Origin of the sequence: Nocardia sp. NPDC051911 (assembly GCF_040681035.1) — a bacterium.
Classification (GTDB): domain Bacteria; phylum Actinomycetota; class Actinomycetes; order Mycobacteriales; family Mycobacteriaceae; genus Nocardia; species Nocardia sichangensis.
Genome location: NZ_JBFAXY010000010.1, coordinates 175,411 through 257,647 on the forward strand (window position 1 = coordinate 175,411; position 82,237 = coordinate 257,647).

Below are 82,237 nucleotides of genomic sequence, written 5' to 3' on the forward strand. Positions count from 1 at the left end.
AACGCCGACGACCGCGACAACCTGCTGCGCGCGGTCGGCGAGCTGTACCAGACGGGTGGCTTGGACACGGCGCACGCACCGGGCGCGACGGAAACGCCTGTGGCGCATCTGGATCTGCCTCGCTACCCGTGGCAACGCCGCACGCTGTGGACCGAGGACCCGGCGATCGAGGCGGACCGCGTCGGCGCGGTCGACGGCTACGTCATGCTCGGCCAGCGCACCGCGGCGTCCGCGCCGGAGTGGGAAGTCGAGTTGTCGGTGGCCGCGCTGCCGTGGCTGCCCGATCACGTGGTGGACGGTTCCGTCGTGCTGCCGGGCGCGGCCTATCTGGACGCCGCGCTCAGCGCCGTCGCGGTGCGGACCGGTCGCGCCTGCTTCGGGCTGGAGTCGGTCCAGTTCGTCGCGCCGCTGGTGATCGGCCGGCACGACGTGCCGGTATTGCGTCTCACCGTCGAGGAGACCACCCACAGGTTCACCCTGCGTTCGCGCGCCGCCACCGCGACCACCTGGACCGTCAACGCGTACGGCAGGCTGATCGAGGCGGACGTCGACGCGCGCTCCGTCGACCTCACCCCGGCGGCCGACGCGGTGGAGGTGTCCGCGGCGACGCTCTACGACGGCCTGGCCGCGCACGGCCTCGCCTACGGACCGAGCTTCCGGCTGATCACCGCCGCCAGCGTGGGTTCCGACTCCGTGCTGGCCCGGCTGGATCTCACGCCGCTGGCCGGGAGCGCGCCGAGCCTGCCGCATCTGGCCCATCCCGCGGCGGTCGACGCCGCGCTGCAATGTTTCGCGGCGCTGTACGCGCAGACCGCGCACGGCGCGAGCGTCGTGGTGCCGTCCTCGGTCGCCGGGGTCCGCTGGACCGGCCCGCTGCCCGAGCAGGCCGTCGTGCTCGTCCGCCGCGTTGACGGCGACCCGCTGTGCGCGGACATCACCGTCGCTTCGCCGGAAGGTGCCGTGGCACTGCATCTTTCAGGTGTTCGATTTGCCGCCCTCGGGGGCGATCCGGATCTGCACGAGCAGCTCGAGGGGCTGTTCTACGAGCCGGTGTGGTCCATCGTCGACGACACAGCGACCGCCGACGAACCCGCGGACGGGGAGGAGTTCCTGCTCGTGGTCAGCCTGGGCAGCACCGTCTCCCAGCGCGCGAAGGAGATCGCCAGCGCGCGAGCGTCGGCGGAGATCCTGACCCTGGAACCGGAGGAGGCCGACGCCTCCGATCGTGTCCTCGCCGCCCTGCGCGCCGCGCAGGAGCGGCCCGGCGTGACGCGCGGTCGCCTCGTCGTGGTGTCCGGCGCCGAACTGGACGCGGTGCCCAACGCCTACGGGCTCGCCCAGGTCGCCAAAGCGGTCGGCGAACTGGTGGTCGGCGAGGAGGACGACGACGCCCCGGCGACCGAGGTGCGCGCGGTGGTGGTCACCGAGCAGGCGTTCTGCCTGCCGGTCGACGCCTTCGCCCATCCCGCGCAGGCCGCGCTCACCGGCGCCCGGCGCACGCTGCGCAACGAGCAGCCCGCGGTGCAGTGGCGACTGGTCGACACCGAATCCACTACGCGCGCCGCGGACATCCTGGAGCAGGTGTTCGGCGACGGACGAGCCGACGAGGTCGCCTTGCGGGCGGGCGCGTGCTGGGCGCTGCATCTGCGCAAGTCCCTGCGCGACCATCTGGCGGTCTGGGACGAGGCCGCGCCGCTGACCGACCCGGAAACCTCTTTCCGCCTGGAGGTTCCGCGCTCCCGATTGCTGTCGGACCTGGCGTGGCGCGCGGTCGATCGCGTGCCGCCGGGGCCGGGCGAGGTCGAGATCCGGATGGACGCGGTGGGCCTGAACTACAAGGACGCGCTCAAGGTGCTCGGTGTGCTCACCGAAAAGGAGCTGGCCGGCACGTATTTCGGCACCGACCTGGGTATGGACGGTTTCGGCGTGGTCGAGCGCGTCGGCCCGGGAGTGACCGAGGTCGCCGTCGGGGACGAGATGTCGGTGTGTGCCAGGGACCTGGTTCGCAGGTACGTCACCCTCCGGCCCGACGAGGGCGCCACGATGCCACTCGACTACCCGGACACCGAGCTCGACCCGTGCCACTCCAGCTCGGTACTGCCCTTCCTCACCGCCGAATTCGCCTTCGGCGAGCTCGCGCACCTGCGACCGGGTGAGACGGTGCTGATCCACGGCGCGGCGGGCGGCATGGGCATGGCCGCGGTCCAAGTGGCGGTGCGCCTCGGTGCGCGGGTGATCGCGACGGCGGGCTCGGAAGAGCGCCGAGCGGTGGCCGCGGCGGCGGGGGCGCACGAGGTGGTCAACTCGCGTTCGATCAGCTTCGTCGACGACGTACTCGGCCTGACCGCGGGACGTGGCGTCGACGTAATCTACAACTCCTCCCCCGGCGAGATCCTTCAGCAGAACCTGCGGGCGGCCGCCGAGTTCGGGCGGATCATCGAGATCGGCAAGGCCGACATCTACGGCGGCGGCGCGATCGACCTGCGCCCCTTCGACCGGAACCTGTCGTTCTTCGCCGTGGACATGGACCGCGCCCTGGCCGTGCGCCCCGAACTGGTCCGCCGCGCGGCGCGCCGGGCGATGGACGCGCTGAACGACGGCACCTACGAGTACCTGCCGTACACCGCGTTCCCGCTCACGTCGACCGCCGAGGCGTTCGAGACCGTGGTGCGGTCCAAGCAGATCGGCCGGGTCGTGCTCGATCTGCGGGAGCCGGAACCGACCGTGCTGGCCAAGCGGCCGAGTCTGCCGATCGACCCCGCGGCCAGCTACCTGGTGACCGGCGGCTTCGGCGCGTTCGGCCTGGCCACCGCGCGCTGGCTGGTGCGGATCGGCGCGCGGCGCGTGGTGCTGGCCGGACGCAGCGGCGCGACCGGTGACGCGGCCCGCGCCGCGGTCGCCGAGCTCACCGCCACGGGCGTGGAGGTCGTCGAGGAGCGTCTCGACATGGCCGACTACGACGCCGTCGCCGCGCTGGTCGAACGCATTCAGGCCAGTGGACATCCCCTGCGCGGGGTGTTCCACGCGGCCGGCGTGGTGAACAACCTCGAGGTCCCGCAGATCACCGCCGAGTCGCTGGCGGAGATCTTCGGGCCCAAGGTCGCCGGTGCGGTCAACCTGGACACCGCCGTCACCGCCGCCGACATCGACCTCGACATGTTCGTGCTGTTCTCCTCGGCGAGCAGCATCGTCGGCATCTCGCCCCAATTCGGCTACGCGGCAGCGAATTCCGTGTTGGACATGATCGCGTCCGCCCGCCGGGCCCGCGGCGCCGCCGCACTCGCGGTGAACTGGGGCTTCATGAGCGGTGGCGGCGGCATGGCCGATTACGAGGCGGTCAGCCGATATGCGGAGATGACCGGTTACCGCTCGGTGGACATGGACGTGGCCACCGATCTGCTGGGCGAATGCCTGCGGCTGAACCTGCCGCAGATCGTGCTGTTCGACGTGGACTGGAGTCAGTGGGCGCTGGCGCATCGCCCGTCCACCCGCACACCGCGTTTCGCCGACCAGGTGGCGGCCGCGGGCGGCGGGGCGTCGGGCGCGGGCGCGCTGCGGGCGGAGATCCTTCAACTGGGGGTGGAGCAGCGCGGCGAGGTGGTGGCCTACCTGCTCGCCGAGCAGCTGGCCGCGGTGCTCGGCGTCGACGCCGAGACGATCGATCTGAACACCCCGCTGCCCGAGCTCGGCATGGATTCGCTGATGGGCATGGAGTTCGGCGCCCGCGTGGTGCAAGTGCTCGGCACCCAGCTGTCGGTGCTCGCCGTGATCGGACTGACGTTGCGCGGGCTCGGCGCGCGAATTGCCGAGCAGATTGTCCAGGAAGAAGAGCGCGCGGCGAGGAGCGAGGACGAATGACCGGCAACAACAGGGAACTGGCCCGCGCACTGCTGGCCAGGCACGCCAACGGCGAGAACACCGCCCCGGCGACCGGCAACGGCGCGCGTGCCGCGGACGGCCCCGCCGTCCCTACCGCGGCGACCGGCAACAGCGCGTCGCGCGGAGTCGCGCACACGTCGTTCCGTGACCACCCCGGCGTGCTCGAGGCCGCGCAGCGGTTCGGGCGGTTCGACGCCTGGGTCAACGAGGTCGGTCTGGTCAACCCGTACTACCTGCCGCACGAGGGCATCAGCGGCGCGGTGACCCGGATGGCCGATCGGGACGTGGTGAACTTCAGCAGCTTCGGCTACCTGGACCTGGCCGCCGACCCCCGGGTACGACAGGCCGCCAAGGACGCGATCGATCAGTACGGCACCTCCGCCGCCGCGGTCCGGATCGTGGCGGGCGAGCTGCCGATCTATCGCGAGCTGGAAGCCGAGATCGCGCGCATCTACGACACCGAGGCGGCGCTGGTGACCGCGAGCGGCTACCTCACCAACGCCGCCGCGGTCGGATTCCTGCTCGGCAAGCGTGATCTCGCGGTCTGTGACGCGCTGATCCACCACAGCGTGGTCTCCGGCACGGAGTGGTCGCGCTGCAAGCGAGTTTCCTTCCGGCACAACGATCCGGAATCGCTCGAGACGATCCTCAAGATGTCGCGGCGCAGCTTCGACCGGGCCATGGTGATCATCGAGGGCCTCTACAGCATGGACGGCGACGTGGTGCGGTTGCCCGAGATCATCGAGGTGGCCCGGCGCTACGACTGCTCGATCATGATCGACGAGGCGCATTCGTTCGGCACCCTCGGCGCCACCGGGCACGGTGTGCGCGAGCTGTTCGACCTGCCCGGCGACGCCGTGGACGTCTGGATGGGCACGCTGTCCAAAGCGCTCGGCAGCGTCGGCGGCTACCTCGCGGGCAACCGGGAACTGGTCGACGGATTCAAGTACGTCGCGGGCGGTTTGAGCATGTACACCGCCGCCCCGGCCCCGTCGGCGATCGGCGCCGCCTTGGCCGGGCTCGGGGTCCTGCGCGACGAGCCGGAACGCGTGACGCGGCTGCGGCACAACAGCGAGTACTTCCACCGCCGCGCCAAGGACTACGGCTTCGACATCGGCACGTCGAAGGGTTCGCCGATCATCCCCGTGATGACCGGCGCCGACGAACCGGCCGTGCTGGCGGCATTGGCCATGCTGCAACGCGACTTCAGCGTGAACGCCATCACCCACCCGGTCGTCCCGGCGGGAGAGGCCAGGCTGCGGTTCTTCATCAACTGCAGGCACACCGAGCAGCAAATGGACCAGGCGCTGGCCACGCTGCGCGAGGTGCTCGACGGACTCGCGGACACCGCGGGACAGCAATTCACACTCGCCCATGAGGAGCAGCACTCGTGAAAATTCCCATCAATCGATCCCTCCTCCGAAAGGCGGTGGTGCCCGGGGTGGCGCTGCTGCTGATGGGCTCGCTGTTCATTCCCGCACGGTCGGCGCTGCTGCCCACCTACGACGAGGCGGGCGGCCCCATCGCGAGCAAGTTCGACTTCACCGCGATGCCGATCGCGCTGCCAAAGGGCCTGCCGACCGACCGCAAGATCCGCGAGCTGCGCGAGCCGTACAAGCACCTGTCGGCCTGGATCTCCTCGGTCGGCGCGGCCATCGCGATGAACGACTTCGACGGCAACCGGCTTGCCGACGACCTGTGCGTGGTCGACCCCCGCTCCGACACGGCCTTCATCACGCCGACGCCGGACAGCAACACCGCCCGGTACGAGCCCTTCGTGCTCGATCCGCGGCCGCTGCCCGCCGACTCCTCCACGGTTCCGTCCGGCTGCATCCCGGGCGACTTCAACGGTGACGGCCGCATGGACGCACTGGTGTCGTACTACGGCCGCACGCCGATCCTGTACCTGCAGCGCGCCAACGCGACCCACCTGGACGCCAAGGCGTTCCGCCCGGTCGACATCGTGCCGTCCCCGAACACCCCGGACGGGCACTACGAGGGCCAGCGCTGGATCACCGCGGCGGTCTCGGTGTCCGACTTCGACGGTGACGGCAAGCCGGACATCTACCTGGGCCAGTACTTCAACGACATGGACGTGCTCTCCAAGGACGGCCAGCTCGCGCTGTGGATGACCGACTCGCTGTCCAACGCGCGCAACGGCGGCAAGGATCGCATCTTCACCCTCGCCTCCGCCAAATCGGGTGACGAGCCGACCGCCGAATACCGCGAGGTGGCCAACCCGTTCCCGATCGGCATGGACACCGGATGGGCGCTGGCCGCCGCCGCGGCCGACCTGAACGGCGATCAGCTTCCCGAGCTGTACGTGGCCAACGACTTCGGGCGCGACCGCCTGTTCGTCAACAAGTCCACACCGGGCCAGATCCGCTTCGGCTACGCCGAGGGCGAACGCGGCATCACCGAGCCGAAGTCCTATGTGATGGGCCATGATTCGGACAAGGGCATGGCGGCCGACTTCGGCGACCTGAACGGCGACGGCATGCCCGACCTGTTCGTCAGCAACATCGCCGTGCGCTTCGCGCTCATGGAAGGCCACTTCGCGTTCTACAACACGGCCAAAGACACCGCCGACGCGGCACGTCAACTGGCCGAGGGCATCGCGCCGTTCAAGAACCGCGCCACGGACGTCGGGCTGGCCTGGGAGACCTGGGGCTGGGACGCCAAGATCGATGACTTCGACAACGACGGCCGCAACGAACTGATCCAGGCGACCGGCATGATCAAGGGTGAGACCAACCGGTGGCCGCAGATCCAGGAACTCGGCACCATGAACGACGACCTGACCAGGTACCCCTGGGCCTGGCCGATCATCAGCTCGGACGCCGATCTGGCGGGCAGCAATCCGGTCGGCTTCTTCAGCCGCGGTGACGACGGCAAGTTCGCCAACCTCACCCACGCGCTCGGCATGGACACCCCGGTGCCCTCGCGCGGCATCGCGGTCGGCGACACCTCCGGCAACGGCGCGCTCAGCTTCGCCGTCGCCCGCCAGTGGGGCGACCCGACCTTCTACCACAACAACAAGGCGAAGGGCGGCCAGTTCCTCGGCCTGAAGCTGTTCAAGCAGGCTTGGGAGGGCAACGCGGCCACGACCACCGTCGCCGGTCTGCCCCCGCAGGGCGTTCCGGCGGTGGACGCCCAGGTCGAGGTCCGCACCCCGGACGGCCGGTTGCTCACCAGCCACCTCGACGGCGGCAGCGGGCACACCGGCAAGCGGGCCACCGAGGTGCACATCGGCCTCGGCGAGGTCGATCCGGCCGCTCCGTTGAACGTCACGCTCCGCTGGCGGGAGACCAACGGCACCCCGCACGATCAATCCCTCCAGCTCGCGCCGGGCTGGCACACCGTGAACCTCGCCTCGGACGCGCAGGAGGTCAAGCAGCGATGAGCGACAACGACAACAAGGATCCGGGCGAGGCGAAAGCCGCCTCGAACGGTCATCACGAAACATCGGCGGCCAACGGCAACGGCGCGGCCAACGGCAACGGCGCCGCTCCCGAAAGCAACGGCACGGCCGCACCGACGACCACCGCCGAACGCATCTCGTCGATGCAGCGCTCGGGCACCGAATTCGCCAAGGAATGGATGGAAAAGCCCGCGGCGACGAAGGATCCGCGCTACCTGGCGCTGCGCAACTTCGCCATCTCGATCACGATCTTCAACCTGATCGGGTTCCCGCTGCTCGGCTTCGAGCAGCCGTTCCTCTGGCCGTTCATCGCACTGGCCACCGCCTACACCACCGAAATCGGGCTGGAGGTCCTGGCGGCCTGGGCGTACAAGCGTGCGCCCGCCTTCCGCGGCCGCGGACCGCGTGGGTTGTTCGAATTCCTGTTGCCCGCGCACATCACCGGCTTGGCGTTCAACTTCCTGACCTTCGCGCACGACAAGCTGTGGCCGGTGATCTTCGGCATCGTGGTCGCGGTCGGCACGAAGTGGGTGCTGCGCGCCAAGATCAACGGCAAGATGCGCCACTTCATGAACCCGTCGAACTTCGGTGTCGTGGTGTGCTTCCTGGTGTTCCCGATGATCGCGGTCGCACCGCCGTACCACTTCACCGAATACATCACCGGACCGGCGGACGCGCTCATCGTGCTCGGCCTGCTCACGACCGGCACCATGCTCAACGCCAAGCTGACGCTGAAGATGCCGCTGATCATGGCGTGGGTGGGCGCGTTCGCGCTGCAGGCCATCGTGCGCGGGCTCATCGAACCGAACATCTCGATCCTGGCCGGCCTGAGCATGATGACCGGTCTGGCGTTCGTCCTGTTCACCAACTACATGGTCACCGACCCGGGCACCACCCCGTCGGGCAAGAAGCAGCAGATCATGTTCGGCGCCTCGGTCGGCATCATGTACGGCGTGGTCACCGCGCTGCACATCTCCTACGGGTTGTTCATCGCGCTGGTCATCGTCTGCGGCGCGCGCGGCGTCTACTGGTGGGTGCGCGGCATCGCCGAATGGTGGCGGCAACGGGGCGCCGCGCCGGAAGCGGCGGAGCAGCCCGTGGTGGCCGACGACCTGGAGGCCGACATCGCGGGTGAACCCGAACCGGAGAAGGAGGCCGCCCGCTCATGACCGACCGCGCCGAGCTGCGCCGCGTGCTCGGCGCGTTCACCACCGGTGTCACCGTGGTCACCACCGGGTGGCCACGGCCGCACGGCATGACCGCCAACGCGTTCACGTCCGTCTCGCTGGATCCCCCGCTGATCCTGGTGTGCGTCGCCCATACGGCGCGCCTGCACCGGGCGATCCACGAGGCGGGCGCGTTCGCCGTTTCGGTGCTTTCCGCGGACCAGGAGCCGGTGGCCCGGTATTTCGCCGACTCGGCGCGCCCCGACGGCAGCGCGCAATTCGACCAGGTCGAGTGGTTCCCCGGACCGCACACCGCGGCGCCGATGCTGGCGCACGCGGCCGCGGGCTTGGAGTGCAAGCTCGACGCCGTATTCGACAGCGGCGACCACAGCATCGTCGTCGGCGAGGTCGTACACGCCGAACGCGACGCCGAACTGGCCGCCACGGGAACGCTGACCTTCTTCGACGGCGGCTTCCGTCGCTTGATCCTGTGACGATCCCCCACTCCTCCGACGATTGGAGAACCCCATGCCCTCGCCGTTGGGTCCGCTGCGCGCGGCCCTGTTCGTCCCCAGTCCGGCCAGTGTCCGCCAGGTGCTCAGCGGGTTCGAGCAGCCCGACCAGCACACCGCGCTCGAACTCGAGCAGGTGACGATGCATTTGGTCGGCGGCATCGACTCCGCGGTCCGCAGCTCCGACAACGACGAGCTGATCGCCACCCTCTTGCGGGTGCCGCCGAAGTACCGCGGGTTCGCCTACGAGGGCGCGGCAGTCGGCCTCACCGCTGTCGACTCGCTCTCGCCCGGCCGGCGCGCCGCCGACCTGATCGACGGCCCGGCCAGCGAATACGCGCTGACCATGTACGTCGGCGTCGGCCTCGCCATGGCGAAGATCCCGAAGTTCCGGTGGAAGAAGCTGTTCCCGCAGCACCCGCTGTTCCGCTGGCTCGCCATCGACGGCTACGGCTTCTACAAGGCGTTCTTCCAGATGCAGCGCTACGTGCGGGACAAGCACGTCGAGACCCGCTACCCCGGCTGGCTCGGCGACCGCGACAACCTGAAGCGCATCGCGGACCAGGGCATGGGCCGCGCGCTGTGGTTCATCGGCGGCGGCAGCCCGGCCGGTGTCGTGCGGCTGATCGGCGAGTTCGAGCCGAACCGGCACGCCGATCTGTGGAGCGGCGTCGGCATCGCCGTCACCTTCGCGGGCGGCGTGGAATCGGCTGCGATGGAGGAACTCTGGGACGTGGCCGGCGAGTTCCGGCCGCAGCTGTCGCTGGGCTCGGCCATGGTCGCCCGCATCCGGCAGCAGACCAACAGCGTCAACGAGCACAGCGAAGCGGCGGCGCAGGTCTTCTGCGGGACCACCGTGGCGAAGACCGACGCGCTGATCGAGAGTTCGCTCGATGATCTGCCCGACGACGGCAGCTCCGCCACCTATCTGCTGTGGCGGGACCGGATCGCCGACATCGTCACCGCCAGTCGAGCCTGAGTCGCCGCGATGGCACGGGTCAAGGACTGGGTCGGCAAGCACGTCATCGTCACCGGAGGATCGGAAGGGATCGGCGCCGCGGTGGCGGAGGCCTTCGCGGGGCGTGGGGCGCAGGTCTCGCTCATCGCGCGGCGGAAGCTTCCGCTGCGCGACACCGCGAAACGACTGGGCGCGGACTGGGCCGCCGCGGACGTCACGAGCGCGGAGCAACTCGCCTCGGCCATCACGGAACTGGAGCAGCGCAACGGACCGTGCGAGGTCATCGCCTGCTGCGCCGGTCTCGCGCTGCCCGGGCGGTTCCTCGAAGTGCGGCCCGACGAGTTCGAGGCGCAGATGTCGGCGAACTATCTCGGTGCGGTGCACGCGGTGCGGCGGGTGCTGCCCGGCATGGTGGAGCGGTCCAGGGGAAAGATCCTGTTGGTCAGCTCCACGTCGGCGTTTCTCGGCATCACCGGGTATACCGCCTACGGACCGACCAAGGCGAGCATCCGGCAGCTGGCGTTGTGCCTGCGCTACGAAGTGGAGCCGAAAGGCGTGGACGTCACGGTGATCTATCCGGCCGACACCGACACACCGGGGCTGGCCATGGAGAACAACCGTAAGCCGGTCGAGACCAAGGCGATCACCGGGTCGATCGAGCCGATGCCTGCCGAGCGCGTCGCCGAGGCCGCCGTACGCGGCCTGGAACGCGGCCGCCACCACATCGCGCTCGACCCGCTCACGCGGTTCTTCCTGGCCTGGGCGAACCTGCCCGAGGACATCGCGCGGCCGTTCATGCGCCGCACCATAGCCAAGGCATTGCGGGGCAGCTGAACGCCGACCCGGCAAAGGCCCGCTCACCCATCGATTGCGATGCGTGAGCGGGCCTTTCGCCGTTCTCAGCCGACGATTATGACCACGCAGGCCGCGATGAACAGGACCTGAACCAGCGCCCGCAGCGGCAGCGGCATGGTCTTGATGCCCAGTTCGGCGCGGGCGGCGCGGACGTTCGCCGGGAACAGCGCCACCAGCAGCGCGATCAGGCAGGCCGCGGCCAGGTCGGCGGTCGCGGGAATGAGGACGCCGACCGCACCCGCCAGTTCCAGCACACCGGTCGACGTCACCAGCGCCGGGGCGTTCGGCAGCCGGGGCGGCACCATGGCGACCAGAGCGTCGCGGCGCGGCTGGAGGAAGTGCGCGCTCGATGTGAGCGCGAGCATCGCGGCCAGCCCGAGCGCGGTCGCGTGCGCCCACGAATCGAGCCAGCCGTTGCCGGTGAGCCAGCCGATGAGCCGGGCGAGTGCGGTGACGGCGACGAGGACGACCAGCGGTGCCATCGGGATCTCCTGTGGATCGAAGAGCAAATCTTGACAGTGGAAAGATACGGCTGCGGTCATGAACTTGTCAATGTCTAGATGATGGGTCACCATCGAGGTATGGCGAAGGACGGTTATCACCACGGAGATCTCCGCGCGGCACTGCTCACCGCCGCCGCCGAACGGATCGCCGCCGACGGCGTCGACGCGCTCTCCCTGCGCAACCTGGCCCGGCACGCGGGCGTCTCGCACGCCGCGCCCGCCCACCACTTCGGTGATCGAGCAGGACTGCTCACCGCGTTGGCCACCGAGGGATTCGAACTGCTGGCCGAACAGCTCGCGCAGGCCGGTTCGGACTTTCGCGAGGTCGCGGTGGCCTACATTCGCTTCGCGCGCGAGCATCCGGGACACTTCGACGTGATGTTCCGGCACAGCCTTCTCCACGCGGAGAACGAGACTCTGCGCGCCGCGCGAGAACGATCCGGGTCGGCGCTGCGCTCCGGCGTTTCGAGCATCCAGCCGAGCCACAGTCAGGACCGTCAGTTGTCGACCCGACTCGCCGCGTGGTCGCTGGTGCACGGCTTCGCTTCGCTGTGGCGCGAAGGCGCACTGCATAATTCAGCACTGGCCACCGACTCCGATCCAGAGATCCTGGCCCGCAAGATGCTGTCCACCATCCATTTCGACTGACCGCAAACCGGCTTGCGCCGAGCCGCCATCGTGCTATCCAGAGACCCGGAAGGAGCAGGCGGCCACACCCCCGCTGCCATCGACACATGGACATCCACGCCTACCCCACCGACGCGACCACACCGGTGGACCCGACCGAGGCACACCGGATCGCCGAGCGGCATCTCACCAACGGCGATTACGCCGATCGAGGCATCACCTATCAGCTAGCGGAGTTCGACACCTGCTTCGTCGCCGTCGCCACCTTCCCCCGCTCGCCGCACGTCGACCCGGACAGTCCGCCGGTGATCGTCGGCGGCTCCGTCTGCGTCATCGACAAGCCCACCGGCGCGGTCTCCTATTGGCCGACCTACCCCGCCGACCTGGTCGCCGACCAGTACGCGACCGCGCTGCGCGACGGGACGCTGGTCATCGAGGACGACTGGCCGGAGGACGACGAGTCACCCTCCTCGGCGTGACCGAGTCCCACATCCACGACGCTCGACCACGACGCGATCCCATACAACGACGAGCCCGAACCTGTCGGACCCCGCTGTTAGCCTGAGCACCAGGATCGGCGCTCTTTCGCTCACGAAATCCATTGGGGGATCGCATGTTCGAAGATCAAACGCTCGAAGGCACCGGACCGGCTCCGACGCCCCGTCCGCAGAGTTCCGCGAAAGCGATCGATCCGTTTCGCGAGTGGCAGGAGACCGCTCCGGACGGAGTTCCCGAAGCCGACCTGCGCCGTGCCGTCGCAGTGGCGACCTTGTTCGGCGCGGATGATTCCGCCGAGGCGGAACAGCTGATGACAGTCGTCTTCGGGAATGGACCCGATACCGCCGCCGACCGGGTGGCGCTCGTCCAGTGGCTGCGGTCCCAGTTCCCGAGCGAGCGGTATCTCGATCCCTCGCCCGGCCCGCTCGGCGACGCGCTCGTCGGTCAGGCGCTGCGCGCGGAAACAGACGCCGGGGTACGGCTGCTGGCCGACGGCGTGCACAGCGCTTCTCTCCGCCAGCGCGAGCGATGCTTCGAAATCCTCTCCCGGCTCCGCACGACAGACGAATACATCGCCTCCACCTGCGCGAAGTATGTCGCCGCTCATCATCGCCGGTTGGCCGAATACATCGCGGATTCCTCGAAGGGCGACCCGGAAGTCCGGCTTCCCGGCTCGATCACCCATCTCCTCCTCAGCTCGATACCGAATAGCCCGGCCGACGGGTCGAACTCCGGGAGCACGCGACAGCTGACGCTCTCCTTGATCGAGATCGGCGATCGTCTCCGTGCCGCAGGCGACACGCGGGCAGCCGGGCGACTGTACCGCCGCGCGTTCCTCCTCGGTCTCGATGACGACCTCGACAGCCCCCTCGCCGAGGAGCGCGATTCCGACGGTGAACTCACCCCGCTCGCGAGCGGGGCGGCCGAAGCCGGACGCCTGTACCGACGCTCCGTCGCCATCGGGGAACGTGTCGCCACCGCGCAACCGGCCGACTCCGGTTACCGCCGCGATCTGTCGGTGTCGTACGGCAAACTGGCCGATCTGGAACGGAAAGCGGGCGCGGTCGACACGGCGACCAGACTGCACTACTGCGCGCTCGCCATCGTCGAAGAACTCGCGGAGGCCGAACCCGCGAACCGCGTGTATCGCCGCGATCTCGCTGTCGTCAACGAGAAGATCGGCGACATCGCCCACGCCGCGGGCGATGCCGACAAAGCCGCGCGCCACTACGGGGTCACGCTCCTCCTCACCGAGGAACTCGCCGCGGCCGACCCGGGGAATACGCTCTATCGACGCGATCTCTCGGTGTCCTACAACAAGCTGGGCGATCTGGCGTCGGCCACCGGCGACCTCGATGAGGCCGCTCGGCGCTACCAGCTCGCGATCAGCATGGCGCGAGAACTGGTCGATGCCGATCCGGACAACCTCCAGTACCAGCGGGATCTTTCGATCGGCTACGACAAGCTCGCCGAAATGGCCCGGACTCGAGGAGATCTGGACGAAGCGATCCGCCTGTACCGGCGCTCGATGGAGATCGCCGAAGCGCTCGTCGCTGCCGAACCCTCGAACCTCGGATACCGACGCGACCTCTCGATCACCGTAGACCGGCTCGGCGGGGCGATCCGCGCGAACGGCGATCCGCACGAGGCCATCCGGCACTACCATCGCGCCCTCGCTCTCACACAGGAACTCCTCGCCGCCGATCCCACCAATCCGCAGTACCGCCGCGACCTCGTCGTCACGTGCAATGTGCTCGGCGACATCGCCAGAGAATGGCGCGATTTCGGCGAAGCCGCCCGGTTCTACCGACGTGCGCTGGAGGGCACGGAGGAACTGGCCGCGGGCGCACCTGGCAATCTCCGATATCGTCGCGACCTCTTGGTCGTCCACGATGCGCTGGGCTCGTTGGCGATGGATCAGGGCGACTACGACGGCGCGGCCACCCACTGCAGGCCTGCCCTGATTCATGCGGAGAAACTGTCGGCCGCCGACCCGGTGAACCTTCGGTATCGGCGTGATCTGCTGCTGGCCTACAACGCGCTCGGCAGAGTCGTAGCCGCCCAGGGAGATCACGGAGAGGCGACGCGACTGTACGAGCACGCCATCGCGGTCGCCGCGAGCCTGGTCGAATCCGCGCCGGACAACAGCACCTACCGCAGAGATCTCTCGTTCTGCTACCACCGGTTCGGCGACCATGCCCGTGCACGGAACGACCTCGCCGAAGCCGATCGCGCGTACCGGAACGCCATGACCATCGATCTCGCTCTGGTGGACTCTCAGCCGTCCAACCCGTCTTACCGCCGCGACCTCTCGGTCACTTACGACCGCCTCGGCACTCTCTCGCGAGCGAGCGGCGACCACCATGCCGCGCGGGACTGGTACAACCGCTCGGCCGAGATCGCCGAGGAACTGTCGGCCGCCGACCCGGGCAACCTCGGCTATCGCCGCGATCTGCTGTCCTGCTGCGACAAACTGGGCAGCCTCGCTCGCGACACCGGCGATATCGCCGGCGCGGCTCAGCATTTCCGCCGCGGACTCGCTGTCGCCGACCATCTGGTGCGCTCGGCGCCATCCGATCTCGGCTACCAGCGCGATCTGGCCCTGATGTACGAACGTCTCGCCGACTTGGCGGGCGGTGTCCGCTGAGATCAACGATGTTCCGGCATCGATCGACGCACAGGCTCGTGGCGGCTCGGCATTCAGGTGGCCGATACGACCGCGCACACTCCCACCGGATGTTTCGACGCCGTGATTCAGAACGCGGGCTGGGCGGGGAGGTCAGGATTCGGGTCCGGACTCGACTCACCCGCGTCGGGAACTTCGGTGCCGCGCAGCGAGGTTCCGGCGGTTTCGCGCAGGTAGTTCCAGGCGACCAGGCCGATCAGGGAAGCGCCGACCATGTAGACGGCGGGGAACAGCGACCAACCGGTTGCCTCGATGACGGCCTCGTTGATCAGCGGGGCGGTGCCGCCGAAGATCGCGGTGGAGACGTTGTAGGCCAGCGCGAAGCCCGCGTACCGGACATGGGTCGGGAAGATCGCGGGGAAGGTGGAGCTGATGGTGGACAACTGCGGCAGGTACAACAGTCCGAGCACGATGAAGCCGAAGATCGCCCATACCGTGCCCTGGCCCATCAGCCAGTACATCGGCACCGCGAGCACGCTGAGACCGGTCAGCGAGAACAACCACATCGGACGGCGGCCGACGTTGTCGGACAGCCGGCCGAAGAACGGCAGCACCAGCATCATCACCAACTGACCGAGCAGCATCATCGCGGTAGTGGCCGATTCGCCCAAGCCGATCGTTTTCTGCAGATAGGTGGGCTGATAGGTCAGCAGCGTGTAATTGACCACGTTGAGCGCGACCACCAGTCCGGCCAGCGTCAGCGTCTCGCGCCGGTAGGTGGTCACCACTTCACGCAGACCGCCTGGCGGGCGCTTGTGCTCGGCGACCTCGGTGAACACCGGGCTCTCGTCGAGCCGGGCCCGCAGGTACCAGCCGGTCAGGCCGAGCGGGACGGCGATCAGGAACGGGATGCGCCAGCCCCAGTCGTGCATGGTGTCCGAACCGAGCGCGAGCTGGCAGGCCAGCACCGTCGCGGAGCCGCCGACGAAGCCCGCGAGCGTGCCGAATTCGAGGAAACTGCCGAGGAATCCGCGTTTGCGGTCGGACGCGCACTCGGCGAGATACGTTGCCGCGCCGCCGTATTCGCCGCCGGTCGAGAAGCCCTGCACCACGCGGAGCAGAATCAGCAGGATGGGCGCCAGCACGCCGACGGACGTGTGGGTGGGCAACACGCCGATGGCGCCGGTGGCGGCGGCCATGAGCAGGATCGTGGTGGCCAGCACGGCTTTACGGCCGATGCGGTCACCGAGCGGGCCCCACACCATGCCGCCGAGCGGCCGGAGCACGAACGAGATGGCGAAGCCGAGCATGGTGCCGAGCGTGCCCAGTTCCCCGGGGAAGAAGGCATCGGTCAGATACGTCGCGGTGGCCGCGTAGACGCCGTAGTCGAACCATTCGGTCGCGTTGCCCATGGCGGAGGCCGCGACGGAACGTCGCAGCGGGAAACTCTCGGAAGTTCGATCGGTCACGTGCACGTCCTCTCCAGTCCGTCACGGACCTCGGTTCGTTCCACCTCCGGCCGCGAGAACCGAAGGTGTGGCACGAAACAGACCGATACCCAGGATTCGCCCCGGGCAAACAGTCACGTAACAGGAAGAGGGCGAACACATCTGCGCTGACCTGCGACTCAACTAGCAATTGTGATGCCAGTCACATATGCACTCGAGTCGCACCGGTCACCGCCTCCACGACGGTCGCGATACGACGGCGCTCGCGCTCACTTCGGCCCGAGCATGGCGGCGATACCCGCGGCGACTTCCCTCGCCAACGCCCCGTCGACCGGAGCGTGCCGCCCGAGCAGGCGGTACCACATCACTCCGAAAGCGAAATCGACCACGAGGTCCAACGACACCGCCCCGGTGAACCGACCACTGTCCACACCTCGTCGCAGCAGCGTGCGCAACACCTCACGACGCGGGCCGATCACGGCGTCCTGCAATCGCTCGGACAGCGCCGGATCGCGTTGCGCGTCGGCCATCAGTCCCACCAGAGCCTGCCCCGTCAGCTCGCGCGTGAGCTCGTAGGTCGCGGTGAGCAAGCCTTCGACCTCGGCGAGCACGTCGGCGGACTCGGCGCGCACACGCAATGCCGGGTTCTCCTCGACGAGCCCGGCCAGCGCCTCCATGAGCACCGCGGCCTTGTCCGGCCACCAGCGATACACCGTCTGCCTGCCCGCGCCCGCGGCGTCGGCGATGGCCTTGATGGTCAGGTCTTGGTAGCCGTCCCGTTCACACAGTTCCAGCGCGGCGCGCAGGATGGCGCGCCTGGTTTCCTCGCTGCGCGGGCGGCCACGGGTTCCGGTCATGCCGACACTTTACAAGACACCATGCCTCGTTTATATTTCGAGACACAGAGCTTCGAAAATCAGGAGGATGTTGTGGGCAACCGGGTCGTCATCGTGGGCGGTACATCGGGCATCGGCCTGGCCGCGGCGCGCAGGCTCGCCGACCACGGGCACGAGGTGATCGTCGCGGGTCGCGACAAGGGCAGGCTCGAGGCCGCATTGGCCGATCTCGGCGAGAACGTCACCGGCCGTACCGTGGACGCGCGTGACGAGGCGGAACTGACCCGATTCTTCGCGGAGATCGGGCCGATCGACCATGTGGTGGTGACCGTGACCGGACCGTCGGGCACGACGCCGTTCCGTGAGCTCGAACTCGAGCATCTGCGCCGCCACGTCGAGGGCAAACTGCTCCCGCACACCGCCGCGATGCAAGCCGCGCTGCCGCACCTGAACGAGGGCGGTTCGATCACCCTGGTGTCGGCGGCCTCGGCGGGCGGCTCGATGCCCGCCACCGCGGCGCTGGCGGCGGTCAATGCCGGTGTGGAGGCGATGGTTCCGGTGCTGGCGGTCGAGCTCGCGCCATTGCGCGTGAACGCGGTGTCCCCCGGCGTGATCGACACCGAATGGTGGAGCTTCCTGCCCGACGGCGCGCGCACCGAGGTCTTCGACCAGATCGCCGCGACCACGCCGGTGGGGCGGGTCGGCACCGCCGACGACGTGGCCCACGCGATCGAATTCCTGGTGGACAACGCGTTCACGACCGGAATCGTGGTGCGCGTCGACGGCGGCGCACGATTGGGCGCGCCGAAGTAGGTCCTACAGCGGCGTCACGTAGGCGCCCGCGATGCCGCCGTCCACCAGGAACTGGGACGCGGTGATGAACGAGGAATCGTCGCTGGCGAGGAAGGCCACGGCAGCGGCGATCTCCTCCGGTTCGGCGAACCGGCCGAGCGGCACGTGCACCAGGCGGCGGGCGGCGCGCTCCGGGTCCTTGGCGAACAGTTCCTGGAGTAGCGGGGTGTTCACCGGCCCGGGGCACAGGGCGTTCACCCGAATGCCGTCGCGGGCGAACTGCACGCCGAGTTCGCGGCTCATCGCCAGTACGCCGCCCTTGGAGGCGGTGTAGGAGATCTGCGAGGTCGCCGCACCCATGACCGCGACGAACGAGGCGGTGTTGATCACCGATCCTTTGCCGCGCTCGAGCATGTGCTCGATGGCGTACTTGCTGCACAGGTACACGGAGGTCAGGTTGACCTCCTGAACCCGCCGCCACGCGTCGATGCCGGTGGTCAGGATCGAATCGTCCTCCGGCGGGGAGATGCCCGCGTTGTTGAACGCGATGTCCAGCCCGCCGTAGGTGTCGACCGCGGTCTGGAAAAGGGCCTTGACCTGGTCTTCGTCGGTGACGTCCACGTGCACGTACCGGCCGCCGACCTCCTTGGCGGCCGCCTCGCCGGTCCCGGCGTCGATGTCAGCGACCACCACCTTCGCCCCCTCCGCCGCGAAGCGACGGACCGTGGCCAGACCGATACCGCTCCCGCCGCCGGTGACGACGGCGACTCGATCCTGTAAGCGCTGCAACGTATCTCCTGTCGGATGTGCGGGTGTCACTACGTGGCGAGGAAGACGTTCTTGGTCTCGGTGAAGGCGAGCGCGGCGTCCGGGCCGAGTTCGCGCCCGAGCCCGGACTGCTTGAAGCCGCCGAACGGCGTCCAGTACCGCACGGACGAATGCGAGTTCACCGACAGGTTGCCCGCCTCCACACCGCGGGCCACGCGCAGCGCGCGGCCGACGTCGCGGGTCCAGATCGAACCGGAGAGGCCGTAATTCGTGTCGTTGGCGATGCGCAGCGCGTCGGCCTCGTCTTCGAACGGGACCACCGCGACCACCGGCCCGAACACCTCGTCGGTGAGCACCCGGTCGGTGGGCGCGCCGGGCAGCACCACGGTCGGCGGATACCAGAATCCGGGACCGTCGGGCGCGCTTCCGGTGAACGCGACCTTGGTCGAGGGTTGCACGAACTCGGCCACTCGCTCCCGGTGCGCGGCCGAGATCAGCGGGCCCATCTCGGTGGATTCGTCGGACGGGTCGCCGACGCGCACCCCCTGCACAGCGGGTTCCAGCAACTCCAGGAACCGGTCGAACACACTGCGCTGCACAAGGATCCGGGAGCGGGCGCAGCAGTCCTGCCCGGCGTTGTCGAAGACGCCGTAGGGCGCGGTCGCCGCCGCCTGTTCCAGGTCGGCGTCGGCGAACACGACGTTCGCGCTCTTGCCGCCGAGTTCCAGCGTCACCCGCTTCACCTGCCGAGCGCAGCCCGCCATGATCCGCGTGCCCACCTCCGTGGAACCGGTGAACACCACCTTGCGGACGGCCGGGTGGGTGACGAAGCGCTCTCCCACCACCGACCCCTTGCCGGGCAGCACCTGGAACACACCCTCGGGCAGGCCCGCCTCGAGCGCCAGTTCACCGAGTCGCAGCGCGGTCAGCGGCGTCAGCTCGGCGGGTTTGAGCACCACGGTGTTGCCCGCGGCGAGCGCGGGCGCGAAACCCCAGGCCGCGATCGGCATCGGGAAATTCCACGGCACGATCACGCCGACCACGCCGAGCGGTTCGTGGAAGGTGATGTCGACTCCACCCGCGACCGGAATCTGACTGCCCAGCAACCGTTCCGGCATTCCGGCCGCGTAGTGCAGCACGTCGCGGACGTTGCCCGCCTCCCAACGCGCGTTGCCGATGGTGTGCCCCGCGTTGGCGACCTCGAGCCGGGCGAGCTGCTCCACATCCGCGTCGACCGCCTCGGCGAACCGGCGCAGCAATCTCGCCCGATCGCCGGGCGCCACCTCGCGCCACCCGGCCGCCGCGCGCTGCGCCGCGGCGACGGCGGCATCGGTCTCGGCTTCGCCGACGAGCTCGACGGTGGTGACCACCTGTTCGGTCGCCGGGTTGAGCACCTGCGCTGTCGTCACGAGTCCCGCTCCCTTCGATAGGTGTCCGCCGCCTCGGCCAGCGCCCGCACCAGCCCGCGATCGGTGGCGTCGGCCTCCGGATGCCACTGCACGCCGACCAGGAACGACCCGTCGGTGGACTCCGCGGCCTCGATCGTGCCGTCCGCGGCGTACGCGGTGGCGGTCAGGCCCTCGGCGAGCCGATCGACGGCCTGGTGATGGTGGCAGTTCACCTTCACCTCCGGACCGGCCAGCCGCGCGACCCGGCTGCCCGCGATGGTCAGCACCCGGGTCGCGGTGAACCCGCCCTCGACGCCGGAGTGCTCCTCGTGTCCGACCACATCGGGCAGATGCGGGATCAGCGTGCCGCCGAGCGCCACGTTCGCCAGTTGCAGCCCGCGGCACACCGCGAGAATCGGCATGCCCGCGGCTCTGGCCAGCTCGAACAGGCCGAACTCCGACTCGTCCCGGTCCGGCCTGGTGTAGCCGGGGATTCCGGCGGCAGGGCCGCCGTAGCGCGCTGGATCGACGTCCGCGCCGCCGGTCAGCACCAACCCGTCGAGCCGTCGCACCAGCTCGGGACGCGCGACGCCGGCGGGCGGCAACAGCACCGGGATGCCACCCGCGGCGGCCACCATCTCGACGTAGGCGTGCGGCAGCACCGCGCACGGCAGATCCCACGCGTTGAAGCGGGCCTGCTCCACATAGGTGGGCAGGCCGATCACGGGACGGGCTCCCGCGACCTCAGAGTCGTTCGAAACCACGGATACGCTCCCAGTCGGTGACCGCGGCGTCGTAGGCGTCCAGTTCGACCCGCGCCGCGTTGCGATAGTGCTCAACTACATCATCACCGAAGGCCGCGCGGGCCACCGCGCTGTCGCCGAACAGCTGGGCCGCTTCGCGCAGCGTACGCGGCACACGGGGGCGCTCGGAGTGATAGGCGTTGCCGTGGAATTCCGGCTCGAGCGGCAGCCGCCGGTCGATGCCGTGCAGTCCCGCTGCGATCAGCGCGGCCACGGCCAGGTACGGGTTCACGTCACCGCCGGGCACCCGGTTCTCGAAGCGCAGCCCATGGTCCTCGCCGACCACGCGGATGGCGCAGGTCCGGTTGTCCCGGCCCCACGCGATCGCGGTCGGCGCGAAGCTGCCCGCGACGAATCGCTTGTAGGAGTTGATGTTCGGCGCGAGCAGGTAGGTGAACTCGCGCATGCAGTCCAGCTGGCCCGCGATGAAGTGCCGCATCAACGGCGACATGCCGTCCGCGCCGTCCCCCGCGAAGACCGGCTCGCCGGCCTCGCCGCGCAGGCTCAAATGAATATGGCAGGAATTGCCTTCCCGCTCATTGTATTTCGCCATGAAGGTGAGGCTGCGCCCTTCCTGCGCCGCGATCTCCTTCGCACCGGTCTTGTAGATACTGTGGTTGTCGCAGGTGACCAGAGCTTCGTCGTACCGGAACGCGATCTCGTGCTGGCCGGGGTTGCACTCGCCTTTGGCCGACTCGACATACATCCCCGCGCCGTCCATCTCCTTGCGGATACGGCGCAACAACGGCTCGATCCGCCCGGTGCCGAGCATCGAGTAGTCGACGTTGTACTGATTGGCCGGCGTCAGCCCGCGGTACCCCGCGTTCCAGGCCGCCTCGTAGCTGTCGTCGAACACCAGGAACTCGAGTTCGGTCCCGACGAACGCGCGCAGGCCGCGCTCGCTCAAGCGGTCCAACTGTTTGCGCAGCACCTGGCGCGGTGAAGCCGCGACCGCCCGCCCTTCCGGCACCACGTGCTCGACGTCGCAGAGCACCAGCGCGGTGCCCGGCCACCACGGGGCCGTCCGCAGCGTGCGCAGATCCGGCCGCAGCACGACGTCTCCGTACCCGGTCTCCCAGGACGAGAGGGCGTATCCGTCGACGGTCGTCATGTCCACGTCCACCGCGAGCAGGTAGCCGCAGGCCTCGGTGGCGTGCTCGAGCACCTCGTCCAGGAAATAGCGTGCCGCGCAGCGCTTCCCTTGCAGTCGCCCCTGCATGTCGGTCATGGCGACCAGCACCGTGTCGATCTCACCCGTATCGACCTGGTCCCGCAATTGCGCCACACTCAGCATCCCGCTACGCATCCACGACCCCTCTCGGCACCAACCGTGCTCACGCTAGAGCAAAACGGACACCTTTGTGACGTGACACCGGAATCTCGTTCCCGGCGCGTAACGGTGTGCGATCAGGCCAGCTCAACAACGTCTCGGTGGTGGCCGAGCAAGATCAGGACAACGGATTGCGGAGCGCCGCGGAAAAGACCGACAGGCGGCGCGGGCCGGGACGCGACAGCGCGGGCGGGCGCGGTGCGCGGATCGGCCGTCCGAGCCACATGCGCACGAGCAAGGCCGCGAATCGCAGGTGGCCGCCCAGCGCCGGACCGGCGAAGGCGAGCGACCAACGCGTCTGCGTACCGGCCGCGGGCAGCTCACGACCGGCGAAGCGACCGGCGAGCCAGTCGACCATGACCGGCAGCGCCAGGAATTGCAGCAGCAGATGGGTGCTGAGCCGATCGCGCAAGTAGCGCACGTGGACGCCCGCCGCGACGTAGCGCGCGACGTGGCCGTCCACGTCGGCGGTCGCGATCACCTCGTCGTGCACGCCCTGCAGCACGAGCATGGGCATCGCGGGCGCTCGGCCGCCGGGGTGGATGTCGTCGAGGATCCGCCGCAGCCCGTCCTGCTCGAGCATGGCGGCCAGTCCCGCGTCACTGTGTTTGTCGATGTCGCGCCGGGCGAAGCGATACAGCAGCGGGAACGTCGCGGTGGTCTCGGTCTCGGCCAGCCAGCCGAGATATCGCGCGTCCAGATGCGCGCGCAGCATGCGGTCGAGATCCGGGTAGCCGCGGCGCAGCCCGGCGGTGAAGACGGCCGCGAATCCCGCGAAGAGGGTGCCGTTGAGCCGGACGAACGCGGCGGCCGGATCCCCCACCGGCGACCCGGCGACCGCGCCGACGATATTCAGCTCGGGCGCGTATTCGGCGGCCATTTCCGCGGCCCAGGCCGTGGCCAATCCCCCGCCCGAATAACCCCACAGCGCCACGGGTGTGGTCGGGTCCAGTCCCAGCGGAACGAAGGCGTGCGCGGCGCGCACCGCGTCCAGCGCGCGATATCCCGGCTCCCTGGCCACGCCGAACCGGCCCGCGGTTCCACCGTGATCCGGCACCGACACCGCCCAGCCCCTCGCCAGGGCGCTGGCGATCAGCGGCAGCTCGAGCTGGGGAATCGACCCCGCCGCCCGTGCGCCGCGCCGGAGCGAATAGGACGGAAGACATTTCGAGGCCACCGCGTCGATCGCGCACTGGAACGACACCAGCGGGCGCGGCTCGGCCGGATCCGCGCCCCACGGCAACAGCACGGTGGTCACCGCGACCTCGGGCACCCCGTTCAGATCACACGTCCGATAGAGCAGTTGCCAGGCCGAGATGCGCTGGGGCACAAGACCGAAGAAGCCGATCCGCACCGCACGCGCGCGAACGATAGCGCCGGGACGCAACCGCCCGACCGCGGGCGGTGGGACGTAGAACGGATCGTCTTCGGGCAGTATCGGCCGCTGCGCGAACGGGGCCGGATCGGGCGGCACTGTACCGCCATCCCATTCGAGTTGCACACTCATCCGGTTCTTCCTTTCCGACGGCACGGCCGTGATCGCGGGCATCCCGCGCCGGATCGCCCATATTCACCCAACCAAGGTCGCGCCCGGAAAAGAATTGTCCCGGGTACCAATTAGACGCGCGCGGATTCTCGTGCCGATGCAGTGACAGCGGCTCACCAGCTGCCGTTGCCGCCGACCATCCACGGATTGAAAGTGCATTCCAGCGACGGCTGGGCGACCGGGTCGAGCGCGTGCAGGACGATCGACGCCGCCCGCGGCGAATACATCATCGTCAGGTGGTCGGACATGTCCTGCTCGCACCCGTCTTGCAGCGTGACGTTGTCGACCGTCGCGTCCGGCCCCGCTTGCAGGAACGTCCATTGATAAGGGTTGGTCACCTCGTCGTGCCGCGAGCCGACCGCCGTGTAGGCGACTCCGGGCACCGTGTCGCCCTGGGCGTTCAGACTGGCGTAGAACGGCGAGCCCACCGCTTGCTGGATATTCGCGAGTCCGACCAGCGGCTCGTAGAACCCGAGAATGTTGACGCCCAGATTGTTGATGATCCGGCCCAGCGTGGCGATACCCATCAGCGACGTGCCGTGGTGTGTCGCTCCCAGGCTCACCAATTTGCCCACTTTGCCCTGGCCGCCCTCGAACTTCAGATAATGGTCGGCGACCGTCCCGCCTTGCGAGTGACCGACGATGTCGACGGCCTGCGCACCGGTCGCGGCCAGGACCCGGTCGACGAAATCGCGCAACTGCACGGAAGAATCCTCCATCCGGCCCACGCCGAAGCGCCCCGGCAGGATCGGGCCGAGACCGCCGCCCTCCAGGATGCCGGAACGCCCGAAATTGAAGGCGAACACGCAGAAACCGGCGCGGGCCAGGCGCGGGGACAAGTAGGAGAAGGTGTCGTAGGCGTTGAGCCAGGTGCCGTGCAGCAGCACCACCGGTCGCGGGTGTTCGGCGGTGGGGGTGCAGTTCCAGCGGTTGCCGCCGGGCGGGGCGGCGTCCGGGTGGGTCAGGCCGTAGGCGAAGGCCGCCAGATACGCCGACATCTCCGGGCCTTCACCGAACGCGTCGGAAGCGACGCTGGTCGGCCATCCCGACGAGCTGCCGCTGTCCACGATCGCGCGCGGTTGCCTGCCGTCCGGGGCGGGCGCCAGGCCCGCGCTGATGTAATCGGCCAGGGCCTGCTGGGTCGGTTCGATCTCCTCCCGCGCGTGCGCCGGTCCGTTGCCGAGTGCCGTGGCCATCGTCACGCCCGCGATCACCGCGGCCCCGAGAATCGCCCGTCGAGCGTTGTGCATCATTGCCAACATCGAGTTCACTTCCATTCACGCCGAACCACAGGCGGCCCGGCGGTGAATCGAACACCGCTACAGAATGTTTCCTACGCCACATTCGGATTCGAATGTGATCGGGGACATAGATGCGAGCCGCTTTCCGAATGTATGACTCGCGCCGGGGCGGTGTCACTGCACGCCGAGGAGAAGATTCCGTCTGGAATGTTGGCCCCGAAGCCAAAATTCGCGCGACTGGGCCCGCGACCTTGCCGCGGTTTCCTGTGGTCGGAAACAATCGGCCCATGTCCGTCGCGTTGTCCCCGGTGGCCGGAGACGCTCCGCTCGTCGCCCGGTTGCTCACCCGCTGGCCGCAGATCGCCGAGCGCATGCTCGCCGCAGGCCTCGGCACCACCTCGCCCGCCGCCGATCTGCCCGAGGGGCATTTCACCGCCGAGGTGCTTCCGGCGATCTACGCGTGCGGCCGCGCCGTGCTCCAGGCGATCGGTGAACAGCGCAGCTTCACCAAGGCCGAAGTCGCGACGTTCGTCGCCCCGGTGGCCGAGCGGCACGCCGAGGACCGGTTCCCCCTGCCCGTGCTGATCGAGGCCATTCACGGCTCCGCGCAGTCGGTGCTCCACGAGGCGGCCGCGCTGGCCTCCCGCGAGGAGCTCGACGACCTCGTGCTGGTCGGCAGCCGACTGCTCGACCTGCTCATGCAGATCAACATCACGGTCGTGGAGACCTACACCGAGGTCGAGCAGTCCATCTACAACGCCGAACGGGAGGCGCGCCGGGCGCTGTGCTCGGCGCTGCTGAACGGGTTCCCCGCGGCGGAGCTGGCGGCGCGGGCTGACACCGCCCTCGCGGAGCACTACACCGTGCTCGCCATCCACATCCGGCCCGACGATCAGCCGAGCAAGGTCGCCACACTCGTCGGACGTCGCCGCATCCGCCTGCTGCACCGTGCTCTGGACGCCCTCGCGGGCACCACGGCGCTGGCCACCTTCGACGGCTGGAGCGGAATCGCGTTGCTGCCCAGCGGTTCCGACGCCGAACTCGACGACGCGCGCCACACCGGGCTTGCCACCGAGCTGGCCGAGAACTTCGGGGTTCCGGTATTCCTCGCCGAGTATCCGTCCGTGCCGAAGGACGCCATTCCGCACACCGCGAAGGAAGCCACCGACCTCGCCGAACTCGCGCGCCTGCTCGGCCGTCCGGCGGGCGTCTACCAACTCGACGATCTGCTGTTGGAGTACCAGCTCACCAGGCCGGGCACCGCCCGCACCCGGCTGGCCGAGCGGATCGCCCCGATCCTGGACAGCCCGCACCTGATGGAAGCCCTCGACGCGCACCTGCGCCACGGCTCGGACCGTAAGGCCGCGGCCGCCGAGATCCACGTGCATCCCAACACGTTCAGCTATCGCCTGCGCCGCATCGCCGAACTCACGGGCGTCGATCCCACCGACCCGCACGACTCCCGGCTGCTGGCGGCCGCGCTGACGATTCAGCGCCTGTATCCGGGCAGGCCGCCCGGTGAGGCCAAGGCCTAGGCACGGGGACTCCCTGCGGTCGATCGCGGCCAGACCGTTGGGCACGCCATGGCCCACGACGGAGAATCTATGTTAACTTAACTGCGAATGCCAGTTAACTTAACTGATCGGAGATGGCCATGAGGTCCGCCGTCGTCGTCGATGTCGTCCGTACACCGTCCGGTAAGGGCAAAGCAGGCGGCGGCCTGTCGGACGTACATCCGGCCACCCTGCTCGCGGGTGTGCTCGCCGAACTCGTCGCCCGCAACGACCTCGATCCCGCCGTGGTGGACGACGTGGTCGGCGGATGCGTCACGCAGAGCGGGGAGCAGGCGTTCAACATCAGCAGGACCGCAGCGCTGGCCGCCGGATTCCCGGATTCGGTGCCCGCTACCACGGTGGACCGGCAGTGCGGGTCCAGCCAGCAGGCCGCGCACTTCGCGGCGCAGGGTGTCATCGCGGGCGCCTACGACGTCGCGATCGCGTGTGGTGTCGAATCCATGAGCCGGGCGCCGATGTTCTCCAACGGCCAGGGCAAGGACGCCAACCGCGGTCCGCTCGCCCACCGCTATCCGGACGGCCTCATCCAGCAGGGCATCGCGGCCGAGGTGATCGCCGCCCGGTGGAAGTTCGACCGCGTCGCGCTCGACGAGTTCGCGGCTCGTTCGCATCGGCTCGCCGCCGACACCGCGGCGCGGGGCGGCTTCGACAACGAACTGGTCGCGGCGGGCGCCCTGACGGCCGACGAGACGATCCGGCCCGCCACCACCGGCGAGAGTCTGGCGAAGTTGCGGCCCGCCTTCGTCGACGACCAGTACACCGCGCGCTTCCCCGAGATCGAGTGGTCGATCACGCCGGGCAACTCCTCCCCGCTGACCGACGGCGCCTCCGCCGCACTGATCATGAGCGAGGAGGCCGCCACGAAACTGGGCCTTCGTCCGCGCGCCCGGTTCCACTCGTTCGCCGTGGTGGGCGACGACCCCCTGCTCATGCTCACAGCCGTGATCCCGGCCACCCGCAAGGTGCTGAATCGCGCCGGGCTGAGCATCGATGACATCGACGCCTACGAGGTGAACGAAGCGTTCGCACCCGTGCCCCTGGTCTGGCAGCACGAGTTGAACGCCGATCCGGCCAAGCTGAACCCCCGCGGCGGCGCGATCGCCCTCGGCCACCCGCTGGGCGCCTCCGGCACCCGCATCCTGGCGACGCTGGTCAACCACCTGGAGCAGACCGGCGGCCGCTACGGCCTGCAGACGATGTGCGAGGCGGGCGGCCTGGCCAACGCGACGATCATCGAACGCCTCGGATGAGCGTCCGCACCGCACTGATCACCGGAGGGTCACGCGGCATCGGCGCCGAGGTGGCGCGCCGACTGGCGGGCGAGGGTTATCACCTGACCCTCGCCGCGCGCACGCTCGACACGCTCGAGCAGACCGCGGCCCGCGTGCGCGCGGAAACGGGAGCCGAGGTGCAGCCGGTGGTCACGCAGATGAACGACCTCGACCAGGTGCGCGCCCTGGTCAAGGCGCATGAGGAACGGTTCGGCGGCATGAACGCGCTGGTGCTGAGCGCGGGCACCGGCACGGCGGGCGCCGTGGCGGACCTGCCCGCGAAGGCGTACGAACGCATGCTGGACGTGAATTTTCGCGCGCCGCTGACGCTCGTCCAGGCCGCGTTGCCGCTGCTGCGCAAGAGCGCGGCCGACGATCGGGAGCGCGGCGCGAAGATCGTCGCGCTGGCTTCGATCACCGGCGTCGCCGGAGAAGCGGGCCTCGCCGCCTACGGGGCCACCAAAGCGGCGCTCATCTCGCTGTGCGAGACGGTATCGCTGGAGGAATCCGCGAACGGCGTCAGCGCGACGGCGGTGTCCCCTGGCTACGTCGACACCGACATGACCGCGTGGAAGCGTGCTGTCCTGGACCGATCGGCCATGCTCACCACCGGTGACATCGCCGAGATGGTCCTGGCGGTCACGCGGCTGTCGCGTAACGCGGTGGTGCCGAACATCGTCCTGTCGCGCGCCGGTGATCAACTGTGGCGGGCCTGAGCACCGTTACCTGACAGCGACTGGCGCGTGGATCCGACCCCTGGAGAGCGGGCGAATCGGCGTTCGGTGAATCCTAATTCGGACCGGATGATCGGATATCGAATTACCGATGCGATTGTCCGAATAAACCGACATTTCGCGAAATTTATTACTGCCGGTAAATAGCTCGGCGCCTACCGTGAATTCGCGGTAGGCGCCGGCGACGCATCAGAGGTAAGAGCCGCACACGGGCCAGGCGCCCGGACCCTGGGTCGCGAGGACGTTCTCCGCGACGCGGATCTGCTCGTCACGGCTGGCGTTGGACGGGCTGCCGCTGCCGCCGTTGGCCTCCCAGGTGCTCTGGGTGAACTGCAGGCCGCCCGAGAAGCCGTTACCGGTGTTGGTGGACCAGTTGCCACTGCTCTCGCACTGCGCGACGGCGTCCCAGTTGTGGGCCGAAGCGGTCGCGGTGGACAGGCCGAACGGCACGGCGACGAAGGCGCCGACAGCCGCGGTGAAGCCGAGAACACGAGTGGTGAATTTACGGTTTTGCGACATGAGATTTCCCGCCTGCGCCCACCGGCTCGGCGAATTCGCCGCGCCCCTGTCCCCAGGGAAGTTCGTGGACACTCGAATCGCGGGACAGGGTTTCCGGCGTTCTGCGATTCGAGCTCGATCTCGGTGTTGCCCCGAGCCGTGACCGACGTTAGCGGAGATGTCGCGACAGATCACGCTCGAATAACGTCGGCATAGGTTTGACCCTTGGTCGAGACTTCGCGCCGTTCACCCAGGTCGATCGCGAAAAATCGACCGATACAGATCCGCTGTTATGGCTTCGTTATGTGGCCGAGATCACTGCGATATGGTGAAGCGGATCGCATTTTCGCAGGTCCACGACTTGCGGTAGTAGGCATACCCCGGCCTCGCCCGCCGCCACTCAGGGCATCAGCTACCGAGCCGTTACCAAATCGAAGAACCGGAGATATCCGCGTGACGCCGCGGCCGAACCGGTGCCCAGCGACCGGTCCGTGATCTCGGCGCGGGCACGGCGACCTGGCCGGACACCGTCGTCGGCCCCCCGCCGGCTCGCCACAGCGCGCGGCCGACCGGCGCCGGATGCGTGCCGAACGCCCCGCTCCGGCGCCGAGGCAGGCTACTTGCCGTGCGCCCGCAATTGGTAGAGGCCTTCGGTCTCCGCCACCACAACGCCGTCGGCGTCGGTGACCACGGATCGCAGCGTGAAGTCGGATTTGCCGTTCGCCGCCGCCTCCGCGCCGACGCGCGTGATCTCCTCCTCCGACAACGTCGCCTCCGCGCGCACATCCGTCTTGGCCGGCTTGCGGAAGAAGACGTGCAGATCCTTCACCAGCGGATAGAACGCCGAGTTGTCGAATGTGGCGACCGCGATCGCGCCGCCGAGGATCTCGGCCACGGTGAACAGCACTCCCGCGTACATCACGCCGAAGTGGTTGCCGTTGCCCTCGACGGGCACCGAGGTCGCCGCGAAACCGCGCCGCACCTCCACCGCCTGCACACCCATTTTGTGCGCGATCGGGATGGTGAATTCCAGTGCCCCGTTGACGATGTCCTTGAACGGAGGAGTCTCGACGTCGCTCATCGCAACCGTCCCTTCACGCTGGAGGTGGCCGGCACCTCGTTGTCTCTGCCACGGCCACCTCGGTGGACGTCACCGAAGCGTAGGCCCTGACCGGCGCGGCCCGACAGGGTGTTGGCAGTTTGCCAACACAGTCGGCCGCTCGGATCACAGACTGCGGGCGATGATCTCTTTCATGATCTCGTTGGTGCCGCCGTAGATCTTCTGGACACGGCTGTCGGTCCACATCCGCGAGATCGGGTATTCGCTCATATAGCCGTAGCCGCCGTGCAGTTGGAGGCACTCGTCGGCCACCGACATCGCGCGATCGGTGGTCCACCACTTGGCCATGGCGACGGTCGGGATGTCCAATTCCCCACGTAGATGCCGCACGATGCAGTCGTCCAGGAACACCCGGGCCACCCGGGTCTCGGTGGCCGCCTCCGCGAGGGTGAACTTGGTGTTCTGGAAGGCGAACAGCGGCTTGCCGAAGGCGTGCCGCTCCTTGGTGTAGCGCAGCGTGACCTCGAGCGCGGCCTCCATCCCTGCCACCGATCCGACGGCGATGATCAGCCGCTCCTGCGGAAGCTGCTGCATCAACTGGACGAAGCCCTGTCCTTCCTGCGTGCCCAGCAGGTTCGACACCGGGACCCGGACGTCCTCGAAGAACAGCTCGGAGGTGTCCTGCCCCTTCTGCCCTACCTTGTCCAGCACTCGGCCGCGGCGGAAGCCCGGCCGGTCGGCCTCGACCAGGATCAGCGAGATGCCACTGGCGCCCTCGCTGGTGTCGGTCTTGGCGACCACGATGATGAGATCGGCCTGGCTGCCGTTGGTGATGAAGGTCTTGGAGCCGTTCACCACGTACTCGTCGCCCTCGCGGATCGCCTTGGTCTTGACGCTCTGCAGGTCCGATCCCGTGCCGGGCTCGGTCATGGCGATCGCGCCGACGACCTCGCCGGTGGCCATCTTGGGCAGCCACTTCCGCTTCTGTTCTTCGGTGCCGTAGTGCAGCAGGTAATGCGCGACGATGCCGCTGTGCAGGGTGGCGCCCCAGGAGGTGTCGAACGCCTTGGCCTGCTCCTCGATCAGCACGGCCTCGTGCGCGAAGGTGCCGCCGCCACCGCCGTACTCCTCCGGGATCGATGCGCACAGCAGGCCGAGCGCGCCCGCCTTGTTCCAGAAGTCGCGGTCGACGTGGTGCTGCTCGATGAACTTGTCGATGTTCGGCGTCAACTCCTTCGCGAAGAACGAGCGGGCGAGCTCGCGCAGGGCGTCCAGGTCGTCGTCGAGCCAGGCGGACCGGTAGGTCGTCATCGGGTGTCCTTGCGAAAGTCTGATACCGACAGTTACGGGTACAGTGTGTACCACGGAACTGCCGGGTACAAGGTGTACCACCCGATTCGCCTGCCGATACGCTGAGCCGCGTGGCACGACGACCTTGGGTGGACACCGCCGACGCGCGGCGTTCCACCAGTGATCGGCCCGGCCGCGACGAACGCCGCCGGGCCATCGTGACAGCCGCGATCGCGGCGATCGAGGAAGACGGCCCGCACGCGCTGACCGGCCGGATCGCCGACCGCGCCGGACTGGCCCGCACGCACGTCTACCGGCATTTCGCCAGCAAAGAGGAACTCGACCTCGCGGTCGCCCGGCACGCGCACCACGATCTGACCGAACGGATTCGCGCGCGCCTGGCGGTGGACGGCACGCCGCTGGACATCATCCGTGCACCCTTGACCCAGCACGTGCGGTGGGCCGCCGAGCATCCCAATCTCTATCGCTTCCTGGTCGGACGCGACTACCGGCGCGGCCGCAACGAACCGCGCGTCGGCGGCAGCGCGTTCGCCGCCGAGATCTCCGCCGCCGCGACCCGCTACCTGCCGGAATTCGGGGCCGACCCGCTGGCCGCGGACCGGGTGGTGGTCGCCCTGCTCGGCTTGGTGGATGCCTCGGTGCGGTGGTGGCTGGAACACCACGACACCACCGAAGCCGCCCTGGTCGACCGCCTGACCACCGAGTGCTGGCTGCTCATCGACAACCGGCTGCGCGATCTGGGAATTACGCTCGATCCGCGAAAATCATTGCCTGGCAACTGAATCGAGCCCCACAGAGGTCAGCGCGAGGCAGGGACCACTTCGCGCGTGATCGCGTGCACGAAATCGGATAGGTCACCCGGGTTGCGCGAAGTGAGCAAGGTCCACCCGCCCTCGACGGAGCGGACCGCCGCTTCGTCGACCCACTCGCCGCCCGCGTTGACGATGTCGGTCCGCAGCGAGAAGTAGGAGGTCAGCGTCTTGCCGCGGACCAGTTCGGCGTTCACGAGCAGCCAGGGGCCATGGCAGATCGCGGCGATCGGCTTGCCCGCGCCTGCGAACTCCTTGGCCAGTTCGATCGCCCGGTCGGTGACCCGCAGCTTGTCCGCGTTCACCGTGCCGCCGGGGACGACCAGCACGTCGAAATCGTCGACAGAGACCTCGTGCACCGACGCATCCGGTTGCACGACGGTGTCTTTCTCCGTGTCGTGCAGGTAGGTCTGCACCTCCTCGCGCTTCGGTGCGGCATGGGTGACGCGCGCCCCGCGCTTGCGGAGTTCGTCGCGCGGCACCAGCAGTTCGTCCCGCTCCACTCCCGTATTCGAGGTGATGATCAGCACGCGCGTCCCATTCAGTTGATCGGTCATGAGCCGCTCTCCTTTCGCCTCTGGATGGTCCTGTTTCCGGCATGCCGCGCGAGGGGCGGGCTAAACCTCGCCGGAGGCGCGATCCGCGGCGTCGTCCGCCGACAGCAGCGTGCTGGACAGATGCTCCTGCGCCAGCCTGCGCAGCGCGGCGAGCAGCGTGTCGCCCAGAATCGTTCCGACAATGGCGGTTTCGGTCATCCGCTCGAGGACCGGTTCGTTGCGGACCAGGGCGATGTCGGTGGCGGCGATGGCCTCGCTGGCACCCGCGTAGTCGTCCATCGCGGCGACCACGTCACCGTGGCCGAGCAGACGCAGCGCGGCGCAGACATCGATGAGGGTGTCGCGGGCCGGGCTGTCGTCATCGATCCGCCAGCCGCGCCGGTCCAGCAGTGCCGCGACATCCTCGGCGGTGGCTTCCCGCTGCTCCTCACCGACCTGCGACCTCCGGCCGCCCAGCGCGTACTGGACGTGGCCCAGCGCGTCCCGCGCGGACAGGCTGCCGCTGTCGAGCGCCGCGAGCAGTTCCTTCGCCGCTTCGATGGACACGCCGCCGATATCCACCAGCGCCCGGATCAGCCGCAGTCTGCTGACGTGGGCATCGCTGTATTCGGCCTGATTGCGATGGGTCCGCACGCCGGAGGGCAGAAGCCCCTCGCGCACGTAGTACTTGATCGTCGCGGGAGCAACGCCGCTGGCGCGGCTGAGTTCGGCGATCCGCATCGGACTCCTCGGCTCGGTCGACGTATTGACAGTCGATAGTACAGCTATCCATAATATTTGCTGATAGTACAACTATCGATACTTCGAGTTCCCGAAAGGTCTCCCCGTGACCGCCTTCTCCCAGCGATTCCCCGCACTCTCCTGGCATCGGCCACTGATGCTTCTCGCCGTCGCCATGGCGCTCCTGGTCGCCTGGTCGATCGGGGGCATGATCATCGACGACCGCACCTCGACCGGGTTGCCGATCTGGGCCAAGTCCGCCAAGTTCGCGTTTTCGGTGCTGATCTATGCCCTGACCTGGGCGTGGCTGCTTGCCCAGCTCACCAGATGGCAGCGCGTCGCCCGGTGGGCGGGGACGGTGGCGGCGCTGGGCCTCGCGGTGGAGCTCATCGTCATCACCACGCAGATCGTGCGCGGCACCACCAGCCACTTCAATTTCACGACGCCGCTCAACGCGGCACTGTGGGAGATCATGGGGTCGTCCATCGTGGTGGTCTGGATCGCCACCTTGGTCGCCTCGGCGGCATTGTTCGCCGATCCGACGGCTGACCCCGCCCGCAACGCGGCGATCCGTTACGGCGCCGCGCTCTCGCTCGCGGGCGCCGCGCTGGGGATGCTGATGGTGCCGCCGACTGCCGAACAACGGGCGGCGGGCAGCGCGATCAGGGGCGCCCACACCGTCGGGCTCGCCGACGGCGGACCCGGCTTGCCCATCCTCGGCTGGAGCACGGCCGGAGGCGATCTGCGTGTCCCGCATTTCCTCGGAATGCATGCGTTGCAGGTGTTTCCGCTGGTTCTACTCGCCGTGGAGTACGGGTCGCGCCGGATTCCGGCCATGCGCTCGGCGGCCACCAGGCGAACGCTCGTCGTGATCGCCGCGGCGGCCTACGCCGCACTGCTCGCGGTGCTGACCTGGCAGGCGCTGCGTGGACAATCGGTGGTCCATCCCGACGTCGCCACCCTGCTGGCTCTCGCCGCCATCGCCCTCGGAGCCGCCCTGTCGGCCGCTGTCACGCTGCGGACGAAAAAGTTTGTCGTGCAACGCGTCCCGATAGGAGCGGGACTATGACGGAGCTGCTGTTCGACATCACTTTTTGGTTCGCGACCCCCTTCTGGGCACTGATGATCCTGGCCCCGGGATGGCGACGGACCAGCGCGATCGTCGCCTCACCGCTCATCTGCCTGCCTCCACTGCTCGTCTACGCGGCGCTGGTCTTGCCCGAGTTCGGCTCGTTCGCAGCGGCGCTCGTCGATCCGGAACTCGCCGGGCTGCGAGAAATACTGGGCCAGGGGTCGGGGGCCGCGGCGGCATGGGCGCACTTCGTGGCCTTCGACCTGTTCCTCGGGCGCTGGATCTACCTGGACAGTCGCGCGCGCGGCCACACGCCGCTGCTGATCAGCCCCCTGCTCGTCCTCACCATCCTGTTCGCGCCGATCGGCGTGCTGCTCTACCTGCTCATCCGATTCACCACGACACCGGCGCCCGGCCGGACCGTCCCCATGGAGGCATGATGGAAACCCTCATCGTTCTGCTCACCACCCTTTTGTCGCTGCGCGTTGCGGGTGCCCTCGGCGCGCGCCGGTTCGCCGCATGGCCCACCTGCGCCGCCTATGCGCTGGGCGTGATGCTGATCATGACCGGCACAACGCATTTCCTGCCGGAGTCGTTCGCGGACACCCCCGTTCCGACCCACGCCGATCTGCTCCCGATGGTGCCGCCGTTCGTCCCGTTCCCCGGCGCGATGGTCTACCTCACCGGCGTACTGGAACTACTCGGCGCGGCGGGCCTCTTCCTCGCCCGCACTCGCCGCGCCGCCGGTCTCGGGCTGACCGCCCTGTTCGTCGTGATGCTGCCCGCCAACATCTACGTGGCGCTCTCCGGCATCCCGTTCAACGACGCACCCGCACCGCCACTGTGGGAGCGCGTTCCGGAGCAGGCACTGTACATCGGCGTCGCCTTGTGGGCCGCCGGGATGCTGCGCTTCCCGCGACGAGCGACCGGTGACCGAATCGCCCATACCGCGGTGATTTCGAAACAGTGAGCGGCATGACGACCATCGACAGGCCGGTCAGATGAACGCCCTCGATCGAAGTGCGCTTGCCGGCTCCAGCCCTTACCGTGATCCTCACGGCCCGAGCGCTCCGCCTTCGAACGCGATCGTGCGGAGATGAACCGGCCCTGACCGCCATGACATGGGCTCCAGCTCCGGTACACGCCTTCCCGGAATCGCCACGAGTGAGCGGTCGTTCGACCGCCCGACGCAGCACCGGAACGAAACATGCTGCTCGAGCGTGGCTTTCGCGCAGGCAATCCTTCCAAATGGATCGATTTCGCCGAATGATCCACGCGCGGCCGGGTACAACGGAATCGTGAGTGCTTCTAGGTATTTGGGCGCGCTCGTCAGCGCGCTGGCGACAGTTGTCGCGGTGTCCTCCTTCTCCGCTCGTCCCGCCGAAGCCGAGTCCGCGCGGGCGCGCGTGGTGGGGGAGGCCCCGCTCGGCGGATCGGTGTCCCAGATCGATGTCTACTCGCCGTCGATGGACAAAGTGGTCACCAACCGGGTGATCCGGGCGGCGGGCGGCGCACCCGCGCCGACGTTGTACCTGCTCACCGGTATCGGCGGCGGCGTCGACGGAATCTCCTGGTGGGACGATACGGACGTCCGGGAGTTCTTCGCGGACAAGCACATCAACGTGGTGATGCCGGTCGGCGGCGCCTACAGCATGTACACCGACTGGCGCGCCGATGATCCGGCGGTCGGGCGCAACCGATGGCAGACCTATCTCACGCGTGAGCTTCCGGCGACGCTCGACGCCGAACTCGGCACGACCGGGCGCAACGCGATCGCGGGGGTGTCGATGAGCGCCGGATCCGCGGTCGACCTCGCGATCCAGGCGCCCGACGTGTACGACGCGGTGGCGGCCTACAGCGGATGCCCGTGGGCCGCGGACGCCGTCGGCGCGGCCATGGTGAGCGCCCAGGTCATCCGTGGCGGGGGCAATCCGGCGAACATGTGGGGCGCTCCGGGCGACGTGATCTGGCGAGCGCACGACGCTTTCGCCAACGCGCCCGCTCTGGCCGGGAAGACCATCTACTTGTCCGCCGCCTCCGGCACTCCCGGTGCCATCGATCGAGGCGGCCTGCCCTTTCCCCCCATCGAGGCGATCGCCAGCTCCTGCACGTCGGCCTTCGCCGATCGTCTCGACGAGCTCGGGCTGTCCGCTGTCCACGTGAATCGCGCGGAAGGCTCGCACACCTGGGGGTTGTTCGAGACCGACCTCCACGAGTCGTGGCCGCACCTGGCGCACGCTCTCGCCGCGTGAGGATTCGGCCGCCGGAGGTCGCCTTCGTGACCGCGGCGGGCGCCTCCGTGCCGGGTGCACGCCTCTTCGTCACGCGCGCCGGAATTCACGCTTTCGAGCGGGTGAGTCCAAGGCCTGTCACGATCGCCAGACCGGCAGTGGCGAGCAGCGCGGCGACGGCGAAGGTCGCGTGTGTTCCCCGGGCCACCTGCTCCGGCGCGGCGCCGATGACGTCGCCGGTTCCCGCCGCGAGAGCGAAGACCGCGCCCATGACCGACGCACCGGTGACGAGACCCAGATTGCGAGAAAGGTTCAGCATGCCCGAGACGAGGCCCCGCTGTCGCGGGTCGACGTCTCGCATGACCGCGGTGTTGTTGGCCGCTTGGAACAGGGCGTAGCCCAGGGTGGTGACCACCAGTGGCAGCACGTAGCCGATGACCCCGGCGCTCGCGGGCAGCAGCGCGAGCGCGGCGGTGCCGCCGATGACACCGCCCAACCCGACGCTCACCATGGTCCTCGCTCCGAAGCGATCCGTAGCGCGTCCCGCGGGCACGCCGGTGAGGGCCGACACCGCGGGACCGGCCGACATCACCAGACCGACCGCGGCCGGATCGAGGTGCAGAGCGCGGGCGAGGTGGAAGGGACCCACGACGAGCGTGGTCATCATGACGGTCGAGACCAGCGCACTGGTCGTCAGGCCCGCGGTCAGGAGCGGATCGCGGAGCATCCCGAGCCTGAGCAGCGGCGCGGAAACGCGGGTTTCGGTGCGGACGAACAACGCGAGGCACGTTCCGGCGACGAGCAGCAATCCGATACCGAGCGGGCCGACCGCGTTTCCTTCGATCGTCATGGCCAGGGCGTAGGCGCCGAGCGCGAGCGCCAGCAGCACTGTACCCGAGATGTCGAAACGCGAACGCGCGCTTCCGATTTCCGGTGCGGCGCCGGTCGGCAGGCGCCTGGCCAGGACCAGGGTGAGCAACCCGAGCGGCGCGACGGCGACGAAGATCGCACGCCAGCCGCAGGCCGCGATGAGCACTCCACCGAGCGAGGGACCCAGCGCGGTCCCGACCGCCGACATCGTCCCGAGCAGTCCCATGACGCTGCCGGTGCGGTGCTTCGGCACGGTCTCGCCGACGAAGGCCATCGTCAGCGCCATCATGCATGCGGCGCCCGCTCCTTGCAGCGCGCGGGCAGCGGCCAGGAAGACGAGATCCGGAGCCAGACCGCACAACATGGTCGCGACCGTGAACACCCCGATACCGCCGAGCAGCAGGCGGCGCCGGCCTGCGACGTCGCCGAGACGGCCCGCGCCGACGACCAGTGTCGTGGTGGCCAGCAGGTAGGCGATCACGACCCACTGCACCTGGTGGAAGGAGGCGTCGAACGCCACCGCCATGGTCGGTAGGGCGACATTCGCGATGCTGATGCTCAGCGAGGGCAACAGCATGGACAACGACAGCGCGAGCAGCGTCCGAGGCAAGGTGGGACGACGGGCGTACGACGTCCGTAGACGGGGTTCTGCTGATTTCAAGACGACCTCTTCGATATGGATGACGCTCTGGACGCTAGGCCCCGCTTTCACCTGGCGGAAGACGCAAAGATGGAAACTCATCTGTGCACTGAACGCCATATCCCAGGAGCACTGTGAGATCGTGTGCCCATGGCGCGGCCCGATCTGAATCTGCTGCTCACCTTGGACGTTCTACTCGAGGAGGGCAGCGTGACGCGAGCAGGCGAGCGGCTCGCGCTCAGCCCTTCGGCGATGAGCCGTCAGCTCGCCCGATTGCGCCGGGCCACCGGCGATCCGCTGCTGGTACGGGCGGGCCGGGGGCTGGTGCCCACGCCACGCGCCGTGGAGCTGCGCGACCGCGTGCGCGGCCTGGTCCGGGAGGCCGAAGAGGTGTTGCGTCCCGCCGATCACCTCGACCCGGCCGAGCTTTCGAGAACGTTCACCGTGCGCAGCAGCGACGGGTTCGTGGAGCGGTTCGGACCCGAACTGGTGGCCGAGATCGGCCACGCGGCGCCGGAGGTGCGACTGCGGTTCGTGCGGAAGACGAAGAAGGACACCGATCCCTTGCGAGACGGCACCATCGACCTGGAGACGGGAGTCATCGAGCGCGCGCTGCCGCCCGACATCGTGAGCCGACCGCTGTTCACCGACCGCTTCATCGGGGTGGTGCGTGCCGAACATCCGCTCCGTGCGGGGAAGATCACCGCGGCCCGATACGCCGCCGCACGGCACGTGCACGTCTCCCGGCGCGGCATGGGCGAGGGACTGGTGGACCAGGCGCTACACCCGACCGGCCACCGGCGCGACGTCGTCACCGTCGTGGACGGCTTCGGCGCGGCCTTGGCGCTGGCGAGGGCCTCGGACCTGGTCGCGACGGTCCCGCAGCAGCACACCGTGATCCTGCGGCAGGGCATGCACTCGTTCGATCTGCCGTTCCGCGCTCCAGAGGTGACCGTGTCGTTGTTGTGGCACGTCCGGCTCGACGCGGACCCGGCTCATCGGTGGCTGCGCGGCCGCGTGCTCGATGTGTGCGCGCGATCGGCCGGACCGTGAAGGACGAGTGAGCGCCGCGTCCTCGCGGTCAGGTACGCGGGGTGCTCACAGGCCTTCGTCGATGGGATAGCGGGCGGCGAGTCCGGACCGGTCGCCGAGCCCGAAATTCATGACGAGGTCGTCGGCGACCTGCACCAGCACGTCGCGTCCCTCGACCGCCGCCGCCCACTCCATCGGCAGTCCGGAGACACCGTGGACGGCGCCGACCAGGTTTCCCGCCACCGCGCCCGTGGAATCGGAATCGCCGGAGTGGTTCACCGCCAGCAGCAGCGCGCCGCGGGCATCTCCGGTCCTGGCCGCGTACAAGGCGCAGTACACCGCGATGGCCAGGCATTCCTCGGCGACCCACCCCTCCCCCACGTGCTCGACCTGTTCGGCGGAGACCGGATGCTCGGACAATTCCGCGGCTCGGGTCAGCGCCGCCACCGTCTCCGCACTCGAAGGGACGGCGGCGAGCTGGGTGATCGTCTCCCGTAACGCGATCGGCAGTTCGGTTCCGCTCACGACCCGATCGACCAGTGCCGCGAACGCCCCCGCGGCGAGATATCCCGTGGGGTGCCCGTGGGTCAGCTGCGCGGCCCGGGCGGCGGTGGTGAACGCGAGATCGGGCCCCATCCCGGACAATCCGAAGGGCGCCGACCGCATGACCGTGCCACACCCCTTCGAATGCGGATTCACCGGCCCGCTCGCACCGAACGCGACCGGTGCGAGATATCCGCGGGACTGCTGTCCCAGGCCGGACATGCACGCGTTCCCGGGCGCCCGCACCGCGTACAGGAAGGGCAGACTCGCCAGCCACCCGTCGACGTGTGGCGCGGGCGCCTCCTGCCGCTGAGTCTGCAACCAGCGCAGATAGGCTCGGCGCAAGGCCGGCACCGGATCGGCGCCGGGCCCCGAGCGCAACAGTCCCTCCGCGGTGAACAGTGTCATCTGAGTGTCGTCGGTGATCTGTTGCGGCGCGTCCTGGGCGTGCTGGGGTAAGAAGCCCGTCACGCCTTCGTAGCCGTACCGCTGCCGAATCTGTTCCAGCCGTAGGAATTCGACCGGCCAGCCGAGCGCGTCACCCACCGCTCCGCCCAGCAGAGAACCCCTGACCCGATCGAAGACCGCCATGTAATCCGCCACGAGACACCATCATTGCGCATGGCTGATCAGTGATCCGCTCCGCCGATCATCCATGGATTGAACGCGCAATCCAGCGGCGAGTTCGCCTCCGGGTCGAGCGCACGCAGTGCGATCGAGGCCGCACGCGGGGAGTACATGATCGTCAGATGATCGGACAGATCCTGGGCGCAGCCGTCCTGCAGGGTGATGTTGTGCACGGTCGCGTCCGGCCCCGGAGTCAGGAAGGTCCATTCGTACGGGTTGGAGATCTCGTCGTGACTGGTGCCGACCGAGGTGTACTCGACACCGGGGACGGTGTCACCGTGTTCGTTCAGCTTCGCGTAGAACGCCGAGCCCACCGCCTGCTGAATATTGGCCTGACCGATGATCGGTTCATAGAATCCCAGAATGTTGACGCCTAGATTGGTGATCAGCCGCCCCAAAGTAGCCATTCCCAACAACGAGGTGCCGTGATGGGTGGCGCCGAACGTGACGAGCTTGCCGACTTTTTCGGCGCCGCCTTCGAATTTCAGGTATTGGCTCGACACCGGCCCGCCCTGAGAATGCGCGACGAGATCCACCCGATCCGCACCGGTCGCGGCGCGCACCTGCTCGACGAAATCGCGCAACTGTCGCGCGGAATCCTCCATCGGACCGACGCCGTACCGGCCCGGCAGGATCGGACCGATACCACCGCCTTCCAGCACGCCGGAGCGGCCGTAATTGAAGGCGTAGACGCAATAACCGGCCCGTGCCAGCCGCGGTGACAGGTACGCGAAGGAGTCATAGGCGTTGAGCCAGGTTCCGTGGACGAGGACGACCGGCCGCGGGTGCGCGGCCGAAGGCGTGCAGTCCGGCCGATTCGCTCCCGGCGGAGATGCGTCGGGATGACCGACTCCGTGCAGGAAGGCGGCCAGGTAGGCAGGCATCTCCGGCCCTTCGCCGACCGCGGCGGAGGCGAAACTGCGCGAGGCGGAACCGGAACTGCTGCCCGAGTCGACGATCGCCTTGGGCTGCCTGCCGTCCGGCGTGGGCGAGAGGCCCGCGTTCAGTTCGTCGACGAGTTGCTGCTCCACGGTAGGCGTTTCGAGTTCGGCGTGTACCGCACCCGCTCCCACGCTCATGGAAAGTGCCACGACAACCACACCGAGCAGACCGCGACGAATCCTGTGCTTCATTGCAAAGCCTTCCATAGATGTGTTCGCATTCTCTTGATACGAACACTTTCATCCTGAAGCAGCTGTGGAGCACTGTCACTGCGCTCGACACATAAGTTGCCGGACATAATTGGGCTCCGGATACAAAAAGTTCCGCCGCGGGCCGGAATCGGCCCACCTGAGGTCAGCGGGCGGCGAACTGTTCTTTCAATTTTCGTTTCATGATTTTGTGACTGGGCCCGAGCGGCAGTTCCGCGACGAATTCCACTCGGCGCGGGGATTTGTGCTTGGCCAGGTGCTCACGTCCGAAGGCGAGCACGTCCTCGGCGGTGATCGGCCCGGAAGGCACTACGACCGCGCAGATCTCCTCACCGAAGACCTCGTCCGGGATGCCGATGACCGCGACGGCGGCGACCCCCGGATGCCGCAGCAGCGCCGCCTCCACCTCGCTGGGATACACGTTGTACCCGCCGCGGATGATCATCTCCTTGATCCGGTCGACGATCCGCAGATAACCGTCGGTGTCCTTCACGCCGAGATCTCCGGTGCGAAACCAGCCGTCGACCACCACCGCCGCCGTGGCATCCGGATTGCCCGTGTACCCGTTGAACAGATTGTGACCGCGAATCACCACTTCGCCGAGTTGCCCGGCCGGCAGCAACGCGATCCGCTCGGCCAGGGCGGGATCGGCGATCTCCACCTCGACACCCCAGACCGGATGCCCGACGGTACCCACCCGAGAACCGAATATCGGCTGGTTGACCGCCGCGGTCGGCGAGGTCTCCGACAAGCCATAGCCTTCCAGGATTCGCGCGCCGAACGTCTCCTCGAACGCCTCCAGCACCGGCTGCGGCAGCGACGCGCCACCGGAGATGCACAGCCGCAGCCGCGGCAGGCTCGTCCGCTCGCGTGCGGCGGATATCAACCGGACGTACATCGTCGGCACACCGTGGAAAGTGTTGACGCCGTGCTCGACCATGAGCCGGATGGCCTCGGCCGGCTCGAAGCGCGGCATCAGCACCAGCGCCGCGCCCGCGCGCCAGATCGAGTTCATCGAGACCGTCTGGCTGAACACGTGCGACAACGGCAACGCGCCCAGTGCCACGTCGTCGGCGCGTACGTCGTTCGCGTCGAAGGCGTTGACCGTCGCGTTCATCACCAGGTTCAGGTGACTCAACTCGGCGCCTTTCGGCCTGCCGGAGGTGCCGCTGGTGTAGAACACGACCGCGGGGTCCGCGGGTTGTCGCGAGACGAACGAGGCGATCGGTTCCGCGACAAGGGAATCCGGCGCACGGCAGGGAAGGCCGACGGCGGCGGCCGCCGGATGGCCCGCTTCGGCGAAAACCGGATGGCACAGCAGAAGCCGCGCCGCGCTGTCGCGCAGCATGTATTCGGCCTCGGCGGACGTGGACAACGGGTGCACCGGCACCACCACCGCTCCCGCGGCGAGGATTCCGTAGTAGGCGACCGGGAAGTCGACGACATTCGGGCACATGAGCGCCACCCGGTCACCAGGCCGCACACCGAGCCCGATCAAGGCCGCGGCCTGGGCCCGCGCCCGAAGCCACAACTCGGCGAAAGTGATCCGCCGCGCCCCGTCGATCAGGGCGACCCGGTCAGGGCGCCGTCTGGCCTGCTCGGCCGGAATGCTGGCTACCGACAGTGTCGCGTTCATGCCGACCGCCTGGTGAATCTCGACATCGCTCTCCAAAACTAGCAGCGCAAGTTTTCCGCTCACCGTAGGGCACCGAAACTAGCGGCGCAAGTATCGTGTCCCGCGCCTGCGAGAATGCGAGGACCGAAAGGAGAGCTCATGGCACGACCACGCCGACCGCTGCTGACCCGCGATCGCATCATCGACACCGCCCTCACCCTGGTCGACGCCGAGGGTCTGGCCGCTGTCTCCACGCGGCGCCTGGCCACCGAGCTGGGCGTGCAGGGCCCCTCGCTGTACAACCACGTCCGCACCAAGGACGACCTGATCGATGCCGTCGTGGACGCCGTCCTCGGCGAAGTCGACATCGCGATGTTCGAGGGATTGTCGGCCGAGGATCGGGACTGGCGCTCGGCACTGCGCGATTGGGCCCGTTCCTACCGCACCGCCATGGCGGCACACCCGCACATCGTTCCCGCCTTGGCGAGCGGTCCCGGTCATCGCCCCAACGCGTTGCGCATGGCCGACGCGGTCTTCGGCGGCCTCGTCGCGGCGGGCTGGCCGCGCCGCGAGGCCACCACGGTCGGCACGACCATGCGCTACTTCCTCACCGGAGCGTCGCTTGGATCGTTCGCCGCGGGCTTCCCCTCCGACGTCGCGGTATACGCCGACGCCTATCCGCACCTGAACGAGGCGCACCTGCTGGCCGAGCGGCAGCAGAGAATCGATCGGGACGCCTTCGAAGTCGGTCTGGAATCCCTGTTGGACGGGCTGGAGATCCGTTACCGGCTGCTCGCGGATGCCGGGTAACTCCGACCCGCGCACCGAAGCACACCCGTCGCCCGTACGCCTCGGCGCGAACAGGTGCCCGGGCCCGACAGACCAGCCCGCCGACCGCGGCGACCATGCCCCCCAGCGCGGTGTCCGGGTAGTAGCTCGGATATCGGCCCACCGTGTACGTAACCGAGATGGTCAGCGATCCGGCTTTCGCGTTTCCGACCCGGCCCGGGTACTACGGCAGCGGCAGCGCCTGCGACTCAGGGAAGACGACCGGCAAGGCGGTCAGCGCTCGATGGAACGGACCGGGACGCCAGGTCAGCTCGTCCACCGGCACCGCGAGACGTAGCTCCGGCAGCGCGTCCAGCAGTTGATCGATCGCGTCCTGGGCGATCAGGTAAGCCAGCGAGTTCGCCGGACACGCGTGCGGCCCGCCGCCGAACGCGAGATGGGCGCGGTTGCCCGCGTAGCGTTCGGCGCGTATCGCCGGATCGGTGTTGCAGGCGGCCATGCTGATCACGACCGGCTGATGGGCAGGCAACCAGACGTCGTCGATCAGGATCGGCTGCTTCGGGAAGCTGATGCAGAAATTCGCCATCGGCGGGTCGTTGAACAGCACCTCGTCGAGCGCGTCCCGGGTCGACAGACTGCCACCGAGCACGCTGCCGCCGAACCGCTCGTCGGTGAGAATCAGCAGCAGGGTGTTGACGATCAGATTCTGCTGCGGCTCGATGCCCGCGCCGTAGAGCGTGCCCAGCTGGTGGACCATCTCGGTGTCGTTCAGCCCGGATGGGTGCCGGAGCATGCGCGTGGTGATGTCGTCGCCTGGATCGGCCCGCTTCAGTACCGTCAACTCGGCCAGCGAATCGGTCAGCATCTTGTTCCCGCGTTCCGCGTCGATGCCCTCGAAGATCGCGGCCATACCGGTCGCGGCGCGCTGCGCGATCTCGGCCGGGCAACCCAGCATGGCGTTCAGCACCGCGAAAGCGAGCGGAAAAGCGTACTGGCGCACGATATCCGCCGACCCGTCCGCGCAGAACGAATTGATCAACGGTGTCGCCAGCTGCGCCACGGTGTCGTGCAAGCCGTACAGGTCGACCTTGGCCAGACCCGCGACGTTGGCCTGCCGATAGCGGGCATGCTCGGCTCCGGCGTTGCGCAACGCGTTCGGCCGCCACTGCATCATCGGCAGCACCGGGCAGTCGGCGGCGATGTCCTGCTGCCACGTGCGGGGGTCGGCCGGAAAGTGCTCCGGATCGTTCAAGATCCGCACGGCGGTGTGATACCCGAGCACCAAGGTGGCAGGTACACCCGGGGCCAATTCCACCGGCGCCAGCGATCCGTAACGCTCCCGCATCTCGCGATAGGCGCTGTGCGGGTCCGCGGCGAATTCCGCGGCGAACAAAGGAATCCGCGGGCCGTCGGTGTCGATCGGCGAACCGTGCGGTGCGCGGCTGTGTGCGGAGGGCGGGGACGTCGTCATCGAGGAGGCTCCAGGCGATCGGGCAGCAAGATTCGTGAGCCTAAGCAGCTCGCACGCCCTCTGCACCGGAAACGACTCGAGATGACCCCTCACTGCAAGTTGCTATAGAATTGCCCCGATATTCGACGCGTTGACCTGATCGAAGGCGAATCGCACCCGCTGTGTCGAGTGCGCCGGTCGAGCGCAGTAGCACGGCGGCCGTGCGCGAAACTGCAACCCGAGGACGGCACGCCATGACAGACGTCGACTTTTGCGTAATCGGCGGGGGATTCGCGGGATTGACGGCCGCGCTGCGGCTGAAACAGATGGGTCGGTCGGTGGCGCTGCTGGAAGCCAGGGACCGGCTCGGCGGCCGCACCTTCACCCAGGTACGCGACGACGGGTCGTGGATCGATCGCGGCGGCGCCTGGATCGGGCCGGGACAGGACCGCATCCAAGCGCTGATGACCGAGTTCGGCGTACCGAGCTACAAGCAGTACACCGACGGCGAGGCCATGATGGTCGTCGACGGCAAGCAGCACCGCTACACGGGCACGATCCCGTGGACGATGAGCCCGTGGGCGTCGATGAACCTCGGCGCGGTATTCCTCGAGCTGGGACATATGTGCAAGTCGGTTCCGCTGGAAGCGCCGTGGGCGGCGAAGAAAGCCGACAAATGGGATCAGGTAAGCCTGGCGCACTGGCTGGAAGCCAATGTCCTTTCCAAGCCCGCGCACGATCTGCTCGAGACCGCCATCGCGGGCTGCTACACCTCGGCGGCTTCGGAGGTCTCGTTGCTGTTCGTCCTGTACCAGATGGCCTCGGGTGGCGGGCCGAGCTTCGTCCTCGGCGTCAAAGACGCGGCGCAGGACGCGCGGCCGGTCGGCGGCATGGGCGCGATCTACCGTCCGATGGCGGCCGAGCTCGGCGATGCGATCCACCTCTCGCAGCCGGTCCGCTGCATCCATCAGGACGACTCGGGGGTGACCGTCCGCGCGACCGACCTCCGGCTGCGCGCGCGCCGGGCGATCGTCACCGTTCCCCTCGCTATCGCCGGCCAGATCTCGTACCGGCCGATGCTGCCCGCCGATCGCGCTTTCCTGCATCAGCGCATGCCGAGCGGTTCGATCATCAAGGTCTCCGTGGTGTACGACGAACCGTTCTGGCGCGGTGACGGGCTGTCGGGACAGTCCGCCGCGCCGGGTTCGCCCGCGACGATCACCATCGATGCGTGCACGGACACCGGGCGGCCCGGAGTCCTGTGCGTCATCATCGAGGGACCGATCGCACGGCAGCTGGCCCGACTCGACGACGCGGAGCGCCGCAGCGCGATCCTCGACGCACTCGTCGAGCGATTCGGCCGGCAGGCCGGCTCACCCGTCGACTACATCGAGCAGGACTGGAGCGCCGAGCGCTATTCCGGCGGCGGGATGCTCAGCCACGCGCCCACCGGTGTGCTCACCCAATTCGGCCACGCTCTGCGCGAGCCGTGTGGCCGCGTCCACTGGGCGGGCACCGAGAGTTCGGCGGTCATGTGCGGCTGGATCGACGGGGCCATTCGCTCGGGCGAACGCGCGGCCAGCGAAGTGCTGGAGCACGAGACCGCCGTGGTGGGCTGACCTATGCGCACCGAGGGAGACGTATGGGACATCGTCAGTAGTGTCGGACTCACCGCATTGGGCGTCGCGACGTTCCGGGCGCTGGAGACATCCGCTCCCGATCCGTTGATCCGGGACGATTACGCGCCCCTGTTCGTCGCGGCCTCGGGCCATCGACATTTCAACGGACTGTTGGCGGACCCTTCCCAACTGGACGACATCCCGCTGGTACCCGGGTTCATGGGCTTCCGCACGAAGTTCTTCGACGACTTCTTCTCGTCGGCCGCGGCGCGGGGCGTTCGGCAAGCCGTTATCGTCGCCGCCGGATTGGACGCGCGGGCATACCGCCTCGACTGGCCCGCGGGTACCACGGTGTTCGAGATCGACCAGCCCAAAGTTCTGGAATTCAAGGAGAAAGTCCTCACCGAGAACGGCGCGCGGCCGAAGGCGGATCGTCGCCCGGTGGCCGTCGACCTGCGCGAGGACTGGCCTGCCGCGCTGCGCAGCGCGGGTTTCGAACCCGGCGAACCGACCGCATGGTCCGCCGAGGGCCTGCTGCCCTATCTACCCGGGGCCGCGCAGGACAAGCTCTTCGAGCACATCGACGGCTGGTCCACCCCTGGCAGCGAGCTGGCCGTGGAGAGCTTCGTGGCGGGAACCGACGTCAAGCGCTTCGCGAACATCGAGAAGAAGTATTTCGACCGCTGCAACCCGTTCGGCGACATCGACCCGGCCGAGTTGTTCTACGACGACGAGCGAGCCGATCCCGCCCGGTGGCTGGCCGGACACGGCTGGTCGGTGCGGAGCGAGAGTCCGAGCGAACTCGCCGCGTCCTACGGGCGATCGGTCCCGGATCTGCCCGAGGAGCTCGACGAGTTGTGGCGGCAACCAAGGCTTCTGACCGCCGAGCGGTAGGCGCTACATCTTGGCGCTGCGAGCCATGACGAAGCTGTAGAGACCGTAGGTGATGATGCCGAGGCCGGCGACCAGGAGCAGAACCACACCGAAGGGCTGCGCGCCGAGCGTCTTGATGGCTCCGTCCAGTCCTGCGGACTTGTTCGGGTCGGATTCGGTCGCGGCGAGGATCACCAGCAACCCGACCGCGGCGACGGCCAGCCCCTTCGCGATGTACCCCACCGTGCCGAGCCGCCGCACGAATGCGCTCGGGTGTCCGCTCAGATCGTCGAGAAAGTTCTGCGTGGCGCCTTTGTGCACGTGGTAGCCGCCGACCGCGATGATGACCAGCCCACCCACGACAAGAGCGATCGTCCCCGCCGTGTTCTGCATCAGGCGCGCCGTGAGCCCCACACTCTGGCTGCTACTCGGTTGCCCGCTGCCCTTGGCGAAACGGAACGCGGTCACGGCGAACGCGAGATAGACAGCGCACAGCGAGAGCGCTTTGACCCGATCGAAGACTTGGGACTTCCAGCTGTCGGCGCCCGGCTTCGACGCGCTGCCGAAAACCGCCTCCACCAGCCGCCACAGTGCCATCATCACGAACGCGACCACACCAACCCACAGAGTGAACACCCCGCCCGGCTTATCGGCCAATTCGGCCATCGCCCCGGATTGATCGGCGCTCCCGCCGCCACCGAACGCCAGCCGGATGGCGATGTAGCCGATCAGCAGATGCACGAGGCCGGACATGACGTAGCCCGCGCGGGCGAACCGCGCGAACACGCTGTTCTGGGCGACGCGACCGGCGGTGCCGGAAAGACCGGTGTGGGTCGTGTGAGTCATGCTGCTCCTCCGTCCCAGGTAGTACGACGGAGACCGCCGCAGGACACCGACCGGATACCCAAGTCCGTGGAGAAAGCACCTGTCCATCGCGGCGGCAGGATGCCCCGCGGTGCGCGCTTCGCCCGCCAGCCACCCGGGTGCAAGGGGCGGGGTGTGCTGCAACACGTCGATGATGGATCCGTCCGACGGCTGTGCCGACGTCCTAGCGGCGGTGGCGCACCGGCAGCCAACGGGCATGATCGCGGAAGCCAGGGTTTACGACTCGTGGGTCTTCTCCTGTTTCGAGGATGTTCTCGACCGACTCGGCATTAGCCGCGAGCATCGCGCGGTAGGACTCCTCGGTAGCGCCGGCCGCGTGCGGCGTGACGAGAAGCTTGTCATTGCCCAACGCGATCAACCCGAAGGGATCGTTCTGGTCGGAGGGCGCGGGCACGACGTAGTAGCCGTCCATGGCAGCGGCCGCGAGGCGACCGTCGAGCAACGCGGTTCGCAACGGCGCCGGATCTACGAGCTCCGCTTCGGAAGTGTTGATCAGAATCGCGCCGGGCTTGACGGCAGCGAGTTGTGCTTCGCCGATCATCCGGGCTGTCTGCGGGCCGTATGGAGCATGGAGACTGATGACATCGGACTCGGCGAGCAGCTCGGGTAGCTCGACCCGGCGAGCGGCGATGTCTCCTTCCAGTTCCGGTTTGGCTGTTCGACTCACGTAGACCACTCGCATCCCGAACCCGCCGACCGCTATCCGGGCAACGATGGTGCCGATGGTCCCCATTCCCACAATGCCCAGCGTCTTCCCATAAAGGTCGCGTGCCCGGGTCTCGGGCCATCGACCGGCCTTCGTTTCCATTGTCAGGTCTGTGATGCCGCGCCAGGCATCGAGCATGAGACCGATCGCGAATTCCGCGACCGCGCGTGCGTTGGCTCCGGGCGCGTTGGTCACCGCGATTCCCGCCGCGGTCGCTGCTGCGGTATCGATGTAGGCGTGATACCCGACACCCATGAACGCTATGACTTTGAGGTCGTCGGCAGTGGACAACGCGGCAGCGGTCGCACGCTCTACACCACCGAGAATGTATGCGTCCTTGCCCAGCAGAGCGCGCGCCAATTCGACTTCGGACAGGTCGTGACGGCAGACTTCTACCTCGATATTCCGCTGACGAAGCCATTCGATCTCGGCTGCCTTCAATTCAGCCCCGGTGAGCAAGGCGCGATAACGGCTCGATCGACCGCGCACGGTCATGCGTCCTTCGCGGCGAGCCGGACTGCGGTGTCTCGCAGCAACTGCGCACCCTCCGACATCAGTTGCGGATCGCGAGCCAAGGCAACGCGGACGAACTTTCTCCCGCGCTCCGGCTGATTCCAGAAGAAGTTCGTTCCGGGTAGCACGTGCACTCCCTCCCAGATCGCCTCATGGACGAAATTCTCACACTCGAGTCCCTCGGGGAGCCGGAGCCAGTCCACCGAGACGGGCGATCGCGATTCGGTGACGAATTCCAATCCCCCGTCCGCGAGAATCGAGCGGAGGATAGCCCGATTTTCCAGCACGGAAGGAAGGATGCTGTGTTCGATGCCATGCTTCGAACTGTCCTCGATGAATTCTGTCAGCACCCGGAGATGGAAAGGAGAGACACTCTGCAGCAGATCGTCGTGCAGTCGGTACATATCTGCGTACATATCCGGACTGCATACCGTCAATCCGACTTTCATCTCGCTGGTGGACCAGGTCTTGCCCGTGTCTTCGAGCACAATATAGGAGACTCCTGATTCCTCCAGGACCTCGTACTGCGACCAACCGCTCGGCAGAGGTGAGAAGAATCGAAAAGACGAGTCCAGAACCAGGGTGCAACGACGGTCGACGCAACACTGCACCAACGTTCTGAACCCCGGTTCGGACAGCGTCCATCCGGTGGGGTTGTTCGGCGAGACCAGCCAGACCACCGCAGGATCGAGCCGAGCCATCGCCGCAGGCAGGTCTTCGACGGTGCAATCCTGTTCCAGCAGCGGCACGAGCTCGACATTCTCTCGGCGCAAGATCGAGGAGATATTGTCGAACACCGGCTCGATCAAGGCGACTCGCTTTCCCGCGCGAGCGCAGTAACTCACCACCATTGTTATCGCGGATGATGCGGAATACGACAGCATATATCTGGATGCATCCTGATGCATCGGCTCGCCCGCCAGCCGCAGAAAGGCGGTGAGGAACGCCTCTTCCAGCTCGGACTGCGATTGATTTCGCGCCTCGTGGAACAGCTCTGGAAATCGTTCGACAATTTCGATCTGGGAGGGCGTCAGCGGTTGACGGCAATGCGCATCCGATAGGTTTACGGCGCGATCGAGACTACGCCTCTCGTAGGTGGTGCTGGTTGTGCGCCCGAGCGGATTCGGATGATTCGAACTGTGCGTACGGATAAGTGTCACGGTTGGTCGACCTCCGAAATACTAGTTACATGCTGATGCGATAGCCGGGCAGCCACAGCAGTTGACGAAACCGCGGAGTTCAAGCGGGTGGCCGGCTCCACGGTGAGCCTTTTCGCTGAGGAGATGAAGGAGTTTCGGTCCAAGGCGTCGGGAATTGTCGCATTCCGGTTCGACCCGGGTCGGCAGCCTCGGAATCTATTGACGATACGGCTGGGGATTCGGTTCCGTTGCGCTGTCCGGTAACCGGCTGCTTCACCTTCTTCTCGAAGGCGTAAATTCCGCCGAGTCGGACGTCGAGTGAACCATCGGTATTTCGAGCAAGGGTGATCTGCGCGATATCCAGTATCCGCCTGGTCGCGGTGACGATGAACGCTCGATTCACTGGGCCGGGCGCCCCGGGAATGGGGCCGGCGCGAGCCGCGATTCGGCCCAGCCCGATTCCGGCGCCGATACCGATCGTGGCTGCGGCCAGGATGCCTCCTGACGAACCGGCGAAGTCGACGGACTGACTCGCCCCGATACTTCCCATGGCTACGCCGACCCACATCAGACTGAAATGAAAGCCGAGGGCCTCTCCGAGCGCGTCCTCAGAAGCAGCAGCACTCATCCGATCGGTACAGGCCGGGAAAACAGCACCGGCCAGCACGCCGACCGCGAAAACGGCTATGGCCAGCGAAACCGGCCCGACCGCGAGGGCGCAGAGCGACACGCCGATTCCGAGTCCGACCAGCAGAACGTATGGCGAGATGGTTCTGGAGATCGCGCCGTACCCGTACCCACCGGCCACCGCACCGGCTGCGCCGATGGCCAGCACAAGTCCGATCGCATGCTTGGCATGGAAGTCGTGCATGGCCGTGATGACACTCAGTTCCTCCGCACAGAGGACGGCGGCGGCCGCGGCGTATCCGACACATGCTGTCACGAAGCCGGTCTGCAACCAGGATCGCCGTGGGACCCGCCGTGACACTTCGCTCGTCTCGGTTCGCAGCGGTGGGTTCCGTCTCAGCAACAGGAAACCGCAACCCACGGCCACCAACCGGACCACGAGCAGCACCATCGCCGTGTCCCAGATATTCATCACCGCGACGCCCAGCGGCGGCCCGACCAACAGCGACACGTCCGCGGTCACCTCGTACGCGGCGAGCGCCGGCCTTCGCTCCCGTTCGGTCGTGGCGACCGTAATGGCCTGTTTCGCGACATTGATGACCGGTATTTCGAACCATCCTGCCAACGCCGCGAGCAACAGCAACACCGGAAACGGAGCGAATGGCGCGATGAGCCAGCAGATCCCGTTTACCAGGATCGATGGAGCCATGGTGGGGCGCAAGCCCAATCGATCGAGACGCGGGCCGCGCCGCAGCTCGGTTCCGGCCATGCACAGGTAGACCACAGTGCTCAACAAGCCCGCAGCACCGTAGGAAAGATGCAACGTGTGCCGCACATGCATTACCAACAGCAGGGATTGGGAGTTGAGAACAGTCCGGAACAGCAGACTGATCAGCACCATATTGCATACTGTCCGATTTGCCAGAAGCTCTCGGTAGGCTTTCACTCCCATTCACTTTCGGGTGGAATGTCTACTCCTGGCGATCGGACGAGCAGTCATCGATACGCAAAGCTAGCCGACGGATGTCGTCTCGAGCAGGGCGCACAACTCCGGGATGGCGACAGAGAGGGCGTGTGCGAATTCGAGCATGTGTTGTTCGATGCCTTTGGAACCGCTCAGGTGTACGCCGAAGCTGCCGGGCTGCAGGATATAGCCGATCCCGATGCAATCGGCGGTCGGCGGCCCGAAACCGAAGAACCGAACATTGACCGACGACACAGCACTGGTACTGAGATAGTCGTCACGCAGAATCCGCCAGCCGGGAGATTCGTAGATCGCGAGCGGCTTTTCGCCGTGCTGACGCTGAATTCGCTGTAGCTCCACGAGATGCCGTTCGGGAGCACGCCCCGCCTGGCATTCTCTGGTGTTGGCGACGTGTGCTCCCGCCGCGGCACGTAGCGCTTCGGCGCGAGCGGTGTGCGTAGCGGTCGAGTCGTTCATCAATGCCACGAAACGAACGACTTCGGGGGTGACCGCCCGGAGCGCCTCGGTACGGCCGTGGCGGTAATGTCGCACGGCTACGGATTCGTAGGTGCTGCCGAGGAATCCCCTGGACCGTTGATGAGCCAGTTGGTAAGCCACTTGCACCAACGCATCCGGCGATATTCCGAGACGTTTGGCCGTGTCCGAGCCGAAGTCGTCGAATGTCACCACCTCCGTGGTGATCTCGCCCGCCTGTTTGCCGAAGTCGGCGGCGGCTTGCCGGATCTCGTGCCGCAGGTCCTCATCGAAACGGAATTCGATGGGCGATATCTCGGGCGCTCGGCCGGGCCGGTCCGCCGAGATGGCTGGCGCATTCGCCAGAATCGCGTCGCAGAAGCCGGCAACCGTGGTTCCGTCCAGGCCGGACTCCTCGATGTTGACGCCTGCACGACCATCGGCGAACACGATGAATGTCAACGCCTTGTCGTACCAGCGGTTCTCGCCGTCACCATGCAGGAGCGCGTTACAGGCCGAGCGTTCGTCTCGGGGCGCGAAGTCCTCGAGCGCGACGCAGAACAGTGCCGTCTCGATCGTCTCCAGCGCGGCGGCGTTGTCCGGATCTTCGAGGAGAGCCTGGCGGGCCCTCGCCCATGCCGCGCGCGGTTGTGTTGTCAGCGCTCCCGGCGACGGCTCCGCGGCCGGATCGGCTCCCCTGATCGCATCCAGCCCGGCGATCAGATCCTCGATGCGATGTGGGGTACCGTCCGCTGCGAGGACATCCATTCGGAACGCCTGACGACGGAAATGGACGACGATGTGCCGGACCGTTGACGAGCCTGGTTCTCCGGCACTGTGAGCGGAGCGCACGGCGTCGAATTCGATGCCGGGGATTCTGGTGGTGGAGAACAGACACCTGTTCTGGTGCATGGACACCGGACGGCCGCGAAGAATCACGGGCGAAATCATCTCGGCGTCGAGTTCGAGTTTGTACGCGGTGGCGCGCGCGATCAGTTCGGCGGCGCGTTCGAGTTGACCGTGCTCCGAGTCCGTGAGCAAGAAGAAGGAATTCGCACTGAGCGCGATACTGTCGCGGTAGCCGAGATGGCGAGATCTCCAAAAGGCGTCGAGCCAACTGTGGACGCCCGGCGTCCGATCGAATCGCTCTATCTCGGCCTGCCACGTCCGGGCCGGACTGTCCAACGCAAGGAATTGATCCACGGCCGCTGTCGTGACCATCAGTTGCTCGTCGGTCAGCAACGGCGAACATCGCTCGAGAAACCGTTCGCACGTCTCCTCCAACGTCGGGATGGGGAGTCGCGGCAATTCGCCGTCGTAATCGAATGTGCTGCTGGACATCTCGCCGACGGGTTTCTCGCTCACCGTCAGAGTGTCTCATCGCCACCGCAACGACTGGCTCCAGTGGTGGGAATGCCGGGCGCGGCGTTATGGCGGAGTACCGAACCATAAACTATGGTTCGAGATTCGAAGTCGCCGGCATGGGACGCCAGGATGTAGCGGAGGTGCTCCACTCGGCCGGAGACGGTGCGAAACCGGCCCGCACCGCGCCGGAGATCCGCTCTCGATTCAAGTCATACTATGGCCGACTGCAGTCAGCCTTGGATGCCCTTGCGCTGATTGGCATTGAAACGCGCCTTCTTCTGACGATTCCCGCACGTGTTCATGTCACACCATTTGCGGGTGCGGCTTTGGCTGGTGTCGAAGAAGGCCGCTCGGCAGGTTGGCGAGGCACACAAGGCCAGTCTTCCGTTCCGTTCGCCCGCGACGATGCTGATCGCATCGGCGGCGATCACGCCTAGGGCATCTTCTACGCAGGAAGCGGAGCCGAGTCGCCATTGACGCCTGCCCTCGGATGTCAGAACGGCCGCCGCCCGACCCCGAATGCTGCTGTCATTGATGACTTGGACAGCAGGTGCGGGAAGAGCGTCTCCGAGCGCGGCCGCTGTCGCGACGGCGTGAATCGATTCCCGCAGTTCCCAGGCGAGTTCCAGCTGGGCGGTAGTGCAGGAGTCCACGGCCAGGCCGTACACGACCAGCCAGTCGACGAGTCGCTGCGGCGTGGGAATGCGTTCCACACGGTCGCCATGGCGCTCGGACAGAGTCCCCGTGAAGCTGGTCGCTAGCACGTTACCGAGGCGAAAGTCAGGGAGCCCAGCAGGCATGGAACCACCTTAGCTGGTTGCCGGCCGATGCGGAGCCATGCTAGAACCGTCTTAGCCGGTTCTCGATAGGCCGAAGCCGGTTCCGCGATGAACAGGAGGTCTCATGCCTGCACTTGGCCACCTCGATCCGGTCTTCACCCCCGACCCCGTCGACGTGCAAGCATTCGAAGCCCACGCGACCGACGCCGTCCTCGACGATCTACGCGCGCGACTGGCCACAGCGCGGCTTCCGGAGGCCGAGACGGTCTATCGCGCCGCCCCCGACCCTCGCAGATGGGAACAGGGCGTTCCGCTCGCCGATCTCGTCGACGTCGTGAACTACTGGCGCACCGGGTACGACTGGCGGTCGTTCGAAGCGCGCCTCAACCGGATCGGCCAGTTCCGCACGACCATCGACGATCTGGGAATCCACTTCCTGCACCGCCGATCCGAGCGCGCAGATGCCACTCCCCTGATCTTGACGCACGGCTGGCCGGGCAGCATTGCCGAGTTCATCGATGTAGTAGACGAGCTGGCAGATCCGAAAGACGCGGACACGCCGGCGTTCCACGTCGTGGCCCCATCGCTACCAGGCTTTGGTTACAGCGACAAACCGGCCACCACCGGGTGGGGAACCGAAAAGATCGCGGCCGCATGGGTGCAACTCATGGAGAGGCTCGGCTACAGCAAGTTCGCAGCCCACGGCGGCGACTGGGGAGGTGTGATCACCACGGTCCTCGGCGGCAGGTTCCCGGCGCACGTTCTCGGCATCCACACAACGACCGCGCAGGCACCGCCCGGGCTGACAACGGAAGGACTGACGGCGACCGAACGCGAATGGACGGAGCAAACCCGCGATTTCTGGCGCCACCACGCGGCGTACGCGAAGCAGCAGGCGACCCGACCGCAGACCATCGGCTACTCGCTCGTCGACTCACCGGTCGGGCTTCTCGCCTGGATCCTCGACAAGTTCGCCGAGTGGACAGATACCGAAGACAGCCCGTTCGAGACGATCTCCAGAGACCGCGTTCTCGACGACGTCACCCTGTATTGGCTGACGCGGACCGGCGCATCGTCGGCCCGCATCTACTACGAGAGCCACGACTCGCTCGACCCCGAACTTCGGGTCGACGTCCCGTCGGCGATCACCGTGTATCCCCGCGACATCGAGAAGTGCCCGCGCCCCTGGGCACAGGAGCGGTACCGACAGATCGTCCGATGGAACTCGCCCGAAGCCGGGGGACATTTCCCCTCACTCGAGGTTCCCGAGTATTTCGTCAAGGACCTACAAGAAGGCCTCGCAGCAGTGCTGGACGCCAATCGGTGAACGCGACTGGGGTGCCGAGCGCGCGCCCACACCGATCCGCCGGCCGAGCGCGTCCAGGCCGGCGGAGACCTCGTAGCGTTGGTCGAGCCATCCAGCCGGTAGCAGAATCATCCGTATTGAGCGGGGTCCCAGGTACGGGTCGGCTTGTTGGTGATGATGAACAGCAATGCCTTGATCATGATGTCACCTCCTTCCTGGGGCTCGGTCGGGCGTGGCCAGGGCTTGTGGGGGTACGCAGCAGGGTGAACGGCCTGGGGGTCGCGGCATTGGTCACGATCGGGCGGGTATCACCTCCGCTGATGACGCGCATAGCGGTGTTCTCGATGAGGGCGGTGGCCGCATCGGTGACCAGATCGTGGGCGACCGCGGCGCCGGCGCAGGTGAAGGGGCCGGAACTGAAGGGTACAAATGGGCCGTGCTCGCTCGGTCGAATCCAGCGGTCGGGTTGAAATGCTCCTGGCCTGGTCCAGTGGTTGTCGTCGTGATGGAGCAGATAGGGGCTGACGGATAAGAGGTCGCCGGTCTGGAAGGCGATCCCCCCGAACTCGGCGGGATAGGGGACGGGACGGCTGACCATCCAGGACACCGGCCGGTGCCGCAGGGCCTCACGTACCACCCAGTCGACGGGCCATGGCCATGGTGCGCCGGGAGAGTGGAGACTGCCCAGCAGCACCGACCACGCGAGCGAGTAGCCCAGTGGTCCCACAATGGACCGGAACATCAGCACATACAGCCGCGCCACCGTTGTATCGGCGACGCCGTCGGGACAGGCACCGATCACGGCATCGAGCAGATCCCGTGGTTCGGCTTCCGCACTGCGGCCGGTGGCGCTGCGCCGGTCCCGGATCTGCTCGTTCAGCGCGGTGGACAGCTTGACGCGCAACAGCTGCGCCCGCGCCCGCTGCGCCATTCGGGCTGGGCGAAGCGCGCCCACGCGTGCGTTTCGCTCCAGTGAATGCCGCAACTCGGGAGAACCATCGGGGTGCAGCAACAGGTCCGCGGTGCACCGATACACCAGCTCGACCCCCGCTGCGGGCCAGCGGGTGATGGAGGGCATTTCCATCACCGCCGCCGCCAGGGACTCGCGATACTTGGGCGTATGCGTCCGCAGAATCGCGCGCACCGCACGGCCGAAATCGACCTGAGCAGACCGCGAAGGCAGCATAGAACCGAAGAACCCGGACTTCCCCGCATGGAAAGCGCGGTCACTCAGCACCGTCAGCGCCAGACCCGTATCGCCGACACACCACCCGCCCCACGGCAGCCCGAACACCTCTACCGGGCTGGTCCGGCGCAGATTCTCGAGGAAACCCAACGGATCACGCCGGAACCGGCGCATCTCTGCAAAACCCATCGGACGGTCCTCTCATAGAGAGGGTGAGCGATTCATCAGATTTTCGAGCGGATTTATCCACTGGCGGTGCGTACAAACGCAGATCAAGCATAGTCTCGAGTAATTCTGCAAGCGAGGCCGTGGGGGTCGACCATGAGGTGAGTACCCGGCACCACCGGGCCTATCGAACACTGGGCCAGCAGTGATATCGGTTCACGATCACCCGAGACGGCCGGGCAACCGGCCATCGAGGTCTAACCGATGTGAACTCCATCCGCCTCGGCGAAGGTTCCCGCTGCCACGCGCGCGTACATGAACATGTCGCGGCGTCGATCGCCAACCTTCTGCCACGATCTGAGGAGCCCTTCGCATTCGAAACCGGCTCTCTCCGCAGTGCGGATCGAAGCGCGGTTCCAAGGTTCCACATAGAGCTGTAGCCGTGGGATATGCAGCTCTTCCAGCGCCCAGGTAGCCATTGCCGCCAGAGCATGCGCGGCGACGCCATGGCCGCGGGCAGAGCGGACCACCCAGTAGCTGAGCGATGCGCGGCCTTCGTCGATGTCCTTCAACCACAGGCCGATGCTTCCCAGTGGTGTGTTGTCCGGTCGCCGGACGATCACCATCGGGTATCCGGTTCGATCGGTCGCTGGTTGCCGCTGGCGTTCGACAAACCTCGTTGCGGCCTCGAGCGAGAAGGTCGCAGGCACCGTGGTTATAGGAATCAGGTCGTCGGCAGAAGCTTCCCTCACAAGCTCGAGGTCTGCCGCGGACAACGACCACGGGCGGAGTTCCAAGTCTGCGGTGGCTCTCAGATGCGGTATTTGCAGAGCATCGTCCATGGTCGACCTCCCCACAATATGCACAGGATATCGGCCCGGTGTCACCCTTACCACTTCCATTCCCGAGTACCGCATGCACACGCCCACCCCCGCAATTCGATGGCCTCCGGCAGGCATCGGCCGGTTCACCGCGCGATAGGTAGTACCGAACTCCTCGGGCTGAAAGGCGCTTCTTCGATCGGGGCGAACGTCACCTCGCCCGGCGGCAAGTCGCCAATGGTATCGGCCCAGGATCACCACACCCACCGGCCCATCCGATACAAACCAGAATGCGAACCGTGCGTTTCCGTGGGGTCGGGCCGAACAAAACAGGTCATCGCCTCCACCGGCAGCATCACCGGTCACCCGCCGATGATCAACCCGCCACCCCGGGCCGCGGGTTACAGCGTCAACCTTCCCGGACACGGCAGTAGTATTCTCGCTGGTTTCTCGCGGCGGGCCTGGAATTACGCGGTACGCGTTCGCCTGATCCCGGCGAGTGCGGGTGCGAGCCGGGCGGCGGTGTTGCGCAACGCGATGCCGGTCCGGGTGCCGGGTAGCAGCATGGCGCGTGCGGCGCGGAATCCCTGTTGTTTGGAATCGACCAGGGGTCGGTGGCCGGTTTCGTAGCGGCGCAGCGCGTCGGCTATGTCGGTCGGTGATTGGCTCAATTCCTCGGCGCGCCGGTAGGCGCCGGCGATGGCCAGGGTTGAGCCGTCGCCGAACAACGACACCGCGGCGGCCGCGTCCCCGACCAGTCCGATGCGCCCGGTGGACCAGTGCGGCGCCCGGACCCGGCTCACGGAGTCGAAGTACAGATCTTCGGCGGTGTGCACCTGGTCCAGCAGTTCCGGCAGTCGCCATGAGGCGTCGGGGAATGCTTCGGCGACGAGGTTCTTGTGCTGAGCCAGGTCGCGGTGGTCGTAGCCGGGCACCGCGTCGCCGCGGAACATGAACGTCGCGATCGCATGTCCCTTGGTCGGGTGTATCGAGACCGCCCGGCCGGGTGTGTTGTAGATGATGACTTCGGTGTCGTCACCGAACGGTACGCCGATCGGCAGCGTCGCCACATACATTCCGGCATGGCGCACGAACTGCTGTTCCGGCCCGAAGGCCAGCCGCCGCACGGCCGAGTGCAGACCGTCGGCGCCGATCACCGCATCGAACCGTGCGGGTGGAGCGGCAGCGAAACCGACATCGACGCCCGCCGCGTCCTGGGACAGGTCGGTGATCGTGTCGCCCCAGAGGAATTCGACGCGGTCGCGGGCGGCGTCGAGCAGGATCGAGGCGAGGTCGGCGCGCGGCACCTCGACCTCCCGCTCGCCGGCGCCGCCCTGGAACATGCGCAGCGGAACACCGGCCACCCGCCGGCCTGCCGCATCGACGAACGTCATCCGGTCCACCGCGGAGGCGACCTCCCGCAGCCGTGGCATCACGCCCATCTTCTCGACCACCTCGACCGCCGGCCCCTTCACGTCGACGGGATTGCCACTGGAGCGCTCCGTTGCGGCCCGCTCGACAACCGTCACGTCGAATCCCTTGTGGGCCAGCCAGTATGCAGCCGTCGCGCCGCCGACGCCCGCGCCGGAGATCAGCACCTTCTTGTCCATGTCGCACACCCTTCAAATAACTGGACGATTTTCGTCCACTTCCAGAAGGTAGCATAAGTGGAAGATATTCGTCCAGTTATTACCGGGAGGCGCGCATGGCGGCCGAGACCTTGCGGGCCGATGCCCGCAGCAACCGCGACCAGATCGTCGCGGCGGCGTTGATCCTGTTCCGCGACAAGGGTATTGACGTGTCGATGAAAGAGGTCGCCGACCATGCCGGTGTCGGCGTCGGCACGCTCTACCGCCGCTTCCCCGACCGCGACGCACTCATCTCCGCCGCCGCGCACGCCTACCTGACCGATCTCGCCGACCGTTGCGCCGCAGCGGCCCGCGAGGAGCGCGACGCCTGGTCGGCGCTGGGCCGTTTCCTGCGCGAATGCGCCCTCGCCGACGTCGGCGCGTTCGCCTCCTCGGTGGAACCCGCCCAGCACACGCGCATACAGGCCGATCCCGTATCGACTCAGGTGCGCGCGACGGTCACCGACTCCATCGCTCGACTCGTGACGCGAGCCCACGACGACGGCACACTCCGCTCCGACGTCGACGCCGCCGATATCGCCCGGCTGATGACCGTGCAGATCTACACACGGCCCACCGAAGACCGCACCGTCGCAGTGGGGCGCGTCGTCGATCTGCTACTGGACGGCATCAGGGGTGCGGCGCACCCCTGAACCCTGCCTCACGAATGTCTCATCATGTCCCAAAACCACCGAAAGCCTCCCCGACTACGGGTCGGCAGCCGATGGGCTACCGGGCCACTGTCCGGCGAAGAACTCACCTTCGTGCGGTCCCGGCGCACTGACACAAACTCGGTCCAATTCGCTGGGATCGGTGGTGATGAGCGCGTTTTCGGTTGGTGCCGCCCACGGACTCGCAGAGGCGACGGTATTCGTCCTCGGGGTCGATCACGACCTGCTCGATCCCGCGATACGGCCCCCCAGAACGGCGACACGGCCACGTTCCCGGCCACCGGCTATGAACCCGCGCCGCCCCCGTGCAGACCGGCTGGATCGAACAGGCCATCGATCGCACCAAATAGGCCCCGCAATAGACGAACAGCGAACAGCCGGTGGCGTCGAGCAGATGCTCGGCCCACCGGCTGTCTCGGCACAAGCTCGGGGACTGGACTACTCAGTCAATGCACTCTGCCTGTCCTGGGCTTCGTGATGTCCGAGCGCGATCTGGTGACGCGGTCTGAATTCCGGAGACACCGCTTCCACCTCGTTCTGTTCCCAACCACGCTCGTGCGGGTCTGGCACCCATAGACCTTCTATGAACTCGCTCCTCTCCGACAACTCTCGAGCACGCTGAACGAAGTCCCCCAGCGATGAACGATTCGCCTGGAAAGTTGAACTGCCCGTGGGATAGAACTCAAGGCCGCCTTGCAGGATGTGGTCGAGCTCAGCGCACAGCCCGCACGCGATATCGCCCTCCGCGAGCGGCGTGGCGCAGAATTGCAGGTAGAAACCGATCCTCTCCAAGAGCGGCTCGGAGATGAGGAAGGGGCGTGGACGGTGAGCGAGGTGCAGCAGCGCGAGCCTCGCACACGTCGTCGCATCAGCACGGCTCGGAACGCTGATGTCGGCCGGCCGCAGCCTGCGCAATGGCTGCATGCGCAGCCGCATCACCTCGTAGCCCCTCCCGACGTCGGGGTACTTGGTGATGTCACGGCGCTCGTGGTGGCGGTGCCAATACTCTCCGTCGTACTCGACAATCAGGTCGTACCGGCGGTTGTTGCCGACGAGGCTTCGCCAGCCCTCACCGATGCGTCGCAGGCGCTCGCCCTCGATCGAGAACACCATGTCTGGCCGCACCCAACCCGGTGGTCCGAGGACACCTTTTCCGAGGATCACGTTCAGCGCGGCGAAGACATCGATCTCCGAGACCGACGCTCCAGGCTTCGGTCCCCCACTCAACGGCCCGCGATATCGCCCACCGAACATAGGCGCCACCGTAGGACCAAGGGCTGACATATCGGCGACTGTGGCTACATCGGTGCATCGTGACGCTCGAACCGCGCTCTGGATCATTCCCGGCCACCAGGGAACCACCCCGGCGGGCCTCCACCATTTCCTCGCACGCACAAATGGCGAATTCAGTGTGTTCTGAGCCATTTTACTCGCACGGCCCCGCCGCTCTTAGACCAGCTCGCCGACTGACGGAAACAACGCAAGCTATGCTGGCAGGCCATGTTCCGCTCTATGTGGAACACGACAATATTCCAACGAAGCCGTCGCCGCGCAAATTCACACGTAGGTCGTGTTGCGAAGTAGGTGGTCGTGGGGTCGGTGTGGGCTGTCGGCCGCGATCCGTTCGACGTCATCGATCCGTGCGAGCAGCCTGTGTCTCGACACAGGCGACGGCGGCGTCGAGGGCCGCCTCCAGCGGTGCGGGCTCGCGCTGGGCCCGGGAGACGAGCATGCCGCCCTCGTAGGCGGTGACGACGACGAGCGCCAGGCGGTCGACATCGGTGTCCTCGCGCAGTTCTCCCGCATCGCGCATGGCGGTGAGGCCATCGGCCACGGCGGCGGTGAGGCGGCGTAATCCGGCGGCCACCAGTTCGAGGAGTTCCGGATCGGTATCGGGGATGTCCTCGGCGAACGAGGCCAGCGGACACCCCGTGCGACAGCCGGTCGCGCGCGCGGCGGCGACCACCGCATCCCGCCACGCGCGCAGATCATGCAGCGAGCGCATCTCGAGCAGCCACTTGTTGGCGACCACGACCTCCGTGCTCGATTGAATGACCGCCGCCAGCAGATCCCGTTTGTTGTCGAAGTAGTGATAGAGCTGCGAGGCGCTGACGCCCGCCTCGTACTGGATCGCCTCCATCGTGGTGCCGTGCGCACCGTTCGCGAGCATCAGGCGCGCGGCGGCGTCGACGATCCTGGCGCGGCTACGCAGTCCTTTGGCGGTCAGGGTTTCGGTAGACGCAGGCATTGGGAATCTCCGGACTCGATTTTGGTATTGCCATTCCATTCTGCGCTCCGAGAATGAGAGCAATGGACACAACGAATCCATTGGCGGTCCCGTCGGCTTCGACCGCGCTGGTGACCGGAGCGACGAGCGGTATCGGATTCTCGGCCGGTCGCGCGCTGGCGCGGCTCGGCTGGACCGTACTGGTGCACGGGCGCAGCGGGGAGCGTGCGCGGGAGGCGGCAGCGCGCATGGGCGACGCGCCCGGCGGTCTGATCCCCGTCGATGCCGACCTCGAAACACGGTCGGGAGTGCGGCGACTGGTCGATCAAGTGCACCGCGCCGCACCGGACGGTCTCGGCGTCCTGGTCAACAACGCGGGCGCCGCGTTCGATCGGCACGGCCTCACCGCGGACGGCGTGGAACGGACCGTCGCCGTCAACCACCTGGCGGCCGCCGGACTTGCCCACAGCCTGGAGTCGATCATGAAACCGATTGGCGGACAGCCTAATTCATTGCCGAAGGTGATCATGATGACCTCGTATCTGGAAGCGCGGGCCCGCCCGATCGAGGACTGGGCATTGCCGGGGGAGTGGACACAGATGCGCGCGTACGCGTCGAGCAAACTCGCCAATCTCGCCTATACCTACGCACTGGCCGAGCGGTGGCGTGACCGGATCGAGGTATACGCGGTGGACCCGGGGGCCGTGCGCACCGGATTCCAGCGCAGCGCGGGCGGTCCGCTGCACCTGATCGGCCTCGTCGGCGCACCGTTGATGACCTCACCGGAGCAGCCGGCGCGCACGGTGGTCGCGACGGCCACCCGACCCGCCCACCCGAGCGGCAGCTATATCCGTGCGGTCCGCGCCGTGGACACCGGACGTGCGAAGCTGTCCTCGGCCCGCTCCCGCGATCATGCCTACCAATGCGACGTCTACGACGCCACCCAGCGCTTCCTGGGCGGCTAACAGTACTCCCCAAAAGACCGGCCAGGTCTACCGCGCGCTTCTCCGGATACTCAGGCCCGGGGACATCGAAAGAATCCCATTCGGAAGTGAGGAGAAGAAGTGATACCACCATGCGAAAGATGCAGCGAGCCAGCCGTCTTTTCGGTCCAGGAGCCCGGCGCCGACCTGGGGCTAGTCCGCTTCTGCACGACATGCCTGGTCAGCTTCGCCAACGCCCAGCTAGCAAAAAAGAACCGCGAGGTAGTGGACGCCTTTCTCGAGTATGGCTCCGCGCGAAAGGCGGAGGAGCATCACGCGGACTTCGCCAGGGGGATCGGCGAAGTACTCGACATCGAGGCGGGGCTGGCCATGGCCGAAATTCTGAACCAGGAGGTGAAAGTACCCGAGGGCGACGGCTTGTGTCTGTCCATGGACACCAAGGATGGACACCACTTCGAGATCGTCGGCGAATCGGAGGACAGCGACATCCTGAGCGCACTCATCATGGCCGAGGACTGGGTAGTCGACTTCGACTTGACCCCCAAGGAGGTCGAGTTCTTCCGGAACGCGCTGGATGCCTGGATCGAGCACCGCCGTGGCAACAAGGCCACCTGAGAGCGCCTGACAGGTTCGTTTGAGTGGCGGTGATTATCATTGCGGCGCAGTATATTTCGTCATGACGGCACCGCGGATTGTCGACTTCTCCGCCGAGATCTACCGCTCCTACGCCCGCAACGCCGAGCAGTTCCTCGCCGACGAGCCGATCGACCTGCCCGCGAACAGCGGCCGTGCGGTCATCCGCCGACGGGGGATGCCGTACACGACGATCGACAATCCGGCGGAGGTCGATCCAGATGAGGTTTTCACGCTCGACATGATGGTGCTGCAGCACTGCGTGGACGCGGTGATCGAGGGGACGCGAGAACGCGCCAGCGAGTAACGGCGACGGAAATGACTGCACACGCGTCGAGTCTGGGTGCGAGTCCCAGAGGAGGCAATTCATCTGGGCTGGTAGATCAGCCGCAGTGTCGGGACCAGCCAGCGGCAGCGGGTTTCGCGCCAACGCGCGTACCAATCCCTGTCGGGACTGCTGGACCGGACCCCACGCTCAGCGCGGGTAGCCCGTCCAACAGCACAACGGGTGTGGTGCGGAGCCCTATGGGGAACGCACCAACAACATCCATACCCGCTCGTCTGCCAGTGACATTGTTTCATCACAACCGCGCGGCATCCGTGCGGCTGGTGACGGCAATCAGCTACCGATCGGGACACCTGGTTGCGGCGGATACAGCGGCAGAGCAGGACCGCGATAGGCAGCACCGGCGAACGGGACCTAAAACGAAACGGGGGGTAAACGCGGGGCTAGACAAATAAAACAGGTCAGGCCCGGTCGTAGACCGGGCCTGACCTGCTATTTAAGTGGGCCTCCTGGGGGCCTATTCGAAACCTGCGTACCAGCCGGTACGTTTACGGAAGCTTGTCGAGATGGCGGCATCGTTGCAGGTCAGACGGCCGGAATGTGAGGACACTCCCCTGCCGTCCGTTCATAAGCTGTCGCAGCGACTGGCTTCGGGTGTAGCCGAGGAGCTGGCGGAGGCGTACCGAGCAGGAGCTACAACCACCGAGCTTCGAGAGCAGTTCAGCCTGAGCCAGGGCAGCGTACTGCGGCTGCTGGCTGAACAAGGTGTGAGGATGCGACGGCAAGGCCTGAGCGAGAGCGACGTGCGGATGGCTGCTCGGATGTACGAGGAGGAGGGATTGTCGCTGTCGGAGATTGGGACTCGGTTCGGAGTCTGGCCACAGACGGTACGACGAGCGCTGATCAAGGCGGGAGTCAAGACACGACCGGCGGGCGGGAGCCGGCCCATGAGGTGAAGACCGGCAGCTCGCTGTCCCTCTCACGAGGTAGTTGCGAATGTCGGCGCCATGCGACCGACCGTAACGACCAAACGCTGGAGTCATTCCTCCTCTCAGTGGCGTCTGCGCCTGCGCCAGTGGTTCCATACTTCCTGCTGGTCGCTATGTACGCGATCGTAGTTGCCGTGCGCGTACTCATAGCCCGGTTCGCGAGTGGCGACAGTGACCGCAATGGCAGGCAAATTCGGCTCACCACGCTTCTCACAGTCAACGGCCACCGCATCAAGCAGCATCCCGATGTTGCGATAGTTATATGCGCCGATGGCCGCCGCTAAGTCGGTGTAGGTGATTTTCTCACCCAGCTGCGCCACCGCGATCAGCGCCGCGCGAGCTGCGGGCACCGTTCGACCTGATGACGCGTCACTCTACGGGTCTTGCCACCGAGGCGGTGGTAGCGTTCGCCAACCCGAATCATCGTGGGCATGTGCAGTTCTTTCCTGGTCGTTTATGGTCGCGGCCCGCTACGAACGTCGCACACAAGTCGCAAGGCGTTACGGATAACGGTCGACGCTCACCTACGACCAGCTGGCGTGAAAGCGTCCAGCAGTGAAGACGACGGCACGTTTGGCGGAGGAGCGACGAACCTCTACTGGAAGAGATCCAGGACGACGGCGCGGATGGTCAGGAGCTTGCGGCGGATGCGGCCAGGCGGTGGCCGGCCGCGGGATGGTGCTGAGGATCGGCGGGGGCACGGGTGTCCGCGTGCCCATCATTCCACGAGTGCTCCACTTTATACACGCCCAGCTGAAACTTATGAAGCTAGTTTAGACCCATGATTCCTCAGCGAGCGGTGATTCATTGAGTTGATCTCGCCGTGCGCGCCAATTCGGAAGATGATCGTCCATAAGCTTAATGAACCGCTTTCCATGGGCGCTCTCTAGGTAGTGCATCATTTCGTGGACGACGATATATTCCAGGCAGTCCGGATGCTTCTTCGCGAGCTCAAGATTGAACCAAATATGGTGGGTTTCGCGGTTACACGAGCCCCACTTGGTTTTCATGCGCCGGATGCTCCAGCGAGGCACCGAAAGCTGGAGCTTTTCCTCCCACTTCTCAATGAGCGGCGGGATCGCTTGACGGAGTTGTGCACGATACCAGCGGTCGAGCAGTCGACGGCGATGAGCCGCTGTGGACCCAGCGGGAACATATAGCATCAATCGCTTACCGTCGACCTCGAAGTGCGCGTGTCCGGGCCGCTCATTGACGCGTAGCCGGTATCGCAGCCCCCAGACATAGTGAGACTCACCGCTGACAATCTCCGGCACAGGCTGCCGATCGACAGCCTGAAGGTGTTCGCGCTGCCGCTTGATCCATGGCAGCCGTTGGACGACCGCCCGGCGCACCTGATCGTCGTCTAACCTGACCGGCGCCGCTACGCGAACACGGCCGAGTGGCGGATAGACGCCGATGTGCAGATGCTTAATGTCTTTGTATATGACATCGACGTCTATGCCGCTCACAGTGAGGTAGGCGCTACCAGTACTCACGGCGCGCCTTTATCCGGTTGAACAGCTCGTCCAGTTTTGGAAAGTCGGGCGGCAAGGCTTTTCGGATTGCTCTCATGAGCGTGCGCTCCTTAATTGGATTGCCAAACCAAGAGTCAGGTCTTGCCGTACGAATTGCATTATCTACCGCCTGGGCCAGGTGAGCATCAGGCCCGAAAAAGTCTACCAGTGCGCGCTTTGCGTCATCGTCCGCCCAGGACGGATACTCGGTGCCCGTGTCAGTAGCGCGTATCTTCTTGGCTACATCGAGTAGCTTGTCGAGGTACTTCTTGTACTCAAGCGCTCCTCTTCTCCTCTCGTCTAGCAGAGCATCGAGGAGCGCTGACATTTTGTCATAGAATTTAGGATTAAGCGCCCGTTCGTCAACAATGACCTGGCGAATATTATTGGCGATGGTTTCAGCCACCAGCTCCGGATTCTTCTTGATGCCCTTCGGGAGCTTGTCGATGGCTCCGGCGCCAATCTGGGCGATCAGCTCAATAAGTCCGGCGTCCTGGAAATTCGACACGGTTTCAGAGGCATCGGCTTGGATGTAGGTGTCAAGAAGGAAGCGCATGCCGGCCTCGTACTGCTTGAAATCGACATTCTCGCCTGCTCCCAGCTTCACCTCGTCGCGGACAGCAACGTAGTGCGCTACTTCAGCGCGGATCGCCGCTGCCTCCTCGGCGGTATAACCAGCCTCGTCCATGTCGTTGGCCACGTTGGCGTAGGCCCGGGTCAGCGACGCAACGGCCTTATAGAGATCGACGCGCCTGGATTCGTTCGCTTTGATCTGCTCGGCGTTACCGGTCTCGATCGCGACAAAATAGCGGTAGTATTGCGGCGTATCCTTCGGCGGTTCAACCGGTTCGCAGAGGGCGCGGATCCGCTCCAGCGCGTTGTCAAGATCCTCTCGAGCCTTCTGAACACGGTCGGACAACAGCCCGGCGACGTCTTCCTTGTCATACCCGTCGAGGGCACCGCCAGTGTAGTCGGCGATTGCGGCTTCAAGGGAATTGAACAGATCCTGATAATCGACGATGTACCCATAATCTTTGTCATCGCCGTCGAGCCGGTTGACGCGGCAGATCGCTTGGAATAGCCCGTGGTCACGCATCTTCTTGTCGATGTACAGATACGTCGCGCTCGGGGCGTCGAAGCCAGTCAGCAGCTTGTCGACAACGATCAGTAGTCGCATTTGGCCAGGGCTGTCGATAAACTGCTGTTTGACCTCCTTCTCGAATTGCTCGACCTTAGTCGCGGCCGTGTCTTCGGGCTCCCCGAAGTAGTCAGCCAGCATCCGCCGATAGATGTTGTACTGCCGAAGCTTCTCGGTGGCCCCTTCGCCGGAATCTTCCTTCGAGATGTCGCTGGGACTTGGCGCGTAGCTGGTGATGATGGCGCACTTGCCCTGAAGTCCAGCGTTACAAAACAGCTCGTAGAACTTGCACGCCTGGTAGATGCTGCCACTGACCAGGATGGCATTGCCACGAAGATCCGCGAGCCGCGGTTTGGTCTCCAGGTCGAACATGATGTCCTGGACAATCTGTTTGGCCCGTGGCTCTGAGGACACGATCTTCTGCATCGTACCCCAACGCTTCTTGAGCTCGGCCTTGGTGAGATCGGTTAGCCCTTTGGTCTTGAGCTCGAACCACTTATCAACCTGAGCCGGCGAGGTCAGACGCTGGTCGATGTTGCGAGCCTCGTACCGCAGATCGAGCACCACTCCGTCGGCAACGGCCTCGTCAAACTTGTAGGTATGAATAAACGATCCGAACGTCTCGATACTGGTTGCCTTGTCGGTCTTGAGCAGGGGCGTGCCGGTGAAGCCGATGAACATGGCCCCAGGCATCAGCTCTTTCATCGCATCGTGCATCTTGCCCGACTGAGTGCGGTGCGCTTCGTCCACGAAGACGAACAAGTTGCCTTTTGCTCGAAAATCCCTCGGCACCAGAGCATTCAGCTCTTTGATGAACTCATCACCCGCCTTGTCCCGCTCGCTGTCGTTATCCGAATTGCGGAACTTGTGGATTAGCGAGCAGATGAGCCACTCGGTTGAGGTGTTGAGGGTCGCAATGAGGTCAGCCCCGCTGCTTGTGCGGTAGATCTGCTCGCTGGTGTTACGGAAGACTCGTTCGATCTGTTCATCCAGCTCGGTACGGTCGGTGATGATGAGTACCCGGGGATCATTTTGGTTCTCGCGGATCCACCTGGCCAACCAGACCATGGTCAGCGACTTGCCAGACCCTTGTGTGTGCCAGATGGTTCCGCCTTCACGGCTGGCAATTCTGCGCTGGGCCGCCTTCACGCCGAAGTACTGGTTCGGCCGACAGGTCTTCTTGACTCCAGCGTCGAACACGACGAAATCATGGATAATTTCCAGCAAGCGGTGCTTAGCGCACATCTGCGCGAGTCCCTGGTCCAGGGCAAGGCTGGCCGCGTCCCGTTCGACCTCGGCCCGTGTCTGCGGATCGATGTCGGCGATGAGGCGCCATACCAGCCAGTACTTCTCGGGCGTATCGATAACCGCGTACTGCAGACCCTCGACGTCGTTGCCTGCCATCACGAGCTGGACGGTCGAGAAGAACGGACGAATGAATTCCTTCGACTGGTTGCCGATAGTTTGGCGGATGCCTTCACTGACAGCCACCCGGGAACGCTTCAGCTCCAGTGTTACGAGGGCGATCCCGTTGACATAGAGCACGACGTCGGGCCGCTTGGTGTTCCGGCCGAGGACTGTCACTTCCTCAGCGACGGCAAAGTCGTTGTTCGTCGCGGTCTTCCAGTCGATCAGTTCAACCGTTTCGTACTGTTCACCGGCGCCAGGCTTGACCTTCGCACCGTAGCGCAGCAGGCTGTAGACCTCCCGGTTCGCCTCGTAGAGGTCATGGCCGCTGCCGACCGCCGCAGCTCTCTGAAGCTTCTCCAGGGCCTTGTTGATCAGGTTGTCGTCATAGCCGCGGCTCCGCAGGTTCCGGACGAGCAGTTCGACTTCGATATTTGAAGTTCCCTCGCGGCGCTCCCAGTTGCCCAAGTAGTTAAACTTGAGCCGCTCCTGGAAGAGCTTGACAACCCTTTCCTGCGCCTTACGCTCAATCTGGCCAACGTTACTCATTTTCCCTCCCAATAGGCAATCTAACGCGGCCAGTGAGAAGTTCCTGCATCACACCCCGCTTGATGTCCTGCATTTTTGCAAGTCGAACGCAAAGAGCCGTAATCTCAGAATCAATATTCGAGAGAACTACCGCGATAGCCTTCTGCTCGGCTGCGGAAGGAAGCGGTAGAGCAATGCTCGATATCTGTGAACGTGTAGTGGCGAGCACCTTCGTTCCCGCAACTAAGCGGAGTAACGGCTCACGGAAGGCTGGAATAAACTGCAAATATCCCTTGAAACCGTTTGCAAGTACGGATTTATCAAACCGCGCGGCGATGGTGTGCAATCCAGGAACGACCCCCTCCGAGGGTACAGAGGCTATTTCGACGGACTTTCCCACCCCAACCGGGTCCTCCGATGCATCTGCAAACACCAGATCACCAGGCTCTAGCCGACCTGCACGTCTAGCGAGATGAGCGGCTGCCCGAGGCATAGATTCACGGGCAGCGTCGAATGTCGCTCCGCTGTGCGTGTGAATATCACCATAGTGGAGATACCTGAGTGGCGATGCATCGTCCAATTGAGCACGAGAGAGCGGGACCGTCTTCACGTAAGTAACATGATCGCCTAGCCTCACATCGACCCAAGGATCGCTGAATCCAGGCAGCCGAGTACGACCCGTCAAGAGCTGTTGCATTACGCCATGCTTGACCGCTTGTTTTTTGGCAATAATCCTCTTTTGTGCAGCGATCAAGCGATCGACATCGGTTAGCACTTCTGCAATTCTGTCCTGTTCCTCCAGAGGAGGGGCAACCGTTGTCAACGAGGCCACAGTGGTCAAGTTCATGCCAGCCTTCGCGCCTGTATCCGTGGCGCCCACGAACTTCCGTTGTGGCCCCCAGCTCGATAAGTAATACGCGACAAATCGACTATTGGCGAGTTCTGGGTTCAAGCGGACACGTGCGATATGCTGATTAATGTACGCTGGCGATGGTACGGCTTCATCGACATATCCGACAATTCCAATGTCAGCAGTGATTGAGATCAAAATATCGCCCGGAGCAAGGCGAGTACGAATAGCTTCAGCGTCCTGTTGATCGACATCGACAAAGCGTGAGTCGGTCAGGTCTAAATAAATATTGTTTCGATTGAGGTTCGTGATACGAACGAAAAGGCTCCCATGGTCGGCATAATACGAAGCCCATCCGCGCGAACCACTTGTAACTCGCGCGCCAAGTTCGGCAAGAGACTTTGTAGGCCACTTCGAGGTGAGAGGCGTCATGGACGGATTCCCATCGCCGACAAGTGGCTTGCGACCCTCGCTTCGAGCATCTCTAGCTCGGCATCGAGCGCACTGACGGTCTCCGTGTAGCGCTCACCGAGCTGCTGGATTCGCGAGACCAGCGCGAGAGTGAGGGCGTTGACTTCATGAGAGACTCGATTGCCGATCGTAGCCGCCCACTTGTCGTTCAGGACAAGCGTCTTGATCTCGTCCTCAGTCAGGAGTCCGTATTTCTTGAGCGTGGCCAGATCGAGCGCTGCCTGAGCTTCTTTCACGGCGTTCTTGGCGATGGTTTGTGCGTTGTAGAGTCCGATCAGGTGCTGGAGCGCCTTGACCTCGTCTGGGTCGGTGTCTTCATACTTGGCGACTTTGAGTCGTGCTGCGGCCAGTGCCTTGCTTATCTTTCCGTCTTCCATGGCCTCGGCAAGCAGGCCATCCTCCACCGCGTGCTCCTCGACGTACTCGTCGACCGCCCGGCCAGCCTCCTCGGCCGCCGCCGACAGCTCTTCGATATGAGTTTGTTCCTCAGCGAAGTAGCGTGCCACAACGAGTGCGGGCGGGACGAGATCCATCTTGTACTTTGTCACGCCGCGGCCTGATCCGATCACCAAGTCTGGTGTCTCGGTGAGCTTGCGCTCCTTGTTCTCAATCGCCTTACGGGGTTTGGCCGCGTCCAGCCACCCATCCTTCATGATCAGGAAGACGTCGTCGTGCATCACGCTGTGCCAGTAGTCCAGCAGCTGCTCGTAGGCGTCGTACTCATCCAGCAAGGGGATGTCTTTGAATCGCGCAAGAAGGTCATCGCCGATCTGGGCGATGAGTTGGTTCGGCTGGGTGTCGGCATCGATGCGCGCGAGCTGGTCACGGTGACTACTGAACCACTCTGTCGTCAGCTCACGAACCTCCGTAGAGAACTTTTGGAACTCGATCGAATCGAGGATTGTCTGCTGAACCTCGGTCACGGCAATCGACAGGTCGCTGTAGCCTGGGCAGATCGTTTTGAAGAGCTGAGCGCGCAGCTGCGGAAAAGCTCCCCAGTACCCGTCAAGGGCATCGAGGTCACGGTCGGGAATGCCGCCGTACAGGTGGGCGTGTAAGTCCTGGATGTCTTCAGGCTCCGAGGAGTCGACGTAGCGTGGGATGTTGAGGTTGTAGTCGTTCTTTGGGTCGGCAATTTCTGCGAGCGGAACCATGCGCGAGTAGCCCTCAAGCACGAGCTGCCGCGTGAAGACGTCGACGATCTTGTGGATATCACGGCTCCGGAGACGGTTCTTGTTGCCGTCCTTCATGAAGCCCTTGGAGGCGTCGATCATGAAGACACCAGTCCGCGCCTGAGCGTTCTCCTTGTCTAGAACAATGATGCAGGCCGGGATGCCGGTGCCATAGAACAGGTTGGGTGGCAACCCGATGATACCCTTGATGAACCCGTGCTGCAGTAGGCGCTTGCGGATCCCAGCTTCAGCATTGCCGCGGAACAACACGCCGTGCGGGAGGATGACGGCGGCCTTGCCACTGCTCTTAAGTGACTTCAGAATGTGGAGGAGAAAGGCGTAGTCACCGTTCTTTGCCGGCGGATAACCGTAGTCAAAGCGACCGTATTCGTTCTCAAGACCGTTGCTCCAGGACTTCAGGGAGAACGGTGGATTCGCGACCGCATAGTCGAACGTCTTGAGGTGGCTGCCGGTCACAAAATGCGGACTGGTGATCGTATCCCCCTTGGCGATTTCATGATCCTCGTACCCATGGAGGATCATGTTCATCTTTGCCAAGGCCCAGGTTGCGTTGTCCTTCTCCTGGCCGTAGATCGACAGTCCGTACTTACTTTCTTCGGCCACCTTGATGAGCAGCGAGCCGGACCCGCATGTCGGGTCGTACACCGTGCGCGCATGAGGAGTATTGCGGGGAATCTGCAGAAGCTTGGCAATGACCCGCGAGACCTCAGCTGGAGTGTAGAACTGCCCTTTGCTCTTGCCCGACTCGGTCGCAAAGTGACGCATCAAATATTCGTAGGCATCGCCGAGTAGATCGTCACCTTCGGCACGAGAGCCGCGGAAGTCGATGTCCTCGAAGATGGCAACCAGCTTAGAAAGCCGATCCTGCATCTCCTTACCCTTGCCGAGTTTCTCTTCGTCGTTGAAGTCGGCGAGGTCGATGACATTCCGAAGGTCATTGGCATCAGCAAGTGCGTGGATGATGGTATTCATACGATTGCCGATGCCCTGCTTGCCCTTTGCAGCAACCATGGCGTCGAATGAACCGTCATAGGGCACACCAATTAGGCTGTCAGGGTCCGCTTTCGCTTTGTCCGTTACATACTTCACGAACAAGAGCGTGAGGATGTAGTCCTTGTACTGGCTGGCGTCCATCCCGCCGCGCAGCTCGTCACAACTCCGCCAGAGCGAGGTGTAGAGGTCAGACTTCTTCAAGGCCATTACCACACCATCCCATCGTGTACTGCGACACCAGAACCTGTGCGTAACCACACGGCGAAGCTTGACTTGTCCATCCTCGGGTGTCCACCCTTCACGTGCGGTTGCGTGACGACACGTCACGGCCAGCGATCCTTCAAGTTGAGCCACAACGATAGCGACGATCACTGACGACGCGGGTCCTCGACCCTCTTCGCGGCATCTACTAGGGCAAATGCCCTGGAGCGTGTACGCCAGAGCTATCCCAAGCGAGGCCTCCGGACCGGACCACAGGCCAGCCGAGTGCAGAGGGAGGAATGCCACGCGCCGATCGGCCAACCACTCAGTCATTGGACTGGAACTCGATCCGCGAGCATCACAGATCAGTCGGAGCCGCCGCAAATGCGTCGCATGTGACGAACGGCCCTGCGTGTGGCAGCTCCGCAGGTGTGTGGCCTCTTCTGCTGTCGCGCCCGCCCGCCGCGTGATCTGAAGGCGTCCCCATGATGAACAGGGTGGCAGAAGCTCATCTCTTGCAACGATGCTGCTCGACTGCTGAAGTACGCCATCGTGCAGCGAAATCCCCGCGCTCTCCCTAAGCTAGGCATGCTTGCTTGGGGGTTCATTGAGTCGAGGGAGATCGCCTGATGAAAGCTGATGCGCTGGCGCCGCGAGCGTTGTTCGACGGTGCTGTGCATTACGAGATCCCGGTCTTCCAGCGACCGTATGTCTGGTCGGAGGAGGACCAGTGGGCACCTCTATGGCAAGACGTCAGGCGCGTCGCTGAACGCGTGGTCACCGCGGACGGCGATCAGGACACGTTGAAGGAGATCGGCGGGCACTTTCTTGGCGCAATCGTCTTCAAGTCCAAACCGGCTATCTCCGGGGACGTCACAAGGCACGCTGTCATCGATGGTCAGCAGCGCACGACTACCCTCCAGTTGCTGCTCGATGCCGCTCAGAAGGCCTTCACTGACCTCGGTTACGCCGACGAGGGCGAGGCGCTTGAGGAGCTGACGGTCAATGCGGCCAAGCGGTTTCGAGGCAAGCCGGAGCAGTTCAAGCTCTGGCCGTCGCGCTCGGACCGCGAGGCATTCGCCGACGCCCTAGTCCAAACCGACAGCGGCCAGTATCCCGAGCACCGCGTTGCCGAGGCGCACCAGTTCTTCAGCACTGAGATCCGCACCTGGATTTCCGGTGAGTATGAGGAAGGCGAGCCAGAAGCGGTTGGGACCGAGAAGCAGCGCGTCGAGGCACTCACCGACGTTCTGCAATCGCGCCTGCTCGTCGTGGCGATCAACTTGTCCGGGCATGACGACGACCAACTGATCTTCGAAACGCTCAACGACCGCGGCACACCTTTGCTCAAGGCAGATCTGATCAAGAACTGGGTCTTCCAGCAGGGCGAGCGGCTCCATGCCGACATCGATAGCTGGCCGGACCGATTCTGGAGCGACTTCGACGACGACTGGTGGCGCGATGAAGCTTCCCAGGGACGTCACCTGCGCTCACGTATCGACGCATTTCTGCAGTACTGGCTGACGATGCGCACACGCGAGGAGATTCTGGTCGATGAGACATTTCGGGCCTTCATCCAGTACGCCAGCGATCACATGACAACCGTCGAATCGGCCGAGGCACTGCTTACTGAGCTGATCCGTGACGCGGAGACCTACCGCACGCTGGCCGAATGTCCGCCCGACACTGCAGCGGGACGCTTCTACCGGCGAGTGATCCAAGAGTTCGAGCTTGCCGCCACCACTCCGCTACTGATGTCGATCATCTCCGAGAACCACCAGGTCCCCGACGATCAGATTGAGCTGGCACTGGGTGCGCTGGAGAGCTGGGTGATCCGCAGAACGCTGCTGCGCTACACCACGAAGGACGTCAACCGGTTCATGGTCTCAGCTTTGGCGATCCTCGACGGCATCGATCCGGAGAAAGTCGGCACCGCACTGTTCGGCTACCTCAGTGTGCAGACTGCCGAGACACGACTGTGGCCGAGTGACGATGAGCTGCAGGAGTATCTGCCGACACTCCGCATCTACAAGACAATTCGACAAAGCCGACTTCGAGTCGTTCTCGAGGCGATCGAGCAGCGGCTGCGATCCGAACGCCATGAATCCGTCAGTCTCAGTGGGCCACTGCAGATCGAGCACGTCATGCCACAGAAGTGGCAGCAGCACTGGGATCAGCAGCCGCCCCTGACCGGCGAGGCCGCCCGCGAACGCGACCGCCTCGTCAACACACTCGGCAACCTCACCCTGGTCACGCAGAAGCTCAACGGGTCGCTTTCGCATCGCCCTTGGACTGACAGCGAGACGCAACTCATCGCCCCCACCGGGCGCGAGGCCGGCAAGGGCAAGCGCTCACTGCTGAGCAAGTTCAGCCTGCTCGTCCTCAACAAAGAGCTCATCGATGACCACCCTGACGCGTGGACCGACGCCGATATTGTGAAGCGTTCGGCCGAACTGACCAGGCTGATCTGCCAGGAATGGCCCGGCCCCCACCAGTTCGCGCCAGCCGCCGACAGTGCCGATGAGGCGTGAGGTGGCGGTAGTCGACGATGCGCCGCAGGTCAGCGCGCACGATCATTCACCAACATTGCCCCGCGAGGTATGAGTGGCATCCAATAACGACAAGCATGTGGTTGGCAACAGCAACGGCGACCGTATATCCCTGTTCTACGATGGACGCGTCAAAGTCCGTTCAACGGCGCACCTTTGGACTGTTAATGGCAGGGAGCGCCAGACCGCTCTGGGTGAGAGTGTCCACATCGAGATCGGTGAACGCCTGAAGGTGCCGGGTCCAAAGCCGCGGCGCCCAGATATCGACGTGCCGACCGATCCAGCGCTCGGCCACACGGTGGCGGCAACTGTCTGCGCCGACAACGGCACCTTCGTCCAGCTGTTCCACGATGGCACTATCACCGTCGGAAACGACGGGCGGGATATCCGAGGACTGCTCAACGCGGGGCGCTATGCGAACTCGAAACGAAACCAAAATGGGGTGGGCGGCTCAGTGATGGTGCTGTTCGAAGGAACCTACCGACAACAGCACCACCGCCCCACCGACCATCCTCTGCTTCACATCCCCGAAGACCGGCCACCGAGTGTGCTCAGGCTATACCCGGATGAGTTCGAGATCGAGACGCCCGGATTCGGCTGACCGTATCGGGTTGCAAAGGAACGGCTGCCGCACTCCGCCGGGAGGTTGGGCTGCCCACCTGGGCGGCGCCGAACGGGGCGGCGCCACTGGGCAGCGAGCAGAGGAAAGACACAGGCATCATGGTAGGTATTCCGCTTTCACCGTCATTCGAGGTGAACTACAACGCCTACGCGTTCCCAACTTCAGTGGTTCCGCACGGCCAGTTGAGCTTCCGGGCCGAGGAGTTGGCCCATGCACTGTTCGCTACAGGGCGTGCCCCCGGTGACCGCTACCGCTATGGCAGCGCGTCGACCTGGGAATGGCTGTACCGCACGTCACTCATCCCGGCCTACATTCGTCGTCGGCCCTATGGTGCACTCACCCGTTCGCGGCTGGCGCACGAGCTCGACCGATCCGAACTCGTCGGCCTCTCCTATGCCCTCGGTACGGCAATGACAGCAATCTTCTGCCGCCAGGTGCTTGGTGTCAGCCATCTGCTGCATATCGACCGCTACGCATCGACGTACGGAGTCGTCTTCGGGACCGGCCGTAAGCGTGCGGATCTATTTGGCTTGGCCTCCCCGGGGTGGGTGGTAGCCGAAGCTAAGGGGCGTTCGCGCGCCATGGAGCGCACGCTTCCCGAGAAGCTCCGCGAGCAAAAGCGTTCCGTGTTGTCGATCGACTCCGACCCGCCGTGGCTCGCACTGGGCTGCGTCGCCTCCTTCCCCACCGGGGAGGAACTGGTGGTCGATGCTTTCGACCCCGACGAGCCAGCTGAAGACGCCATCCAGCTCGACCACGTCACGTGGGATCGCTACCTCCACGCCTACTACCAGCCGTTCATCAATGCGCTCGATGCTGGCGACCGCCTCCAGGACACGTCGGTTGAAGGTCCGTTCGAGACGGTCAACTTCGGGGGCTTCCGCGTGCAGCTCGGACTCCTGAGAGGAGTGGCTGACCTTGCCCGAGAGATTCCCGCGAATGATCCGGCCGGCTTCGGTGAGCGCGTCTCAGAGCTGCTCTCGTCAGCTCGCGAGCGCCAGATTCCAATGTTCACTGACGGGTCCATCATTCAAGCGGACTGGACGGAAGCCATACAGACTCAGGATTGGCTGATCGGGCCGGAGTAGGTGGGGCACAACCGACGAGCTGACTGGGCGATGGCAGACAATCCCCCCAGCCTGCGGGCACCCTGGTACGGAGCAGTCGCTATGGAGCACGATCGGCCTGAGCCAATCGCCCGTCTCAGTCAAGATCCGGCGGGCTCAATCTGACGCAGCCGCCGGTATGGGCAATCCGCTGACGAGCTTGCCCGCGTCGATGTCAAGGCCGTCGGCAATCTTGACGATGGTTTCCAGGCGCAGACTGCGTTGCCCGCGCTCGACCTTGCCGAGTTGGGTCCAGTGAATGCCGCATCGAACCGCCGCTGCTTCCTGGCTGAGGCCGATTTCGAGGCGGCGGTCACGGACACGAGAGCCGAATACGCGAGTGGTCTCGTTCAACGGAGGCTTGGCGTCGTCGGGCATGATGCCCAACCCCATACGACTCAGGCGGAACCGGCCAGAGTTCGACGTACGCAAGCGTATTGACCCCAAGCGTTTCGTACCTTATTGTCGGGTCGCCCTCGCCGAGAGAACCGACGGTTTTGCCCCGTCGACTGGGCAAAAGCCCCATCGCAAACCCGCCGGTAGGCGAGGCGAACCAGGAGGAGGTGGCACCATGGGCGGCGGAAACGGCTTCATCGGTGGCGGCAACGGCTGACGACCGACACCTCGACTGCAGGGTGGGGCGCTCGTAGTGGACGCCCCACCCCCCTTTGGGTCTAGGCCAAATTCCGCTAGCTTGGTACAATAGGTGCATCAAACTCTATGAATGATGCGCTGAACCGACTCCTCCGAACCAAGAAACTCCTCGCTGTCGTGGTGTTGTTCGTGACGGGCGTCGGGCTCATGGCGGTCGGCAAGTCCCTCCCGGCAGGGCGAGAGCTGGGATGGCTGTCGTGGGTGCCGTGGAGTGAGTTGGGCGCGCTCCTCGTTGGCGCCGGCCTGCTCGGCGTCTGGCTTGACGGCTACTTCGAGCGCGAAAAACAAGAGGCAGACGAAGCACGCCTCCGGCGGCTGCTCATCGAGCAAGCGCCCGCCATGAAAGAAGCCGTTATCAAGGGATTCGCCTTTGCTGACGATGACCTCCAGCGGGTAGCCACCCCTGAACTCCTGGACGAGATCATCGCCAACAGCTTGGCGATGCGACTCAAGGACAGAGAGTTCGCCCGGGAGCTCTACACGGACATCCGCGACCAGGCCGTGCAATCCATCGAACGATGGCATGACGTCAAACTCTCGGTTCGGATCACCACCCCGACGTCGGATACCGCCCACGCAATGTCCACCGATCCCTCCAGGCTTGTGATCACCGTGCGGCAGGAATTCACCACCGTGCCGTCAGGCACCGTGCGCCGGTTTGTTTCGGTATCCGATGCCGACGAGTACCGTGCCCTGACACACGATCCCGCGTCCACTTTCGCCTGGTACTACAACCCGACCAGCGGCATCGACGCTGGTGCCAAGGAAGCCTTCGAACTGGTCCAGTTCACCGTTGATGGCGAGGAACGTGCCATCCGGCGGAGCGCTCGAAAGGGAGCGCAAACCTACAGCGTTAATCTCGGACTGTCGGATGGTCATCGGACGCGACCACGAACCATCGCCTTCACCTACCGCCTACAACCCGCGCCGCAGAGCCGGTGGCTGCAGTTCACGGTTGATCAGCCTAGCCGCGGAATCAACATCGACCTCGATTACAGCGACACGGACATCGCCTACGTCAACCTGATCGACTTCATCGCGAGCAGCCACAAGACCGTCGTCACCAAGAGCCCAGAAACAGTGCCGGGCAGAACGATCGGCTTGCAGTTCGATGGCTGGGTCATGCCCCGAAGCGGCGTCGCCTTCGTCTGGGTCAAGAATGACGAGGCTCACCGAGCGGGTGGGGAACACCACCGGGCGGCCGCATAGGGAGATGCACCGCAGACAGCGTTTCTGGCAGCCGAGCATCATCGCGTGACGCTGCTACCACCATCGGTGCTGCCGCTTTTTGACATAGATGACGGGCATCTCCGACGGATCGAGCGGCCGGTCAACAACCGGGCGGATTTTCTCCGGCGTGATGCGCTCTCGTTCGTGTTCCTCTTCTAACTCCTGGCCCAGGAAAGCATTGCTCTCCTTGACTATGCCGATTGCCCGAGCCGCCAGGATGTCCAGCCGCTCGACTTCGGCCTCCGCGGCAAGCAGACGCTCGTGGAAGGTGACCGCTCGATGACCGCACCACTGACGAAGCAGCTCATGGCGGGGACGGTGGCGTTTACGGTAGGAGTCGTACTCCTGCTCGGGGGTCGCGGTCCGTTCACCTGACCCATCCACAGCCTGAAAAGTTCTGCCGTGCTTGCAGCGCTCCCGCTGTTCGGCTTCTTCCTTCAGAACAAGCTCAAGAATCGGTGTCGGATTCTGGCGGCAGGCGAGCTCGGCCATGAGGATGCCGGCCGCCGACGACAGGTACACAACGTCGTCCGCCTCGAACCAGGCAATGTCCGCGGTGAGTCTCTCCGTAGGAATCCCGAGAAGCCCTTCGAGGGTAGTGGTGTCGTGCACCGCGATGCAGTCTCTGATCGGTCGTCCGTCGATCTCGGCGACCTCGTTCGGGATCAGGCTGCCGAAGACTTGAGCTACTGCGTATTCTTCTACCGCAGTCATTTCATAGTGGTCCTCGTTAAGGCGTTCCCAGTTGGCCCACCACCAGTCGAATTCCTCTACCTGCGCCCATGGCCCGCGCAGCCGACTCCCCGGCACGTTCTCCTGAGCGCCTTGCTGCTCGCCGTCCAAGAATTCGATGTCCACCCGTGATGTTGTCTTCCGCCGCTCGATGCCGAGGATGCGGACCCGCTGTGATGGCGCGAAGTGTTTGGTTCGGTAGATGTACTCGTCGCCGACCTGCATGGCATGGATCTTCGAGGATGCGGTGGAACCCCGTCGACGAATCGATCGGTTTCCCGGCGTTTCGCGTATCCATCAGAACGCGCCGTGCCGCCGGGTCCCTCGCCGCTGCGCTGGCTATGGACCCCGAGCGGCTGCTCTGTGGCAGCATTTTCTGATGTCCCGCGAAAGGCATCGCGGTTGGCCGGTCCCCGATGACGGGACCACCCGGTCTTTGAGTCCGGGTTGTATTCGATCCAGTTTCAGTTGGTGGTGCAGGCCACCGGGTGGTGGCGG

The 82,237-nt window shown here is 65.9% G+C and carries 69 protein-coding genes (1 of these 69 cut by a window edge); 32 read left to right on the plus strand and 37 right to left on the minus strand.

Going from position 1 to position 82,237, the window contains the following annotated elements:
- The 7 genes in view from AB0L97_RS15175 to AB0L97_RS15205 are tightly spaced (at most 34 nt apart) and all read left to right on the plus strand, a layout consistent with a single transcriptional unit that may run on beyond the window.
- Positions 1 to 3,858, plus strand: the 3' portion of a protein-coding gene (locus tag AB0L97_RS15175; protein WP_364429446.1) for an SDR family NAD(P)-dependent oxidoreductase. It extends 2,466 nt beyond the left edge of the window; only the last 3,858 of its 6,324 coding nucleotides appear in the window; the start codon falls outside the window, past its left edge; its stop codon occupies positions 3,856 to 3,858.
- Positions 3,855 to 5,273 carry an aminotransferase class I/II-fold pyridoxal phosphate-dependent enzyme gene (locus AB0L97_RS15180; RefSeq protein WP_364429449.1) on the plus strand — a complete coding sequence of 473 codons (1,419 nt, stop codon included), beginning with the start codon at positions 3,855 to 3,857 and terminating at the stop codon, positions 5,271 to 5,273. Before AB0L97_RS15175 ends, AB0L97_RS15180 begins: the two co-directional genes overlap by 4 nt.
- Positions 5,270 to 7,282 carry a CRTAC1 family protein gene (locus AB0L97_RS15185; protein WP_356961060.1) on the plus strand — a complete coding sequence of 671 codons (2,013 nt, stop codon included), beginning with the start codon at positions 5,270 to 5,272 and terminating at the stop codon, positions 7,280 to 7,282. Before AB0L97_RS15180 ends, AB0L97_RS15185 begins: the two co-directional genes overlap by 4 nt.
- Positions 7,279 to 8,469, plus strand: a complete 1,191-nt coding sequence (locus tag AB0L97_RS15190) for an enediyne biosynthesis protein (protein WP_355077732.1) — start codon at positions 7,279 to 7,281, stop codon at positions 8,467 to 8,469. Before AB0L97_RS15185 ends, AB0L97_RS15190 begins: the two co-directional genes overlap by 4 nt.
- Positions 8,466 to 8,960, plus strand: coding sequence for a flavin reductase family protein (locus tag AB0L97_RS15195; protein WP_355077734.1), 495 nt, complete (start codon positions 8,466 to 8,468; stop codon positions 8,958 to 8,960). The genes AB0L97_RS15190 and AB0L97_RS15195 overlap by 4 nt, the downstream gene beginning before the upstream one ends.
- A 34-nt stretch (positions 8,961 to 8,994) precedes the next feature.
- Positions 8,995 to 9,957 carry a DUF1702 family protein gene (locus AB0L97_RS15200; protein ID WP_364429455.1) on the plus strand — a complete coding sequence of 321 codons (963 nt, stop codon included), beginning with the start codon at positions 8,995 to 8,997 and terminating at the stop codon, positions 9,955 to 9,957.
- A 9-nt stretch (positions 9,958 to 9,966) separates the two neighbouring features.
- Positions 9,967 to 10,770, plus strand: coding sequence for an SDR family oxidoreductase (locus AB0L97_RS15205; protein WP_364429458.1), 804 nt, complete (start codon positions 9,967 to 9,969; stop codon positions 10,768 to 10,770).
- A 65-nt stretch (positions 10,771 to 10,835) separates the two neighbouring features.
- On the opposite strand, the gene AB0L97_RS15210 is transcribed toward AB0L97_RS15205, so the two are convergent.
- Positions 10,836 to 11,273, minus strand: a complete 438-nt coding sequence (locus AB0L97_RS15210; RefSeq protein WP_364429461.1) for a hypothetical protein — start codon at positions 11,271 to 11,273, stop codon at positions 10,836 to 10,838.
- Positions 11,274 to 11,372: 99 nt separating this feature from the next.
- Here AB0L97_RS15210 and AB0L97_RS15215 point away from each other — a divergent pair, with 99 nt between their 5' ends.
- The 3 genes from AB0L97_RS15215 (at position 11,373) to AB0L97_RS15225 (ending at position 15,066) form a co-directional block, all read left to right on the plus strand.
- Complete coding sequence (locus AB0L97_RS15215; RefSeq protein WP_355077742.1) at positions 11,373 to 11,942, plus strand: WHG domain-containing protein; 570 nt, start codon at positions 11,373 to 11,375, stop codon at positions 11,940 to 11,942.
- Positions 11,943 to 12,028: 86 nt separating this feature from the next.
- Positions 12,029 to 12,400, plus strand: a complete 372-nt coding sequence (locus tag AB0L97_RS15220) for a hypothetical protein (protein WP_355077744.1) — start codon at positions 12,029 to 12,031, stop codon at positions 12,398 to 12,400.
- Between the two features lie 134 nt (positions 12,401 to 12,534).
- Entirely contained in the window at positions 12,535 to 15,066 is a 2,532-nt protein-coding gene (locus AB0L97_RS15225) for a tetratricopeptide repeat protein (RefSeq protein ID WP_364429466.1), read from the plus strand.
- A 107-nt stretch (positions 15,067 to 15,173) separates the two neighbouring features.
- Here AB0L97_RS15225 and AB0L97_RS15230 read toward each other — a convergent pair whose 3' ends face one another.
- Positions 15,174 to 16,457 (minus strand): MFS transporter, encoded by a 1,284-nt coding sequence (locus AB0L97_RS15230; RefSeq protein ID WP_364429625.1) that lies wholly within the window; start codon positions 16,455 to 16,457, stop codon positions 15,174 to 15,176.
- A 305-nt stretch (positions 16,458 to 16,762) separates the two neighbouring features.
- Positions 16,763 to 17,350 carry a TetR/AcrR family transcriptional regulator gene (locus tag AB0L97_RS15235; RefSeq protein ID WP_355077747.1) on the minus strand — a complete coding sequence of 196 codons (588 nt, stop codon included), beginning with the start codon at positions 17,348 to 17,350 and terminating at the stop codon, positions 16,763 to 16,765.
- Positions 17,351 to 17,422: 72 nt separating this feature from the next.
- On the opposite strand from AB0L97_RS15235, the gene AB0L97_RS15240 reads away from it, so the two are divergent.
- Complete coding sequence (locus AB0L97_RS15240) at positions 17,423 to 18,142, plus strand: SDR family oxidoreductase (RefSeq protein ID WP_364429470.1); 720 nt, start codon at positions 17,423 to 17,425, stop codon at positions 18,140 to 18,142.
- Positions 18,143 to 18,145: 3 nt separating this feature from the next.
- Here AB0L97_RS15240 and AB0L97_RS15245 read toward each other — a convergent pair whose 3' ends face one another.
- The 6 genes from AB0L97_RS15245 to AB0L97_RS15270 form a co-directional block, all read right to left on the minus strand.
- Positions 18,146 to 18,910 carry a 3-oxoacyl-ACP reductase gene (locus tag AB0L97_RS15245; protein ID WP_355077750.1) on the minus strand — a complete coding sequence of 255 codons (765 nt, stop codon included), beginning with the start codon at positions 18,908 to 18,910 and terminating at the stop codon, positions 18,146 to 18,148.
- A gap of 29 nt (positions 18,911 to 18,939) precedes the next feature.
- Complete coding sequence (locus AB0L97_RS15250; RefSeq protein WP_355077752.1) at positions 18,940 to 20,298, minus strand: aldehyde dehydrogenase family protein; 1,359 nt, start codon at positions 20,296 to 20,298, stop codon at positions 18,940 to 18,942.
- Positions 20,295 to 21,041, minus strand: a complete 747-nt coding sequence (locus AB0L97_RS15255; protein WP_364429475.1) for a gamma-glutamyl-gamma-aminobutyrate hydrolase family protein — start codon at positions 21,039 to 21,041, stop codon at positions 20,295 to 20,297. The genes AB0L97_RS15250 and AB0L97_RS15255 overlap by 4 nt, the downstream gene beginning before the upstream one ends.
- Entirely contained in the window at positions 21,022 to 22,386 is a 1,365-nt protein-coding gene (locus AB0L97_RS15260; protein ID WP_364429478.1) for a glutamine synthetase family protein, read from the minus strand. The genes AB0L97_RS15255 and AB0L97_RS15260 overlap by 20 nt, the downstream gene beginning before the upstream one ends.
- Positions 22,387 to 22,528: 142 nt before the next feature.
- A complete protein-coding gene (locus AB0L97_RS15265; protein ID WP_364429481.1) occupies positions 22,529 to 23,917 on the minus strand; it encodes a lipase family protein in 1,389 nt (462 codons plus the stop codon).
- Positions 23,918 to 24,069: 152 nt separating this feature from the next.
- On the minus strand, positions 24,070 to 25,209 hold the full coding sequence (locus AB0L97_RS15270) for an alpha/beta fold hydrolase (protein WP_364429628.1): 1,140 nt from the start codon (positions 25,207 to 25,209) through the stop codon (positions 24,070 to 24,072).
- Between the two features lie 275 nt (positions 25,210 to 25,484).
- Here AB0L97_RS15270 and AB0L97_RS15275 point away from each other — a divergent pair, with 275 nt between their 5' ends.
- The 3 genes from AB0L97_RS15275 (at position 25,485) to AB0L97_RS15285 (ending at position 28,758) form a co-directional block, all read left to right on the plus strand.
- Positions 25,485 to 26,732, plus strand: a complete 1,248-nt coding sequence (locus tag AB0L97_RS15275) for a helix-turn-helix domain-containing protein (RefSeq protein ID WP_356961039.1) — start codon at positions 25,485 to 25,487, stop codon at positions 26,730 to 26,732.
- Positions 26,733 to 26,851: 119 nt separating this feature from the next.
- Positions 26,852 to 28,021, plus strand: a complete 1,170-nt coding sequence (locus AB0L97_RS15280) for a thiolase family protein (protein ID WP_364429486.1) — start codon at positions 26,852 to 26,854, stop codon at positions 28,019 to 28,021.
- Positions 28,018 to 28,758 carry an SDR family oxidoreductase gene (locus tag AB0L97_RS15285; protein ID WP_355077765.1) on the plus strand — a complete coding sequence of 247 codons (741 nt, stop codon included), beginning with the start codon at positions 28,018 to 28,020 and terminating at the stop codon, positions 28,756 to 28,758. The genes AB0L97_RS15280 and AB0L97_RS15285 overlap by 4 nt, the downstream gene beginning before the upstream one ends.
- Positions 28,759 to 28,965: 207 nt before the next feature.
- Here the strand turns inward: AB0L97_RS15285 and AB0L97_RS15290 are convergent, their stop codons facing one another.
- From AB0L97_RS15290 to AB0L97_RS15300, 3 genes are all read right to left on the minus strand, one after another.
- Complete coding sequence (locus AB0L97_RS15290) at positions 28,966 to 29,295, minus strand: transglycosylase family protein (protein ID WP_355077766.1); 330 nt, start codon at positions 29,293 to 29,295, stop codon at positions 28,966 to 28,968.
- A gap of 595 nt (positions 29,296 to 29,890) precedes the next feature.
- Positions 29,891 to 30,355 carry a YiiD C-terminal domain-containing protein gene (locus tag AB0L97_RS15295; protein WP_355077768.1) on the minus strand — a complete coding sequence of 155 codons (465 nt, stop codon included), beginning with the start codon at positions 30,353 to 30,355 and terminating at the stop codon, positions 29,891 to 29,893.
- A 144-nt stretch (positions 30,356 to 30,499) separates the two neighbouring features.
- Positions 30,500 to 31,645: an acyl-CoA dehydrogenase family protein gene (locus AB0L97_RS15300; RefSeq protein WP_355077770.1), complete on the minus strand. Its 1,146-nt coding sequence runs from the start codon at positions 31,643 to 31,645 to the stop codon at positions 30,500 to 30,502.
- Between the two features lie 110 nt (positions 31,646 to 31,755).
- On the opposite strand from AB0L97_RS15300, the gene AB0L97_RS15305 reads away from it, so the two are divergent.
- The gene (locus AB0L97_RS15305) at positions 31,756 to 32,427 is read left to right on the plus strand and encodes a TetR/AcrR family transcriptional regulator (RefSeq protein ID WP_355077771.1); all 672 of its coding nucleotides are present in this window, start codon (positions 31,756 to 31,758) and stop codon (positions 32,425 to 32,427) included.
- 17 nt (positions 32,428 to 32,444) lie between these two features.
- On the opposite strand, the gene AB0L97_RS15310 is transcribed toward AB0L97_RS15305, so the two are convergent.
- Together AB0L97_RS15310 and AB0L97_RS15315 are read right to left on the minus strand one after the other, a co-directional pair.
- Positions 32,445 to 33,011 (minus strand): type 1 glutamine amidotransferase domain-containing protein, encoded by a 567-nt coding sequence (locus AB0L97_RS15310; RefSeq protein WP_364429493.1) that lies wholly within the window; start codon positions 33,009 to 33,011, stop codon positions 32,445 to 32,447.
- Positions 33,012 to 33,071: 60 nt separating this feature from the next.
- Positions 33,072 to 33,731, minus strand: a complete 660-nt coding sequence (locus AB0L97_RS15315) for a MerR family transcriptional regulator (RefSeq protein WP_364429496.1) — start codon at positions 33,729 to 33,731, stop codon at positions 33,072 to 33,074.
- 106 nt (positions 33,732 to 33,837) lie between these two features.
- On the opposite strand from AB0L97_RS15315, the gene AB0L97_RS15320 reads away from it, so the two are divergent.
- From AB0L97_RS15320 to AB0L97_RS15335, 4 genes are all read left to right on the plus strand, one after another.
- Entirely contained in the window at positions 33,838 to 34,800 is a 963-nt protein-coding gene (locus AB0L97_RS15320) for a hypothetical protein (protein WP_364429499.1), read from the plus strand.
- Positions 34,797 to 35,243, plus strand: a complete 447-nt coding sequence (locus tag AB0L97_RS15325; protein WP_355077779.1) for an ABA4-like family protein — start codon at positions 34,797 to 34,799, stop codon at positions 35,241 to 35,243. Before AB0L97_RS15320 ends, AB0L97_RS15325 begins: the two co-directional genes overlap by 4 nt.
- Entirely contained in the window at positions 35,243 to 35,773 is a 531-nt protein-coding gene (locus tag AB0L97_RS15330; protein WP_364429503.1) for a hypothetical protein, read from the plus strand. Before AB0L97_RS15325 ends, AB0L97_RS15330 begins: the two co-directional genes overlap by 1 nt.
- Positions 35,774 to 36,101: 328 nt before the next feature.
- Positions 36,102 to 37,055 (plus strand): alpha/beta hydrolase family protein, encoded by a 954-nt coding sequence (locus tag AB0L97_RS15335; protein ID WP_364429506.1) that lies wholly within the window; start codon positions 36,102 to 36,104, stop codon positions 37,053 to 37,055.
- An 85-nt stretch (positions 37,056 to 37,140) separates the two neighbouring features.
- Here the strand turns inward: AB0L97_RS15335 and AB0L97_RS15340 are convergent, their stop codons facing one another.
- The gene (locus tag AB0L97_RS15340; protein WP_364429509.1) at positions 37,141 to 38,646 is read right to left on the minus strand and encodes an MFS transporter; all 1,506 of its coding nucleotides are present in this window, start codon (positions 38,644 to 38,646) and stop codon (positions 37,141 to 37,143) included.
- 48 nt (positions 38,647 to 38,694) lie between these two features.
- Between AB0L97_RS15340 and AB0L97_RS15345 the strand changes: the two genes are divergently transcribed.
- A complete protein-coding gene (locus tag AB0L97_RS15345) occupies positions 38,695 to 39,597 on the plus strand; it encodes a LysR family transcriptional regulator (protein ID WP_364429512.1) in 903 nt (300 codons plus the stop codon).
- A gap of 45 nt (positions 39,598 to 39,642) precedes the next feature.
- On the opposite strand, the gene AB0L97_RS15350 is transcribed toward AB0L97_RS15345, so the two are convergent.
- The 3 genes from AB0L97_RS15350 to AB0L97_RS15360 all read right to left on the minus strand — a co-directional run bounded on the left by AB0L97_RS15350 (position 39,643) and on the right by AB0L97_RS15360 (position 43,533).
- Complete coding sequence (locus AB0L97_RS15350; protein ID WP_364429515.1) at positions 39,643 to 40,722, minus strand: ADP-ribosylglycohydrolase family protein; 1,080 nt, start codon at positions 40,720 to 40,722, stop codon at positions 39,643 to 39,645.
- 26 nt (positions 40,723 to 40,748) lie between these two features.
- Complete coding sequence (locus AB0L97_RS15355; RefSeq protein ID WP_355077789.1) at positions 40,749 to 41,879, minus strand: alpha/beta fold hydrolase; 1,131 nt, start codon at positions 41,877 to 41,879, stop codon at positions 40,749 to 40,751.
- A 163-nt stretch (positions 41,880 to 42,042) separates the two neighbouring features.
- Positions 42,043 to 43,533: a long-chain fatty acid--CoA ligase gene (locus AB0L97_RS15360; RefSeq protein WP_364429519.1), complete on the minus strand. Its 1,491-nt coding sequence runs from the start codon at positions 43,531 to 43,533 to the stop codon at positions 42,043 to 42,045.
- Between the two features lie 138 nt (positions 43,534 to 43,671).
- Between AB0L97_RS15360 and AB0L97_RS15365 the strand changes: the two genes are divergently transcribed.
- Positions 43,672 to 44,322 carry a TetR/AcrR family transcriptional regulator C-terminal domain-containing protein gene (locus AB0L97_RS15365; RefSeq protein WP_355077793.1) on the plus strand — a complete coding sequence of 217 codons (651 nt, stop codon included), beginning with the start codon at positions 43,672 to 43,674 and terminating at the stop codon, positions 44,320 to 44,322.
- 202 nt (positions 44,323 to 44,524) lie between these two features.
- Here AB0L97_RS15365 and AB0L97_RS15370 read toward each other — a convergent pair whose 3' ends face one another.
- Complete coding sequence (locus AB0L97_RS15370; RefSeq protein WP_364429523.1) at positions 44,525 to 45,772, minus strand: cytochrome P450; 1,248 nt, start codon at positions 45,770 to 45,772, stop codon at positions 44,525 to 44,527.
- Positions 45,773 to 46,005: 233 nt separating this feature from the next.
- Here AB0L97_RS15370 and AB0L97_RS15375 point away from each other — a divergent pair, with 233 nt between their 5' ends.
- Both AB0L97_RS15375 and AB0L97_RS15380 read left to right on the plus strand, forming a co-directional pair.
- Positions 46,006 to 47,370, plus strand: coding sequence for an FAD-dependent oxidoreductase (locus tag AB0L97_RS15375; RefSeq protein WP_364429526.1), 1,365 nt, complete (start codon positions 46,006 to 46,008; stop codon positions 47,368 to 47,370).
- Positions 47,371 to 47,373: 3 nt separating this feature from the next.
- Complete coding sequence (locus AB0L97_RS15380; protein ID WP_364429529.1) at positions 47,374 to 48,264, plus strand: class I SAM-dependent methyltransferase; 891 nt, start codon at positions 47,374 to 47,376, stop codon at positions 48,262 to 48,264.
- A 3-nt stretch (positions 48,265 to 48,267) separates the two neighbouring features.
- Here AB0L97_RS15380 and AB0L97_RS15385 read toward each other — a convergent pair whose 3' ends face one another.
- The 6 genes from AB0L97_RS15385 to AB0L97_RS15410 form a co-directional block, all read right to left on the minus strand.
- Positions 48,268 to 49,089, minus strand: coding sequence for a DUF1206 domain-containing protein (locus tag AB0L97_RS15385; RefSeq protein WP_364429532.1), 822 nt, complete (start codon positions 49,087 to 49,089; stop codon positions 48,268 to 48,270).
- A gap of 202 nt (positions 49,090 to 49,291) precedes the next feature.
- A complete protein-coding gene (locus tag AB0L97_RS15390; RefSeq protein WP_364429535.1) occupies positions 49,292 to 50,329 on the minus strand; it encodes an NAD(P)-dependent oxidoreductase in 1,038 nt (345 codons plus the stop codon).
- Positions 50,326 to 51,507 (minus strand): pyridoxal phosphate-dependent aminotransferase, encoded by a 1,182-nt coding sequence (locus AB0L97_RS15395; RefSeq protein ID WP_355077805.1) that lies wholly within the window; start codon positions 51,505 to 51,507, stop codon positions 50,326 to 50,328. Before AB0L97_RS15395 ends, AB0L97_RS15390 begins: the two co-directional genes overlap by 4 nt.
- A gap of 79 nt (positions 51,508 to 51,586) precedes the next feature.
- A complete protein-coding gene (locus tag AB0L97_RS15400; protein WP_364429539.1) occupies positions 51,587 to 53,059 on the minus strand; it encodes an MFS transporter in 1,473 nt (490 codons plus the stop codon).
- A gap of 66 nt (positions 53,060 to 53,125) precedes the next feature.
- Positions 53,126 to 54,916: a choline/carnitine O-acyltransferase gene (locus AB0L97_RS15405; RefSeq protein WP_364429542.1), complete on the minus strand. Its 1,791-nt coding sequence runs from the start codon at positions 54,914 to 54,916 to the stop codon at positions 53,126 to 53,128.
- Between the two features lie 230 nt (positions 54,917 to 55,146).
- Positions 55,147 to 55,716: a CGNR zinc finger domain-containing protein gene (locus AB0L97_RS15410; RefSeq protein WP_364429545.1), complete on the minus strand. Its 570-nt coding sequence runs from the start codon at positions 55,714 to 55,716 to the stop codon at positions 55,147 to 55,149.
- A gap of 103 nt (positions 55,717 to 55,819) precedes the next feature.
- Here AB0L97_RS15410 and AB0L97_RS15415 point away from each other — a divergent pair, with 103 nt between their 5' ends.
- Positions 55,820 to 57,022: an epoxide hydrolase family protein gene (locus AB0L97_RS15415; protein ID WP_364429548.1), complete on the plus strand. Its 1,203-nt coding sequence runs from the start codon at positions 55,820 to 55,822 to the stop codon at positions 57,020 to 57,022.
- Positions 57,023 to 57,197: 175 nt separating this feature from the next.
- On the opposite strand, the gene AB0L97_RS15420 is transcribed toward AB0L97_RS15415, so the two are convergent.
- The 3 genes from AB0L97_RS15420 to AB0L97_RS15430 all read right to left on the minus strand — a co-directional run bounded on the left by AB0L97_RS15420 (position 57,198) and on the right by AB0L97_RS15430 (position 60,783).
- Positions 57,198 to 58,376, minus strand: coding sequence for a cytochrome P450 (locus AB0L97_RS15420; RefSeq protein WP_364429551.1), 1,179 nt, complete (start codon positions 58,374 to 58,376; stop codon positions 57,198 to 57,200).
- Between the two features lie 233 nt (positions 58,377 to 58,609).
- Complete coding sequence (locus tag AB0L97_RS15425) at positions 58,610 to 59,194, minus strand: GNAT family N-acetyltransferase (RefSeq protein ID WP_364429554.1); 585 nt, start codon at positions 59,192 to 59,194, stop codon at positions 58,610 to 58,612.
- Positions 59,195 to 59,640: 446 nt separating this feature from the next.
- On the minus strand, positions 59,641 to 60,783 hold the full coding sequence (locus AB0L97_RS15430; RefSeq protein WP_364429557.1) for an FAD-dependent monooxygenase: 1,143 nt from the start codon (positions 60,781 to 60,783) through the stop codon (positions 59,641 to 59,643).
- Positions 60,784 to 60,878: 95 nt separating this feature from the next.
- Between AB0L97_RS15430 and AB0L97_RS15435 the strand changes: the two genes are divergently transcribed.
- Positions 60,879 to 61,454, plus strand: a complete 576-nt coding sequence (locus tag AB0L97_RS15435; protein WP_364429560.1) for a helix-turn-helix domain-containing protein — start codon at positions 60,879 to 60,881, stop codon at positions 61,452 to 61,454.
- A 456-nt stretch (positions 61,455 to 61,910) separates the two neighbouring features.
- Here AB0L97_RS15435 and AB0L97_RS15440 read toward each other — a convergent pair whose 3' ends face one another.
- Both AB0L97_RS15440 and AB0L97_RS15445 read right to left on the minus strand, forming a co-directional pair.
- Complete coding sequence (locus AB0L97_RS15440) at positions 61,911 to 62,726, minus strand: hypothetical protein (protein WP_364429563.1); 816 nt, start codon at positions 62,724 to 62,726, stop codon at positions 61,911 to 61,913.
- Positions 62,727 to 63,102: 376 nt separating this feature from the next.
- A complete protein-coding gene (locus AB0L97_RS15445) occupies positions 63,103 to 63,720 on the minus strand; it encodes a TetR family transcriptional regulator (RefSeq protein ID WP_364429566.1) in 618 nt (205 codons plus the stop codon).
- A 62-nt stretch (positions 63,721 to 63,782) separates the two neighbouring features.
- On the opposite strand from AB0L97_RS15445, the gene AB0L97_RS15450 reads away from it, so the two are divergent.
- From AB0L97_RS15450 to AB0L97_RS15460, 3 genes are all read left to right on the plus strand, one after another.
- The gene (locus AB0L97_RS15450; protein ID WP_364429569.1) at positions 63,783 to 64,664 is read left to right on the plus strand and encodes an SDR family NAD(P)-dependent oxidoreductase; all 882 of its coding nucleotides are present in this window, start codon (positions 63,783 to 63,785) and stop codon (positions 64,662 to 64,664) included.
- Positions 64,665 to 64,907: 243 nt separating this feature from the next.
- The gene (locus AB0L97_RS15455; RefSeq protein WP_364429572.1) at positions 64,908 to 65,258 is read left to right on the plus strand and encodes a hypothetical protein; all 351 of its coding nucleotides are present in this window, start codon (positions 64,908 to 64,910) and stop codon (positions 65,256 to 65,258) included.
- A 61-nt stretch (positions 65,259 to 65,319) separates the two neighbouring features.
- Positions 65,320 to 65,583: a hypothetical protein gene (locus AB0L97_RS15460; protein ID WP_364429631.1), complete on the plus strand. Its 264-nt coding sequence runs from the start codon at positions 65,320 to 65,322 to the stop codon at positions 65,581 to 65,583.
- Positions 65,584 to 66,613: 1,030 nt separating this feature from the next.
- On the opposite strand, the gene AB0L97_RS15465 is transcribed toward AB0L97_RS15460, so the two are convergent.
- The 5 genes from AB0L97_RS15465 to AB0L97_RS15485 form a co-directional block, all read right to left on the minus strand.
- Entirely contained in the window at positions 66,614 to 66,901 is a 288-nt protein-coding gene (locus tag AB0L97_RS15465) for a hypothetical protein (RefSeq protein ID WP_364429575.1), read from the minus strand.
- 423 nt (positions 66,902 to 67,324) lie between these two features.
- Positions 67,325 to 68,047 carry a SprT family zinc-dependent metalloprotease gene (locus AB0L97_RS15470; RefSeq protein WP_364429578.1) on the minus strand — a complete coding sequence of 241 codons (723 nt, stop codon included), beginning with the start codon at positions 68,045 to 68,047 and terminating at the stop codon, positions 67,325 to 67,327.
- Positions 68,034 to 71,159 carry an HsdR family type I site-specific deoxyribonuclease gene (locus AB0L97_RS15475; RefSeq protein WP_364429581.1) on the minus strand — a complete coding sequence of 1,042 codons (3,126 nt, stop codon included), beginning with the start codon at positions 71,157 to 71,159 and terminating at the stop codon, positions 68,034 to 68,036. The genes AB0L97_RS15470 and AB0L97_RS15475 overlap by 14 nt, the downstream gene beginning before the upstream one ends.
- A complete protein-coding gene (locus AB0L97_RS15480; protein ID WP_364429584.1) occupies positions 71,152 to 72,420 on the minus strand; it encodes a restriction endonuclease subunit S in 1,269 nt (422 codons plus the stop codon). The genes AB0L97_RS15475 and AB0L97_RS15480 overlap by 8 nt, the downstream gene beginning before the upstream one ends.
- Positions 72,417 to 74,852 (minus strand): class I SAM-dependent DNA methyltransferase, encoded by a 2,436-nt coding sequence (locus AB0L97_RS15485; RefSeq protein WP_364429586.1) that lies wholly within the window; start codon positions 74,850 to 74,852, stop codon positions 72,417 to 72,419. Before AB0L97_RS15485 ends, AB0L97_RS15480 begins: the two co-directional genes overlap by 4 nt.
- A 623-nt stretch (positions 74,853 to 75,475) precedes the next feature.
- Here AB0L97_RS15485 and AB0L97_RS15490 point away from each other — a divergent pair.
- The 3 genes from AB0L97_RS15490 (at position 75,476) to AB0L97_RS15500 (ending at position 79,105) form a co-directional block, all read left to right on the plus strand.
- Entirely contained in the window at positions 75,476 to 77,377 is a 1,902-nt protein-coding gene (locus AB0L97_RS15490) for a DUF262 domain-containing protein (RefSeq protein ID WP_364429589.1), read from the plus strand.
- 73 nt (positions 77,378 to 77,450) lie between these two features.
- On the plus strand, positions 77,451 to 77,996 hold the full coding sequence (locus tag AB0L97_RS15495) for a hypothetical protein (RefSeq protein WP_364429592.1): 546 nt from the start codon (positions 77,451 to 77,453) through the stop codon (positions 77,994 to 77,996).
- 152 nt (positions 77,997 to 78,148) lie between these two features.
- The gene (locus AB0L97_RS15500; RefSeq protein WP_364429595.1) at positions 78,149 to 79,105 is read left to right on the plus strand and encodes a hypothetical protein; all 957 of its coding nucleotides are present in this window, start codon (positions 78,149 to 78,151) and stop codon (positions 79,103 to 79,105) included.
- Positions 79,106 to 79,240: 135 nt separating this feature from the next.
- Here AB0L97_RS15500 and AB0L97_RS15505 read toward each other — a convergent pair whose 3' ends face one another.
- Positions 79,241 to 79,501, minus strand: a complete 261-nt coding sequence (locus tag AB0L97_RS15505; protein ID WP_062969593.1) for a helix-turn-helix transcriptional regulator — start codon at positions 79,499 to 79,501, stop codon at positions 79,241 to 79,243.
- Between the two features lie 342 nt (positions 79,502 to 79,843).
- On the opposite strand from AB0L97_RS15505, the gene AB0L97_RS15510 reads away from it, so the two are divergent.
- Entirely contained in the window at positions 79,844 to 80,986 is a 1,143-nt protein-coding gene (locus AB0L97_RS15510) for a hypothetical protein (RefSeq protein WP_364429600.1), read from the plus strand.
- 54 nt (positions 80,987 to 81,040) lie between these two features.
- On the opposite strand, the gene AB0L97_RS15515 is transcribed toward AB0L97_RS15510, so the two are convergent.
- Positions 81,041 to 81,964 (minus strand): hypothetical protein, encoded by a 924-nt coding sequence (locus AB0L97_RS15515; protein WP_364429603.1) that lies wholly within the window; start codon positions 81,962 to 81,964, stop codon positions 81,041 to 81,043.
- Positions 81,965 to 82,237: the final 273 nt, after the last annotated feature.

Excerpts from the sequence above, each read along its gene's own strand:
- AB0L97_RS15180 (WP_364429449.1), top strand. The coding sequence starts at position 3,855 with ATGACCGGCAACAACAGGGAACTGGCCCGCGCACTGCTGGCCAGGCAC.
- AB0L97_RS15190 (WP_355077732.1), top strand. The coding sequence starts at position 7,279 with ATGAGCGACAACGACAACAAGGATCCGGGCGAGGCGAAAGCCGCCTCG.
- AB0L97_RS15195 (WP_355077734.1), top strand. The coding sequence starts at position 8,466 with ATGACCGACCGCGCCGAGCTGCGCCGCGTGCTCGGCGCGTTCACCACC.
- AB0L97_RS15200 (WP_364429455.1), top strand. The coding sequence starts at position 8,995 with ATGCCCTCGCCGTTGGGTCCGCTGCGCGCGGCCCTGTTCGTCCCCAGT.
- AB0L97_RS15205 (WP_364429458.1), top strand. The coding sequence starts at position 9,967 with ATGGCACGGGTCAAGGACTGGGTCGGCAAGCACGTCATCGTCACCGGA.
- AB0L97_RS15210 (WP_364429461.1), bottom strand. The coding sequence starts at position 11,273 with ATGGCACCGCTGGTCGTCCTCGTCGCCGTCACCGCACTCGCCCGGCTC.
- AB0L97_RS15215 (WP_355077742.1), top strand. The coding sequence starts at position 11,373 with ATGGCGAAGGACGGTTATCACCACGGAGATCTCCGCGCGGCACTGCTC.
- AB0L97_RS15220 (WP_355077744.1), top strand. The coding sequence starts at position 12,029 with ATGGACATCCACGCCTACCCCACCGACGCGACCACACCGGTGGACCCG.
- AB0L97_RS15225 (WP_364429466.1), top strand. The coding sequence starts at position 12,535 with ATGTTCGAAGATCAAACGCTCGAAGGCACCGGACCGGCTCCGACGCCC.
- AB0L97_RS15230 (WP_364429625.1), bottom strand. The coding sequence starts at position 16,457 with ATGGGCAACGCGACCGAATGGTTCGACTACGGCGTCTACGCGGCCACC.
- AB0L97_RS15235 (WP_355077747.1), bottom strand. The coding sequence starts at position 17,350 with ATGACCGGAACCCGTGGCCGCCCGCGCAGCGAGGAAACCAGGCGCGCC.
- AB0L97_RS15260 (WP_364429478.1), bottom strand. The coding sequence starts at position 22,386 with ATGCGTAGCGGGATGCTGAGTGTGGCGCAATTGCGGGACCAGGTCGAT.
- AB0L97_RS15265 (WP_364429481.1), bottom strand. The coding sequence starts at position 23,917 with ATGAGTGTGCAACTCGAATGGGATGGCGGTACAGTGCCGCCCGATCCG.
- AB0L97_RS15270 (WP_364429628.1), bottom strand. The coding sequence starts at position 25,209 with ATGATGCACAACGCTCGACGGGCGATTCTCGGGGCCGCGGTGATCGCG.
- AB0L97_RS15275 (WP_356961039.1), top strand. The coding sequence starts at position 25,485 with ATGTCCGTCGCGTTGTCCCCGGTGGCCGGAGACGCTCCGCTCGTCGCC.
- AB0L97_RS15280 (WP_364429486.1), top strand. The coding sequence starts at position 26,852 with ATGAGGTCCGCCGTCGTCGTCGATGTCGTCCGTACACCGTCCGGTAAG.
- AB0L97_RS15285 (WP_355077765.1), top strand. The coding sequence starts at position 28,018 with ATGAGCGTCCGCACCGCACTGATCACCGGAGGGTCACGCGGCATCGGC.
- AB0L97_RS15290 (WP_355077766.1), bottom strand. The coding sequence starts at position 29,295 with ATGTCGCAAAACCGTAAATTCACCACTCGTGTTCTCGGCTTCACCGCG.
- AB0L97_RS15295 (WP_355077768.1), bottom strand. The coding sequence starts at position 30,355 with ATGAGCGACGTCGAGACTCCTCCGTTCAAGGACATCGTCAACGGGGCA.
- AB0L97_RS15300 (WP_355077770.1), bottom strand. The coding sequence starts at position 31,645 with ATGACGACCTACCGGTCCGCCTGGCTCGACGACGACCTGGACGCCCTG.
- AB0L97_RS15310 (WP_364429493.1), bottom strand. The coding sequence starts at position 33,011 with ATGACCGATCAACTGAATGGGACGCGCGTGCTGATCATCACCTCGAAT.
- AB0L97_RS15315 (WP_364429496.1), bottom strand. The coding sequence starts at position 33,731 with ATGCGGATCGCCGAACTCAGCCGCGCCAGCGGCGTTGCTCCCGCGACG.
- AB0L97_RS15325 (WP_355077779.1), top strand. The coding sequence starts at position 34,797 with ATGACGGAGCTGCTGTTCGACATCACTTTTTGGTTCGCGACCCCCTTC.
- AB0L97_RS15330 (WP_364429503.1), top strand. The coding sequence starts at position 35,243 with ATGGAAACCCTCATCGTTCTGCTCACCACCCTTTTGTCGCTGCGCGTT.
- AB0L97_RS15340 (WP_364429509.1), bottom strand. The coding sequence starts at position 38,646 with ATGAGTTTCCATCTTTGCGTCTTCCGCCAGGTGAAAGCGGGGCCTAGC.
- AB0L97_RS15345 (WP_364429512.1), top strand. The coding sequence starts at position 38,695 with ATGGCGCGGCCCGATCTGAATCTGCTGCTCACCTTGGACGTTCTACTC.
- AB0L97_RS15355 (WP_355077789.1), bottom strand. The coding sequence starts at position 41,879 with ATGAAGCACAGGATTCGTCGCGGTCTGCTCGGTGTGGTTGTCGTGGCA.
- AB0L97_RS15360 (WP_364429519.1), bottom strand. The coding sequence starts at position 43,533 with ATGAACGCGACACTGTCGGTAGCCAGCATTCCGGCCGAGCAGGCCAGA.
- AB0L97_RS15365 (WP_355077793.1), top strand. The coding sequence starts at position 43,672 with ATGGCACGACCACGCCGACCGCTGCTGACCCGCGATCGCATCATCGAC.
- AB0L97_RS15370 (WP_364429523.1), bottom strand. The coding sequence starts at position 45,772 with ATGACGACGTCCCCGCCCTCCGCACACAGCCGCGCACCGCACGGTTCG.
- AB0L97_RS15375 (WP_364429526.1), top strand. The coding sequence starts at position 46,006 with ATGACAGACGTCGACTTTTGCGTAATCGGCGGGGGATTCGCGGGATTG.
- AB0L97_RS15380 (WP_364429529.1), top strand. The coding sequence starts at position 47,374 with ATGCGCACCGAGGGAGACGTATGGGACATCGTCAGTAGTGTCGGACTC.
- AB0L97_RS15385 (WP_364429532.1), bottom strand. The coding sequence starts at position 49,089 with ATGACTCACACGACCCACACCGGTCTTTCCGGCACCGCCGGTCGCGTC.
- AB0L97_RS15390 (WP_364429535.1), bottom strand. The coding sequence starts at position 50,329 with ATGACCGTGCGCGGTCGATCGAGCCGTTATCGCGCCTTGCTCACCGGG.
- AB0L97_RS15410 (WP_364429545.1), bottom strand. The coding sequence starts at position 55,716 with ATGCCTGCTGGGCTCCCTGACTTTCGCCTCGGTAACGTGCTAGCGACC.
- AB0L97_RS15415 (WP_364429548.1), top strand. The coding sequence starts at position 55,820 with ATGCCTGCACTTGGCCACCTCGATCCGGTCTTCACCCCCGACCCCGTC.
- AB0L97_RS15420 (WP_364429551.1), bottom strand. The coding sequence starts at position 58,376 with ATGGGTTTTGCAGAGATGCGCCGGTTCCGGCGTGATCCGTTGGGTTTC.
- AB0L97_RS15425 (WP_364429554.1), bottom strand. The coding sequence starts at position 59,194 with ATGGACGATGCTCTGCAAATACCGCATCTGAGAGCCACCGCAGACTTG.
- AB0L97_RS15430 (WP_364429557.1), bottom strand. The coding sequence starts at position 60,783 with ATGGACAAGAAGGTGCTGATCTCCGGCGCGGGCGTCGGCGGCGCGACG.
- AB0L97_RS15435 (WP_364429560.1), top strand. The coding sequence starts at position 60,879 with ATGGCGGCCGAGACCTTGCGGGCCGATGCCCGCAGCAACCGCGACCAG.
- AB0L97_RS15440 (WP_364429563.1), bottom strand. The coding sequence starts at position 62,726 with ATGTTCGGTGGGCGATATCGCGGGCCGTTGAGTGGGGGACCGAAGCCT.
- AB0L97_RS15445 (WP_364429566.1), bottom strand. The coding sequence starts at position 63,720 with ATGCCTGCGTCTACCGAAACCCTGACCGCCAAAGGACTGCGTAGCCGC.
- AB0L97_RS15450 (WP_364429569.1), top strand. The coding sequence starts at position 63,783 with ATGGACACAACGAATCCATTGGCGGTCCCGTCGGCTTCGACCGCGCTG.
- AB0L97_RS15460 (WP_364429631.1), top strand. The coding sequence starts at position 65,320 with ATGACGGCACCGCGGATTGTCGACTTCTCCGCCGAGATCTACCGCTCC.
- AB0L97_RS15475 (WP_364429581.1), bottom strand. The coding sequence starts at position 71,159 with ATGAGTAACGTTGGCCAGATTGAGCGTAAGGCGCAGGAAAGGGTTGTC.
- AB0L97_RS15480 (WP_364429584.1), bottom strand. The coding sequence starts at position 72,420 with ATGACGCCTCTCACCTCGAAGTGGCCTACAAAGTCTCTTGCCGAACTT.
- AB0L97_RS15485 (WP_364429586.1), bottom strand. The coding sequence starts at position 74,852 with ATGGCCTTGAAGAAGTCTGACCTCTACACCTCGCTCTGGCGGAGTTGT.
- AB0L97_RS15490 (WP_364429589.1), top strand. The coding sequence starts at position 75,476 with ATGAAAGCTGATGCGCTGGCGCCGCGAGCGTTGTTCGACGGTGCTGTG.
- AB0L97_RS15505 (WP_062969593.1), bottom strand. The coding sequence starts at position 79,501 with ATGCCCGACGACGCCAAGCCTCCGTTGAACGAGACCACTCGCGTATTC.
- AB0L97_RS15510 (WP_364429600.1), top strand. The coding sequence starts at position 79,844 with ATGAATGATGCGCTGAACCGACTCCTCCGAACCAAGAAACTCCTCGCT.
- AB0L97_RS15515 (WP_364429603.1), bottom strand. The coding sequence starts at position 81,964 with ATGCAGGTCGGCGACGAGTACATCTACCGAACCAAACACTTCGCGCCA.